Here is a 115,343-nt window from a genome sequence, read left to right as displayed (position 1 = left end):
GCGCACGGGCTCGCTCCACGTCGAACTGCCTTGCGCGAGCCGCGACAGATAGATCGAGATGTCGGGCACGCCTTCCTGCGTGCCGCCGAACCATGCGCAAAGCAGGTCGCCGTTGGCAAGCGCAAGCAGGTTCGCCGCATGATTCTGCACCGTGGCGGCGGGCAGATAGGCGTCGATGCGCGCGGCGTCGCCGCGAGCCTCGTGCAGTTGGCCCGGCATGGTCGTCGCTTCGTCGGGCATGAGGGAATGGCTGGTCATGATGAAATCCTGATACGTTCAATCGTGGTAACGGGACAGCATGCGGCTCACGAGTCCGTATGCGCGACGCGGCGTTCGATCCGCGAGCCGTTGCCGCTTGCCGGATGAAACAGCAGCTTGTCGATGACCATCACGACGGCGGGCGTGAGCAGCGCGATATACATGTTGTCGATACCGAGCGGATTGCCGAGCAGATACCAGGCCGTCGTGGCGAGCGTGGCCAGCACGAGCGCCCAGATCGCGCCGCGGTTGCTGTTGAAGAAGGGCAGGTAAATGCCCATCAGCGCCACCACCGTCACGGTCAGACGCAGCGCGCGGGTGAAGAAGGAGAGCGCCAGAATCTGCGGCACGAACAGCACGAAGATGAGCGGCAAAAAGCCAACCACGAAAGAGATCATGCGCGTCGCGCGCAGCTCGCGCTCCGGCGACGGACGATAGCGCGGCACATAGAAGTCCTTAACGATCAGCGAAGCGATGGCGAGCGCAACCGTGCTCACGCTCACGAAGATCGACGCGACGAGCGACACGGTCACCACGCCGGACAGGAGCGGATGCATGTGCTGAAGGAAAATCGGCAGCGCGTAGAGGCTCTTGATGTTGGGAAACAGAAACTTCGCCGCCACGCCGAGAAAGCCCAGCGCGATCGCGATCGGCACGCACAGCGCGCCGGCAATCAGCGTGGCGTTGCGCGCCTCGTTGGCCGACTTCGCGCCCGAAATCGCCTGAATGATGAACTGCGTCGAGAAGATCGCGCCCGCCGTGCCGATGATCCACGCGCCGATCGTTCCGCCGCCGAGCGCGCCTTTCCACGTGAAGTATTGCGCGGGCATCTGCTGCATCATCGGCGCAATGCCGCCTGTCATGGAGAGCGCGACCCACACCAGAATGCCGATGCCGAGCAGTTTGACGGCGCTATGCAGGATCGTCACATACGCGACACTCTTCAAGCCGCCCCACGCGAAGTAGATCGTGCTGACGATCGCGGTGATGAACGCAGCCGTCGGCAGATTCACGCGCATGACCGTCGAAATCGCCGCGGCGCCGCTCACGTAGTTGCCGACGTTGACGATAAAGAGCGCATAAATCATGATCGCCGAGACGACGAGCTTCGCGCCCTTGCCGTACTTCTGCGCGATGAAGCCCGAGATGGTGAACTCGCCCGAGCGATACAGCCGGCGCGCCATGAAAAGACCGAAAAACACGAAGCCGATCGAGGCCGAGATGACCGACCACGAAGCGGCAATCCCCACATTGAAGGCTTCCTGCGAGGTGCCGATGGTCGACTTCGCGCCGATGTACTCCGACATCAACAGGATCGCGATGACGACGGCGGGCGTTGAGCGCCCCGCCACCATGAACTGTTCGGTGGTCTTGCTGCGCAGCCGGATGCTGATCCATGCCGTGACCACGATATACACGACGACCATCGCAATGATGATGGCGGTGTCCCACACGGTAAAGTGATTCATCAATGTCTCCGATTTGTTGTGTGCGGCGCGCGGCCGGACAGGGCGTCGGGCGTCAGGCCGTCAGGCTGTCTGCACGGCGCGGCGCGTGGCCAGGTCTTCTGCCTGTTTCAACGCTTCAAGCATGCTGCGTTCGTCCGCGATGCCCTTGCCTGCAATGTCGAAGGCGGTGCCGTGATCGACCGAGGTGCGGATCACCGGCAGGCCCACCGTGACGTTCACGCCGGCTTCGAGGCCCATCACCTTGACGGGACCGTGGCCCTGATCGTGATACATGGCGACGACCACGTCGAAGTCGCCGCGTCCCGCGCGAAAGAACAGCGTGTCGGCGGGCAGCGGTCCTTCGACGTCCCAGCCGCGCTCGCGCAGCACGGCGACGGCGGGTACGATCTTCTCTTCCTCTTCGCCGTAGCCGAACAGGCCGTTTTCTCCTGCGTGCGGATTGATGCCGCACACGCCGATGCGCGGCTCGTCGATGCCCGCGCGCACCAGGGTTTCGTGCGCGCGTTCGATCGTGCGCTGCACGAGTCCCGGTTCGATGCGGCGAATCGCGTCAAGCAGGCCGATGTGCGTGGTGACGTGAATCACGCGCAGCTTCGGCGCGACGAGCATCATCGACACTTCGGGAATGCCCGTCAGATGCGCGAGCATTTCCGTGTGACCCGGGAAGATATGTCCGCCCGCGTGCAGCGCTTCCTTGTTCAGCGGCGCGGTGCAGATGGCGTCGAGCTCGCCGGCTGACGTGAGCTCGACCGTGCGCGCGATGTACTGGTACGCAGCGTCGCCGGCGACAGCCGAGAGCTTGCCGTAGGGCAGATCCGCCGGAATCAGTCCGAGGTCGATGCAGTCGACTTCCCCGTACTGGAAGCGCGCCTCGGCGGGCGACGCGATCGGCCGCACGCTCAGCGTGACGCCGGTGCGCTGGCCTGCGTCGACGAGGCGCTTCGAGTCGCCGATCACGAGCGGACGGCAGCCGTCGTACACGGACGCGTGCGCGAGGCTCTTCATGATGATTTCCGGGCCCACGCCGGCGGCATCGCCCATCGTGATGCCGATTACGGGACGGTAAGTCATAGCTTCCTCTTCGCTGGATTGACGCGGTGCTTGCGCGACCGCTTGCTGCATGGCGGCGAGCCGTTGCCATGCGCGATACAGGGTGTCGGGCTGACCGAAGCCGCCCGCCTTGGTGACAACGGGTAATGTGCGGCCCGCATGCGCGGCGGCAAGCAGGGGCACACCGGTTTCGATTTCTTCGATCACGCGCAACGCGTTCACCTTCATGGCCGACAGCAAGGCACGCGCTGTCTCGCCGCCGGTCGCGATCAGCGCGGCCGCATGAGCGGCGGCCGGCGCGAGGCGTTCGGCGAGCTGCTGTGCGATGTGCGCGCCGTCATCGACAGCCGCGCGTTGCGACTGGCTCACGGCGACGATCACGTGACGGCCGCGCATCAGCGAGTGCGTGACACGCGTGGTCAGCATGAGTGCGGCCGGGCTTACAGGATCGAGCAGGTCGGCGGCGTCGACGTCGAAGAGATCGAGCGAATCGCCGGCCTGGCCGCGCAACAGCGCCACCTGCCGATGCGAAACGCTCGACATGCTGCCGACCACGGTCATCACGCCACGCGGATGAGCCGTGCCGCCGGAGCGCGCAAACGCGCGCGTCGGCGGCGTGGGTCGGTGCGTCGATCCGTCTGTCGTTTCCTGTTCTGACTGGCGAGCCGCGAGCACCTCGATCAGCGGCGCGGCGAGCCCTGCCGAGCCGACCCAGAACACGCCGTCGAGCGTCGCGGACGCTGCGGCGATGCAGGCGAGGTCGGCATCCGTTTCGCTGTCGCACACCACGGCTTGCCATTGCGCGACGAGGCAGGCAGAAAGACGCGCCTGCAGCGATGCCGCGCCTTCGCGCACTGCGGCGAGATCGATGGTCGCGACCCGCAGACCAGCCGCGCCGAGCATCGCCTGAAGATCGGCCGTGCCCGCGATGCCTTCGTTGCGCCATGCCTCGGACTCCTCCACTGGCGTGCCGAACACGAATTGCCGCGCGCCGCGCGTCGTGCGTCCGGCTCGCGGAAAAGCGGGCGCCACCACGGCCATGCCCGCGACGCTCGAGAGCGCTGCCACTTCGGCGGCCACGTTGCCGCGCAGTGTCGAGTCGATCTTCTTGTAGATGCGCCGGCCCGGCGAATGCGCATGCCATGCTTCCTGATTGGCGCGCGCGGCCTCGGCGGGCAGCTGGCGGCGCGTGTCCGTGTCGATGGCGAGCACGTCGATCTGCGCGGCATCCATGGCGGGCGCCGGTCCGAAACTCACGACGCTCGTCAGGCCATGACGCGCGCAGGTCACGGCGCAGTCGGCCGTGCCCGACAGATCGTCGCCGATGATGAGAAGCCGCGCGCTTCCCGTGTCAGGCGAGCTCATGGCAGCAGGCGGCGATAGATCGCCTTGATGTCGTCGAGATTCAGCGGCTTCGGGTTGTTGCCGAGCAGCCGCTTCACTTTCGACGCCGCCACGGCGAGCGCATCCAGGTGCGCTTCGGCGACACCGAATTTGCGCAGGTCTTGCGGAATCGCGAGCGCGGCGGTCCATTCGCGAAGACGCGCGAGCAGCGCGTTCGCGGCGGCATCGTCGCTGTCGTCGTGTCGCGCGAGACCGAGCGCGTGCGCGACATGGGCAAGACGCCCGGCGATGGCGTCGAGGTTGAATTCCATCACATGCGGCAGCAGCATCGAATTCGCCACGCCATGCGTGATGTTGAACATGCCGCCAAGCGGATAGGCGAGGGCGTGCACGGCGGCGGTGCCGGCGGCCGTCAGCGCGAGGCCGCCGTACATGGAGCCGAGCAGCATGGCTTCGCGCGCCTTCAGCGAATGGCCGTTCTCGTACGCTTCGATCAGGTTCGCGCCGATCAGCCGCATCGACTCCATCGCGTACATGTCGCTGACCGGATTGGCCTTGGTCGAGATATACGATTCCAGCGCGTGGATGAATGCGTCCATGCCGGTTGCTGCGGTGATCGGTTTGGGCAGATCCAGCGTGAGCGTCGCGTCCAGAATGACGAGCTGCGGCAGCAAATGGCGGCTCACAATGCCGACTTTCAGCTCTTCGTCGGGCAATGTGACGATCGCATTGGGCGTAACTTCCGAACCGGTGCCGGACGTGGTGGGCACGAGGATCAGCGGCACGCCGGGCGACGCGATCAGATCGATGCCGAGCCAATCGCGCAGCGGCGCGTGATTCGTCAGGCGCACGGCAAAGAGCTTGGCCGCGTCGAGCACGCTGCCGCCGCCGATGGCCAGCACGGCGTCGGGCGCAAACGGCGCGATCTGATCGCGGTACACCGTCTCCACGTTTTCGATGGTCGGCTCTGGCTGCACGTCGCGCACCGTCAGCACCTCGATGTCCTTCTTCGCCAGGGTTTCGACGACGCGCGCGGCCACGCCGTTGGCTTCCATCGCCGGCTGGGTGATGAAGGCGATGCGGCGAACCGGCCGGTCGAGCAGCGCGAGTTTTTCGGGCAACTGATCGAGGCTGTTCGGCCCGTGCACGATATGGTTGACGGTCTGAAAGTGATAAACGGAAGACATAGTGCGAATCCTTGTGCTGTCAGTGCTGTCGAGCGGTGCTGGCCTGTCCGGCTCGCGGTTAGACGGCTCGCGGATACTGCGCGAGCGCTTTCGCAAGACGCTCGCGCGCGGCGTCGTCGAGGGGTTGGGCGGGCGCACGAGCCGGGCCCGCCGGCATGCCGAGCATCGTCGCGGCGGTTTTCAGCACGACGGGCAGGGTGCCGAGCGCGAACGCGTCGCGCAGCGGGCGCAGCGATTCCTGAGCGCGACGCGCGGCATCGATCTCACCCGCGTGGAAGTTGTTCCAGATCGACATGACGACGTCCGGCACCGCATTGGTCGTGGCCGCGACGGCGCCGTCGCCGCCCGCGATCAGCGTCCACAGGATCATCGAGTCGGTGCCGGTGAACACGGCGAAGTCGTCGCGGCGCAAGTTGATCAGCTGCAGCAGGCGGTCGAAATCGCCGCCGCTGTCCTTGATGCCGCGAATATTCGGAATCCCGGCGAGGCGCCGCACGGTGTCGACATTCAGCGTGATCCCGGCCTTGGCCGGGATCGTGTAAAGCATGACGGGCAGCGACGTGCCTGTCGCAATGCGCTCGTAATGCGTGAACAGCTCCTGCTGCGTCGCGCCGTTGAAGTAGGGCGTGATGACCGAGACCGCATCCACCCCGACATCCTGCATCTTGTGATTGAGCGCGATCACCTCGCGCGTGGCGTAGGCGCCCGTGCCGGCGATGACCGGGACGCGCCCGCGCGCCTGATCGACCGCAATGCGCGCAACGCGCAATTTTTCGGCCTCGTTCAGCGCGATGAATTCGCCGTTGGTGCCGAGCACGAAGAGGCCGTGCACGCCCGCGTCGATCAGACGGTCGACGAGCGTGCGCAGACCGGCTTCGTCGATTTCTTCGTCGGCGGTCATCGGGGTGATCAGCGCGGGAACAATGCCCTTGAATGTGACTGTCATGCCAGAACTCTCCACGGTGCTCGCCGGCCGGCTCTTTGCGTCGGCGAGACTCAGGTTGATACGGTCCTTCTGCCGCTGCTTCAGAACTTGTGGCGCAAGCCGAGGGCCGCGACGATCTGATGCGAATTGCTCGACGCGCTGACCGGCCACAACGCGGCCACGGCGGTTTTGCCGGTCGAGTCGGTGCCGCTCGCGCGCTGATAGCCGGTAGTCAGATAGACGTCGGTGCGCTTGGACAGAAAATAGTCGGCGCCGGCATTCACCTGGTTGTAGTGTGCGTCGCCGGCGCCATGGCTGCGCGTGTAGTTGTACGCGAGTCCCACGAGCAGCGCCGGCGTGAACTGGTAGCTGAAGTTTGCTTCTGCGTTGTCGAAGACGGCCGTCGCGCCGTTGTAGCGGGCAATGGGCGCGGACGCCGCGCCGGAGCCCAGATCCTCGAAGCGCGAATTCGAGTAGACAAGGCCGAACTTCGCCGCGCCGAACGTGTAATTGCCGCCCACGGACGCGACGCGCTGCGTGCGCGCCGACGTGTAGCCCGAATAGATCGGCGTGTTGTTCGGCGAAATGGCGGCGGCGCCGGCGGTGCCGTCCCACAGTGCGGTGTTCGGGCGCGAGGTGTCGATATAGGACACGCCGAGCGCGAGCGGTCCGCGGCTATAGCCGGCGGCGATGCTCCAGATGCGGTTGTTGTTGAAGTTGCCTGCCGTACCGCCGAAGCTGAACAGCGCGCCGGCGCGGAATCCGCCGTAGTCCTGCGAGATGTACTTGACGCTGTTGCTGATGCGCGCGTTGACATAGAGGTTGTCGGTGTCGCCCGGATGTGCGCCGATGCCGCCTGCCCACTGGTTCGCGGCAATCAGCGGGCCGACGAAATCCGCGGACGGCTCGTTCTGCCGGCCGAGCGTCACTGTGCCGTAGGGCGTGTTCATGCCGACCCAGGCGGCACGGCCGAACATCCGGCCGTTCTGGCCGAGCGTGCCGGTCGTACCGCTGAAGCCGTTTTCCAATGTAAAGATCGCTTTGAGGCCGCCGCCCAGATCCTCGACGCCCTTCAGCCCCCAACGGCTGCCGGATTCCACGCCGCTCGACATCTGCCAGGCCGTGCCGCCTTTCTGGTTGTTCGTGTACATGAGCGATGTGTCGATCAGACCGTACAGCGTGACGCTGCTCTGTGCATGAGCCGATACGGCGAAACCGAGCGTGCCGAGCAGCGCGAGGGACCTTCTCATTCGTTTTGTCTCCAGTCGTTTGCGGGTTTGAGCGAATCGATCATTTGGCGTGGGGCCGCTTGTGCAACAGGCCGTGTGTGTTTGATCGTTGTAGTCATTCTATGTCGTGAATTTGATCGAACCAAGCAGGAGTTAACCCTGGTTTTGATCGAGTCGATCGTTTTTTTGGCGCGGAAGGGCGGCGAGAGGGGACGAGCGCCGGTGCTGACTGATGAGTCAGGCGTCAGCTGTGTTGCTGGACAGGTTCTGTCGATGCAGTCTATGCCGGGACGGCGTCTGTCTCGTCGCGGTCCCACGGTGGAATCCCGCCGAACGCATCGACCAGGAAGTCGATCATCACGCGCACGCGGGCGCTCACGTGTCGACGGCTCGGATACAGGGCGAGTATGTCGATCTCAGGCAAGCGATAGTCGGGCAACACGTGCACGAGCGCGCCGGCACGCAAGTCGTTGCCGATCAGAAAGGTGGGCTGCCAGATCAGCCCGTGCCCGGCGAGCGCCGCTGCGCGCGCCGTGTCGCCGTTATTCGTATGCATGTGGCAGTCCACCTTGACCGCGTGCGTCTTGCCGCCGCGGTCGATCAGTTGCCACTCGTCGCCCGTAGCCGCATAGGTGTAGCCGATGCAGCGATGTCCGGTCAGATCCGTGGGCGCTGCCGGCATACCGGCGCGAGCCAGATAGGCCGGCGACGCGCACAGAATGTTCTGCGAGGTCGCGAGCTTGCGCGCTGCATGGTTGGTCGAGCCGGCGCGCGAAATGCGAATGGCGAGATCGTAGCCTTCGTCGACGATATCGACGACGCGGTCGATCAGCCCCACATCGAGCTCGATGCCGGGATATTTGCGCATGAACTCGGGCCAGAGCGGCGCCAGATGCAGGATGCCGAAGCTCACGGGCGCATTGATGCGCAGGCGTCCGCGCGGCTCGACCGAGGCCGACGACACAAGCCCTTCGGTCTCGGCGACATCGTCGAGAATCGATTTGCAGCGCGCGTAAAGCGTCTCGCCGCCCTCGGTTAGAGACAGTGTGCGCGACGTGCGATTCAGAAGTCGCGTGCCGAGATGCGCTTCCAGTTCGTTCACATAGCGGGTCACATTGGCGGGCGAGGTGCCGAGCATCTCGGCCGCACGTGCGAAGCCACCACGGCTGACCACCGTCACGAAGACCTCGTAAGCGCGCAAGCGGTCCATTCACGTCTCCATCATTCACAAAAACTGACTGATAGGACCATGTTTTAGGCCTTTCTGCCATCGGGAGTGAAGCCTATAGTGCTTCCACGGGCCGACGCATCGGGCAGCGGCCGACATGCATCAGGAGAGAGGACATGCAACGCTTGACGGGAAAAGTCGCCATCGTGACGGGTGCCAGTTCGGGAATTGGCCGCGCGACTGCAAAGCTGTTCGCGAAGGAAGGCGCCAAAGTGGTGATGGCGGCGCGCCGCACGGCCGAGCTCGAAACGCTCGCTGCGGAGATCGCCGCGGAAGACGGCGAAGCGGCGTATCTCGCCGGCGACGTGCAATCGGAAGACTTTGCAAAGGCGCTCGTTGCGCTCGCCGTGAGCCGCTTCGGCCGTCTGGACATCGCCTACAACAACGCCGGCACGCTCGGCGAAATGGGGCCGAGCACCGGCATTTCCGAAGCGGGCTGGAACACCGCGCTGGCCACCAATCTCACGAGTGCCTTCCTTGGCGCGAAGCACCAGATTCCCGAAATGCTAAAGCAGGGGGGCGGGTCGATCATCTTCACGTCGACCTTCGTTGGCTACTCGTTCGCGTTTCCGGGCACGGCGGCGTACGCGGCGAGCAAGGCCGGACTGATCGGTTTGACGCAGGCGCTCGCCGCCGAGTACGGCGCGCAAGGCGTGCGCGTGAACGCGGTGCTGCCGGGCGCGGTCGACACGGAAATGTATCGCGGCATGAACGACAGCCACGAGTCGCAGGCCTTCGTGACCGGGTTGCATGCGCTCAAGCGCGTCGCCAGGCCGGAAGAGCTGGCGCGTTCGGTGCTGTACCTCGCATCGGACGATTCGTCGTTTGTGACCGGCACCGCGTCGCTCGTCGACGGTGGTGCATCCATTACGCGTACGTGAACCGTTGCGGCATCCGGCATGCATGCGCCGATGCCGCTACTTTGACTTCACTCAATGAAAGGACACGACTCATGGACCTGAATCTGACGGGCAAACTCGCGCTGGTGAGCGGCAGCACAGCCGGCATCGGTCTCGCAATCGCCAGCACGTTGGCGCAGGAGGGCGCGCGCGTGATCGTGAACGGCCGCGCACAGTCATCCGTGGATGACGTCGTCGCGCAGCTCAAAGCGCAAACGGGCGGCGATGTGGTGGGATTCGCGGGCGACCTCAGCACGGCCGCTTCGGCCGAAGAACTCGCGCGACGCTATCCGGACGTGGAGATTCTCGTCAACAATCTCGGCATCTTCGAGCCGAAGCCGTTTGAAGACATCCCCGACGCGGACTGGCAGCGTTTTTTCGACGTGAATGTCCTGAGCGGCGTACGTCTCGCCCGGCTCTTTTTGCCCGCGATGAAGCGCGCCAACTGGGGGCGCATCATTTTCATCTCGAGCGAAAGCGCGGTGCAGATTCCGGCTGAAATGATCCACTACGGGATGACGAAAACCGCGCAGCTGGCGGTCGCCCGCGGACTCGCCGAAGCCGTTGCCGGCACAGGCATCACCGTCAATAGCGTGCTGCCGGGCCCGACGAAATCGCGCGGCGTAGGCGAGTTCGTGGAGACGCTCGCGAAGGCCGACGGCAAATCGTTTGAAGCGTTCGAGAAGGAGTTCTTCGAAAAGGTCCGTCCCACCTCGCTCATCAAGCGATTCGGTTCGCCGCAGGAAGTGGCGTCACTCGTGGCCTATATTGCCAGTCCGCTTGCGTCGGCCACCACCGGAGCCGCGTTGCGCGCGGACGGGGGCGTGATCAAGAGCGCTTTCTAGCGCTGCGCCGGCATTGGGCCGGCTTCGGTGCACCTTTGTGCGCAGCTTTTGCGGCACGGGCACGTTGAAACTGCTACCGCTTCGGCGTTGCCCGCCCTATAACTCTCACTAGCAGGGCGATTATGTGTGTCGAGGGTCCACGAAACCCGCTGACACCTGCCACTTCGCACGCCAACTCGCGCCGGTCCATGCGGTGCACTGCTCGCCTCATCTGTCAAATCACCCACCACCGGAGTCTTTCGCTCGTCCAGTCAGGGCCGATGACGCGCCATGCGTGCGCGGGCGAGTGACGCGTCCTACCCATGCAGGTTGAACGTAATGAAGGAGCCAACGTGAAAACACGATTGATCGTCGCCTGTGCGACAGGCCTGTTCGTGACGAGCGGTCTCGCGCATTCGCAAGCAATGCCGGAAACGTCGCAGCCGGTCCAGCAGGAAAACGCCGCGACTCAAAGCGCCGCGCCCGATACGACGTCGCAGTCATACGGCGGCATGCCCGGCACGCAGATGCAAAGCGGCATGAAGCGCGCCGAGCGCTGCACTGCCGGGCCGCAATGCAATATCTTTTTCGGCGGGAGCTGAAACGAATTGAGATCCGACAGGCCACCGCGTGATCCGCGATGGCCGGGGCGGCCGACAGCTGATGTGTCTTTCTCAAGGCACTATGTTTGGGCGTTGAATCGCGAATGTGACAGCGACCTGAAAGGAGAGAGCCGCTGTATGTCAAATGGTGACCAGATGAAGGTTGAATGGCAGTCAGCCGTTTGAAGCTCCGCGTCATTCACCGTTGCTGACGGCTGCTTTCGCTTTCAGTACTGAACCGCCTGATTGCGTAGCGGTCTTGCCGTTGTCGCTATAAGCCGTATCGGTCTGTACTTGCGTTGGTTGCGTCTCATGCGTCACTGTCTGCTTCGTCATCAGCTCGGTCAGAGCTTTGTCTTCTGCATCGCCTTGCTCGGCATTTGCCACTGGCAGGACGGCGAGCATCGCAACGAACCCTATAAGCGCTTTCATGATGCGTCTCCGAGAAATGTTTTTTGCAGTACGCGGGATCCTCCATGGACAACGGATAGGACAACTATAGTTTCGTGCGTCGCCGACTCAAGGCGCGTTTGACTTATGGGAGAGGGCGGGTTTCATCTGAATGTGGGTAAGTGGCAGGTTTGTGTGGGGTGGTGCGATTGGCGCGTTGACGCAAACGAATCACGGACTCGAAATACTCCGCGAGATCACAGTTTGCAGGTCCACCAAAGGTATCGCAGTGACAGTCACGGCGACCGTCTCCGACTCCGGCAGTAGGCCCGCAAGTGCCGCGAGTCCGGTCGCACACACGGCGATGAGAAAGAGGGCACCGATAGCAACGATTCCGCTTCTATAGGTTAGCTTCGTGCCGTGTGAGTGTGCAAAGAGCCGCATCATGGCTGTCTCCTGACGATGCAGCTAAACTTGCAACTACTGTGCCGACGGCGATGCATTCACGCTGCCGGCTGCAACGCCCCGCCGCACGGGCATCGAACGAAGGCGGCGGGAGCGAAGCAGCAATCCGATGTTGGGTCTGTCCCAACAAGGAGCACCGCTTCGTGTCTCAGAGGGCAACACCTAACCGGTGTTCGTCTTGCTTCTTCAGGTTATAGCGGAGGCGCTGGAGCGCCGCCTCTGCCGTCCGTGTCCTCGCGCTAAGGCTTTAGCGCTGCAAAGCGCGATGTGCTGCAAACATCAGCGCGTTGTCTCGGGATCGGGCCAAGGCCAGCCCCTTCGCGTGCCTGGTCCCGTTTGCGCGGCGGATGGCGTGGCAGATGGTGCAGCCGCGGCCGCCGCGGCTCGCTGCCTGGCTTCGCCTGCCGGTTCGCCACTGACGCTCGTTTTCATTTTCGGAAGCCTCGTCCCGAACCACGTCACCTTGGTCTGCACATGAGCGACGTACGAGTCCCAGCCTCGCGGGTTACCTTCAAAGAGTGCTTGTTGAACAGTCGATGCAAGCGACTCGTGGTCGAGCGTGGTATCCAGAAGGTCCTGCGGCCACCGCGAGAATGCACTGGCGACGCGTGCGCCGAAATCGCTCACCGTCATTCTCGGATCAAGCGCTCGCAGAAATGCGAGGTCTGCAGGCAGATCCTGCTGGCTTAAAAGCTGGACCACCGGCGTTTCGGGCGCGCCTGCCCGAGCCAAAGAGCTCCACGCGGCCAGCATGTCGCCCAGGTGAAGCAGCAGTTCTCGTCTGTCGAATCGGTCGTCCATCGAAATTCTCCGCGCATTGCGCCCCGGCCAGGAACAGGTCCGTGTCGGCGCAACGCTTGCACCTCGCGCATCTTATCGCGACGCGCCTTCGTCGGCAGCGGTGTCGTGTTTGCGCCCAGGCCCTTTTGTTTCTCAGCGCCCGACTGTTGCGCACCGCACTTGCGCTAGACTGACTCGAAGAACCTTAAAAGGAGACGAGGATGATACGCAAGACGCTCAATGCCTCGCAGTTGCAGCAGGAAGTCAGCCGGCGAATTCACCGACTGCAGGAAGTCGTCGAGGATGGCGTGAAGATTCGTGTGCCGAGGCCGCAGTTGCAGGAGGCGGACAAGACAGGCTGCAACTGGAACATGACACACTTCGGCAATGCAATCGGCTTCGAGCGCGACATCGAGGGCGTGCTCAAGGCCGTGCGCGCGGAATATAATCTCAGCACCGAGGTGAAAAGCGGCGGCAACCCGTTTGAGGATTAGTCTCGGAAGACATCCGTTGCGGGGTGGGTTGCGAGGACGTCGGCGGGAAAAGTTCGTTAACCTAAACGTCTAGGTAAGGAACGCCATTGCAGATAATCGCCGCCTCATTGCCCGCTAACTCGGCAGCGATCATGCAACCCGTGCTCCCAGCGCGCAAAAGAAGCGCACCGTCATTGGGCCGGAACAGCCTGGCGCTGCGCAGCTCGCTCCTCTGCCTGCTGTTGCGCGTGCTGCTTCGCGAGGTGTCTGCCGACCACACAGCCACCCACGGCGCCGACGACGGCGTGATGGCCGGCGTAGTGCCCAGCCACTCCACCCACCACCGCGCCCTTGAGGCAGCCCGCGGCGTTTGCCGCGCCTGTCGTAGCGATGAGCAGCGTTGTTGCAAGCAAAGCGATTCTAGTCAGGCCAGCTTTCATTCGAAGACACCCACAAGTCATAGTTAGAGAATGCCGCGCGTTTGGACGTCGTTTCAATAACCGCGCCATTCACGCTCGCGCCACTCATGCTCGCGCCATTCGTGGCGACGCCATTCGCGTTCGCGCCACTCACGACGTTCGCGCCACTCGCGGGCGCGCCAGTCGTCGCCATATGCAACGGCGACCGGCGGCGGACCATACACAACCGGCGCGGCAGGCGCGTAGACTACCGGAGGCGGCGGTGCATAGACGGGCTCTGCCGGCGCGTAGACGCCGAGCGGAATACCGATGCCCACGCCAATGTCGACGTGAGCCGACGCGGCGCTGGATGCCGCCAGAGCGGCCAAACCGAGTGCAATGCCCAGAAGTTTGTTATTCATTTTGCTACTCCCGCACGCTTAGCGTGCCGCGTCAGTGAACATGGCTCGAAGTCTAGGGGCGCGTTCACCGCACAGGTGAAACGGCAATGCGAAATTGGTAACACCGGGTAACCGGCAACGCCCCGCGAAGCGCAGGCGCGCGCGACGTCTTTCGGACGTGGATGTGCCATGATGTCGAGAAGACAGACGTGCGAGACGGCAACATCGCCTATCGCCAAGGGAGGCCACATGACGAATGACGATAAGCCCGCTGCCGGGGATTCGCAGCAACAAGCCGAAGCGCTCCAAGCCCTTGCCGGATATCTGGAGCGATCGCTTGATAGAGCCTGCAGCGTCATCATGATGCGACATACCGCCGACGTCTGTACCGTCTATCTCGGCGACCCGGAATCTACACGCGCCGAGCTCAGGCAGATCGGCGCCATTTCGATTCCGCTCGCCAATGAGATGCTCGCGTCCACCTCTTCGGGCATGAACCTGCTGCCGATCGGCGACCAGCACTATCGCTTCACGCGAATCTTCGGACAGGTCGACGGCGTGGCGGCCGTGGTGTTCGCCGCGCTGTAGATGTTGAACGGCGTGGTTCTGACGATAGAGCGGCGTAATCGATAGCGAATGGAAGGGATGCGTAAGCCGTCGGTAAAGAAACATCGGCTCGTGCCGTGGCCTCTTACAGCGGCATTACATTGACTTGCGCCGTCCGGCGCCAGCGCGAGAAGAACCTTTAGGCGTACGTGCGCAAGCGCGCCTTCGCGAGTCGTTGCGGAACGCTCGGCGGGAGTAAATCGCCTACTCTCGGCGTAGGCGGCAGGTGAGGCAACGGGTAGATGTCACACAGTCCGCCATGCAGGCGATTGCCGTTTCATCTCTATCTTATTGCCCACTAAAAAAATGAACAGCTTCGACACCAGCATAGAGACTTTCTTTAGCGGATTCAGTTCTTGTCTGCTGTGCAACCACGCCGTGCGCGCCATTGCAGGGATGTATTCGTTCAAGGGGCTCATGCTGATCCCCGTTTTATGGTGGATATGGTTTCAGTCGGACGAGCGTCGGCAATGGAGACGCGAAGTCGTCATTGCGACGGTTGCGAGCGGACTACTGGCTCTTTTCAGTGGAAGACTTCTTGCGCATTTCTTGCCGTTCCGCATGCGTCCAGCTTTTTCGCCGGAACTGCATCTTCACTTTCCATTCGTGCCGCCGAACGAAAGCATGTTGGCCACGTGGAGCTCGTTTCCCAGCGACCATGCGATGCTGTGGATGTCCGTTGCGGTAGGCATTTTTATCGTGTCGAGGCGCATCGGCACGCTGGCATTGCTCTACGTGGTGCTCTTCATTTGCCTGCCCCGCGCCTATCTAGGCTTTCATTACCCGACCGACTTGCTGGGCGGCGCGGCGATCGGCGTCGTCATTACCTACGTCATGACTCGCCACGCCGTAAGAAGCCGCTATGCGGCCCCCGTGTTGAGCTGGATCGAACGCTATCCGGGCGCATCGGCGATGCTCGGGTTCGTGCTATGTCTCGAACTCGTCACGCAGTTCGATGAAATCAGGAACTTCGCTACCTCCGTCGCCAGGATCATCTGATCGGGTTGTTTTCCCTAAACGCGCGCCGCCAGGCGCCTCAAGCCGGCTCACAAGCTCGCATTGCGTTCGGAGGGCAGGGGCGCGGCTCTCCGATTGCAGTGCTCCTACGCCCACGGCTGCACCTGCAGCGAGTCCACCGCATTCCACGTCCTCTCATTGATGCCATCTAGCCGCGCAAAGCGGCGTGCGGCTCGCGGCTGCGGCGCTTCGGCCTCGAAGCCAGCGTGCGGCCATCGCTCGCGTTTAACAACACCTGCGACGAAGTCGACGCGATGGTAAGCGTCGTCAGAGCGCTCGCAAGCCGCGGCGGCCGCTGAGCCTGCGACGGTAGGGCCGGATGCAGAGCCCGGTCTTACCGTCCGCTTTGTTTTTCGCGCGCAGCAATGCGTGCCGCGTGCTGTCGAAGCAGCAGTCCATCAACACATTGCTTGTCGGACAGCAGGCGACTCTCGTAAGCGGGCTGCATGGGTGGGCCTATACGAGGGTTTGGGAATGGCACAAACAGTGCTTATGAAGATGGGCAACATGATCGTCGATCTCTTTTCGTTGTCCTCACTTCACTGCTCCGCCCATGACCCAACTCAGCCAACCTTCGCCGTTTTCGCCCGCGTCGTCGATCGGGTACGAACAACTCGCAGCCCGCTTCCGCCCCGTCTTTGCGCGTATTGCCGAAGGTGCGCTCGACCGCGAGCGTACCCGCACACTCCCGCATGAACAGATTGGCTGGCTCAAGGAAGCTGGTTTCGGCGCCGTGCGCGTGCCGCTCGAATATGGCGGTGGTGGCGCTTCGATTCCGCAACTCGTACGTCTGTTGATCGAGCTGGCGGAAGCCGACTCGGCGCTGCCGCAGGCATTGCGCGGCCATTTCGCCTTTGTCGAGGATCGCCTCAATGCATCGCCCGGCGCGGCGCGCGACCGGTGGCTGGAACGTTTCGTCGCGGGCGACCTGGTCGGCAACGCGTGGACCGAAATCGGCGATGTGAAGATCGGCGACGTGATTACGCGTGTGACGCGCTCGGGCGACCGTTGGGTCGTCAATGGTCGCAAGTACTACAGCACGGGCAGCATCTTCGCCGACTGGATCGACGTGTACGCGCGCCGCGAAGACGGCGCGGACGTGATCGCGGCCGTCAGCACGCGCCAGTCGGGGGTGATTCAAAGCGATGATTGGGACGGGTTCGGCCAACGCACGACCGGTAGCGGCACGTCGGTATTCGAAAACGCCGTGGTCGACGAAGAGAACCTCATCGACTTCTCGACGCGCTTCAAATATCAAACCGCTTTCTATCAACTGGTGCTGATCGCCGTGATCGCCGGCAGCGGACGTGCCGTGCTGCGCGACGTCTCCGAAGAAGTCCGCCGACGCACGCGGGTCTACAGTCATGGCAACGCGGCCTCCGTGCGTGACGATGCGCAGGTCCAGCAGGTCGTGGGACACATCGCGGCAGCCGTTTATGCGGCGGAAGCGACGGGATGGCGTGCGGCCGAAGCGGCGCAGCACGCCTATGAAGCGCATTTCGCCGCCGATCCGCAGGCCGAGCGCGAGGCGAATGTACATGCGGAACTCGAGTCCGCCAAAGCGCAGATCGCGGTTGCACAACTGATTCTGAAGGCAAGCACCGATCTGTTCGATGCACTTGGCGCGTCGGGCACCAGCGACAGCAAACTGCTCGACCGGCACTGGCGTAATGTCAGGACCGCGGCCTCGCACAATCCGCTCATCTACAAGGAGCGAATTGTCGGCGACTGGGAGATCAACGGTACGGAGCCGCCCTATGTCTGGCAAATCGGTGCCGGCAGCAACGGACTGCAGCCCACGCGCAAGTGAGTGCCGGTGCGCACACAGTGCAGGTGCGCCGCGCGCGGCGTCCGCGCGGTCACTTCAGCGCATCGATCGCTCTCGCCCGGATGAGCCGCGCACGCAAAATATTGCGGCTGATGCCGAGAAGCCGCGCGGCCTGCACCTGATTGCGATGGCAGAACTCGAATGCCACATGCATGACGGTGTTTTCGATGCGCTCGAACAGCTGCTCATCGGCGTGGCCGAACAGCGCGCGCAGCGCCTCTTCGAATGCCTGTTGCGGCGTGGCGGCCTGCGTCTCGTTGCTGATGCGTCGCACACGCTGCGCTTCCAGCGAAGAGATCTGCAGATCGGCCTCGCCGAGCATGTCGTGGCGGCATACCAGCAGCGCGTGATGAATCACGTTCTCCAGTTCGCGGATGTTGCCGGGCCAGCTGTACGTCTGCAGTTTGCGCTCGGCGCTGGTGTCGAGTTCGACCGCGCCATAACCGAGCCGCTGCCGGTAGGCGTCGATGAAATGCCGTGCGAGCGGCAGGATATCGCCGGGGCGTTCGCGCAGCGGCGACACCGTGAGGTGCACGACGTTCAGGCGGTAATAGAGGTCCTCGCGGAAGTGCCCCGCAGCGACTGCATCGTGTAAATGAACATTGGTTGCAGCAAGCACGCGTACGTTGATGGGGATGCTTGAGCGTGAACCCAGACGCACGACCTCGCGCTCCTGCAGCACGCGCAGCAGCTTGACCTGCATGGAAAGCGGCAGGTCGCCGATCTCGTCGAGAAACAGTGTGCCGCCGTTCGCAGCTTCGAACCAGCCTGGCTTTGCGGAGAAAGCCCCGGTAAAAGCGCCTTTCTCGTGCCCAAACAGTTCGCTTTCGACGAGCGACTCCGAAAATGCACCGCAATTTACCGCGATAAACGGCGCATCGCTGCGATGGCTCAGTCTGTGCACGTGGCGCGCGACGAGTTCCTTGCCCGTACCCGTTTCGCCGATGATCAGGACGTTCGCGTCGCTCGGAGCAATGAGGCGGATGCGTTCGAGCAACGCGAGCGATTGCGGATCGGCGAATACCTGCGCGGTGGCTTTTACCGAAGTAGCGAACGGCCGTCGGCCGCTCATTTCGAGTAGTGCTGGCGAGGCAACGTGCGTGGCTTCCGCGCGGCGGGACGAAACGTAGTCGGTGGCAGGGTTCATGAGTAAAAACCTGGAGCAGGATAAGTTTGTGTGAGTGCCCAGTCGCCTAACTCTCGCAGCTTGTATGCGAGCGGATCATGCAAGGTGTGGGTGCGCAGGTTGCGCCAGTGCCGGTCGAGCCGTAACGAGCCATGCGTGGCGCGCGCGCCGGCTACCTCGAACATCCGCGTACAGATGTCGAGGCCGGTCCGGATTGCCGCTACCTTGGCGCATGCCACCGCGAGCGCGACGCTGCCGCGTTCCTCTTCAGTGAGTGCGGGGCCGCGGCGCCACGCCGCGTCGAAACGCTCGGCAGCGCGCTCTGCGAGCACACGCACCGATTCCAGACCGACCCAGAATTCGCCGTACTGGCCCAGTATGTAGGGGTCTTCCGTCGCCGCGGACACTTGCGATGCGTGCCATGGCCTCGCTTCATGCAGCGTGTAGTAACGCGCATCGTTGAACGCGGATTCGGCAATGCCGAGATAAACGTTTGTGAGAATCAGTTGTGCGAGCAACGGGCGAAGACAGGCGAACGGAGTGGATAGCGGCCCGGGGTCTGCAAGTATTTCGTGGTCCTCTACTCGCACCTTCTCGAACGTGACTGTGCCACTGTCGGTTTGCCTCTGCCCGATGCTGTTCCAGTCGTCGGCAATCGAAATGCCCTGGCGCGCGCTCGGCACTGCTGCGACGAGAAGTGTTTCGCTTCCCGCCTCACGCGCCGACGCAATCATCATTTCGGAGTCGAGCGCGCCTGAACAGAAGCTCTTCTGTCCACTGAATTCATGCCAGCCATCCTGCGGGCGGCTTATCGTGCGCGTGTCGAGCGGATTGAGCGCGTTGCCCCAGAACCAACGGCGTCTCGCCGTCTGTTCGAACCATGACTCCCATTGCGAAGCACGTCCGAAGAGACGCGTTGTCGCGAGCATCAGATGATGAAACCCGAACACGTGCGCAAGCGAGCTGTCGGCCGCACCAAAAAGCCGCACAACGTCGAGCGTGACTCGCCAGTTTGCGCCTATCCCGCCATATTCTAAAGGAATGCTAAGTGAAAGAAGGCCGCTCGCGCGCAGCGCATCGCGTTCGGCCTTGGGCGTGCCGCCGCGCGCGTCGCGCTCGACTGCGGTAGCCGCGAAGTCTGCCGCAAGACGCCGTGCCTGCTCGAAAACCGCGTCGCGTGCGATCCGTGCTTGCGGCACGGTCGCGCCGCGGCTCGAGCTGTGCTGATGGGTCGGAGTGTCTATCAGAGTCATTGGCGTACAGGTTGAGTACGGTCGAGCGGACGTGAAGCAACTGCACGGACGAGCGCGCGATTGCTGCCTGTGCAGCACATTGTGAACATGTCGCTGTGTTTGCGAGCGACTTTGTTTCAATAACCAAATTCAGATTGCTGCTAACGCTGCAGCAACGACGCCCACCGTGTTGGTGCTGCGCGCCGGCAAGCATTCTGTAAGAGCTCTGGCTGAAAACTGCTCGTCACGCAGCAGCGATGCAGCCAATGTGTTGGCGGGCGTTCATCGCAGAAACGCATAAGGTTCGGGCCATTCCAGATAAGGGCGCCAAGCCGATGCGCTACCCCTTGCCGGAGCGCGCGAGACGCCCATTCAGGCGGGACGTTCTGCGCGGCGCACCTGACCTGGCATGCTCTTCGCATTGAAGTCGGTATTGGCGATTGCGCGTCTTACACAATGAGGACTACCTGGATGAGCAAAACATTGAAAGTGGTAGGGGTGTCGGGAAGCCTGCGGCGCCCGTCGCGTACCTCGGCGCTCGTGAAGCAACTGGTGCACTCATTAGCTTCAGTCTTGCCCATCGACTCGCATATCGTGGAACTGAGCGATATCGCACCGAGGCTCACGGCCACGCTCGATCGAGCCGAATTATCCCCCAATGTTCAGGCTCATATTCATGCGATCGAATCCGCGGACCTGCTGGTCGTCGCGAGCCCCGTTTATCGCGCGTCGTATACGGGCCTCTTCAAGCATCTATTCGATCTTGTGCATCACGAGGCGCTGATCGATGTGCCCGTGTTGCTGGCTGCGACGGGCGGCAGCGAGCGTCACGCGCTCGTGATCGATCATCAGTTGCGACCGCTTTTCAGCTTCTTTCAGGCGCGCACGTTGTCCGTCGGCGTCTATGCCTCCGAGCGCGATTTCGATGCGTATGCCGTCGCGAGCGATGCGCTGCACGAGCGCATCGCGCTCGCGGTCTCGCGAGCCTTGCCATCGTTGCACTTTGCCGTGTCTGCAGACGAGAGCGTCACGCTCGCCGCGTAATTCACATCTTCGCCTTACCCCAAGAGGATCGATTCATGACCGATACTGTTTCCCGCGACGAGGCCGTCAAGTTTGCCTACTGGGTACCCAACGTGAGCGGCGGGCTGGTTGTCAGCACGATCGCGCAGCGCACCGACTGGAGCCTCGAATACAACCAGAAGCTCGCGCGCGTCGCCGAGGAGGCCGGCTTCGACTATGCATTGAGCCAGATCCGCTTCACGGCCGGCTATGGCGCGGAATACCAGCACGAGTCCGTGTCGTTCAGTCAGGCGCTTTTGCACGCCACGACGAAGCTCAAGGTGCTCGCCGCCATCTTGCCAGGGCCATGGCATCCGGCTGTGGTCGCGAAGCAGCTTGCCACTATCGACCATATTTCGAACGGCCGCGTGGCGATCAACGTGGTCAGCGGATGGTTCAAGGGAGAGTTCACCGCTATCGGCGAACCGTGGCTCGAACACGATGAGCGCTACCGCCGTTCCAACGAATTCATTCGTGCGCTGAAAGGGATCTGGACTCAGGACAATTTCACCTTCAAGGGCGACTTCTATCGCTTTAACGACTACACGCTGAGCCCAAAACCCGTGCAAAAACCGCATCCGGAAATATTTCAGGGCGGCAGCTCGCGCGCGGCGCGCGACAACGCGGCGAGCGTCTCCGACTGGTACTTCACGAACGGCAATACCGTGGAGAACCTTAAAGCGCAGATCGACGACATTCAGCAGAAGGCGGCACGCAACGGACACAGAGTGCGTATCGGCGTGAACGCATTCGTCATTGCGCGCGATACGGAGGAGGAGGCGAAAGCCGTGCTGGACGACATCATCAGTCATGCGCACGTCGAGGCGGTAGAGGCATTCGGCGACGCGGTCAAACAGGCAGGCAAGGCGTCGCCGGAGGGCGAGGGCAACTGGGCAAAGTCCACGTTCGAAGATCTGGTGCAGTACAACGACGGATTCCGGACGAATCTGATCGGCACACCGGAGCAGATCGCGCAGCGCATTGTGGAACTGAAGTCGATCGGCGTCGATCTGGTCCTGGCAGGCTTTCTGCACTTTATCGAGGAGGTCGAATACTTCGGCAAAAAGGTGCTGCCGCTCGTTCGTGAGCTCGAGGCCGCACGCAACGCGAAGGCAGCGTGAGCATGAGCATCGCGCATGATTCTGCGGATGCCGGCGCGCGGCCTGAGCGCCCGGCCGCCCCCGCATTGTTGTCGCTCGTGGGCATCTCGCTCTCGTTCGACGGCGTGCGCGCCATCCACGACCTGAGCTTCGACGTCGCGACAGGGGCGATTTGTTCGCTGATCGGCCCGAATGGCGCAGGCAAGAGTTCGCTGCTGAACGTGATCAACGGTGTGTATGCACCCGAGCGCGGCACTATCCGCTTCGCACAACGAAGTTATCGGCGCATGAACGCATATCGCGCTGCGCATGCCGGCATCGCGCGGACCTTCCAGAACATCGGGCTGTTTCGGCGCATGAGCGTGCTCGACAACGTGTTGACGGGGCGCAGCCTGCATCGGCGCAGCACCTGGTTCGAGCAGGCCTTCGGTATAGGCCGCGCACGACACGACGACGTGCAGCAACGCGCGCGCGCCGACCGTGTGATCGAGGCGCTCGATCTGATGCGCTTTCGGGACACGCCCGTCGGCGCGCTCTCGTACGGCCTGCAAAAGCGGGTCGAGCTCGCGCGGGCGCTGGCCGCCGAACCTCAACTGCTGCTGCTCGACGAACCCATGGCCGGCATGAACGCATCGGAAAAGCAGGAGATGGCCACGTTCATCGCCGATGCGAATGCACGGCTCGGTGTCACGGTCGTGCTGATCGAGCACGACATTGGTGTCGTGATGGACATTTCCAGTCACGTCGTCGTGCTCGATTACGGCAGGAAGATTGCCGACGGCACACCGGCGGAGATACGCGCCGACCCGGCGGTGCTGGCCGCCTATCTCGGTACCCGACATTGATGAGAGGTTGATCCGATGGATTTCTTTTTAGAAGTGCTCGCGGGCGGACTGCTCGCCGGCGTGATGTATTCGCTCGTTGCGATCGGCTTCGTGCTGATCTATAAGGCGTCAGGTGTTTTCAACTATGCACAGGGTTCACTCGTCCTGTTCGGCGCGTTGACGTTCGTGAGCCTCGTTGAACGGCAGGTTGCGCCCTGGCTCGCCTTTGCAATCACGCTCGCTGCACTGGTTGCGATTGCGTTCGCCGTGGGGCGTCTGGTGTTGAGGCCGCTCGTGAACAGGCCGCCTATCGTGCTGTTCATGGCAACGCTCGGCCTCAGTTTCATTCTCGAAGGTGCGGCGCAACTCGTGTGGGGCGCACAGGTACATGGACTCGATCTCGGCATCGACGACAAGCCGTTCGCGCTCGCGGGTGTGATGGTCAGCCAGTTCGATCTGTTCGCCGCGGCGACGGCCGCCGTGCTGGTCGCGGCGCTCTCGCTGCTCGCGCGCTATACGCGTTTCGGCCTCTCGCTGCGCGCGGTCGCCGACGATCCGCTCGCGGCGCTGGCAGTGGGTGTGAAGCTGCCGTACATCTGGGCAGTGGTGTGGGCGCTTGCGGGATTGACGAGCCTCGTGGCGGGGCTTCTGTGGGGCGCGCGGCTCGGCGTTCAGTTCTCGCTGTCGCTCGTCGTGCTGAAGGCATTGCCGGTACTGATCATCGGCGGCTTTTCGTCGATTGTCGGCGCGATCGTCGGCGGGCTGATTGTGGGCGGCAGCGAGAAACTCGCGGAAGTTTATGTGGGCACGCTCGTCGGCGGCGGCATCGAGAACTGGTTTCCCTATGTGCTCGCTATGCTGTTCCTGCTCGTGCGTCCCGTCGGACTGTTCGGCGAACCCGCCGTCGAGCGCGTGTGAGACGCATCATGTCGACTCGTCCCGCTTCCATGACTTCTGCCATGTCCGATCCGCGCAGCCCGCGTGTGTACCTGCTGCTTGCGGGCGTCGTGGTGGCCGTCGTTCTCTTCATTGCCGTGCCTGTCGCGGCGAGCGAATACTGGCTAAGCGCAGTACTCATTCCGTTTCTCGTGATGTCCGCCGCGGCGCTGGGGCTCAATCTCGTCACGGGTTATGCCGGGCAGCTATCGCTAGGTTCTGCCGCGTTCATGGCGGTGGGCGCCTATTCGACGTACAACTTTGTCGTACGCGTTCCGTGGCTCCCGCTGCCTGTCGCACTGGTGGCGGGTGGACTCGTCACGGCGGCGGTCGGCGCGCTGTTCGGCTTGCCTGCCCTGAGAATCAAGGGCTTTTATCTGATCGTATCGTCGCTGGCCGCGCAGTTTTTTGTCGAATGGCTCTTCATCAAAGTGAGCTGGTTCTCCAACGACGATACGTCCGGTGTGCTTTCGGCGCCGCGCCTCGCCATCGGCAACTGGCACATTGACTCGCCGTCTTCGCGCTATCTGCTCGTGCTCGGTACAGTGACAGTCCTGTTCATATTCTCGTGGCGCGTGGTGCGCAGCGAGCTCGGGCGACGCTGGATGGCTGTACGCGACATGGACACTGCCGCAAGTGTGATCGGCATTCCGGTTGCTGCTTCACGTCTCCTTGCATTCGCGCTCAGTTCGTTCGTCATCGGCATCGCAGGCGCGCTTTGGGCGTTTGCCTATCTCGGCACGGTCGAGCCGCACGGCTTCGATCTGAACCTGTCGTTTCAGGTGCTGTTCATCGTGATCATCGGCGGTATGGGCAGCATTGCCGGCAATCTGCTTGGGGCAGCGTTCATCGTGCTGCTGCCGATCCTGCTCTCGAATGCTTCGGGCGTGCTCGTGCATGTTGGGATTGACGCGGGGCAGGTGCAGAACCTGCAGAAGATCGTTCTGGGCACTTTGATCATTGCTTTTCTCGTGCGCGAGCCGGATGGACTTGCGCAGCTCGTGCGGTCTTCAATACTGCGCGTAAGCACCCGCTTGCGCCCGTGAGGCGCAAGGACAACTTTCATTTCGATTGACTCATACAAGCAGGGGCTAAAAACACATGACCGGGCAGATTTCAACGAGACGCGCATCGCTGCGTAACTTGCTTGCGGCCGCAACGATCGGTATCGCACTCGCGGTAAGCGCGGCGCCGGGCGCACAAGCAGCGGGCGAACAATACTTTCCGCTGCAAAGTTATCGCGTCGGGCCGTATGCGGCCGGAGGCAGCGGCTTTTTCGGCGGCTTCATCGACTATCTCCAACTCATCAATGCACGCGACGGCGGCGTGAACGGCGTGAAGCTGTCGTGGAGCGAGTGCGAAACGGAATATGTCGTGGAAAAGGGCGTCGAATGCTATGAGCGGCTCAAGCATGGCCTGAACGGCGCACCGGCCGCGGCGACGAATCCGTTGTCTGTCGGCATTGCCTATGCGACGCTCGACCGTTCAACTGCCGACAAACTGCCGCTCATCACGATCAACCACGGGCGCACCGATTCGACCGACGGCGCGGTGTTCCCCTACGTGTTCCCGCTGCAACTGAACCCCTACAGCGAGGTGTCGGCGATAGTCAATTACATCGGGCAGCAGTCGGGCGGACTGGCTGCGCTCAAAGGCAAAAAGATCGTGGTGCTGTACCACGGCTCTCCGTATGGACGCGAGACCATCCCCGTGCTCGACATTCTCGCGAAACAGTATGGCTTTTCGCTGACGCAAATCGAAGTCCCGCACCCGGGTAACGAGCAGGGTTCGCAATGGCTCACGATCCGGCGGATCAACCCCGACTGGGTGATTCTGCGCGGCTGGGGCGTGATGAACCCGGTCGCGTTGAAGTCGGCACAGAAAGTCGGCTACCCGGCAAATCACATCATCGGCAATATCTGGAGCAATTCGGAAGAGGACGTGCGGCCCGCAGGCGATGCAGCCAAAGGCTTTCTGTCTATCACCACGCATCCGTCCGGTGCGGACTATCCGGTGCTTCAGGCAATCGACCAGTACGTCATCAAGCCCGGCAACGGAAACCTGAAAGACGCGGCGCGCTTTGGGACGGTCTACTACAACCTGGGAGTCGTCAACGGCATCCTTAACGTGGAAGCCTTGCGTGTTGCGCAAGCGCGTTTTGGCAACAAGCCGCTCACGGGCGAAGAGGTTCGCTGGGGCTTTGAGCATCTGAATCTCGATGACGCGCGACTCAAACAGCTTGGCGCGTATGGCCTCGTGCAGCCGCTCAAGCTGTCTTGTGCGGATCATGAGGGCGGCGGCGCGGTGCGCTTCCAGCAATGGGACGGCACCAGGTGGAAGGTGGTCAGCGGCTGGGTGCAGGCCGATCGCGCGGCGCTGCGGCCCATCATCGAGAAATCGGCGAACGCGTACGCGAAAGAAAAGGGCATTACGCCACGCGATTGCAGCAAGGAAACTGGCGCATGAGCGCCGCGCCGATACTTCAGGTCGAGGCGATTCACGTCGCCTACGGTGGTCTCGTGCCCGCGGTGCGCGGCGTTTCGCTCAGCGTGCCGGCTGGCGGCATCGTCGCGCTGCTGGGGGGCAACGGCGCCGGCAAGACTACGACGCTCAAGGCTATTTCAAGCCTGATTCGTGCCGAACGCGGTGAACTCACGTCGGGGCGAATCGTCTACGAGGGCGAGGCAATCACACACGCCGATCCGTGGCGACTAACACGGCGGGGGCTGGTGCAGGTGCTCGAAGGCCGGCGATGCTTTGCACACCTGACGGTCGAGCAGAATCTGAGTATCGGCGCATTCGCGCGGCGAGCCTCCCGCCGGTCGATCGATGCCGGGCTCGAGCGCATTTATGCGCTTTTCCCGCGCCTGAAGGAGCGTCGGCGCATGCTCGCCGGACACACGTCTGGCGGCGAGCAGCAGATGGTCGCACTCGGCCGCGCGTTAATGGCGCGGCCTTCGTTGCTGCTGCTCGACGAGCCGTCTATGGGACTCGCGCCTCATGTCGTCGACGAAATATTCGAAGCCATCGCGGCCTTGAACAGGAATGACGGCGTGAGCATTCTGCTCGCGGAGCAAAACGCATTCAACGCTCTGCGTTATGCGAAGTACGGCTATGTGCTGGAGGGCGGCCGTGTCGTCGCCGAGGGGCGAGCGGAGCGCTTGTTGAGCCTCGACATACTGCGCGAAGCCTATCTTGGGGGAAGCAAGCCACCGCTGCGGGCCGCGGCTGCGGCGAATGAAGACAGGCTCGCGAGCCGCGTCGAAGGGTAGTCGGTGCCGGGCTTGATCAGCTATCGGGCATTGACCCATTGAGGGGAGCAGGCCTTTAAATGGGGGAGAGCGAACCGTCAGCCGCTCCCTATTGGCATAAATCGCACACAGATCCGCAATCCACGTCCTATAGTTGTTCAGCGCGGTTAGAAACAGAAGCGACGGCGAGGGCGGGTCCGGGCAATGCCGTACCGCCTCTCAGCTGGCGACAGGACGCTGGCTCGATGATCAGGAAGGGGAAACGCAAATGGCATCTTCCCGTTTTGCGATGTGCGTGTCATATATTCTCTTTCGTCGGATTTATGCGGTTGTGCTTGCGTTGGCACTGGGCGCGGCCGTGGCCGGTTGCGGCGGCGACACGCTCACACCCACTGAGCCCGCCTTTGCCACCGCGGCGCGCCCCCAGATCGACGCATTGCTCGCAGAGACGCTCACACCGGGTGCTGTGGTTTATGTGCAGTCGCCGAGCGGCAATTGGCTCGAATCGTTCGGAACGGCAGTGCGGGGTACCAACATGCCAATTCCGACCAACGCGCATTTTCGGGTGGGCAGTGTGACGAAAACGTGGACCGGCACAGTGATTCTGCAACTCGTGCAGGAAGGCAAGCTGGCACTGGGCGATACCGTGAGCAAGTACATTGCGAACGTGCCGAATGGCGACAGCATCACGATAGAGGAATTGCTGAGCATGCGCAGCGGCCTTTATAACTACTCAACCAGCCTCGCGTTCAATCAGACGCTCGACGCGCAACCGAACAAGGTATGGACTACCAAAGAGTTACTCGATATCGCATTTAGCCAGCCTGTGTATTTCGCGCCCGGCGCGGACTTCCGCTACTCGAATACCAATACGGTTCTGCTTGGCCTGATTATCGAGCAGTTGACGGGCATGAGTGCCGCAGACGCAATCAAGGCACGTCTTTTCGCGCCGTTTAGTTTGACTGAGAGCTATCTTCCGCCTCAGGACGACACATCGTTGAGGACACCGGCGCCGCATGGCTATCAGTGGGGCACCAATGCGGAAACGGCGGAAAGCGACGCATTGTCCCCCGCCCGTCAGGCGGCCGCGAAAAACGGAACGCTGCAGCCCACGGACGTCACGTCGGTGAACACATCGTGGGCATGGACCGCCGGCTCGGGCATTTCGACCATAACCGAACTCGCCGCCTATGTGCAGCGCATGGTCGGCGGAGGCTATCTGAGCGCCGACCTCCAGGCGCAACGGCTCGCCAACTGCCAGTCGACCCAGCCGTCGGATCCGGGCGCTGCGAGCTACTGCCTCGGGCTGGCGAAGTTCGGCACGTTCTATGGACACACCGGCGAAATACCCGGCTTCAATACGTTCATGGGCTACGATCCGGTGACCAGGACGACCATCGTCACATGGGCGACGACGGCAGCGGCGCCGGACGGCACGCCGCCAGCCAACGGCATCGCGCGAATTCTGATGGCGGAGCTCAGCAAGGCAGCGAAGGTGCCGAGCGAAGGGCGGCCTTAACTCGCAGGTGGGCCAGCTGTGCCTCGCGCCGGCGCTATCGTTACACGCGTGCGATGAACGGATAAGTGAACAAACCGAACTGAATCAGGTTGAGGCCGAAGTGGGTCAGCATCGCGGCCTGCAAACCTCCGGCGCGGTAGGCAAGACCGGAGCCGAGTCCGGCAACGGTTGCGAGCACAACGAGTAGTGCTCCGCCCTGAAAATGTAACGCGCCGAACAGAGCCGCGCCCACGACAAGCGCGACCCATTGAGCATGAGGGCGATCAACAGCCAGGCGAGCGATGCCGCCCTGCACATAGCCGCGGAAAAACGCTTCCTCCGCAAAAGCGACCAGCAGCAGGTTATTGAGCGCCCAGAGCCAGCCGAGATGCGGCCACTTGGGCGCCCACGCGATGGATCCGGCGACAAGTGCGATCGACAGGCAGATGAGCGACGTCGCGGCGCAGGCCGCGACCGCTGATACGGCGAGCGCGCGCCAATCTTTTTCCGGCTGAATCCACGGGTACGTCAGCACCAGCCAGAAGCCGATTAGCGGCTTGTCGAAGTTCAGGTACATCGTGAACGGGGCGGCGTCAGGCGTGAGCCGTTCAGCATGAAAAACCTGCAGATTATGAAACCCCGGCAGCCAGTGTTGAAAAAGGCCTATCGCTAGGGCGACAAAAACAAGATTGCACAAAAGCCTGGCGGCAGGCGGCGGATCGCGTTGCAATAACAGGCCCGTGCCGGCAAGTAGCAGCCGCGCGAGGGTAGCCGAGGTACGCTTTGTATCACAACGTATCCGGAATGAGGCCCGATACATAACGTTGCACCCGCGAGCGCCGCGGACATAAGCCGGATACCTCCGCCGCGTTTAATACGTTCACGCGAGTCGAACGCATCGTTGCCGGCAAGCGCAAGCGTGGCCGGCTTTGCGCCACGCGATTGGTTCAAGGCTTCGACTGCCGCCTTCGTCTTTCACAACTCTCAACACAAAGGACAATGAGCCATGTCTGAACAGATCAACACACGGCGCCGCCGTCTGCTTGGCACGACCGTCGCGGGCCTCAGCTTGATGGAGCTCGGTTTGAGCGGCCTCGCCAATGCGCAGGCCGTCGGCAGCACGTCGGCTTCGCGGGTTGCCTCGTTTGCGAACCTGCGGCAAGTCAATGCCGGCACGCTCAACGTCGGTTATGCGGAAGCAGGCCCGCAGGATGGACCCGTTGTCATTCTGCTGCACGGCTGGCCCTACGACATTTACAGCTTCGCCGAAGTGACACCCTTGCTCGTCGCTCAGGGCTACCGCGTCATCGTGCCGTATTTGCGCGGCTACGGGACCACGCGCTTTTTGTCGCCGGATACGCCGCGCAACGGGCAACAGGCTGTGGTTGCAGTCGATGTGATTGCATTGATGGATGCGTTGAAGATCGACAAGGCGATTTTCGGCGGATTCGATTGGGGCGGGCGCACGGTGAACATCATTGCGGCCCTGTGGCCCGAACGTTGTCAGGCGATGGTGTCCGTGAGCGGTTATCTGATCGGAAGCCAGGCAGCCAACAAGGCGCCGCTGCCGCCGAAGGCGGAGTTCGCATGGTGGTACCAGTTTTATTTCGCGACCGAGCGCGGCTATGCGGGCTATGAAAAGAACCGCAACGAGTTCAACAAGCTGATCTGGCGTCTCGCGTCGCCCAAATGGAATTTCGACGACGCGACATTCGATCGCACGGCTCAGTCGTTCAGCAATCCGGATCATGTCGCCGTGGTGATTCACAACTATCGCTGGCGACTCGGGCTTGCAGAGGGCGAGTCGCAATACGACGAACTGGAACAGCGCCTCGCCAAAGCGCCGACCATTTCAGTGCCGACCATCACGATGGAAGGGGACGCGAACGGTGCGCCGCATCCCGAACCCGCGGCTTATGCGAAGAAGTTCACCGGGAAGTATGCGCATCGCAACATCGGCGGGGGTGTGGGACATAACCTGCCGCAGGAAGCGCCGAAGGCATTCGCGGATGCGATTGTGGATGTAGCGCGGTTTTGAGCGGGACGGGGCGGAGGTTCGCGCGTCATATCTCGTGACGTTGGAGGAAGCCGTGTCGGATTCGCGGTACTGTGGTTAGCCTTATCGTCGGTGTCGGCTTAGTTGTCACGCGTCGCTTTTATCTTCAGTCGGAAGGTTGGGCATTGTTTTGGGAGGCGAAGATTTGATCTAAACGGGCCATACGCTACCTAGCCACTTATCAACTGACGTGTCGAGCCTGTTGCCGGTGCTCGACCCGCATGCGGCCGGGTGGTTCGAAGTATGTCCCGAACCTGACGAGTCCCGCTTTCCGGAGGTGACATATCATCTCGAAACTTACGAGCACGCCGGGATCGTTGTTCTCGAGGATATCGACATCGATTTGGCGAATGCGGGGTTCGTATTTGAGCAGCGTCGCCTCCATTTGCTCCTTAAGCAGGTGCGCGGAAGCGGGCAATGCCTTGTAGATGTTGGTCAAATCGGGCAAGCCATAGTCGGGCAGATGCTTGAGCGCACCCGCGCGCGTGTTGAGAATGCGCCGCACGTTCTGCTGCACGCTCAGGCATTCGAGCGTCCGGTCGTCGTGGGCGTCGAGCGGCTCGCCCCCGATCTGGCCGAGCAGCATGTCATAGAGAGAAGGGCCGGCCGCCATGGCGTCGCTCCGCTATGCAACGAGCGGTGCGTGCGCTTCAGCGTGCGCCGCTTCGTCGCGGTCAACGAAATCGATCGTCAGGCCGCGCTCGGCCGAGCTCGACAACGCGATCGTCGCTGGCGGGGCGCCGCTCGCCATGCGCGCGAGCAACTCGGCCGACACGGTCGGCAGGATGCGCTGGTTCAGGAATGCGTCGACGTTGCGCGCGCCGGATTCACGAGCGAGACACAGTTCGGCCATCGTCTCAATCAGCGACTCGTCGCAAGTCAGCTCAATGCCGTGCTGACGGCGGAGGCGATCGGCGACTTTGCCAAGCTTCATGCGCACGATAGACTCGAGCGCGGTCGCGCCGAGCGGTCGGTAGATCAGCGTCTGGAAGCGAGCAAGCAGCGCCGGCTGAAAGTGCGCGACGAGTGCCGGACGGATGATCTCGAGCAGCGCGGCCTGTGCAATCTCAGGATTGTCTGCCGTCGCTTCGTCGATCTGCGCGCTGCCCAGGTTGGAGGTCATCAGGATCACGCAGTTGCGGAAGTCGATCTCGCGCCCCTCGCCGTCACGCATGACGCCGCGATCGAATACCTGATAAAAGATGTCAAGCACGTCGCGATGAGCCTTCTCGATTTCGTCGAGCAGCACGACGCTATAGGGACGCTGGCGCACTGCCTCCGTCAGAATGCCGCCACGGCCATATCCGACGTAGCCCGGGGGCGAGCCCTTCAACTGCGACACGGTGTGCGGTTCCTGGTACTCCGACATGTTGATTGTCGTGAGCGCCGCTTCGCCGCCAAACAGCAGATCGGCCAGGGCCAGGGCGGTCTCTGTTTTGCCTACGCCTGACGGGCCAGCTAGCAGAAATACGCCGAGCGGAGCGTGCTCGTTCTTGAGTCCCGCCTTTGCGGTGCGCAGACTCTCGGCAAGCGCGCCAAGTGCCTCGACCTGAGACACGACGCGCGTAGCAAGCTGCGCTTCGAGTGCGAGCAGGCACTGGAGTTCGTCCTCGACGAGATGGCCGACCGGCACGCCCGTCCACTCTGCGACGACGCGCGCGATCGCCTGTGCGTCGACGTCGGCAAAGATCAACGGTGCCTTGCCTTGAGCGTTAGCAAGTGCATGCCTCGCCTGAGCCAGTGAAGCGTGGTCGCGTCGAGCCGGTTCTCGTTCACGCCATTCGTGCAGCGCCTGAACGAGCTTCAACTCGCTCGCATAGCGAGACTGCAAATCGGCCAATTCTGCCTTCGCCTTTACAAGCGTTGCGCCCAGTGTCGCCCGGTGCGCTTGCGCGTGGTCCATGCCTGCACGCGCGTCGTCCGCCAAAGTCGCGTCCTCGAGTTCCAGAGCCGCCACCGAGGCGCGTGCCCGCTGCAGTTCCGCCGGTGGGGATTCGAGGCCCATGCGGACGCGCGCGGCTGCCGTATCGATCAGGTCGACGGCCTTGTCCGGCAGTTGACGTGCGGGAATGTAGCGGCGCGAAAGTTTCACCGCGGCGACCAGCGCCTCATCGCGAATGTGAACATGGTGATACTCCGCGTAGCGATGCCTGAGGCCCCGTAGCATCAGGCACGCAGCGTCGTCGTCAGGCTCTTCAACCTTGATGATCTGGAAACGTCGCTCGAGCGCGGCGTCGCGCTCGAAGAATTCCTTATATTCCGACCATGTGGTGGCGGCGATCGTGCGCAACGCGCCGCGCGCGAGCGCGGGCTTGAGCAGATTGGCGGCGTCGGCGCTCCCTGCTGCGTTACCGGCGCCGATCAGCGTGTGGGCTTCGTCGATGAACAGCAGGATCGGCACGAGCGAGGCTTGCACCTCGTCGATCACGTTCTTCAGCCGCTGCTCGAACTCGCCTTTGACACCAGCGCCGGCCTGCAGCAGCCCCAGGTCGAGTGTGAGGATGCGCGCGTCGCGGATCGCTTCAGGCACGCTGCCCTCGGCTATGCGCAGCGCAAGCCCCTCAACGAGCGCGGTTTTGCCTACACCCGGATCACCGACCAGGATCGGGTTGTTCTTGCGCCGACGTGCGAGCACGTCGACCATCTGCTGGATCTCACGCTCGCGGCCGAATACGGGATCAATCTGGCCGTTGCGCGCCTTGTCGGTCAGGTCGAGCGCAAAGCGGGCGAGGGCATGTGCGCCGCCATTTTGCTGGACTGTTCGAGCGTCCGGGGCCGCTGTCCCGGGTGCATGCGCATCGCCCGGCGCGGCGTGAGCCGGTTCGGTCATCTGCGCATCCAGATCGTCCTGTGCGCTCTCACACGAACGATGGGCGAGACGCAGCAGGAGCCGTTCGATCTGGGCACTACTGATTGACAGCAGCGGCCAGATATTTTGCGCACGCAGCACGTGCGGAGCGTCGACGATGGCTTGCATCAGGTTGCCCGACCGAATCGATGCGTCATCGTTACCCGCCGCGGCTCTAAGCCAGGCGTCTTGTAATACGGTCGCCATTTGAACGGACAGCGCCGGCTTGCCCCGGAGGTCGCGGGGTACGTGCTCGATGGCTGCGATCAGCGCGTCCCACAGCGCATCGACATCGATCCCATAGTGTCGGAGGATTGCCGGAATGTCGCCGTCGCCTGCCTCGATCAGCTTCAGCAGCCAGTGCTCGACTGTGATCTCGTCCGAAAGCCGCGCGAGGCAAAGACTCGCAGCCGCCTCCAGCGCCTTCGCGCAATGCGGGTTGAGTCGGCGGAGCAGGTGAGTGGTGTCGCGCAAGATCATGAGGGAGCGGTCGGAATGGAAGCGGGTGAGGGCCATCGTTCAGAGCCGCTCCTGGGTGGAAAAAGGCCAGCCCGAGCCTGGACTGGCAAAGGAACCGGCCGCAGCAAGCCAGTTTCACCAAGCAGTGCGGATATCAGGAACGCTCGTTCCAGGTGTCCTTGTGGATGATGTTGCCGTCCTTGTAGGACCAGGTGATCGTTTCGTAGCGCAGTTCGACGTTCTCGAGATGGTTGTGTTTCTCGTAGTCCGGCTTCTTGATGTCGTACATGACCGGGTTGACGGCCACGATCTTGACGTTGTCGAGCTTCGTGTTGAAGTACTCCTTTTCCTTGCCCGCGTCGTCGATCCTGTACCACTTGATTTCGACAGACTTGAGCGTCTGACCGCTCGTCACAGCCTTGTACAGATACGGGGTCGACGCGTCCGTTTCCTTGGTCAGCTTGATCGGCTTGTGGACGCGGGTGCCGGTGAGCTTGCCCGTGTTGCCGTCGGTCGGGATGTGCACGCCGTGGTCGAATGCGACGAGTTCGACGCTGCCTTCACGCCCTTGAACTGTCACCGACCCCTTGATGTCCGCGCCACCGTCGTCCTTGAGCCACATATAGGCCGGAATTGCCATTACTTCACTCCTTTTTGTGTACTGCAACAACTGCCCGGATCTCTACGCCGGGCCTGAGAAACCCGACGCGAAGTGCCTCGGGGGCTAGAATCGTTCTTCATCTCTCTGACTGACCACGAGCACGAATGGCGTCCAGTCGCTCGAACTACCCGCAGCGTGGAACTCACTTCACCGCGTCCGGTACCAGTGTGATTTCGACGCGCCGGTTCCTGGCGCGGCCGTCTGGTGTCTCATTGCTTGTGATCGGTCGCGTGCCGCCGTAGCCCTGGATAGCAAACTGCGTGGCCGGAATCCCCGACGCGTCGATCAACCAGTCGCGCACGGCTTGCGCGCGCGCCGTCGATAATTTCAGGTTGCTGTCGGGATCGCCGACGTTATCGGTATAGCCCGCCACGAGAATCCGTTTATCCGGATGCACCTTGATCATTTCGAGAGCGCCGACCATTGCACGTGTGTAGCCGGGCTTGAGTTGTGCGCGGCCGCTGTCGAACAGCGACATGCTGTCGAGCGTCACCACTGCCGGCGGGGGCGGCGGTGGTGCATAGGATGCAATGGCCTCATTCACAGCCGGCATGAGCTGCGCACCCCGGTACATGCCGAATGACAGGGGAAGTGGAATGCCGGCGCGCGCATAACGGTCAAGTTGATCCCGATCGGCCACGAGTGTTTGTAGTGCCGCGCGCTTGGCCGTATCGTGCGCGGAAGGAATCATCGAATAGCGGCCCAGGTCCGTGCCGATGCGGGTTAGCAGCGCCTCGTTGTTCTTTGCCGACGCCCAGAACGCAACCGCGGCTGCAGATGCTACGAGCGCAAGCGCATGGGCAAAGGCTGCCATGCGTGGCGACATCCAGTATCGCCGGGGCAGCGCTTGAACCAGCGGTTGAGGCAGCGGCCATGGGAGCGCAGAGGCCGGGGCCGGTGCGCGCATCACCCGGGTCTGGATCTCGACATCGCGTGCCCACGGGTTTGCTGGGCCACTCGCGGGACCGCAATCGATCCAGCCGGCACCGAAGAGTGACCATGGGATGGCAGGGTGATGCCGATCCGACAGCGCACCGATGACGACACGCTGTGTCCATTCGATGATCGACGCAAGGGCGGCCGCGCGCGCGGCTGCCGTGCGATCGCACACCGCATGCTGCGCTTCGTTTTCGGCGGCGCGAATCACCGGTTCAAAACGTGCGGCATCGACGATGCGCGAAGTCGTTGAAACGCCATACCACTGAGGCGTGGCCTGGTCTGGAGGACCGGCTGTGAGCCGCTGATACACCGCGACATAGCCGGGCAATCGCCTGCCCAGCATGCGGGACGCATCCGCCACGGCCTGCCGCACAACATGCAGTTGCTGTATAAGGATGTCCGCCCCTGTGTGCTTTGCCGGAACAACTGACAGCACCACCCCGTCCGGTGCGCGACCGTCGCGCCACTGTCTCACTGCGAGTGCAAGCCGCGGCAGATCCTGTGTCCGATCGACGCGCAGCCAGATTGCCCCGTCGCCCACATGCGCATGGCGGACGTCTCCTGCTCGGTCGAAAAGCGCGGATAGACCGTCGCCGGTCATGAGGACGAGGGGCATCCGCGTGCGCAGTTTCACCGGAATATCGGCCGTCGCGGCGCCAAGCGCCGCCAGCACTTGTGCGCCCTGTTTCCCCGCGCGGGTCAGCCGGTGCGTGAACCAGGACACGAGTGAGAGCGCGACCACTGCGATCACTACCGTGAGCGTCCATGTCACACCGCGGCTAACCGTCAACACGAGCCAGACTACCGCGAGCGCCAACGCGGCTGCGAACAGCAGCATCGCGCGCACCGGATATCCCAGCCCCTTGTAGTCGTGATCGGGCGCCAGTGGCAAGGCCCCAGAGAGGACAGGCAGATCGGATTTCACGGGCGGGTGCCTTTCACCGACACTAAATGGGCAAGTTGCATGTCGAGTGCCGCCGTCCATATCGCCCAGACGGTCACTGCAGCAATACCTGCCAGAGCCGCAACGGCCCACGGAGACAGCCGGTAAAACCAGTTGGACAGGCGCCGTCCCGCCTGGTCTGCGACAAACAGGCGTTCCGATGATGGTCGAAGCCTGTCCAGCCTGGTGTTGAGCGCCGCGATAAGGGCGGTGCGTTTTGCCTCGCCCTCGCGGGCGTAGCGGCCGACGAAGCCCATGCCAAGGACCGCCGAGTAGCATTCGAGCAGATCGACGCACGGTACGCTCTCGTGCATACGTGCATCGAGCCGGTCGAACACGGTTTCGCCGGCGTCGTGCAGGTTGAACTGCTCGACCTGCAGCGGTTGCAGTTCCCAACCGGCACGCATATCTGCCGGCAGAGACCGCAGTACCGATTCGTCCAGCAACCCGCACTGGGCGATCAGGGCTTCCCGGCGCACGTCGTCTGGATACCGCCGGGCTTGCAGCGCTTCCGCGAAATGCGCGATCAGTTGCCTGCATCGGTTGCGCAGTTCGTCCGCCTCCTTCACTGCGCCACCAGTGCCAAGCGTGGTCACCAGCAATGCCGTGTCTCGCAGCAGGGCGCGCATGCTTTCGTGCGTGTCGTCGCGCGGCATGTCACCGTTGTCCGGGAGTTCGTCTAGCGCGGCGGGTTCCTGGTGGCTGGAAGTCAGGGCGTTCATGTACGCAGCACCGCGTAGAGTTGAAGCGCGGCATCGGGTATCGACGCCGGCAGGTAGATCTGACAGGCACGCGCGGCAAGCATCCTGGCATGCGCGGCGCTGGATGAATCGAGCGCGAAGTATTGGTTGTCGAGGCGTACCGGAATTGCGGCGGGCACTCGCTGCACCGCCTTCAGCGGAATACCCAGCAGCGCGGAATTGATGATGTGCCCAACGTCGTCGGGCGCGCCAATCTTGCACAGCCGCGGAAACTGCTCGACGAGCTCGAACGCGGCCATTGGCGCGTTCACCGACAAATACCAGTCAGCGGCATCTCCCGCGATACGCTCGTCGAGGAACTGCCCAGTCCATGTTGTCGGCGTCTTGCGCGTGAGCCCGATAGATACGACGCGTGATGGAATGATCGCGTCGAGCAGGTCGCGGATCATCGATTCGAGTTTTGCAAACACTTCGTCTGCGCAGACATGGTCGTACGTGGGAATGTCAGCCAGCTGCGCCCCGGTCGAGAACGTCATGAGTGCGCTTGCCAACTGGGCGAGTGTCGCGTACAGATGCTCCGGCGGCCGGCCGGGGTGGGTGAGAAAGAGCCGCAGTTGCGGCCACGCAGAATGGATACAGTGCAGTAGCCAGAAAAGCTGTACGTCGGCCACACCGTATTCCACGATCTGCTCCATGCGCTCGCTGCGCCGAGCGCCGAGCGCGAGGCTTTTCGCCTGCAGGATGTCAGCGAGCCGGGCGATCCGTTCGAGGTGAAGCGGGTGACTGCCAAGCGTCAGGCAGGGAGGGACGAATGCATGATCGATGCGGAACTGACCGCCGCCTGAGCCGCTGCCGCTGCGACTAAGCCGCACGATCGCGCACGCGGTGTCGTCCGCATGCGACTCGAAGTCGAACAGCAGGCGCACGGCATGACGTTCCGCGGCGATCTCTGTCTCGGTCACCCCGTTGAGGTCAGCCACCTTCACGAACTCACGGTACGAGCGACGCGGACGCGCCAGCGTGGCTTCATCGAAGCGGCAGTTGTTGCCGTTCGCATCGGGTAGAGCGAGCGCCGCGAGCACTGTGATGCTTTGCCGGTCAGCCGGAAGGCCATGCGTCAGATCGCGCCCCGCCGGGAGGGCGTCGGCCAGCGCGGTGTCGATCGGCGTGCCATCGGGAAAACGAAGCTTCAGCCGCGTGAGCTTGAGACGGCCGGTCGCGAGCGCCTCTTCGTCGACCTCGACGCCCAGAGTGCCCCAAGGCTCCGCGAGCACCGCAGTGGCGAACTGCTGCATCGCGAATCCGGCCCATCGGTCCTGTTGCTGGAAGTGCTGCTGCGTGAGGATCAAGCCCTCATGCCAGAGCGGTTTGTCTATCCGCATACGTGTGGTCTACGGCTTGTAGTGGTTATAAGTGGGCGCATTCTAATGACGGATCCGTAAATCGTAAACGCGAATAAGTAATTCGTCGTGCAAAACGTTATGGATTGTTAGAAATCTTCGAATTGAAAATGAATTGTGTGACTCAGTTGGCATGAGCGGTGCGTTTGCGAATGGTGCTTCGCACTTTCTCATAATAAAAATTTGCAAAAAATAGGCAACCTGCGAGCAAGGTGGGCGTGCTATGCGATCTGGGGTCGCGAGTCATGCTGTGAACCATCAAGAGACCATGAATCCATAAGACCTTTCCGAAAATCAGTTTTACTAACTATATTTGTTCACTAGCGGGGAGTGTGCTTTGACGCCGCGCGGGTAAACCTGTTTAATACGACGTTGCAATAACGGCGCATGAATGAATGCCGAGCTTTGGGGGTGCCGTCAGTATTCGTTTGAGCCGCGTACGGCGTTTGAGACATGCGCCTGCTCGAAGAATGTCACCACATTGTTTGGGAAATTTCTGCGGATATTTTAATAAGATAAATAAGGAATCCTATGGATAGCTTCCAACGTGAAATTCCGAAAAGTCGTGTTTCAATCACACTGGATTTGCATACGGGTGGGGCGCAGAAGAAGGTGGAATTGCCCCTCAAGCTGCTTGTTGCGGGGGACTTCAGTGCGGGCCGTGAACAGGCGCCGCTCGCCGAGCGCAAGAAGGTGAACATTGACAAGAACAACTTCGATGCTGTTCTGGCCGACTACGCGCCAGACCTGAAGCTCGCGGCGGAGAACACGTTGGCCGCTGATGGTTCAGAACTGCCCGTCACTCTTTCCTTTCGCTCGATGAAGGACTTCGAGCCGGAACAGGTGGCGCGCCAGATTCCGCAAATGCAGGCCATGCTTGCAATGCGCAATTTGCTGCGTGATTTGAAAAGCAACCTGCTCGACAACGGCACTTTCCGTCGCGAATTCGAAAAAATTCTGAAGGACAGGCGTCTGTCAGACAAGTTGCGCGGCGAGCTTGCCCAGATTGCAACGGCGGCGACGCAGCAGGAAGGCCATGCCTGAGGGCGGCCGGCCAAAGCTACCCGTTACGCCTTCCGCAATGACGTCGCCATACGAACCGGGACTGAGATAACCATGAAACAGAACGAAGCCCATCAGGGTGCAGCGGAAACACTCGTGCTCGAGAACGACAGTGTGTACGCCTCGCTTTGCAACAAGATCAACCTTAACATCGTCGCCGAGGCCCGCCCGCTGGAAGCGTTTCGCGACAATGACACATTGGCCGAGGCATCGGCCGACGAACGCGTTGCCCGCGGCATGGACGCGCTGCTGAATCTGATCGCGAAAGAAAGCAAGCCGGTTGACCGGCTCGACAAATCGCTGCTTGATTTCTACATCGGTCAGCTCGATCGGCAGATCGGTCGTCAGCTCGACGCCGTGATGCACACGCCGGAATTCCAGGCCCTCGAAGGCCGCTGGCGCGGTCTGAAGATGCTCGTGTCGCGTACGGACTTCCGCAGGAACGCGAAGATCGAAGTCCTCGACGTATCGAAGGACGCATTGCAGCTGGACTTCGAGGACACGCCCGAGCTGGTTCAGAGCGGCCTGTACCGCCTCGCCTATATCGAGGAATATGACACGCCGGGCGGCCAGCCGATCAGCGCAATGATCAGCGATTTCGAGTTCACAAACTCGCCGATGGACGTTGCACTGCTTCGCAACATCTCGAAGGTTGCGGCGGCCGCCCACATGCCGTTTATAGGTTCGGTGGGCGCCGCGTTCTTCGGCAAGAAATCGATGGAAGAAGTGGCCGCCATTCAGGATATTGGCAATTATTTCGACCGCGCAGAGTACCTCAAGTGGAAGAGCTTTCGCGATACGGACGATGCCCGCTACGTCGGGCTGACGATGCCCCGGGTGCTTGGGCGCCTGCCGTACGGTAGGGATACCGTGCCAGTGCGCGCGTTCAACTATGAGGAGGCGGTGAGAGGCCCCGACCACGACAAATATCTGTGGGTAACTGCATCGTTTGCGTTTGCAGCCAACATGACCCGCAGCTTTGTGAACAATGGCTGGTGCGTGCAGATCCGCGGTCCCCAGGCTGGCGGCAAAGTGGAAGATCTGCCGGTGCACCTGTATGACCTTGGCACCGGCGCTCAGCCGAAGATCCCGACCGAAGTGCTGATTCCCGAGACCCGCGAGTTCGAATTCGCGAATCTGGGCTTCATCCCGCTGTCGTTCTACAAGAATCATGACTTTGCGTGTTTCTTCTCGGCCAACTCCACGCAAAAGCCAGCACTGTACGACACGAAAGAGGCGACGGCGAACAGCCGCATCAATGCGCGCCTACCGTACATCTTCCTGCTCTCGCGCATCGCGCACTATCTCAAGCTGATTCAGCGCGAGAACATCGGCACGACCAAGGACCGGCGCCTGCTCGAGCTTGAGTTGAACAACTGGATCAAAGGTCTCGTGACCGAGATGAAGGACCCGGGCGATGAGTTGCAGGCGTCGCACCCGCTGCGTGAGGCGAAGGTGACGGTGGAGGATATCGAGGACAACCCGGGCTTCTTCCGCATCAAGCTTTTCATCATTCCGCACTTCCAGGTCGAGGGCATGGACATCGGGCTGTCGTTGGTGTCCCAGATGCCCAAGGCCAAAAGCTGATCCTGTAGGACGTAACCGCCAGTCGCCGGGGTCATGAGCACCCCGGCGCGCCGTTCATATCGTTCGTTTAACGGAGCTTCTGTATGTCGTCGATCGTGCCTCTACAGGCTTACGAATTGAAGCTGGCGCCGCATCCGGCGCCCTTTTCCGTGCTCAGATTCAGCGGTCGCGATGCGGTGAGCGAGCTGTACCGGTACGACATCGAATTCACCAGCTCCGTGTCCGGCATCCCGATGGAGCAGGTGGTCGGTCGGCCCGCAAAGTTCATCATCGCGCCGGTCGATCCGGAGAAGGACTATCTGCGCAGGATGTTCGGCGAGAACGCGGACCAGTTCAGCCGGGTGCCGCCGGCGTATACCATTCACGGCATCATCACCGGGTTCGATGAGTATGCGACGTCTGCGGACCAGACACACTATCGGGTGCGGCTCGAGCCGAAGCTCGCCGACCTGAACCGGGGCGTGACGAGCCGCCTGTTCCAGAAGCAGTCGTCCGAGGAAATCATCACGGACACGCTACGCCATGAGGGCTACCGTGCAGGTGTGGACTTCGAGTTCCAGTTGCGCCACCAGTACAGGCGGCACGAGTACGTCACGCAATATCACGAGACAACGTTTGGCTTCATCCAGCGCCTTTGTGCGCAGGAGGGGATCTGGTTCCGCTGGGAGCAGAAGAAGGATCGCGCGGTCCTCGTGTTCGGCGACGATCTCGATGCCTACGCGCGCAAACAGCGCACGGTGGCGTACCGGCGCGACTCGGGGCTCGAGAGTTCCGGCACGGACGCCATCAAAACGCTCGAGAAGCGGGCCCGGCGCGTGCCCGAGGCGGTGCGGCTGCACGACTACAACCATCGCGAGGCGGGCGTCTCGTTGCTCGTCGAGGAGAATGCCGCACGCGACGACAGGACAACGAACGGGATCGACTATCGCTGGGGCGAGCACTACCAGACGCCGGAAGAGGGCAAGAGCATCGCCCGTCTGCGCCACGAGGAATATCTGGCGCAGCAGATCACGTTCAGGGGGACCGGCAATCCGTTCTGGCTCGAAGCGGGTGAAGTCATGCGCGTCGACCCGAATCCGGCCGACGCGAAGCACGGCATCTTCATCACATCGGTCGAATCGAGGGGTGGGCGCGGTGAGTCGTACTGGGTGACCTTCGAGGGGATTCCGTCGGACCGGGTCTGGCGTACGCCGGTGGCGTCGATTGAGCGACCGTCCATCGACGGCATCCTGCCTGCGCGGGTGACGTCACCGGGCAATTACAAATACGCATACCTGACGGAGCAGGGCTGGTACGTGATCAGGCTGCCGTTCGACCTCGACGAATGGAGTCCGGGCGGTACGAGCCGGCCGGTGCGGTTCGCGAAGCCGTACAGCGGAGCGAACTATGGTCACCACTTCCCGCTGATCGACGGGGCGGAGGTGGCGATCGTCTTTACGGGCGGGGATCCGGATCGACCCGTGATTATTGGCGCGATGCATGACAGCCTGCATCCGGATCTCGTCAATAACCTGAACCACACCCGCAACATCGTTCGCACGGCCGCGCAGAACGAGATGCGGATGGAGGACAAGGAAGGTGTCGAGCATATCCACCTGAGCACGCCGTTTCAGACCAGTGAGCTCAATCTGGGGCATATGGTCGATGAGAACCGGAAGGAGCGTGGGCAGGGTGCAGAGTTGCGGACTGACGGGCATGTCGCAGTGCGAGGTGCGAAAGGCGTACTGATATCAGCGGAGCCCCAAGCCGCAGCCACGGGCGAGCAATGCGCGATGCAGAATGCTGACGACACATTCCGGCAATCCGAAGAGATCCTCAAGACGCTCAACCACAGCGCCGGCGCCGCGAAGGCTCTGCTCGCGGAAGTCGAAAGACAACGGGCCCTTGTCGACCAAAACCTGTCCCAACTGCAGAAGTGCGTAGTCGTTGCAAGTGCACCTGACGGCATGGGGCTGTCGAGCGGTAGTCACTTTCAGCTTGCAGCGCGCAGACAACTTTTCATGACCGCAGGCGATGGTCTTGACGTCGGCGTCATGAAGCGCATAGCGATAGCTGCTGGCGAAGCGATTTCGCTCTTTGCTGCAAAGCTCGGTATCCGCATTTTCGCCGCGCAGGGCAAGGTGCAAGTGCAGGCTCAGAGCGATGAACTGGAGTTGATCGCGCTCAAGAAGGTCACCATGAGTTCATCGACTGATGAGGTAACCGTCACGGCTTCAAAGGGCATCATCTTGGGTGACGGTGCCGGAGCCTACATCAAGATTGCCAGTGGACGGATCGAGTTGGCCAGCCCCAGTGGCCAGATCGACGTAAAGGGTAACCTGGAAGTGGACGATTCAGCCGGAGGGAATTTCACATTCCCAAGCTGGGTAACGTCCGCGCCGAAGGACGTGAAGAGCAATCTGGGTTTCGGTTTTTCTGAATAGGACACCATGGCAAACAGTTCAGCGCCGAACGCGGTACTCACTCCGCTCAAGCAGATAGCCTTCGCTTTCCCGTTTCGCAAGAAGGGGCAGGGCAATGGCGCTTTAGCGACGGATATCACCGATGAGCACGACATGTATCTGCTACTGAGGCAGGAGCCGACGGGGAGCTTCCCCGTTGGCGCCAGTGGCATGTGGCACGGTGGTGTCCATATCAGCGAGGCCGGAGCCGGGCAGGAGCTGGATCTGAAGGGAGGCGTGCGTTGCATCGCTGATGGCGAGGTAATAGCGTGGCGCGTGAACCGTAAGTATCTCGCAAGTACGCTGCCACCTCAGAATGGTGGACCTGAAATCAACGCTCAGTACAGCACGGGTTTTGCGCTCGTGCAGCACTCAATGGAATTTCCGCGCGGCAAGAAGTGGACCTTCTTTAGCCTGTACATGCATCTCCAGGACTATGCTAGCTACGAAGCTGATCCGGCGCTTCCTTGGCCGGGCTATTGGTCCGCGAAATATCAAGTAACCGAGGACACGGTAGATAAGCCGACGGCTTCAGCGAGTGGTCAGGCTCCTTCAGTCGATCAGACAGGACTGCGCGTCAGGGTGACTAGACCGCATGGCGCCACCGTGGGTATTCTCCCCCGAGGGACTTTGGTGTCACTCTCCAAGCGTGAAGGGGATTGGGGGCAGATAGCAGAAGACCCAGGCGCTCTAATCGCTCCTGCAGTTGGAGGTTACGTCGCTTCGAGTGCCGCAATAGGCAAGTGGATTTTCCTCGGAAAGGAACACGGGCACCCAAGCCCCGTTGTAGAAAAAGTCATGCCGGATTCGGTCTTTGACTGCGTCAACGTTATACCGCAGCCTGAACAGCGGTTAAAAGTCAAAGCTGGAGACGTGCTCGGATATCTGGGGCGTTATGATTCATTGCGCGACCAGACCTCAAATCGCTTGGTGCATATCGAGGTCTTCAGCGACGACAGCATCAAGCAGTTCATTATTGACGGACGGGCTGGGGTCAATGCCAACATAACAACGCCGGCGAACTGGAGCCAACTTGGCTTGTCGGCGGCCCCGACGATCTTGCGCATTGCCACTGGCACTACGCTCTACGACAAGGACCCGGTTGCAGGAACACCTCCGCAAGCGAGCGCGCAGGCAAAGAAAACCGATGTAACACAAGTCGAGACGTTTGCTGTGCTGCAGAACCATACTGGGAATTCGTGTTTGGAGACGAGTCCAGGTAACGACGGCCAGAAACGACACTGGTGGAAAGTGGATAGCGCGGATATGCAGCGTAATGCCATTTCAGGCTGGGTGCGCGAGCAGAGCTTCGCTGGTGGCACCGTTACGCAGGAACACTCACAAAGCTGGATTGATTTCGAGTGTCACGACGAGGATCACGATCCGACTCATACAATTTTCGCGAGCGCTGCAGATTACGTGGCCTATACAAAGGGGAGTGATGATCCGACCGCGGGTGCCATTGGCAAGCTTAGTCCGCTGATGACCGCAATCTACCGTGCATTGTATCCTTCCGGTGATGGCGCCCATGCAGCAGAAGAACTTCGCAATACTGGACAAAACCCACAAGGCAGCTCGTTTCCGTGGGTTGCCTTTCGGGCATCACGTCTAATTCCTAAGCACGAAAGCGAGTGGGCCAACCCAGCGAAGTGGCAGGAACTGGTTAGTGCAATCGCGCAGAGCAACGAGCCGGAGCCTGAGCACGAAGAGGAGAAAAAGCGCATCGCAAAGCTTGTGTGGTGGGATGAAGTACAGGCAGGCGTACCTGGCTTCCCGGGACCAGATGTATTCCATATCCACCCGGCTGCGCTGGTGGGAAATTTCTGCCGAAGTGGTTTTCAATTCACTTTGCAGATGATGCAGCGCCTCTTCCCCCATGTGACAGCGCAGGATCTTCAGCAAATCGCTGATGAGCTAAATGCGCACCTCGACGTCTATAAGTTGGATACTCCGCTCAGACGAACACACTTTTTTGCTCAGGTAATGCAGGAAACCGGCAGCAACCTAAACCTTGAAGAATCTTTCATTTGGAAAGCCAGTGCGCTAATCGCGAAATTTAGCTATTTCGGCAGCCACCCTGCCGAAGCTCATGCACATGGCTACGCAACGGTGAGACCTATCAAGGCCGATGGTACGCGAATGAATCAAGCCGATTTTGAAGCTATCGCAAACGGAGCCTACGGTGGTCGCGCGGAGTTAGGTAACGGGAGTCACGCCTCCGGAGATGGATGGAGGTACAGAGGAAGAGGTATGAAGCAACTTACCGGACGAGCCAATTATCATGCGTTCACCCGATGGCAAACTGGTCACCAGGCCGATTTCCAAAATGATGTGATTGACTATGAAGAAGATCCGGATGTCTTGACTCAGCCAAAATATGCTGCGAGATCCGCGGCATTTTTTTGGGTTACCAATCATCTCCCCGAACTTGCGGATCACGGCTCCATGCCCGCACAGGTCAATGCGATTACGGCAGTTGTGAATCTGCATACTGATAGTTATGCAGCCCGCGTTGAGAACTTTCAAGCGATCTGGAATAGAGGTGATTTCAAATGATCATAAGACCAATTCGATTTTTTGCGGTCGCGCTGGCAAGTATTGCCTGTGGTCCAGTGTTCTCTCAAGTGGCTACGCTGTGCAATGCACACGAGGAGATATACTTCAGTTGCCACGTTGGGGAAAAAATTGTTTCCGTTTGTGCGTCCGGAAATATATCGCCTAAAAATGGCTATGTCCAGTATCGGTTCGGTAAGCTGGGTCGTATCGAGTTGGAGTATCCAAAACTGCCCTATCCGCCGATGGGTTTCTTCTCGATAAGTGATATTGATCAGGGAAATGTTCAAACCACTCACTTGAAATTCAAATCTGGTCGATATAATTATGTTGTCTACAGTGGCTTCCCGTCAGGCTTGTATGTAAAAAAAGACGGAAGAATTATTTCAAATTTAATCTGTGACTCGGGGGGCTATGAATCGATAAGCCCCCGCGCATTTCGAGGTATCCCCGTAAAGCCACCCCAAGGCAACATTGATAATTAGAAGTCCGCTTCTGCAAAATCAAGAGCGTCGAATATTAGCGAACTTATCTGATATTAATCAGATGTTCTCGTCGGGCTGCACAAATGACTAAGACTTTATTTCTTATGCTAATCGCCTTTGTGAGTGGTTCGGTGTGCGCGACGAGTACATGTTCCGACATCCACGGCCGGCAGAGTTATCCGCCCTTGAGAATCGAGAGCGGGACAATCTGCTTTATTCAAGAGCCGGTACATGACCCTAAGACCGGGCTTCCAATCGAGGCCAATGCAATTTCTTTGTATTACATCTCCGACGGGGATTCACCTCTGAAGGCAGAAGGACGAGGTCTTCTCTATGACGATACTCCCGGCGAGATTGTTGACGCATTTTCATCGGGGACTGAGCGCAGTCACGGAGAAAGAATTTTCGTGACTCATTTCATGAAGGTACGAAAATCTCTCGCAGAGCCAAATTCGTCCGGTAAACTTTACTCTGTTTCTGTCTTCTGTCGGACCGGGAACACTTTGCGCCGTGATGAGCGCAGTTCCGAATGGTTTGGGGCTGATTACAGTTGGCTATCAGACAGGGGAAGGATGATTTACAAATTCCCATACCAATCACGAGCGGATGTACGTCAGGCGATCAACTCCCCCTTCGCCTTGCTCATGAATACAGATGAATCTATTCCCGTCAGGTTGAAAGAGAAGAGTTACTTGTTTGACGGCCCTAATATAAAAAATAAGACAAAAAAATTTCTGATCGCGGGAGATCGAGCGAACGTCGATAAGGCTACGGCAGGATGGTGCGAAGTGAACTACTCCGGTGGAGCAAAGCCCTTACAAATGTGGTTAAGGTGCGATGCGCTCGATACTGACACGAAGGCAAAAAATGAAATTGTCGGCCGGTGCGACAGCCACGAAAAAGGACGCCGCTTTCTTAAGTGAGTCGATCTTATTACATTGCTTAATTCTTTTGCGTCTCTCAAGTTCAACTCATAAACTGAAAAGTAGAATTTATATAAAAGTTTATCGTGTAATGAAGAAATTGGTGTGCGAAGGCGACAGCACGAGCCACGGCGGAAAAGTTCTTTCTGGCTCGGACCGTATCAAGGTGAAAGGACGAAGGGTCGCAAAAATCGCGGTTCTCGTGTCCTGCCCGATTCATGGGGATAACGAAATTGTTGAAGGAAGCGACCACATGAAGGACGCGGGCACTCCCTTGTCAAGGGACGGCGATGCGACGCAGTGCGGTAGCGTTCTGATCGCCTCCACAGGCGGCGCTACCGTCCGCTAAGAACGATGCCCGTTGATTTTTTGCGCGTCCCGCCGAGGGTGGACGTACCGCACGTTTCCCGGCCTTCGATTCCTGTTTGGGCGTTGCTCCTATGTCTTATGATCACAGGTTGTGTGGCGCAGGCCGTGTTCGTCTGGCCAGCCGGCAATGCTGATAGCGTAGTGTTCTGGTTCTGTGCAATCGGGTTTCCTATCCTTGCATGGAGCTTCTTGCTGTGTTGTCGACTTGCCTATCTCTATGGATGCCTAAGCGCTGCGCTGGCCACAAATAAAATCAGTGATGCGATAGAAGCGCAGTGTCACGAATCGTCAAGTCAGCCACTTGCCGTGCTGGGGAATGTCTGGAAATTCAGTTCCGACGAAGAGGAGAATTCGCTCGATGCCCTCGTCGACGGAATGACGAAGTTACGGCCTGTTGCCAGTCAGGCTGTGCCGAACACCGACGTCATTGCCAGATGGCTGGACGTCCCGGGGCGCCAATTTTACTCGGGCAACGCGCGAACTGAACACGCTCGCCAATCGGAGCTTTGCGAATGGTTACTCAACGAGATGGTCGATGACATAAAGTCTAAGCTGCTTAGAATTCCTAATCAGGTGTCTCTTTGTGTAGATGTTTGCGTCAACTCGGTCGTCGATTCTGCGACCGTTCAGGAAGGCCTGCTCGCTAGACTGCGGAATGTGCTGCACACAACCCGCATCGAAGTTAAATCGTCAAAAACGGAACTCTCATTGTTTCACGCGGATTCGTGGTTTGATAACAATTGCTCCGACAGCGTTCACTTACTAGTGGCAGTTCAATTGCGCAATGCGGCGAGCGAAATTCTTGCAAACGGCGTCAGCGAAGGCGCAAGTATGCTGCTTGTTTCAAGTCCTGCGATTGCTAGCCGTATTGGCGTGTCGTCTCCGTTGTGTCTACACCGACCGGCCAGAGGGCCGTCGGAAACAACGGCTGATGTGCTCAAGCTTGCGATTCGTTGGGGAGGGGGAACGTTCGACAACATCGGGACAAGCTGGCGAACGGGCCTCAGCAAAGAAGTCGCGCGGATCATCCGCTCGTCTTGCCGCTTTTGGCACGGAATGGAGACGGTAGACCTGGACGCAGCCGTAGGGAGGGCTGGGGCGGCAGGTGTCTGGCTAGCGACCGCGCTGGCAGCTGCGAACGCCGCTCTGACGAATGAGCCACAGCTCGTAATCACGCAGGAAGGCAATGACCTACTTGCACTGGTATGCGAGAAACAGACATGAACAAAAACAAGTCACGTCCCGCTGCGCATTTTATTGGCTTTGCTCTCACAATTCTCTTTGCCATGTGCGCCGTTGCCGTGTGGTTAGTCGCGCGTGAGCAGAAGTGGAGTCTCGACAGACTGGTCATTGTCGAGCTATTGCTCTTCATAGGCCTGTTGATATTACTGATCTTTACGAAATACTTCGAGGCTCTATTGCTCTGGATTGCTTCGTTGCGGGCGACGCAATGGTTAATGCAATATGATAAGCGAAAGCAACCCGAGATGTCAGAAGGCACGACCGGAACATCACAGTCACTTGCGAATGCGCTGACGGGCCGGCACGGTCGACGCTGGCGTTACCGTCAGCGCTGGGTACTTGTCGCAGGCGACGAACCACTCGTCAAGCGTCTGGTCCCGACCCTTGTAGATACCGGCTACGCAATCGCCGGCAACACCGTCCTGCTTTACGCAAAGCAAACCCGTAACACACTCGACACGAACTGGCTGGACCAGATCCGTCGGCTACGTGGGCGACGTCCGGTCGATGCAATCGTGGCCGTGACGCGCGACCGTGCCTCGGTAGCGTCTCCGTTCGACGCCGACGGACTCGCGCAGTGCCTTGCTCGCCACGCGCGCGCGCTGGGGTGGGCGGCACCTGCATATCTTCTCAACGTGACAGATTTTGGTGCCGAGTTAGAGGGCCCGGACGAAGCGATTGGCTTGACATGGTCGAATCCGCGCATCAATGCTGACGATGTTGATACATCACTGAAAGATCTTAGCCGCGTCTTGGCGGAGTCAGGCGTCGTGCGCATCGCGCGCGACAAGCACGACCGCTATCAGGCCGAACTCTCGCAACATATCGAAAGACTCGGCACCGCCCTGTCGGGACTTGTCCCGCAAACAGCCAACTCGCGCTCCTGGCGCCAGTCTGTTCACGGTCTTCTGTTCGCGCCGTTGTTTAAGGAGCATGAGCTTGCCTCCCCATCATTAGTGGAGAACGCTGACGGCAACGCAGACGACCCGGCAGAGGCAAATCCCCCCGGCCAGCGCCAACGAGCGATCTGGCAAACCATCGCCGACCACAGCCGCCAGCTCCACGGCCGCCGCATTGGTTTCTCGCTGTCGACGACAGCCGCATGGATAACCACGGTCCTGCTCGCCAGCTGGATCGCCGGCACGATGCTGTCAGGCTTCGTCAACCGCGCAACGATCCGCCACGCGGCCGACACCGTCGCGCAGCTGTCCACCGTCGAGGATCGCACACAGGCCCTGCAAGCCCTCCATGGCCTCGACCGGCAGATCGACACGCTGGAAATCCATCAGCACGAGGGCGCGCCATGGACGGCGCGCTTCGGCCTGAACCGTGACGGCGCCCTGCTCGAGGCGCTGTGGCCGGGCTACGCCAGTGCGGCGAGCCGCATCCTCGTTGCCCCAATCCGCCAGAAGCTCGAAGAACACCTGCGCCAGCTCGCGTCCCTGTCGGACGCCGAGATCGCCAGTGGCGGCAACGCACAGGTGCAGGCCGCCTACGACACGCTGAAGGCGTACCTGATGCTCGCCAGGCCCGAGCGCGCGGTCGCCGCCTTCCTGACGCCACAACTGGTCGCGACGGCCGCGCCCGGGCGTCCCGCGAACTCGCCCCTGTCGTCCGGCACCTGGGACGACCTGCGCGAGCACACGATCGCATTCCTCGCAGACCACCTCGGTCGCGCCAGCATGCCCGCGATGTCGCCGGATGCTGGCCTAGTCGCCTCGACGCGCCAGACGGTCATCGGCGTGCGCGGCATCCAGAACTCAACGGACGCGGTCTACCAGCAGATCCTCGACGAGGCGAAGGCGAAGTATCCGTCCGTGTCGCTGGCCACGCTGCTCGGCGACACGAGCAGCCGCGGCCTCTTCAACACGACGGCGACCGTGCCGGGCGTGTTCACGCGTGCCGCGTGGGACGAGCGCCTCGCGAAGGCGATCGACGACGCGAGCGAGCAGCACGACGTTGCGGGCGACTGGGTGCTGTCCGACGTGAAGGCGACACAGGCCGCACCGTCAACCCTGAAGGTCGAACTTCGCCAGCGCTACTTCGACGATTACGCGCGCGCGTGGGCGCTGTTTCTCAACAGCCTTCGCTGGCAGCCGGCGCCGACGCTGTCCGCCACGGCCGACCAGCTGACGCTGCTGGGCGACCCGCAGCGCTCGCCGCTCGTCGCGCTGATGAACGCGGTTGTGTACCAGGCAGGCGCGGGCGCGAACACGCAGTCGCTCGCCGGGAACCTGATCAGCAAGGCGCAGCAGCTCGTCGGAGGCGGGGAGAAGGATCCGTCGAAGCGGCCGCCACCACAGCCTGCGCCGCTGGCTGCAGCGTTTGGGCCGATCCTGCGCCTCGCAGGTCGAGACCTCACGGGCAGCGATCTGGCGTCCGGTGCGCCGGCGAACAGCAAGGCTTTGGCTCAGCTCGCCTTGAGCGGGGAGCTGAGCCTCGCGCGATACCTGGAGCGGGTTACGGCGATGCGCCTGAAGGCATCGCAGATCGTCTCCGGCGCCGATCCGGATGCGATGGCACGCCTCGCTGCGCAGTCGGTGCTGCAGGGCAGGACGTCCGACCTGGCCGAGAGCCGCGACTACGCGAGCCGCGTGGCCGCGAGCCTGGGCGAGCAGTGGTCGGGCTTCGGCGAACTGTTCCAGGCCCCGTTCGACCAGGCCTGGCAGGTCGTCGTGCAGCCGGCGGCATCGAGTCTGAACGAGATCTGGCGCAGCGCGATCGTGGCGGACTGGAACAGGACGTTCGGCGGGCGCTATCCGTTTGCCGATTCCGGCAACGATGCGTCGCTGCCTGAGATGGCGCGCTTCATGCGGCCGGACAACGGCGTGATCGCGCAGTTCGTCACAACGCAGCTCGCGGGGGTGGTCGAGCGGCAAGGCGACCGGTGGGTGGTGGCCCAGGGGGGCAATCATGGCGCGCTGTCGATCGATCCGGGCTTCCTCAGCAGCCTGAACAGGCTGACGCAGATCTCGACCGTGCTGTTTCCCTCGGGCGACGCGCATGTGCGCTTCGAGCTGCAGGCGGTGCCGTTCTCGGGGGTCACGGGGATGAAGTTGGTGCTGTCCGGACGTGAGCTGCATTACTTCAACCAGAAGCAGGAATGGATGCCGTTCGAATGGCCCGGCCAGTCGCTGGAGAACCTGTCGCACATCGAATGGCAGACGGAGCAGGGTGGGCTGCGCACGGCGCTTGATGCACAGGGACGGTTCGGGCTGATCCGGCTGCTGGAGCGCGCCAGGGTAACGCAGCAGGACAGCGCGCGCTTTCTGCTCACGTGGAGCCCGGAGACGAGCGAAGGCATTGCGCTGAAGGTGCAACTGCGCAGCGAGGCCGGTGCAGGTCCGCTGGACGTGTTGCAGCTGCGTCATTTCATGTTGCCGACGCGGGTCTTCGTCACCGGTGCGGCGAATGGGGCGGTGAATGGCGTGCCAAAGCGCCTGGCCGCGGCTTTGCCAGCGCAGCCACCGCCGCTGCCGCCTGCTGCGATGGCCGCAGCGAGGCACGCCGGGACGCCGTTGCCATACGGCGCGTTGCCGGAGGTGGAATGATGCTGGCAGGACTGTTTGAGAAGCTCTTTCCGGCACGGGACGACGGTGAGGAGCTGGCCCGCTCGCGCCTCGACGCGTGGAGTGCCTGGCTTCAGCCGCTCGCGGGCGACGCCGGTGTGGGCCGCGATCCTCGATATGAAGACACGTTTTTCCAGCTCCGGGAAGAAACGCAAAAACTCTCCGGAATCGACGATGGACTCATCATCCGCTCGTGCGAGCAACTGCTCATGGAGACCGGCAAGGACTTGCGTCTGGCCGGCTACTATGCACTCGCACGGCTGCGGCAGGATGGCCCCGCAGGTTTCGCGGATGGCCTCGAGTTGGCGGCAGCGCTCGTCGACCGGTTCGGCGAAGCCGCGCTGCCCGCACGCGTCGAAGCGAAAAAGGCGGCACTCGAGATGCTGGCCACCACCCGCATGATCGAGTTGCTGGAAACCCGCGGCGACTTCGCGTCAGCAGATCTCGAACGCGCGCTGGCCGCTCTCGACGTGCTCGTCGCACACACCGGAAGCTGGCCCGAGGCCGCGCGGCCCAACCTCCAACCACTCGTCTCACGATTCGAACGGAACGATGAAGCCACGGCAGGCGCGCACCACCATGCCGTACTGCCTACCTCATCGTCGTCGTCATCGCGGGCACCGGCTTCTGGCTCGATCACTTCGACGCGAGATCTGCTGGACCAGGCGCGCGCCATGGCGACGTGGCTGCGGGATCAGGAAAACGGCTACCTGCCATCCGTGCGACTCGTGCGCAGCGTGCGCTGGGACACGCTGCATGAAGTGCCGCCCGCCGACGCGACAGGCCGCACGCGTCTGGCGCCGCCGCGCATGGAGTTGCGGCAGCAGCTCAAGCGGCTCGTGTTGCAGAAGCAGTGGCACGAACTGCTCGAACGCATCGAAGGCGCTTTTATGGAGGGAGTCAATCACCTGTGGCTCGATCTGCAGTACTTCCAGCACGTTGCCCTGGATAACGTCGGCGCACCGTACAGCACGTGGCGCGACATGCTAGGCGCGGACTTCGCGCTGTTCCTCGAACGGCTGCCTGGCATTGAACGGCTCGCGTTCAACGACGGCACTCCGTTCGCTGACGACGTGACGCTCGAATGGATCGCGCGGCACGCTGTCGTGCGCGATCTGGAAGCGGGCGAATTGCTGGCGTCGCTTCCGGTGTCCGCCGATAGCGAGGACGGCGCAGCCGGCGACTGGCCGGAGATCGAGCTGCAAGCGCGGGAACTGGCTGGACGAGATGGCATCGAGGCCGCTTTCGCGTGGCTGGAAGCGCTGCCAGGGATGAAGACCGACCGTCATCGCTACCTGCAGCGGCTCGTGATGGCGCGCGTGGCCGATCACGCGGGCCGCGCTGACACGGCACTGGCCCTGCTCGCCGAGCTCGATGCCGGCACGCGTTCGTTACCGCTCGCGCGCTGGGAGCCGGCACTTGTCTTCGAGATCAAGCAGCAACTGGTCAGAGCGCTCAAGACGATGGGCAACCGCAAGGATGCCGACAAGCCAGGCCTTGCGCGTCGCATCGGCGAATTGCAGGCGGAACTCACCGTGCTCGATCCGGCGCGCTCGCTGACCCTTTGGTAACAGAAACCCCATGAAAAACGACGATCCAATTCTGCGCTACTACGAAATGGAAATGCGCTATCTGCGCGAGGCGGGCAAGGAATTCGCGAAAGCGTATCCTGACCGCGCGCGCATGCTCAACCTCGATCGCGTGGGTGACCGCGACCCGTACGTCGAGCGGCTCTATGAAGGTTTTGCATTTCTCACCGCGCGGCTCCAGCAGAAACTTGACGACGAACTGCCTGAACTGACTGAAGGGCTCGTGAGCCTGTTGTGGCCGCACTACCTGCGGATGGTCCCGTCGCTGTCGGTGGTCGAGCTGATTCCGCTTGCGGAAAAGCTCCAGCGAACCGATGTCGTGCCGGCGGGCGTCCCGGTGCGCTCCGCGCCGATAGCGGTGCCGCTCGTGCCAGGCTCTGAGGGTACGACGCCGAAGACGGTGCAGTGCCTGTACCGGACCACGCAGCCGGTCACGCTGCAACCGGTCGCCATCACGCACGCCGGCCCGACCGTGCGCCACGACGGCCGTTCTGTGATCCGGCTCGGGTTTGCGCTGGACGCGTCGGCGCGTCGCCAGGAAACGGATTTGTCGCGGTTGCGCCTGTACCTGAATGCGGACCTACCGACCGCGTTCGCGATGCATCTCGCGCTCACGCGCCAGGTCGATTCAATCGCGTGGCGTATCGAGGAAGCGAACCATGGTCAGGCCGCCGGCGAAGCATTGCCGCTTACCGGTGTCACGCTCGAGCCAGCCGGGTTCTCGACCGAAGAGCGCCTATGGTCGAAATCCGATGCGGCGTTCTCGGGCTATCAGTTGCTCCTCGAGTACTTTACTTTTCGCGAGAAGTTCCTTTTTGTCGACCTCTGCGGGATCGACATCACGACACTGCCGGAGAAGGCAACCCGCTTCGAGCTCGAGATCCTGCTCAAGCATAGGTATCCGTCGGACCAGCGTTTTACCGCGGAGAACGTGCGGCTCTTCTGCGCGCCGGTCATCAACCTCTTCGAACTCGACGCGGAGCCGATCGAAATCGATCACCACGAGACGGAATACCGGGTGGTGCCGGCCGGCCATCAAGGCGAGCACGTCGAAACATACTCGGTCGATGCGATCGAGGCGTTCGATCACGAAACCGCGCAACGGTACGAATACGCACCGTTCACAACGTTCCGGCACCGCGGCGGCATGCTGCGTCACGAAGCGCCGGAGCGCTACTTTCATGCCCGCGTACGCCCCGGCGTCTCCGGGCTGCACGAGACGTGGGTCATTCTCGGCGGTCATGCGTGGGAATCCATGGCTACGCTGCCTGAGGAAAGCCTCTCGCTGCGCGTAACGGGTACGAACGGCATGCTGCCGCGCAAGGGTCTTCGCGAAGCGAGCATCGCCGAGCTTGCGGCGAGCACGCCGAACGTCGTGGGTGTGAGGAATCTCGTTGCCCCGACGCTTCCGCTCTATCCGCCGACCGGCGACCGCTTTCAGTGGCGGGTGCTGTCGCATCTCGCACCGAATTTCCTCTCGATGATGAACGCGGAAGTACTGCGCGGCGCGCTCGCGCTCTACGACTGGACTCATGACGAACTGAACCGCCGGCGTCTCGCCGGCATTCTGTGGGTTTCACAGGAACTGCTCGAAGAGGTCTCGGGCGGCGCTGTCGAACGCGGTGTGCTCATCGAAGTGACCCTTGATTCCCATGCATTCGCCGGTGAGGGCGATGTCATGCTCTTCGGTGAGCTGCTGCATCGCTTCTTCGAGCAGTATGCCGAGATCAACCTGTTTACGAAGCTGTCGATCGTGAGCCTGCCGTTGCAAACGCGCACGGACTGGCCGCGCAGCAAGGCACAGAGGGCGCCGCTATGAAATTGCGCGAGTTGCCCGATCTCGATCCGCCGAATCTGGATCCGCTGGTCGCATCACTGCTCGCCCGCGCCCCGAAGATGAACTTCATGCAGCTGTGTCGTCTGCTCGAGGTGCGTGTACCCGCGCGTCCGGGCTTCGGCACGTGCGATACACCTGAGCACGAACCGGTTCGCTTCAGGCCGCGTCCCCGCACGGGGTTTCCAGCCGGTGAAGTAGCGTCAGTGGAGTTCGATGACGAGACAGATATCTTCGGCCCTGCGTTCGGCTCCCGCTTGCCGCCCACTGTGCGCACCACGTTCATGGGCCTGTACGGCGTCGACGCAGCGATGCCTCCGCACATGATCGACGATATCGTGCTGCGGGAGGAAGGGCACGAGGCCGTCGAGGCTTTTCTGGATCAGTTCCATCACCGCGTGGTCACGCTGTTGTACCGCGCATGGAAAAGGTACCGCTACGCCGAGAGTTTCCGCGCGGGCGGCAGCGATGCGCATTCACGTAATCTGCTGTGCCTGGCAGGCTTTGGCTTGGGCGATAAACCTCAGCGCGCTGGATTGCCGGATTCGCGGATGCTCGCATTGCTGGGCTTGCTGATTCAGCGTACGCGAACGTCGGAAGGCCTCGCGCGCGTCGTCGCGCTCGCCGTCCCTGGCGTCGGCGTGCGCGTCGACGAATTCTTTCCCGTACTCACGCGGGCAGGGCAGCCGCGGCCGCTGACGTCCGGCGGCCGTGCTTCGGTTCCAGAAGATCGTGCGCAGCCCGGTCTTGGGGGCAGCTACGTGCTCGGCAGGCGGCTTGTCCATCGCGGCCGGGCGGTGCGGGTCATCTTGCGTCCGGCCGACGCGCAGCAGGCCCACGAGCTGCTGCCCGGGGCCACGCTTCATCGTGAGTTGCTGGCGTACGTGCAACTGTACGTGGGCGCGAAGGCGGACGTGCACCTGCGCATGGAAGTGTCGTCGCGGCTTGCACCTAAGCCAGCCATCGGTCACGCGTCAGCCGGACCGGCGCCGCGCCTCGCGTGGACCACTGTGCTGCCCGCCGATGAGGAACGCCTGATCAATATCGCGCTCGGCGTCTACGAAGCATTCCCGAAGCCAGCGCCTAATCCACACCTGGCGCCGCGCCATGCCTGACCGAGGAATATCGATGTCCATTCGTTTCGCTATCTCAACCCTTGCATCCGTTCTCCTGCTGTCGGCGTGCGGCGCGTGGCAGTCCGTTTCCGACGCGTCGTCGAGCGCGTACCACGCTGTGTTCTTCAAGCAGATCAAGGTGCTCAAAGTCGATCTTTCCGCCCGCGAAGCATTGAACCCCGATGACGCCGGCCGCCCCACGTCGGTTGCGGTGCGCGTCTATCAACTGAAGGACCGCAAGATGTTTGACGGCGCTTCGTACGAAGACCTTTTGAAAAACGACCGGATCGTGCTTGCGCAGGATCTGCAGGCGAGCATGGCGTCCGTGCTGAACCCGGGTGCGTCTGCGAGCCTTACGCAGCCGATGCAGGCTGACACCAACTACGTGGCTATCGTCGCGTTCTATCGCAATCCGGGCACGGGCGACGGCTGGAAATACGCAATCGTCAGGAAGAAGCTCGACGCCGACAAGCCGTTGAAGCTCGAGCTGGTCGACCAGCTGCTTGTTGCGTCGGGCAGCGAGTCTCGGAACAGCTCCCGGTGATGGGCCATCGGGAACGCTTAACGCTTTGTGACGACGTCGGGAACTTCGACCGCAGCTTTGCAATGAGCAATGTCGGGTACTCGTCGCGGTATCGGATGCAGGGATTTTGGCTGCGATGCGCTTGAATTTCGCCCCCATCCCACCGACGAACCCACCTCGCGCCTCAACAAAACATCAACCCGGCCGGCCACGAGATGCGACTCGCTGACTTCCGGCAGCGGCAGGTACTGAACGAAATGGCGGCCCGGATGCACGAGAAAACCGGTCACTGCGTCGCCTGGTTCACAACGCGAGACACGGACACAATCGATTCGACCTCCAACATGCCGACGCCCGCAGACACATTGCTGATATAGACGGCGGCGAACAGCGCCTCGTTGTGGCCGCGCGGTGCGAGGTACCTGTGTTCATCCGAGAACATACGAGGGGCTCTGCAAAGACATCGCGGAGTGCCAGTATAAATTGGCGCGCCGCGTGTCGATCCACGGTAGTCGGTATTTGACTAATGCTCGACGCACGGCACCGGATGAATGCGGTCGCTCGCCTGTTCAGCGCGTTGCGCCATCGACATTTCAGATCGACGCGCGCCCCAGCCACTCGCGCAGATAAAGCGAATGCGACGGCCGCGAGGTAACGGGCTCGCGAGATTTCGGTGTCCCGACGAATAGAAAGCCGAGCACGCGCTCAGAAGACTCGAAATCGAGCGCGGCCTGCACGTTCGGATCGTAGGCGTCCGCGCCCGTCGCCCAGAAGCCGCCATAGCCGAGGGCGTGAATCGCGTTGAGCATATTCATCGCGGCCGCGCCGACTGAAAGCATCTGTTCAGCTTCGGGAATGTGCGAGCTCGCTGAAGGCGCGGCGGCTATCACGATGACGAGCGGCGCCGTGTACGCAAGTTGCCGCCGATGTTCGTGCTTTGCGCGCGCCTTCGCTGGCTCGCGCCGCGCCGCGGCATCCACGAGTACCTCGCCGAAATCGGCGCGCGCGTCGTCGCGTATCAGCACAAAGCGCCACGGACGCAGCGCGCCATGATCAGGCGCGCGCATCGCGGCATCGAAGATCAGGCCCAACTCGGCATCGCTCGGGCCCGGCTCGGCCAGCGGCCAGTGAGACTGGCGCGAGAGCAGGGTGTCGAAAAAGGTGTGTTGCGCGTTTGTCAGACTGTCGGAAGCGACGGGTTGGCTGGGGCGACGCTGCGAATTGTCCATAGCGATCGGCTTAAGTTTTGAATCACCCGCATCATGGCGACAAACACACGGCAATGCAAATGATTCTTATTTGCTTGTCTGATAAAAGTTTTTGGCTTATGCTGCGTTCTTGTCTGGCGCACACGTTTGCACCGCAGAGCCGAGGTGGGGCTTCGACCACGGGTCACGCCTCTTGACGTCCGCCGTGCCCACGAATCGCTTTAAATATAAATGATTCTCATTTATATTCTGGTCAGATGCGCCGGGAATGTCAGATGAGCCGGGAATAGAAGCGGACCGCTCCTGCGGGACGCAGAAGGCAATACACAACTTCATTCAGGAGCCGCGATGAGCTGGGGTGACGAAAACAGCAATTTCGTTGTCGTTGTCAATCACGAGGAACAGTATTCGATCTGGCCTGACTACAAGGCCATTCCGGCCGGTTGGCGCGAAACAGGCAAGTCCGGCAAGAAGGACGAGTGCCTGCAATGGATCGACGAAGTGTGGACCGACATGCGTCCGTTGAGCTTGCGTCAGGCAATGGCCGGAAGCGCAGGGCCCGAAGGCGTCACGAACGCCTGAAGCATGGGCACGGAACCGATGACCTCGTCCAGGCACCAAGCGCACGTGTCGAGCACGCTCACCCTTGTCTGCCTCGCGCATGCCGGCGGCAGTGTCGCGCTGTATCGCGATTGGCCGCAGCGGCTGCCGTCGTATGTGCAGGTGCGCACGCTCGAATTGCCGGGCCACGGTATGCGCCGTTTCTCGCCGCCGCATACCGAATGGACTGCGCTCGTCGAGCAACTTGCGGACGAACTGCTCACGCTGATCGACGGTGGGGCTCCGTTCGCCTTGTTTGGGCACAGCATGGGTTCTCTCGTGGGGCTGGAGCTCATGCATGCGTTGCGCGAGCAGGGCAAGCCCGGGCCTGTCTGGTTCGGAGCGTCCGCCACCATTTCGCCGGCGCGCCGCAAACATGAAACGCACTGGCTGAGTTGTTCGCATGCCGAAATGATCGCGTGCCTGCGCGAGCGCGGCGGTACGCCCGCCGAACTGCTCGACGACGCGGATTTCGTCGACTTCATGTTGCCGCTCTTGCGTGCGGACTTTCACTTGTGCGGCATGCATCCGATGCATAGGACGGCGCGCGTCGGGTCGGCGGGTAGCCCCGTCATGCCCGATTGCCCCATCGACGTGTTCGTCGGCCGGAACGACCCTGCCACGGCGAACAGCGCAGACGTCGAGGCCTGGGCGGAAGAGACGCGCGGCGCATGTGCCGTGCATTGGTTCGACGGCGGGCATTTCTTTATCGACACGGCGCGCGAAGCGGTACTTGCAGTCGTCGCCGGATCGCTCGCGAAACGAGTCGGTCCAGTGCGAGGCATGGAAGAAGCGCAAGAAGCGAAATTTGCACAGCCGCCGCAAGGGTCGCAGCGCGCCGCGCCCATGACCGACCCGTTGCGCAGAGCCCTTCCATGAACCCCTCGCTCAAAGCGCTGTGCCGCCACCACTTGCAGTTTGAGGCAACCCGGATAAGGACCGAATGACCATGAGCCAGGCTTCGCTGCCGATCTTCGATTTTTCGCCGTTCGTTGGCCAAAGCGGGCGCTACGTCGCGCTCATCAAACAGTTTGCCGCGGCCGAGCCGTTTCGCAGCGCGACCGTCGATGAACTGCTGCTCGACGACGACTTCCATCGCCGCCCGCTGCGGCCCGAGGACTTCGATTTCCTCAAGTTCATGAAACCCGTGCGCGAGCACAACGTGAGCCGCCTCCCGGCACTCGCCTCCGGCCGCACGTTGATGTCGATTTACGAGCTCGACATTGCGCGCGCGCCTTCGAGCGGCGAGCCGGCAGACTGGCAGCGCTTTACCGACTTCTACCGCGAAGACACGCGCGAACTTGGAGCGCAAATCGCGCCGTTTCTCGAAGCGTATTCGTTCGAATACCTGACTAAAGATGTCGTCACTAGCGAAAGCGTCGACGCGACAAGTGCACGCGTCACGCGCATCGTCGATGAAGAACTCGCGTTCTGGAGCGCCACGTTCGAGCGTCTCTTGCGCAACGATTACCTCGAGGAGGGGCTGCGCTTCATCATGGTCCAGCGCTGGGCGCTGGCAGTTTCGAAGCGCCGCGCGCTCGCACGAGCTGCTGCGAGCGGCTTCTTCGACATGTTGCCGCCCGACGAACGGCCGAGCCTTCATCGCGAAGTGCCGGATGACACGCTCCTCGAACGCGTCGCGGCCGCGAGCGGCATCACGCGCCGGCAGCATGCGTACTGGCAGTTCTATTTGCCGACCAGCACGGCGAAATGCAACCTGTTGTATGCGCTCGCGCGTCGGCCGGATCGTGCCTTCGGGCTCGTCGGCGCTGCATTCGCGGCCGAGGCTGAATGGCTCGCGTTCGGTCTTGCGCTCGAACGCGCGTGCGCCCATCTGCAAACTCCGGGTCGAGGTCCCGCGCAGGCGTCTGCGTTGAAAACCGCGTTGGAACAGCGGGCGGCGCGCGCATTGCGGCGTGTGGCCGAAAACTTCGGCGCGGCCGCGCACGCACAATACGTGCAAGGACTCGTCGCCGGCGAGCGGCTTGCGGGGCGTTCGCGCTGGGATCTCGGCGAGCAACTGCGCTGGCTTTCGTCGATTCGCGACTATGTCGCTTTCGCGCATCGCATCAGCTCGCGCATCGACGCCGAGTGTCCCGGTATCGATCGGGAGACTTTCGTCGAGCCGCACGAAATGTGTTCGACGACGCACGTGCATAACGATCATCGTCTCGTGACCATCGAAGAGGGCGACATGCTCTTCTGGGGCAACGTCGGCATGCAGCTTGCCATGCACAAAGGCGACATGGTGCTGATTCCAGATGGCCGTCTGCATGGCTCGACGGTGGTATCGAACGAATGCACGTATCACCAGCCGATCATTCCCGACGAGTGGGTCGAGGCCCTCGTCGCCGGGCTTGATGAGCCGGCGGCTGCCTCGGCCTGAATGCGGTGCAACGACGAGCAAACGGCAACACCATGCAGGCGCCCACGGCGAAGATCGACAACAAAGGTGCCTCTTCTCCACGACAGCAGTATCGACGTCCCGGCCACGCGGTCCGGGATGCCTCGCGCATTCGGCGCGTACAACAGTGGGTCAGGAAGAGAGAGCGAACGATGCAAAGTGGCAACAGTGCTATCGGAGAGGCCGATCGATTCGAAGTCAGCGACTGGAAGAGCCGGATCATTGCCGGCAGAGCGACGGGTGCGGCCGTGTCGGCGCCCGCGTGGCTGGACGCCTCCTACGCGACGCTGCGCGAGCAGGTGCTGGATCCGGCGTATCCGTGTTTTTTCGGCACGATGGCGGAACGGCGCGGCGAGATGTTCTACTCGTTCGTCAACGGGCGCGATCTGCGCGATCTACCCGCGACGATGCAAACCTTCGCGGAGCTCGCATTGCGGCCGGCGTACCGGAGAAACAATATCGCGGTGTTCTTCGAGCCGGATCCGCAGCCGCTTTCGCACGACGCCTACAGAACGTTGTTCTGGGGCATTCTGCAGCGCCTGCACGATATCGACCCGGACCCGTCCGCGGACCAGCAGCCGGACCCGATGGACGAGGCGTGGGAGTTTTCGTATGGCGGCGTGCAGATGTTCGTCGTGTGCGCGTGCCCGTCGTTTCGCGCGCGCCATAGCCGCAATCTGGGCCCTGGCATGGTGCTGCTGTTTCAGCCGCGTTCGGTGTTCGTCGACACGATCACGAACAAGGTGATTGGGCGCGAGGCGCGTAACCAGGTGCGCAAGCGCCTCGAAACATGGGACGACATTCCCGCGCACCCGGATCTCGGCTTTTACGGCGATCCGGGCAACCTCGAATGGAAGCAGTACTTTCTCGACGACGCAAACGCGCCCATCGAGGAACGCTGTCCATTCCTGAAACGCCGCTCGCAGGGAGTGCATTCGGTGCATTCGGCGCAGGTGCAACGTCATGCGCCTGCCCACGGCACGCGTCCCGAACACGAAAGAGCCTTCGCGCAAAGCGACGACGCGCGGGGCACCGATAGCTGACGGGGCCGGTGTGAGAGGCAGCCGGCCTCTGCCTCGTGCACTCACGCTCGCAATGGAAGGAGCTTCATGTCGTTACTTTTGCAACTGGTCAGCAGATCGCGCTGGATGATTGCCGCCGCGCTCATTGCCAGCGTACTCGGTGGCCTCGGCAATGCCGCGCTCCTTGCGCTCATCAACCAGGCGCTCATCGCGACGCCGGACGGCCTCGCGCGGCTCGGCTTGCAGTTTCTCGCCGTGGGCCTCGTCGTACTCGCGATGCGCGCGCTCGCGCAGTCGCTCTTCATGTGGCTCGGCCAACAGGCGAAGGCGACGCTGCGCATGCGCACCATCCGCCGCATCGGCGACGCCGCGTTTGCCCAGCTGGAAAAGCAGGGCGCGGCGAAATCGCTAGCAGTCCTGACACAGGACCTCGATACGATCGTCGTGCTTTTCGTGAGCCTGCCTTCGCTTGCGATGCAAAGTGCGGTAATCGCAGGCTGTCTTGCGTATCTCGGCTACATGTCATGGCCGATCCTGCTCGTTGCAATCGTCACCATCGTGCTCGGCATGACGGGTTTTCGCTACGCGCATAGCCGTGCGATGTTTCATCTGCGCGCATCGCGCAAGCGCGAGGACGACCTCGTCCGGCACTTCCGCGCGCTATTCGACGGCGCCAAGGAGCTGAAGCTGCACCGTGCCCGCAAGCGTGCTTTCGTCGAAGACACCCTCGCGAGCAACGTCGAAGCGGTGCGCGTGCAGCGCACGCGCGGCTATATGCTGTATGCGGCGGCGTCGAGCTGGGGCAACTTCATTCTGTTCGCCTTCATCGGCCTCACGCTCTTCGTGTTCGCGCGCTACATCAAAGTGGACCCGCACGTCATGTCGGGCTACGCGATCGTGTTCGTCTACATGATCATGCCGATCGAAGCCGTCCTGTCTGCGATGCCGAGCCTCAGTTCGGCGCGCGTTGCGCTCGAACGTATCGAACAGGTCAACGCGGAACTGCCGGGCGAAATCATGCTCGAGCCGCCAGCCGCCGCGTCGTTCGAGAGCATTGCGCTCGACGGCGCCACGCATCGTTACTTCCGTGAAAAGGAGAACGACGTATTTACGCTCGGTCCGGTCGACCTGACGTTCCGGCCCGGCGAGCTCGTTTATCTGATCGGCGGCAACGGCAGTGGCAAGACCACGCTCGCCAAGATGCTGGTCGGCCTTTATGTGCCGGAGAGCGGCCGTGTGCTGCTGAACGGCGAGCCCGTCGACGAGGCGCGGCGCGATGTCTATCGTCAGCATTTCTCCGTCGTGTTCAGCGACTTCTTCCTGTTCGACACGCTCCTCGGCATGCACGCCGACGGACTCGACGCGCTGGCGCAGCAACTACTCGCTGACCTGCAACTCGACCACAAGGTGAGCGTGAAAGACGGCAAGTTTTCCACGCTGGACCTCTCGCAAGGGCAACGCAAACGGCTTGCACTTGTCGTCGCCTATCTGGAGGACCGGCCGTTCTATGTGTTCGACGAATGGGCCGCGGACCAGGACCCGCTGTTCAAGAACGTGTTCTACGAGCGCCTGCTGCCGGAGCTGAAGGCGAGAGGCAAGACTGTGCTCGTCATCACGCACGACGATCGCTACTTCCATCTCGCCGAGCGCTTCATCAAGCTGGATTTCGGCCAGATCGTCGAAGAAGAAGCCGGCGATGCGCGGCCCGCGAGCCTCACGGCCGCCCCTCACTGATTCGGGATTCATCTTTCATGACCAGCAATCCGTCTGTTATCTCCGCGCCGCTCGCGCAAGGTGAACCGATGTACGAACTCGACGGCGTGTCGTTCCGCGTCGGCGAGCGTGTGCTGTTGCACCCGCTTGCCCTCACGCTGCCCAAGGCTCGTGTGTGCGGGCTGATCGGTCACAACGGGTCGGGCAAATCGACACTGCTGAAGCTGCTTGCGCGTCAACAGTCGCCGACTGCAGGCACGCTGCGTTTTGCCGGTCGTCCGTTGCACGCGTGGGAGAACCGCGAGTTTGCCCGTCAGGTGGCCTATCTCCCGCAGCAGCAGCCGGCGGCGAACGGCATGACGGTGCGCGAGCTGGTCGCACTCGGCCGCTATCCCTGGCATGGCGCGCTCGGTCGCTTCACCGGCGTCGACGGCGAGAAGGTTTACGAGGCCATGACGCTGACCGACATCACGCGGTTCGCGGATCGCGCGGTGGACAGTCTGTCGGGCGGCGAGCGACAGCGTGCGTGGATCGCGATGCTGGTCGCGCAGGACAGTCAGTGCCTGCTGCTCGACGAACCGATTTCCGCGCTGGATATCGGGCATCAACTGGAAGTGCTCGATCTCGTGCGCACACTGAGTCAGCAACGCGGTCTCGGCGTGGTGGTCGTGCTGCACGACGTCAACATGGCCGCGCGATTCTGCGACGACCTGATCGCGCTCAAGGGCGGCCGGCTGCTCGCGAGCGGCAGCGCGACGGAGCTCATCGAAGAAAAGATGCTCGGCGCGATTTACGGCGTGCCGATGGGCACAGTGGCGCATCCGCGCGGCGGCACGCCGATCAGTTTCGCGTATTGACCGGCACGCGCGGGCCCGCGCTCGCATCGCTTCGGCCATGAGCCGCTGGCCGCGCAGCTCCGGTAGGACATAACGGCGTTCCCAAGAGACGCCAGGCTTTCCCCGCAATGACGAAATTCGCGCCGCTGGCGCAAGCGCATAGGCAAACGCAGATGCGTGCGACGGCGGCGCGCGCTGTACGCCGCGCTTTGCGGCCTTGGGCGATGACAGCCGCGCGGCGCGCGACCAATCTCGGAGGTGGGGATGTCTGTTACCAATACGCTGCGCCAGGATGGCGCGGGCATGCATGCGACGAATCGCGTCGCACAGAACCATGCGTTAAGCGGCGCTGCGTCGCTCTTTGAGGCGCCGCACGAAACCGCCGCGGCGCCTGCAATGGATCTCGTTTCGGCGATGAAGCGGCATGTCGGCGAGCGCGCCGGTCAACTGGCGGTGCGCTTTCTCGCCGACGGCGACACCGATGCGCACGAGTTGACTTACGCGGCGCTCGACGCACGCGCCCGGCGGCTTGCGGCTGTCTTGCGCCAACATGGCGCGCCGAACGACCGCGTGCTGCTGATGCTGCCGAGCGGGCTCGATTACGTGGTGTCGTTCTTCGCCTGCCAGTATGCAGGGATGATCGCCGTGCCGGCGTATCCGCCCGAAGCGCTGCAAAGCGGGCATGTCGAACGGCTGCGGCGCATGTCGGACGATTGCACGGCGCGCGTTGCAGTGGTGGAAAACGCATCGCACGCGTCGCTGCGCAGATTGAGCAGCGAGCTCGATCTCCGCGGCGCGACGTTCGTGTCGCCGGACCAGGGCAGCAGCCACGAAGGCTTTTGCATCGAACGCGCCGAGCCCGACGCCATCTCGTTCCTGCAGTACACGTCCGGTTCGACGTCGTCGCCGAAAGGGGTAATGGTTAGTCATGCGAACGTATGCGCGAACGTCAGCGCGATGTCGCGCGGCATGGGTTGCCGTGCCGGCGATCGCATGTTCTCCTGGCTGCCGCTCTATCACGACATGGGGCTGATCGGTAGCGTGCTGATGCCGGTGCTGTGCGGCTTCCAGGTCACGTTGATTTCGCCGCTGCATTTTCTGGAGCGCCCCGCGCGCTGGCTCGCCGGCATAGCACGCGAGCGCGCGACGGTAACCGGTGGACCGGACTTCGCCTATCGGCTTTGCACGGACCGCGTGCGCGATGCACAGCTCGCGGGACTCGACCTGTCGTCGCTGCGCGTGGCGTTTTGCGGCTCCGAGCCGATTCGCCAGACGACGCTCGACGGCTTCGCCGCGCGCTTCGGCGCCCACGGCCTCGATCCGCGCGCGATGTACGCATGCTATGGGCTTGCCGAGGCGACGCTGTTTCTCACGGGCGTCGAGGTCGGCTCGGGCGCGCCGCACACGCGTTTCTCCGCATCCGGGCTCGCGTTGCGCCCGCCAGTCGCGCGGTCGGTGACCGATGACAGTGACGGCAAAGCCGTTGTGGGTTGCGGTGTGACCGCGTTCGGCCACGAGCTCGCCATCGTCGATCCGCAGACAGGCGAGCGCTTGCCGGAGCGGCATGTCGGCGAAGTGTGGTGCGGCGGGCCGAGTATCACGCAGGGTTACTGGGAAAATCCGCCAGCGACGGCCGCCGTGTTTTTCGACGACGCGCCCGGTTTTCCGGGGCGCTGGCTGCGTACAGGTGACCTGGGTTTCATCCATGACGGGCAACTGTTTTTTTGCGGACGCCGCAAGGACGTGATTGTGTTGCGTGGCGAGAACGTGTACCCGCAGGATCTGGAAACCGTACTCGCCGATCGCGTGGAATGGCTGCGCCGCGGGCGCGTCAGCGTGTTTCCGGTCGAGGCGGCCGACGGCGCGGAAGGCATCGGCGTGGCTGCGGAGGTGCCGCGCGGCAGGGCGCGGCAGGTGGCGCCGGAAACGATTTTTAGCGCGATTGCGGCGGCGCTCGGCGACGCGTTCCGATACGAAGCCGCGTTGATTCTCCTGCTCGAACCCGGCGATTTGCCGCGCACGTCCAGTGGCAAATTGCAGCGCAGCGCGTGCCTGACGGCTTGGGAAAGCGGCGCGCTGGTGCCGTTCGCGATACACGACGCGCGGTCCGAAAGGCCGCACGCTATTGCCACACGTGCGGTCGCGCAACACACGAGCGGCGAAGCCTTGACGCCGACCGCACACATCGTCGCGCAGGTGTGGAGCGAGGTGCTGGACGTGCCGGCACCGTGCGCGTCGGACGATTTCTTCGCGCTCGGCGGCCGTTCGCTGCTGGCGGCGAAGGTTGCATCGCGTCTACGGGAGCGGTTGGCGTGCGAAGTACCGGTTGGCATGATGTTTAGTCATACGAAGCTTCTGAGCCTCGCGGCCGCATTGGATCTGCGCCGCGCGGGGTCGGCAGAAAACTGCGCGACTATTTCGGCGCTCGTGCGCCGCGCTGAAAGCGAGCGTGTCGCGGCTCCGCTGTCGTTTCCGCAGGAGCGTCTATGGATGCTGTGGCAGATCGATCCGGACAGTCCCGCCTACAACATTTCCGCCGCGCTTTCGTTAACGGGTCCGCTCGACACCGGCGCCGTCAAAAGCTCGCTCGATGCGCTCGTGCGTCGCCATGAAATACTGCGCACGCGCTTCGACGATACCGGTGGCGCGCCGCGTCAAATCGTTGCGCCCTTGAAGGAAACGGGCGAGCTGCGCGACGCGTGGCACTGGGACGTTGCCCTCGCACGCGGCATTAGCGACGAAGCATTCGACGCGCAGCTGCGTGTGCCTGCCCGCGAGCCGTTCGATCTGACGCGCGGGCCGCTCTTTCGCGCGACGCTGTTCGTTCGCGACGACGAGCGACACGTGCTGCATTTCGTGATGCATCACATTATCGCGGACGGGTGTTCGATCAATGTGCTGCTGCGCGATTTCGCTGCCGGTTATCGCGCCGCGCGGCGCAGCGGCGCCGACGTTACCGGTGCACTGCCGGCACTCGCGGTCCAGTACGGAGACTACGCCGCATGGCAGCGCGAGCGCTTTGCCGTAGACGGCGGCGCCCGGCTCGACGCACAGCTCGACTATTGGCGCGATCGTCTGGCCGGTTACGACGCCTTGCTTGAGCTGCCGACCTTGCACGAACGCGGTCGTCGCTATGAGCCTCGCGCCGAACGCATCGACGTGCGCATTCCCGTCGCGCTCGCGAGCCGCCTGGCGTCGCTCGCGCGCGCGGAGAACGCCACGTTGTTCATGGTGCTGCTCGCAGCGTTCGCCGCGCTGCTCTCGCGTTATAGCGGCGCGCAGGACGTGGTGATCGCGGTGCCGGTCGCCGGCCGCGACCGCCTTGATACCGAGGAACTGATCGGCTTTTTCGTCAACACACTCGCGATGCGCGCGTCGGTGCAGAGCGCGATGCCGTTCGCCACGTTGCTGCGCGAAATCCGCGAGCACAGCATCGAGGCGCACGCGAATGCCGACGTGCCGTTCGAACGCGTGGTGGCCGCGCTGCAATCGGGCCGCCGCGCGGGCGGAAGTCCGCTCGCACAGATCAAGTTCGTACTGCACGACGCGTTCGACACGGCGCTCGATCTCGACGGCGTGCAGTGCGCCCTCGTCGACGCGGACGCGAGCGACGCACGCTTCGAACTTGCGCTCGACGTGTTCCGCGAGGACGCGGGCGGATTACGCTGCGTGTTCGCGTACGCCGCCGAGCTCTACGACGACGTGTTCGTCGCGCAATTCGCGCGGCACTACGTCGAGCTGCTCGAACAGATCGCCGACACGCCGCTGTGCACGATCGGCGAATTGCGTCTTGACGACGATGAAGCGGCCCGCGTCAGCGCACCCGTCGCCGGGGCCGATGCGCTGTAGCGCGCCGCAGTCGTCAGGCCGCCAACATCGCCACTGACTTCGCCACCGGCATCGAAACACACGGCCCGCGCTTCTTCGCACGGGCGTCAGACACCTGGATCACACCACGGACACCATGCAAGCCATCCATTTCGACACCGACTTTATGCCTGCGCGCATCGCGCGGTTTGCCATCGAACGGCCGGACGCCGTTGCGCTCGTCGACAGTGCAGGGCCGCTCTCGTGGCGCGATGTGTGGGCCTGGTCGGGCCGGCTTGCCGCAGCGCTTGTCGACGCAGACGTGCGGCCAGGCGATCGCGTGGTGCTCGCGTTGCCGCGCTGCGCGGCGTTCGTCGCGTCGATTCTCGCCGTCTGGCGTGTGCGAGCGTGCTACGTGCCGCTCGATCCGGCGTTGCCCGAGGCGCGTCTGCGCTGGCAGGCCGAGGACTGCAGCGCGCGCGTAGCGGTGACGCTTGAGGCAACGGAGTCTGCGATGCATGCCCGCACGCCTGCGTGGCTGCCCGAAGGTGCGGCGGCACTGAACCCCCATGCGTTGCGCGCATTCAGCGCGAGCACCGCGGCCGTCGATCAATGCGAACGCATCGTTCCGGATCCGCAAGCCGACGACATCATGCTCGCGTGGCCCGCCTACGTGATCTATACGTCGGGCTCCACTGGCCGCCCGAAGGGCGTCGTGCTCAGCCACGGCGCGCTCGCCGCGTATCTGCGCGGCGTCTCGGAGCGCCTACCCGACGGCATTGCAAGCGCGGCTTATCTGTCGACGCCCGCCGCCGATCTCGGTCACACGTCCTTGTTCGGCGCGCTGTGGCACGGCTGGACGCTTCATCTGATCGACGCGGAAACCGCCGCCGATCCCGACGCGTTCGCGGCTTACATGCACGCGCATGCCGTCGATCTGCTGAAAATCGTGCCGAGCCATCTCGACGCGTTGTTGCAGGCGCAGCGGCCTGAGCGGGCGTTGCCGCGCCGGTGTCTCGTGATGGGCGGGGAACCCGCGCCGACGCGTCTCGCCGAGCGCATTGCGACGTTGCGTCCCGAATGCAGGTTGATCAATCACTACGGACCGACCGAGACGGCTGTCGGTGTACTCACGCGTGGCGGCGCGCAAAGCCGCACGGCGACTCTGCCGCTAGGCAAGCCCCTCGCACACGTTGACGCACGTATCGTCGATGCGCACGGCAACGCGGTGCCGAAAGGCGCGGCGGGCGAGCTGTGCATCGGCGGCGCGAGTCTCGCCGATGGTTATCTGAACCGGCCGTCGCTGACCGCCGAGCGCTTCGTGCCGGATCCGAATGGCCACGGCGCACGGCTTTACCGGACGGGCGACCGAAGCCGCCGTCTGCCGGACGGTGACTTCGTATTCCTCGGCCGTCTCGACGATCAGGTGAAGATTCGCGGCTTTCGCGTCGAGCCGGAAGAGATCGCCGCGCGCCTGCGCGCCGAGCCAGGCGTGCGCGATGCCGTAGTGATCGCGCATGCAGATAACGAAGACGCGGCGCCGCGCCTCGTCGCCTGGCTCAGTTCCGGCGAGTTGCTCGACGTCGACGCGATCCGTGCGCGTCTTGCCGCGGAATTGCCGGACTACATGGTGCCGACGTCGCTCCAGGTGTTGCCCGCGCTGCCGCTCACCGCGAACGGCAAAATCGACCGTGCCGCGTTGCCGGTGCCGCAGCACGACAAGGTCGCGCATGCCGCGTGCGTGGAACCGCGCAACGATACCGAACGCACGCTCGCCGGCATCTGGAAGCTTGTGCTCAAACGCGAGGACGTGGGCGTCACTGACAATTACTTCGAGATCGGCGGGGATTCGATTCTCAGTCTGCAGATCATTGCGAAGGCGCGCGCCGCGGGGTTCAAGCTCACGCCCAAGCAGATGTTCGATTATCCGACGATCGAGGCGGCGGCGCGCGTTGCGGTGGCGTTGCGGGCAACCGCTGCGCCAATGGCCGCAGCACAACATACGCATTCCTTTTCACATAATTCGTTATCCATAACATCTCACGACGACGCTCTCTGGTTCGAACAGGCCGGCGTCTCGCGCGATGCGGTCGATGCGGTCTATCCCGCCACGCCGATGCAGCAGGGTCTGCTGTTTCAGGGAATGCTCGACGGCGAGCCGGGCATGTACGTATCGCAACTACGCCTCACGATCGACGCGCTGAACATCGATACGATGTGCGCGGCCTGGCAGGCGGTGATCGCCCGTCATCCGGTCTTGCGCACGCGTTTCGTATGGCCGGCCGGCGCCGAGCCGTTGCAGGTCGTCGAGCGGCAGGTACGCATGCCGTTCGACGTACATGCCGGCAGTGTGCCGGTTGCAGCGGCGACCGCGTCGGCAGACGCACAGTATGAGGCGGGCTATGACGCCGCTCGCGAGGCGCTCGTCGCGCGCGGCTTCGAGCCGGGCGTCGCACCGCTGATGCGCGTCGATGTGTTCGAGCGTCCCGACGGCGCGCACGACCTTCTGTGGACTCATCATCACGCGCTGACGGACGGCTGGAGTACCGCCCAGGTCGTGACCGAAGTCGCGCGCGCGTATGCGGCGATGGAAGCGGGCGGCGCTGGCGATGCGTCGCCCGGCGCGCCTTATGGCGATTATGTCCGCTGGCTGCGCCGCCAGCCCGATACGGCGCCGTTCTGGCGCGCACGCCTCGCGACGCGCGAGGACCCGGCGCGGCTCGCCGATGCGCTCGGTAGTCTGATGCGGCCATCGCCGGAGGACGGCGCCGTGGGGGCCGTGGCAAAAGCGCTGATTCGCGAGATCGACGGAGCCTCGCACGCGCGCCTGAAGCGCGCCGCACAGCGCGCGCAAGTCACACTGAGCACGCTCGTGCAGGCAGCGTGGGCGCTCGTGCTCGCGCGTTTCTCGGGGCGTGCGCAAGTCGCGTTCGGCATGACGGTCTCAGGCCGTCCTGTCGAGTTGCCGGATGTGCAATCGATGGTCGGGCTCTTCATCAACAGTCTGCCGCTGTGGATCGACGTCGAATCTCATGCGCCGGTGCGCGGGTGGCTTGCCGCGCTGCAGCGGCGTAACGTGGAGTTGCGCGACGTCGAGCACACGCCGCTGGCGAGCTTGCAGCAATGGGCAGGCGCGAGCGTCGATGCACTGTTCGACAGTCTGATCGTGTTTGAAAACTATCCGCTCGACGACGCACTCGGTGTGCTGTCCACCCGTGGCGGCGTCCCACGCGTGCGCGCCGTGGAGACATACAACCGCAGTCACCTGCCGTTGATGCTGGTTGTCGCGCCTCGTCACGTTGGTGGCGGCGACACGCTGAGGCTCGAGTGGCATCGGCATGCGGCGCACGTGTCGGCGGACGGATTGACTCGTGTTGCAGCCTATTTCGAGCGGATGCTGGATTGTCTCGCGGCCGCGCTCGTCGACAGTCATGGATCCGATGTGCGGGTGCGCGATCTGCTAATTGATCGCACTCCAAATTTAAATGTGGCGCGCGCGACCGCGTTTGGCTACGAGCCGATCACTACGCGGATTGCGTTGCAGGCGCGCGAGCGACCCGATGCGGTTGCACTCGTCGATGGCGATGAACATGTGACCTATGCGCAGCTGGATGCATGGTCTCGCGCGATTGCACATGAATTGAAGCGCCGCGGCGCGAGCGCGGAAGTGCGCGTGGGCGTCGCATTGCAGCGCTCGGCGGCGCTCGTCGCATCGCTGCTCGGCGTGCTGCGCGCGGGCGCGGCCTATGTGCCGCTGGATCCTTCGTATCCGGCTGAGCGTCTTGCACATATCATCGACGATGCGCAGTTGCGGCTGATCGTCGCCGATGCGCCGAGCCTCGCGCAGCATGCGGCGCTGTTCGGCGCGCGGCCTACGCTCGATGCGGCGGCGTCGCGCGATACGGTGCGCGGTGAGGAGCCACGCGATGCCGAAGTCGATCCGCAACCGCATCCGCAGCAGCTCGCCTACGTGATCTACACATCCGGTTCGACGGGCGTGCCCAAAGGCGTGGGCATCACACACGAAAACGTCACGCGCCTCTTCGACGCCACACAGTCCCACTTCGCCTTCAGCGCGGCAGACGTCTGGACCCTGTTCCATTCGTACGCGTTCGACTTCTCCGTGTGGGAAATTTTCGGCGCGCTGGTGCATGGCGCGCGACTTGTCATCGTGCCGCACTGGAGCACGCGCGAACCGGCCGCCTTTCATGCGCTGCTGCGCGAGCAGCGCGTGACGGTGCTGAACCAGACGCCTTCGGCCTTCACGCAACTGACGCAAGCCGACGAAGGCAACACGCTCGCGTCGCTGCGCGCGGTGATCTTCGGCGGCGAGCGTCTGGAGCCTGCGTCGCTCGCGCGATGGGCGGACGGTGCGCGTCGCCAGGGCGTGCTGCCGGCGCTCGTGAACATGTACGGCATCACCGAAACGACGGTGCACGTGACGCATCGCGCGCTGGATGAAGCGTCGCTACGCGAGGCGCGCAGTGTGATCGGCGCGCCGCTCGACGACCTCGCGCTGCACGTGCTCGACGCGGATCTGAACTGCGTGCCGCCTGGCGCGGTGGGCGAACTGTATGTGGGCGGCGCGGGGCTTGCGCGCGGCTATCTCGGCCGCGCGGCGCTGACGGCGCAGCGCTTCGTGCCGGACCCGTATGGTGCGCCGGGTGCGCGTCTGTATCGCTCGGGCGATCTCGCGCGGCGCCTGCCCGACGGCGACCTCGAATATCTGGGCCGCAACGACGACCAGGTGAAGATCCGCGGCTTTCGCATCGAGCTCGGCGAGATTCAGGCGGCACTGCTGGGCCATCCCGAGGTGCGCGATGCGGCTGTGCTCGTGTCCGGCGATGCGAACACCAGCGCGGGTGACCGGCGCCTCGTCGCCTACGTGGTGCCGCGCGGCGAACCGCATACGGGCGATCCCGCGCGCTGGCAGGCGTGGCTCGCTGCGCGTCTGCCCGCGCATATGGTGCCGTCGTCGTATGTGGAACTCGGGCGCTTTCCGCTGACGCCCAACGGCAAGCTCGATCGCCGCGCGCTGCCTGCGCCGGGGGCGGTGGCGAACGCGGTGGGCAGTGCGTCCTACGCGGCTCCGCGCGACAAAACGGAAGCGCGAGTTGCCGCGATCTGGCAACAGGTGTTGGGGGTGGAGCGCGTCGGTGCGGTCGACGATTTCTTTCAGCTCGGCGGACATTCGCTGCTGGCCGTGCGTGTCGTTTCGGCAGTGAGGGCGGAGTTCGGCGACGCGCCGGCATTGCGCGCGGTGTTCGAGCATCCGCGGCTCGACGATTTTGCACGACTGTTGCGTGTGCAGGCGGAACAGGCAGACGAAGTACGACAAGGACACCTGAGCACTAACGCAATCCAACCCGCACCTGGGGCCGCTGCCGCTCAGGTCGACCTGAGCGCACCGATTCCGCTGTCGCCGTCGCAGCAAAGCTTGTGGTTCCTGTGGAAGCTCGACCCGCGGAGCGCGGCATATCACGTCAACGGTGCGCTGCGTTTTGACGGCCGCCTCGATGTCCGCGCGCTCCGTGCTGCATTCAGCGCGCTGGTCCAGCGGCATCCGGCATTGCGCCTGCGTTTCGGCGAAGTGGAGGGCGTTCCGTTTCAGCGCATCGACGCAACGAGCGGCAGCGAAATTCGCGTGATCGAGCTGCCGCGCCGCGCTCACGATACCAACGCGAGCAACGAAACCATGGACGAAGCGCTTGCCGCATGTCTTGCCGCGCTCGTGCGCGTGCCCTTTGACCTGAACGGCGAGCCGCCGATACGCGCGACGCTCGTGCGCGTCGCCGACGATCGTCATGTGCTGCATCTGGTACTGCATCACATCGTCAGCGACGACTGGTCGGTGGGCTTGTTGTTCGCCGACTTTGCGCGGCTCTACCGCGAACATTGCACGGCGTGCGGTACCGGTTCAGTGGAAGCGGCCATCGACGCTGCGCATGTTGCGGTGACCGCGGCGACCGCGTACCGCGAGCTGATCGCCGCGCGCGCGGCGCAGCTGACGCCGGAGCGCGAGGCCGCCCAACTCGCGTGGTGGCGTGCCGCGCTCGCGACCGACGACGAGTGCCCCGCCACGCTCGCGTTGCCCTACGATCGCGTCCGCAGCGGCACGAGTCGTGCGGCTGGCGCGCGCCATCGCACGCGTGTTCCGGCCGGCACAGCCAATGCGCTGCGTGCGCTCGCGAGTGCGCATCGCGCGACGCCCTTCATGACGCTTCTGGCCGCATTCGGCGCATTGCTCTACCGATACTCGGGCCAGTCCGACATCCGCCTCGGCGTGCCGCTCGCAGGTCGCGAGCAGCCGGGCGCAGCGAATGTCGCCGGCTTTTTCGTCAATACCGTGGTGGTGCGTACCACACCGCGCGGCGAGATGCGTGCAGTGCAACTGATCGACGAGGTGCGCGAGCGGCTGCTTGGCGCCTACGCAAACCAGGAGGTGCCGTTTGCGAGTGTCGTCAAAACCGTGCAGCCTGAGCGCGAGCTGACGCAGACGCCATTGTTTCAGGTGCTCGTGAATCAGCAGCAGCGCCACGATTTGACGACATCGTTCGGCGACGATGTGCGCGTGTCCGTGCAGGAAGTCGACAACGGCGAGGCGCAGTTCGATCTGATGCTGAACATCGCAGAGGCGGCTGGCGGTGCGTTCGATCTGACCTTCACGTACGCGACCGATGTGTTCGACGCGTCGACCATCGAACGGCTCGCACGTCATTTCAACGGATTGCTCGAGCAGTGGGCTACGGCACCGGATGCGCGAATTGCGTCGTTTCAGTTTGGAGAGCTAAGTGAGCGGGAAACGCCTTCTATGCCGGCCGCGTTTGGCTACGAGCCGATCACTACGCGGATTGCGTTGCAGGCGCGCGAGCGACCCGATGCGGTTGCACTCGTCGATGGCGATGAACATGTGACCTATGCGCAGCTGGATGCATGGTCTCGCGCGATTGCACATGAATTGAAGCGCCGCGGCGCGAGCGCGGAAGTGCGCGTGGGCGTCGCATTGCAGCGCTCGGCGGCGCTCGTCGCATCGCTGCTCGGCGTGCTGCGCGCGGGCGCGGCCTATGTGCCGCTGGATCCTTCGTATCCGGCTGAGCGTCTTGCACATATCATCGACGATGCGCAGTTGCGGCTGATCGTCGCCGATGCGCCGAGCCTCGCGCAGCATGCGGCGCTGTTCGGCGCGCGGCCTACGCTCGATGCTGTGGCGTCGCGCGATACGGTGCGCGGTGAGGAGCCACGCGATGCCGAAGCTGATCCGCAACCGCATCCACAACAACTTGCCTACGTGATCTACACATCCGGTTCGACGGGCGTGCCCAAAGGCGTGGGCATCACGCACGAAAACGTCGCGCGCCTCTTTGACGCCACACAGTCCCACTTCGCCTTCAGCGCAGCAGACGTCTGGACCCTGTTCCATTCGTACGCGTTCGACTTCTCCGTGTGGGAGATTTTCGGCGCGCTGGTGCATGGCGCGCGACTTGTCATCGTGCCGCACTGGAGCACGCGCGAACCAGCTGCCTTTCATGCGCTGCTGCGCGAGCAGCGCGTGACGGTGCTGAACCAGACGCCTTCGGCCTTCGCGCAACTGACGCAGGCCGACGAAGGCAACACGCTCGCGTCGCTGCGCGCGGTGATCTTCGGCGGCGAGCGTCTGGAGCCTGCGTCGCTCGCGCGATGGGCGGACGGCGCGCGTCGTCAGGGCGTGCTGCCGGCGCTCGTGAACATGTACGGCATCACCGAAACGACGGTGCACGTGACGCATCGCGCGCTGGATGAAGCGTCGCTACGCGAGGCGCGCAGTGTGATCGGCGCGCCGCTCGACGACCTCGCGCTGCACGTGCTCGACGCGGATCTGAACTGCGTGCCGCCTGGCGCGGTGGGCGAACTGTATGTGGGCGGCGCGGGGCTTGCGCGCGGCTATCTCGGCCGCGCGGCGCTGACGGCGCAGCGCTTCGTGCCGGACCCGTATGGTGCGCCGGGTGCGCGTCTGTATCGCTCGGGCGATCTTGCTCGGCGCCTGGCCGACGGCGACCTCGAATGCCTGGGCCGCAACGACGACCAGGTGAAGATCCGCGGCTTTCGCATCGAGCTCGGCGAGATTCAGGCGGCACTGCTGGGCCATCCCGAGGTGCGCGATGCGGCTGTGCTCGTGTCCGGCGATGCGAACACCAGTGCGGGTGACCGGCGCCTCGTCGCCTACGTGGTGCCGCGCGGCGAACCGCATACGGGCGATCCCGCGCGTTGGCAGGCGTGGCTCGCTGCGCGTCTGCCCGCGCATATGGTGCCGTCGTCGTATGTGGAACTCGGGCGCTTTCCGCTGACGCCCAACGGCAAGCTCGATCGCCGCGCGCTGCCTGCGCCGGAGGCCGTCTCTCATGCTACGCAGACCGTCACTGCATCGACGCCGGCAGAGGCCGCATTGCTATCCGTGTGGCGCACAGTGTTGCGCCGCGACGATATCGGCGTGAGCGACAATTTCTTCGTGATCGGCGGCGATTCTATTTTGAGCCTGCAAATCGTGTCGAAAGCGCGTGATGCAGGCTTGCACATCACGCCCCGTATGGTGTTCGAAGCGCCGACTGTGCAGCAGCTTGCGCGCGCGGCGCAACCGCTGCGGGCGGAGTCCGCCGCGTCATCGTCCATTGCAGCGGTAGCTCTGCCGCGTGCCGATGGTCCCGCGTCGTCCGATGCATGGCGAGCGCTCGGCCTCGCACCCGAGCATATCGAAGATGTTTATCCGGCGACGCCGCTGCAGAGCGGTTTGCTTTACCACGCGCTCGCAGATGCCGGGCAGGGCGCTTATCTCAACCAGATGCGCGCGACGCTCTCGGGGGCGCTCGATGTCGCCGCGATGCAGGCTGCGTGGCAGGCTGCACTCGAACGTCATGCGATTTTGCGCACGCATTTTGCGTGGCAGCACGGCGGCGCGGTCATGCAGATCGTTCATCGCAAGCTCGCGCTGCCGTTCCAGGTGCATGACTGGTCCGCCGCGGCGGATTACGATGCGCGCCTTGCCCAATGGCGAACGCACGATCTCGCGGACGGCATCGCGCCAGACACGGCGCCGCTCATGCGGGTCGCGCTGTTCATCCGCGATGCGCGTACCGCCGACCTTGTGTGGACGCATCATCATCTGCTGCTCGACGGCTGGAGCGTGTCGCTGCTGTTCGCCGAAATTCTGCACGACTATCGATCGCGCACGGGTGGCACGGCTACCGTGTTCAACGCGGCACCGCCGTATCGCCGCTACGTCGAGTGGATTCGCGAGGCGGCCGACGATCCCGCGACCGAAGCATGGTGGCGTGCGTGGGCCGCGCGTGCCGACGATCCGGTAACGCTCATCGCAAGTCTCGCCGAGCCACACGCGACCGAACCGGGTGCCCATGCGCGGCGCCGCGCGCTGGACGAGGCACTTGTCGCGCGTTTGCAGGCCACGGCACGTCGTCACGAGATTACGCTCAACACGCTCATGCAGGGCGCGTGGGCCGTGCTGCTCTCACGCTATGGGCATCGGCGCGGCGTAGCCTACGGCACCACGTTCGCGGGACGGCCTGCGCATCTGCCCGACGTCGAGCGAATGCTCGGGCTTTTCATCAATACGCTGCCCGTATGCGTCCATGTCGATGCCGACGCCGAGCTCGGCGCATGGTTGCGCAAGCTGCAAGGCGAGCTGACCGAGCTGCGCCAGTACGAACACACGCCGCTCGCGCGCGTGCAGCAATGGAGTGGACGCAGCGGCGATGCACTGTTCGACAGCATCGTCGTGTTTGAAAACTATCCGGTCGATGCCGCTCGCCACGGCGACGCGAGCCTGAAGGTGGAGGCCGTCGAGTCCGTCGACCCGACGCATTACCCGCTGGCGCTCGCGATCATTCCGCGCGGGCGGACGTTTGCGCTCGAATGGGCGTGGAACGGCGAGCGGATCGATCGGGACACAGTGGAGACAATCGCATCGCAGTACGAAGCAATGCTGACGCAGATGACCGACGGCGTGCAGAAGCGCGTCGGAGCGCTGGTGCTGCCCATGCAGCGTGAAGCGAAGCCGCTGCAGAAGTATCCATTCGAATCCCTGGGGGTGGCACTGGCAGCGCAGGCGAGGCGCACGCCGCAGGCGCTTGCGCTGCGCTGTGAGGATGCGTCGCTCACCTATGCGCAGCTGGAGGTGTGGTCATCGACCCTCGCAGCACGGCTCATCGCGCGAGGCGCGGGCGCGGAGCGGCGCGTGGGACTGTGCGTCGCGCGCGGGCCGGCGCTGATTGCAGCGCTCGTCGGGATCATCCGCTCGGGTGGTGCGTTTGTGCCGCTCGATCCGGAGTATCCCGCTGCGCGGCTCGCGCAGATGATCGACGATGCGGGCATTGTGCAGGTGGTTGCAGACGCATCCAGTGCCGGACGCGTTGCTGGCGTGCTGGCGCAGTGTGAAGTGGTCGACGTCGGCTCGATGGCAGGGGCGGCAGCTTTGGGGGCACCGGCGGATGCAACGCGCCACACCGACCTCACACTCCACCCCGAGCAGCTCGCCTACGTGCTCTACACCTCGGGCTCGACCGGTCGGCCCAAGGGCGTTGCGGTAAGCCACGGCGCATTGTGGACCCATCTGCAGGACTTCCTTGCGACTTACGGCATCAACGAAGCGGACACGGTGCTGCATTCGTCGACGATCAACTTCGACGTGGCGCTGCACGAAACGCTGCCCGCGCTGCTGCGCGGCGCGACGGTGGAAATGCGCGGGGTGCAGCCATGGGATCTGCAAACCTTGAGCGAGCGGCTGGTAACACGCCGCGTGACGTTCGCGCGCATTCCGACGGCGCTGTGGCAGCAGTGGCAGCGCCATGCGCCGCCGCGCGAACAGCTCGCGCTGCGTCAGGTGACGGTGGGCGGCGAGGCACTGCCGGGCGATGCGCTCGCACGCTGGCGCGACGGGCCGCTCGCCGGCATCCGGCTCGATAACCTGTACGGCCCGACCGAGACGACCGTGGCCGCGCTGTACCGCCGCACCGAGGCCGGGGACGTGAACCAGGTGACGGTGCCGATCGGCCGTCCGTATCCGGGGCGAACCGCGCGCGTGCTGGATACGTTCGGCGACGAAGCGCCGGTGGGCGGCCTCGGCGAACTGTGCATCGGCGGGCCGACGGTGGCGCGCGGCTATCTGGGGCGCGCGGGGCTCACCGCGGAGCGCTTCGTGCATGACCCGTATGGGGAGCCGGGCGCGCGCGTGTACCGCAGCGGCGACCTGTGCCGGATGCGCGCGGATGGTACGGTGGAATTCCTCGGACGGCTGGACCAGCAGGTGAAGCTGCGCGGGCAGCGCATCGAGCTGGGCGAGATCGAGGCGGTGCTGCGCCAGTGCGAGGGCGTGCGCGAGGCCGCGGTGATGGTCGTCGGCGAAGGGCAGAAGCAGCGGCTCGCGGCGTATGTGGCGGGTGGCGGCGAAATAGCAGACGCCAGCGCAACAGCCGCGCACACGCCCGACGCCGCCCATCTGCAACGCGAACTTGAACAGAAGCTGCCGGGCTACATGGTGCCGTCGTCGGTGACGGTGCTCGCCAGGCTGCCGTGGATGCCCAACGGCAAGCTCGACCGCGCCGCGCTGCCGGCGCCGCGGGCCGAAGCACGCGAGCGCGTGGCGCCGGCCAACGAAGTCGAATCCGCGCTGCTGTCGATCTGGAGCGCCGTGCTCGGGCGTGACGATCTGGGCGTGACGGAGAACTTCTTCGAGGCGGGCGGCGATTCGATCCAGAGCCTGCAGATCATCGCGCGCGCACGCGAGGCGGGCTGGCGGCTCACGCCGCGGCAGATCTTCGAGCATCCGACGGTGGCCGCGCTCGCGCAGCGCGCACAGCGGCTGGATGCGCCCGGTGCTCACGCACCCGACGACGGCGCCGCGCTCGGCTTGACGCCGATCCAGCGGCTGTTCTTCGAGCGCTATCCGCACGGGGAATCGCACTGGAACCAGGCGGTGCTGCTGAAGGTGAAGGGGCGGCTCGTGCCCGAGGCACTGGAGCGTGCGGTGGCGGCGCTGGGGGCGCGTCACGATGCGCTGCGTTTGCGGTTCGTGCAGGAGGCAGGGGCGTGGCAGCAGGTGGCTGACGCTGCGCACACTTCGCCGACGCCGCAGACCGCGGTCGTTCGCCATGAAACGCTCGGCTCGTTAGCAGACCTGAAGGCTGCCTGTGAGCGCATCCAGTCGAGCCTCGATATCGTGCAGGGACCGGTGTGGCGCGTCGGCCACTTCGAGACACCGGACGAGACGCGCGTGCTGATCGCGATTCACCACCTGTCGGTGGACGGCGTGTCGTGGCGCGTGCTGCTCGAAGAACTGCAAACTGCGTACGAGCAGGCCGAACGGGCCGAACCGATCCAGCTCCCCGCGCCATCGATGCCATGGCGTGCGTGGGTTCGTGCGCTTCATCAGTATTCTCAATCAGAAGCTGTGCAGTCCGAAGCAAGTTGGTGGGATGACGCGCTGAGGGAGACTCAGGCTGCGTCGGAACTTCCGTTGCGCCCGCCTGCCGGCACGCGGGTGGCCGAAAGCGGCACGATAGACTGGACACTCGATGCAAGCCGCACACGCGACCTGTTGCACAACGCGTCGCGTGCCTATCGGACGCGGGTCGACGAACTGCTGCTCGCCGCGCTCGCGCAGGCGCTCGGCGCATGGAGCGGCGCCGCGGAAATCGCCGTGGAACTGGAAGGCCACGGCCGTGAGGACGTAATCGACGGCGCCGATCTGAGCCGCACCGTGGGCTGGTTCACGACGCGTTTCCCGGTCGCACTGCCCGCCGCATCGGCGGCGCCCGGTGACGCGCTGGTTGCGGTGAAGGAGCGCGTGCGCGCTGTACCGAACAAGGGGTTGCATTGGGGATTGCTCGACGCGAGCCGCATGCGGCCGCGTCCAGCCATCAGCTTCAACTATCTGGGGCGCTTCGATCAGTCGTTCGACCCGGCGTCGCGCTTCGCCTTCAGTTCCGAGGACGCCGGCAGCAGCTACGGCGAGGGCGCGCGCCTCGACTATGCGCTCGACCTGAACGGCATCGTTACCGGCGAAACGTTGCTGCTGCGCTGGCGCTACGACCCGGCACGAATCGACCGCGAAAACGTCGAGCGCATCGTCGCGGCCTTCGGCCAGCAGGTCGACGCGCTGATTGCGCACTGCCTTGCTGCGCCGCCGGGCGCGACGGCTTCGGACTTCCCGCTGTCGGGCCTCGATCAGCGGCAGTTGCGTGCGTTGAACCTGGCGCTTGGCGGCGTCGCCGACATCTACCCGGCCACGCCCCTGCAGCAAGGGCTGCTCTACCACAGCGAACTGCAGCAGGGAGAAGGCGTCTACGTCAACCAGGTGCAACTGACGCTCGATGACCGCCTCGATGCGACAGCACTGCGCGCTGCGTGGCAGGCCGCCGTCGCGCGGCACGACATGCTGCGCACGCGCTTCGAGTGGCGTCATGGCGAGTCTGCGCTGCAGATCGTGCAGCGTGAGGCCGTGCTCCCTTTCGCGGTGCACGACTGGCGCAATGAAGAGGACTACGATGCATGTCTTGGCAGGTGGAGATCGGCCGATGTCGCCGCGGGTATCGATCCGTCGCGCGCGCCGCTCATGCGCGTGAATGTCTTCCGGCGTCCGGATGGCCGCTTCGATCTCGTGCGCACGCATCACCACGTGCTGACGGACGGCTGGAGCGGAGCACGGCTTCTCGCCGAGGTGTTCGACGACTACGAGCGTACATTGGGCGTTTGCGCGCATCCGGCGCAAAGCATGCCGCCGTCGTACCGGCGTTATGTCGAATGGCTCGCGGCGCAGCCCGATCCGCGCGAGTGGTGGATGAGGCGTCTCGAAGCTGCTGACGATTTCGGCACTCTGACGGCGAGCCTCGCCGCGCCGCGCGACACGGCGGCGCGCGCAACCGCGGCTGAACTGCCGCAACCACCGTTGGCCGCGTCGCCTAAGATCGCGCTCGAACTCGACGCGACGCTCGATGCGCGAGTGCGCCGTGCCGCCCAGCGGCATCGCGTGACCCTGAATACGCTGATGCAGGGGGCGTGGGCCGTGCTGCTGGCGCGATTGAGCGGCAAGGCTTCCGTCGCGTTCGGCGTGACGGTAGCCGGCCGGCCGACGTCGTTGCCAGGTGCGGACGAAATGTTCGGACTCTTTATCAACAGTTTGCCGGTACTCGCGACGGTGCCCGGTGACATGAGCGTGCCGGCGTGGCTCGGCGCATTGCAGTCATACAACCTGCAGATGCGCGAGGTCGAACATACGCCGCTCGCGTCGTTGCAGCAGTGGGCGGGCCGCAGCGGCGACGCGCTGTTCGATACTCTCATCGTTTTCGAAAACTACCCGGTCGCCGCTCGTGCGGCATCCACGGAGGTCGGTGCGCTGCGTATCGACCGCGTGGATTCGTTCGAGCGGACGCACTATCCGCTCACGCTCACGATTCTGCCGGCCACGCGCATCCAACTGCAATGGCAGTGGGACAGCCGCCGTCTCGCGCACGCGCAGATGGAGCAGTTGCAGCGGCACTACCTCGCGCTGCTTGAGCAACTCGCCGATGAAGGAGAGTGCGCGCCGCGTTTCGTCGGCGAACTCGCGGTGCGGCGCAGTGGCTTGCCCGCGGAGCCGTTGCTCGCGTCGCTGCCCGCATGGCGCGCGTGTCACGAGCGCTTTGCGGTTGAGGCGGCGCGCGTGCCGCAGCGGATCGCAGTCCGGCAAAACGGCGAGGCGTTCGACTACGCGACGCTCGCTCGCTGGTCCGCGGCAATCGACGCGCGCCTGCGTGCGAACGGCGTCGCACGGGAAGAGCGCGTTGCGGTCTGCATGCGCCGCTCGCCAGCGCTGATCGCAAGCATGCTCGGGGTGTGGAGGAGCGGCGCGGCTTACGTTCCCCTCGACCCTTCGTTCCCCGCCGGGCGTCTTGCCGACATGCTGGACGACGCAGGCGTGACGCGTGTCATCGTGGATGAGGAAGGCCGCGCACGGCTCGGCAGCGTGCTCGACAGTCGCATTGTGCTGGAAGCGGGAACGGTGCAAGCGGTGGGAGACGCACAAGCCCTGGCGGGTAATGCAGCGAGCGCAGCATTACCCGCGTTGCCGTGCGACGCATCGCAGCTGGCTTATGTGATCTATACCTCGGGTTCGACAGGGCGGCCCAAAGGTGTCGCGATTTCCCACGGCGCGCTGGCGCGGCTGCTCGCGAGCGTCGGCATCGCGCCGGGACTTAATCAGGATGACATACTATTGTCGGTCACCACGCCGTCGTTCGATATCTCCCTGCTCGAGTTCTGCCTGCCGTTGACGAGAGGCGCGTGCGTCGAACTAGCCGACGTGCAGACGGTGGCGGACGGCGTCGCGCTGGCCCGGCTTATCGATGAAAGCGGCGCCACATTCATGCAGGCGACGCCCTCCGGCTGGCGTCTTCTGATCGAAGCGGGTTGGCGTGGGGCGTCGCGCCGAAGGCTGACGGGCATTGCGGGTGGCGAGCCGCTGCCTGCCGACCTGGCGGCGCAGCTTGCGAAACGCGGCGTCGAATTATGGAATCTGTACGGCCCCACGGAGACGACGATCTGGTCGAGCTGCGCCCGCGTGCCGCAGGACAGCCCTATCACGGTAGGCCGCGCGTTGCATGCGAACGCGCTGCGTATCGTCGACGCGACCGGGCAGTTGACGCCGCAAGGCGGCATCGGCGAACTCTGCATCGGCGGAGACAATCTCGCGCGCGGTTATCTGGGCCGCCCGGGCCTCACTGCTGAGCGCTTCGTGCCGGACCCGTACGGGCCGCCTGGCGCGCGCATGTATCGCACGGGCGACATGGGCCGCGAGCGGCTCGACGGCGAATTCGAGTGTCTCGGCCGCATCGACCAGCAGGTCAAACTGCGCGGCTACCGCATCGAACTCGGGGAGATCGAGGCGGCACTGCGCGGCTGCGACGGTGTGCTCGACGCGGCGGTTGCGCTGGCACCGGGCGCGGGCGATGCCGAGGCGAAGCTCGTTGCGTATGTCGTTCCCGAGGCCGCAGGCGAAGCGCATGCGGTGCCTGCCGGCTGGCGTCAGGCGCTGGCCGCGCGTCTGCCTGGCTACATGATTCCAGCTGCGTTCCATGTGACCAACGCATTGCCGCGCACCGCGAACGGCAAGCTCGATCGCAACGCGCTCCTGCGCTTCGAGGCGATGCCCACGGCAGACATCGCATGGGTCGAACCGTCGGGCGAAACAGAAAGGCTGATTGCACGGCTTTTCGGCGACGTGCTCGGGCTCGCGCGGGTCGGCGCGGACGGCGACTTCTTCGCGCTCGGCGGACATTCGCTTGCGGCCGTGCGCCTCGTCGCGAGATTGTCGGAGCAGCTCGGCCGCAAGGTCGCGCTGGCCGCGCTGTTCGACTGCCCGACGCCGGCACTGTTGGCGGCGTTGCTTTTTCCTCCTGTCGAAGACGAGGCCGGGCGCGCGATGTCGCCGCGTGGAGTGACGGGTGATGAGTTGCAGGCGCTCGATGAGTTGTTCGATGAGCTCGAATGAAATCGGCGCGCGGAAGCTGGCTTGTGTCGATGCCATATGTATGGACATCGATCCCGGCTTCTGCCCGCGTTGCTTTGCTTCGCTTCGCTTCGATCAAACACGAATACTGCGCGCCGCGGCAAAGCACGCTCTGACCGCTACATATTGACACCATGCTGACTCCCATTCGCAAAGAACCGAACGAACCAGCGGATGCTTTCTCCGCTGCGCACACCGATCCGTCGAGCCAGGCGCTCACCATCTCGCGCAAATACGCGGCGCTGTCGCCCGAGCGTCGGCGCCGCTTTCGAGAGAAGGCCCGCGAGCAGGGCATCGATCCTGCGCGGCTGCCGATTGTTCCGCTGTCACACGGAGCGGATGCTGTCGATGAGGCGCCAGCGATTGCCGCTTCGTCTGCGGAATCGGCGACCTACCCGCTTGCGCCCGCGCAGGAGCGCCTCTGGTTCCTCTGGAAGCTCGATCCGCTCAACCCCGCCTATAACCTGTCGCGTGCGCTCCGGTTGACAGGGCGTCTCGACGTGCGCGCGTTGCGCCGGGCGTTCGATGCGCTCGTCGCGCGTCACGGCGCATTGCGCACGCGCTTCGTCGAGACGCGCGGCGTCGTGGCGCAGTGCATCGCCGACGAGACCCACTACCTTTGGCGCGAGCACGCGCTGCGCGATCCTGCGCAACTGCGCGACCTGTTGCGGACTGTCGCGCGCGAGCCGTTCGATCTCGTTCAAGGTCCACTGCTGCGTGTCGATCTCGTTGCCATCGATGTGGAGTGCTATGCATTGTCGGTCGGGGTTCATCACATCGTGTCGGACGGCTGGTCGCAAGCGCTGCTCGTTCGCGACCTGGCGGCGCTGTACCGCGCGGCATTGACCGGCGAAGACGCGGCGCTGGCTCGCGCGTTGCCGCCGCTCGATCTCCATTTCGGCGATGTCGCGGCGTGGCAGAACGAATGGCAGGAGGGCGCGCTCGCCGACGATCTCGCGTACTGGACGAAGCGCCTGGGTATCGGGCGTCCCGCGCTCGAGCTGCCTCTCGACCGGCCACGCGCGGCAGTGCGCGGCATTGAAGGTGGGCGTGTCAGACGCGACGTCGGCGCAGCGCTCGCAGACCGTTTGCGCGACCTCGCGCGTACTCGGCGCACGACGCTTTTTGCCGTGCTGCTCGCCGCTTACGCAGCGCTGTTGTATCGCTACGGCGGTCAGTCGGGCGTGCGGATCGGCGTGCCTTCGGCGGGGCGGCAACGCAGTGAAACAGAGGGCTTGATCGGGTTCTTCGTCAACACGCTCGTGATCGACGTGGACGTCGACGGCGGCATGCAGTGTGCGACGTTGTTGTCGCAATTGCACGCGCGCGTGCTTGAAGCGCATTCGCACCAGGCAGCGCCATTCGGTCGCATTCTCGACGCGTTGCGGATCGAGCGCGATCTCGGACGCTCGCCGCTGTTTCAGGTCTTGTTCAACCTGGAGCAGGCGACGAGGGAAGCATCCGTTGCAATGCCCGGACTCGTCGTCGAGCCGGAGGCGGGCGGCACCGATACGGCGCGTTTCGACCTGGTGCTGAACGTGGTCGACGATGGTCACGGTTTGCGCCTGATGTTTAACTATGCCACTGACGTGTTTGACGCGAGCACCGTCGAGCGGATTGCATCGCAGTACGAAGCAGTGCTGACGCAGATGACCGACGGCGTGCAGCAGCGGGTTGGAGCGCTGGTGCTGCCCATGCAGCGTGAAGCGAAGCCGCTGCAGAAGTATCCATTCGAATCCCTCGGGATGGCCCTGGCAGCGCAGGCGAGGCGCACGCCGCAGGCGCTTGCGCTGCGCTGTGAGGATGCGTCGCTCACCTATGCGGAACTGGATGCATGGTCATCGACCCTCGCAGCACGGCTCATCGCGCGAGGCGCGGGCGCGGAGCGGCGCGTGGGACTGTGCGTCGCGCGCGGGCCGGCGCTGATTGCAGCGCTGCTGGGGATCATCCGCTCGGGTGGTGCGTTTGTGCCGCTCGATCCGGAGTATCCCGCTGCGCGGCTCGCGCAGATGATCGACGATGCGGGCATTGTGCAGGTGGTTGCAGACGCATCCAGTGCCGGACGCGTTGCTGGCGTGCTGGCGCAGTGTGAAGTGGTCGACGTCGGCTCGATGGGAGGGGCGGCAGCTTTGGGGGCACCGGCGGATGCAACGCGCCACACCGACCTCACACTCCACCCCGAGCAGCTCGCCTACGTGCTCTACACCTCGGGCTCGACCGGTCGGCCCAAGGGCGTTGCGGTAAGCCACGGCGCATTGTGGACCCATCTGCAGGACTTCCTTGCGACTTACGGCATCAACGAAGCGGACACGGTGCTGCATTCGTCGACGATCAACTTCGACGTGGCGCTGCACGAAACGCTGCCCGCGCTGCTGCGCGGCGCGACGGTGGAAATGCGCGGGGTGCAGCCATGGGATCTGCAAACCTTGAGCGAGCGGCTGGTAACACGCCGCGTGACGTTCGCGCGCATTCCGACGGCGCTGTGGCAGCAGTGGCAGCGCCATGCGCCGCCGCGCGAACAGCTCGCGCTGCGTCAGGTGACGGTGGGCGGCGAGGCACTGCCGGGCGATGCGCTCGCACGCTGGCGCGACGGGCCGCTCGCCGGCATCCGGCTCGATAACCTGTACGGCCCGACCGAGACGACCGTGGCCGCGCTGTACCGCCGCACCGAGGCCGGGGACGTGAACCAGGTGACGGTGCCGATCGGCCGTCCGTATCCGGGGCGAACCGCGCGCGTGCTGGATACGTTCGGCGACGAAGCGCCGGTGGGCGGCCTCGGCGAACTGTGCATCGGCGGGCCGACGGTGGCGCGCGGCTATCTGGGGCGCGCAGGGCTCACCGCGGAGCGCTTCGTGCCTGACCCGTATGGGGAGCCGGGTGCGCGCGTGTACCGCAGCGGCGACCTGTGCCGGATGCGCGCGGATGGTACGGTGGAATTCCTCGGACGGCTGGACCAGCAGGTGAAGCTGCGCGGGCAGCGCATCGAGCTGGGCGAGATCGAGGCGGTGCTGCGCCAGTGCGAGGGCGTGCGCGAGGCCGCGGTGATGGTCGTCGGCGAAGGGCAGAAGCAGCGGCTCGCGGCGTATGTGTCGGGTGGCGGCGAAATAGCAGACGCCAGCGCAACAGCCGCGCACACGCCCGACGCCGCCCATCTGCAACGCGAACTTGAACAGAAGCTGCCGGGCTACATGGTGCCGTCGTCGGTGACGGTGCTCGCCAGGCTGCCGTGGATGCCCAACGGCAAGCTCGACCGCGCCGCGCTGCCGGCGCCGCGGGCCGAAGCACGCGAGCGCGTGGCGCCGGCCAACGAAGTCGAATCCGCGCTGCTGTCGATCTGGAGCGCCGTGCTCGGGCGTGACGATCTGGGCGTGACGGAGAACTTCTTCGAGGCGGGCGGCGATTCGATCCAGAGCCTGCAGATCATCGCGCGCGCACGCGAGGCGGGCTGGCGGCTCACGCCGCGGCAGATCTTCGAGCATCCGACGGTGGCCGCGCTCGCGCAGCGCGCACAGCGGCTGGATGCGCCCGGTGCTCACGCACCCGACGACGGCGCCGCGCTCGGCTTGACGCCGATCCAGCGGCTGTTCTTCGAGCGCTATCCGCACGGGGAATCGCACTGGAACCAGGCGGTGCTGCTGAAGGTGAAGGGGCGGCTCGTGCCCGAGGCACTGGAGCGTGCGGTGGCGGCGCTGCAGGCGCGTCACGATGCGCTGCGTTTGCGGTTCGTGCAGGAGGCAGGGGCGTGGCAGCAGGTGGCTGACGCTGCGCACACTTCGCCGACGCCGCAGACCGCGGTCGTTCGCCATGAAACGCTCGGCTCGTTAGCAGACCTGAAGGCTGCCTGTGAGCGGATCCAGTCGAGCCTCGATATCGTGCAGGGACCGGTGTGGCGCGTCGGCCACTTCGAGACACCGGACGAGACGCGCGTGCTGATCGCGATTCACCACCTGTCGGTGGACGGCGTGTCGTGGCGCGTGCTGCTCGAAGAACTGCAAAGCGCGTACGAGCAGGCCGAACGGGCCGAACCGATCCAGCTCCCCGCGCCATCGATGCCATGGCGTGCGTGGGTGCGTGCGCTTCATCAGTACGCCGAATCATCAGAACGCGTGGCGGAACTCGCATGGTGGCAAACCATACTCGACGCGCCCGCCTTGCAAGCCGGCCCGCTGTTCCAGGCGCTCGCCCCGGAGCCGCAACCGCAAAAGACGCTGCTCAAAAAGCTCTCGCCAGAACTGACCGTCTCGCTCGTGCGCGAAGCACCGCGCGCGTATCGCATGCGCGTCGACGAAGTGCTGCTTGCGGCGCTTGCGCGCGCCGTCGGCGATAGGGTGTCGCGTGACGAAGTGCTGATCGAGCTCGAAGGCCACGGTCGCGAGGATGTGATTGACGGCGTGGACCTGAGCCGCACCGTGGGCTGGTTCACGACCCAGTATCCGCTCGCGCTGCCGCGCGGCACGCACGCTGGGGACGCGTTGCTGCGCGTGCGCGAGCGTCTTGCGGCCGTGCCGCTGCGCGGACTCGGCTGGGGACTGCTCGCCTGTTGCGCGGATGCCGCAAGCCGGTCGGCGCTACGCGCGTTGCCGACGCCGGAGATCGCCTTCAACTATCTGGGCCGCTTCGATCAAACCTTCGACCGGACAAGCCGCTTTGGCTTCGCCACCGAAGCGTCGGGCGACGCCATCGCGCCTCGTGCAAAGCTGCCGGATCGCGCGCTCGACATCAACGTCTGGATTGCCGGCGATTCGCTTGCACTGAACTGGGGCTACGCACCGCAGTTCATATCCGATGCGCTTGCGGAACAACTGTTCGCGTCGTTCGAATCCGCGGTGGGCGACCTGGTGGCACATCTGCGCACCGCCACGCCGGAAGCCGAGGCGCCCACGCGGCGGCGGCCCGTTCCCGAGCCGCTCGAAAGACTCGCACGGCACGATGCGGTCGCGGCGAGCTGGACTGCGCGCGCCGTCTATGAGGCAAGCCTGCCCGCGCCATCCGCCGACGCACTCGCGGCCTGGTTCGGGCGACGCCGGCCGCAAGCCGCGCACGCCCGCGCTCTCGCCGCGCCGTCGGCGGCCGTCCCGCTGAATGCGCTCGGCGCGCCCGCCACGCTGTTCTGCCTGCACCCGGGCTACGGCATGGTCGGCGAGTACCGCACGCTGGCTCAGGCGCTCAACGGTCGCGTGAGTCTCATCGCGATCCAGGCGCCCGCGTTGCGCGGCGAGCCGTGGCAAGGCAATACTTTTGAGGCGCTCGCCGCGCATTACGCCGACTGTATTGAAACGCTGCAGCCGCACGGCAACTACGCGCTGCTCGGCTGGTCCTTCGGCGGCCGGCTCGCCATCGCCATCGCGGACCATGCCGAGCGGCGCGGCAAGGGCGTGTCGTTCGTCGGCATTGTCGATACTGCGACGCACCGGGAGGAGGGCGCCGGGTCTGCCGACGCCAACCGCGTCGCCGCCGACGACACTGCGCCCGCGTCCGCGCTCGCGCTGCTTGAAGAAGCGCAGCCGTCTCTGCTCGGAGACGCCCTCGCAGCCGACGCCCTGCATGCGAGCTTGATGGCGCGGCATGCGTTGCCGCGGATCGGCTGCGACCTGCATGTGTGGCGCGCGCTGCGCGTCGGCGATTCGCGACGCAGGATGGCGTGGGCGGAACACACGCGTGGCCGGCTGCATCAGTTCGACGTCGACGCGAGCCATTCGAGCATCGTCCACCATCCGCTGCTGGCGATGCAGCTTGCGCAGTGCTTCGGAGAAGCGCTGCCACAAGGCCGCGAAGGTGAGGGGTGAGCGCGTCTTGAGCCGGGACCGCTCGCATTTGAGCGGGCGAGTTACCCGAGCCTTCGCGCCCGCCGCCCTATCTCACCTTTCAACACGAACCTCCATCATTGAATGCGAACGATTATTGTTTACGTTACGATGCCAACTTGAGAAAATCACGGGGCGCCGGAAACGGCGTCCACACGCCGCGCATGACACGGGGATAGAAGAATGGGGATCAAGAAGAATGAAGTTTGAGAAGGCAGCGAAATGCAGTGCTTTGCGCGCGCGCGGTGTGCCGCGTCTGCGCCCGATCTACGTCGCTTCGATACTGGCTTTGGCCGGCGCCGGCGCGCACGCGCAGGAATCGCCGCCTGCGGCCTCCGGCACCGGCACCGGCGCGGCGAAGGAATTGCCCGCTGTTCAGGTGCGTAGCTCTGCTGAAGATCCGCAAGGGCCGGGCGTCGGCTATGTCGCCAAACGCTCGATGACCGGCACCAAGACGGATGCCTCGTTGCTCACGAATCCGCAGAGCGTGTCCGTCATCACGCGTCAGCAGATGGACGATCAGGGCGCGCAGACCGTCGACCAGGCGCTGCGCTACACGCCGGGCGTCTACTCGCAGGACGGCACCGACATCCGCTTCGATCAACTGTACGGTCGCGGCTTCACGCTCGACTCGTATCTGGACGGGCTGCATCTGTACCAGTCGCCGCGTTTCGCGACGCCGCGCATCGACCCTTACTTCATGGAGCGCATGGAAGTGCTGCACGGTCCCGCGTCCGTGCTGTACGGGCAGGGCAGTCCGGGCGGTCTCGTCAACTACGTGAGCAAGCTGCCGATGGAGCAGCCGTATCACGAAGTGATGATGCAGATCGGCAACCACAATAACTACCAACTGGGCTTCGACCTGAGCGGTCCCGTCGACGCGAACGGCACCGTGCTGTACCGCGTCACAGGCGTGGCCCGCACGGCGGAGACGCAGGTCAGCGAGATCAAGGACCAGCGGCTTGCCATTGCACCTTCGGTCACGATCCGCCCGAACCGCGACACGACGTTCACGCTGCAGGGCAGTTTTCAGCGCGACCCGAACGGCGGCCTGTTCAATCCCGTGCCGGCAGGTGCAACACTGTTTAGTAACCCGAACGGTCAGCTCGGGCCGGACAGATATTTCGGCGATCCGGACCGCGACGGCATGCATCGCACGCAGTACTGGTTCGGCTATCAGTTCGACCACGCGATCAACGACAAGATCAGCGTGTCGCAGAACTTGCGCTATCTGCACATCGACCAGCATTACTACCAGACTTCGGTGACGAGCGCGCTCGGCGCCAATCAGCGCACCGTGTCGATGTGGGGCAACGTCGACAACGAGCACTACACGCAATTCCAGGTCGACACGCACGCGCAGGCGAAGGTGACGACGGGGCAGGTCCAGCACACGCTGCTGTTCGGTCTCGACTATCAGCGCTCGATGCTCGGCGACACGGAAGGCAATTCCGTGCTCGGCACAGTCGATCTGTACAACCCGAACTTCGCGTCGCTGCCGACGCAGCAGGCCAACACGCGCCTCGATTATTCGTTGAGCACGGTCGGCCTGTATGCGCAGGACGAAGCGCGTTGGCGCAACTGGGTGCTGACGTTCGGCGTGCGCGAGGACTGGACGGGCGGCAATCAGCAAACCACTTCGCTCACGACGGGCGCCGGCACGACCTACCATTCGAACGATCACGCGTTCACCTGGCGCGCCGGACTTGCTTATGAGTTCGAGAACGGCATCGCGCCCTATCTCAGCTATTCGCGCTCGTTCCAGCCGGTGCTCGGCGCGACGTATTCCGGTGCACCGTTCTCGCCGACGAGAGGGCGCCAGGTCGAGGCGGGCGTGCGCTATCAGCCGAAGTGGTTCGACGGCTTCTTCTCGCTGGCCGCGTTCACGCTGACGCAGGACAACGTGTCGGTGACCGATCCGAACCATCCGACCAACGCGGTGCAAACCGGCCAGATCCGCTCGCGCGGTCTCGAATTCGAAGCGCACGCGAATCTCACCCCAGACGTGAAAGTGATCGCTTCGTACACCTACCTGAATCAGGAGGTAACGAACAGCACGATGATCAATCTGGGCAAGCGCCCGACCATCGCACCGCGCAATACGGCTTCGCTGTGGGCCGATTACACGTTCCATCGCGGACCGCTGCGCAACTTCGGCGTCGGTTCCGGGGTGCGTTACATGAGCAGTTCAGCGGGCGATGCAGCCAACACGTTCACGGTGCCTGGGCGCGTGCTGGTCGATGTGGGCGCGCATTACGACATCCAGAACTGGCGCCTGTCGCTCAATCTGAACAACGTGTTCGACCGCGAGTACATCTCCTACTGCACGACCGCGGCGGTGTGCTACTGGGGCGCGACGCGCACCGTGCTCGGGACGGCGCGTTACCAATGGTGATGGCCATGCGCAAGCGGCGGACGCTTTGCATGCGGCTCGCATCCTCATGACGGCACATGTCGCGGTTCGCCACAAGCGACGCCTCGCACTTGCCGGTTTGAGCGCGGTAGCGCTCGCGCCATTCGCACGCGCCGCGGTCGGCGCGGCTGACGGCGCGGCTGACGGTACAGCGAAGGAGCCGCCCACGCGCGTCGTCGTGCTCGACTGGCCTTTGACGGAAGTCGTGCTGTCGCTCGGCGTGGTGCCCGTCGGCGTTTCGCGTCCCTCGTGGTATGCGAAGCTCGACGGCGTGCCGGCCTTGCCGCCGCAGGTTGTCGATACCGGCTTGCTGTATCAGCCGAATTTCGAGGTACTTGCGGCGCTGCAGCCCGAGCTCATCGTCATCACGCCATGGCACGCGCCGCTGCGCGCGTTGCTTGAGCGGATTGCGCCCACGCTGACGGTCCAGCTGTTCGGTCCCGGCATCGACGTGTATCCGGCAGTTCGGGACGCCACGCGCACGCTCGCCGCTGCGCTCGGCCGCGACGCCGCAGCCGATGCGCTGTTCGCGCAAGCCGCGGCGAATCTGGTCGCGGCGTCCGGGCGTCTCGCGGATTTTCGTGCGACGAGGCGCCCCGTCTATTTACTGCGTCCGATCGACGACCGGCATATCGCCGTGTTCGGCAACAACAGCCTCTTTGGCGGCGTGCTCGGCGCGCTCGGAATCCGCAACGCGTGGCAGGGGATCGCCGACCCACAAGGCATGACCGAAGCAGACCTCGGCGCGCTCGCGCAACAGGCGGATGCGCAAGTCGTCACCATCGGCCTGCCGCCCGGTGTCGCCGCGCAACTCGCGCGAAGCCCGCTGTGGAACGCGTTGCCGTTCGTGAGCCAAAACCGCGTGCGGAACATCGGCCCGCTGCCGGCGCTCGGCGGGATGGTTGCGTCGATGCGTTTCGCCGACAGCCTCGCCACAGCGCTTCAAGGAGTCACGCAATGAACCGCTCGACGATGACTGTGGCCGCCGCGCCGCGCGCCTGGCGGCTGCCCGCGCTGCTGCTGGCGCTGGCGGTGTGGCTCGTTTATCACACGCTGTCGGCGCGGCTGCCTGTCGCACAATGGCGAGGCGCGCTGCTGTCCGGCACGGACGCCTCGCTGCCGCAACTCGTCGTGCGTTATGGCTGGCTGCCGCGCTTCGCCATCGCGCTGATCGCCGGCGCGGCGCTGTCGCTGGCGGGCGTGGTGTTCCAGCAGGTGCTGCGCAATCCGCTGGCCGAGCCGCTGACGCTCGGCGTGTCGGCGGGCGCCTATCTGGCGTTGACGATCGCCGCGGTGACCGCGCCCGCGCTCGCCGCGGACATGCGCTTCACCGTCGCGGTGGCGGGTGCCGGGCTCGCGATGGTCGCCACCATGACGATGACGTGGCGCAAGGGCTTCGCCGCGGTCTCTATCGTGCTGGCGGGGATGATCGTCAATCTGTACTGCGGGGCATTATCCGTTATCCTAACTATCGTATTTGAGCGTTCGCTCACGGCGGTGTTCATCTGGGGCGGCGGCTCGCTCGTGCAGAACGGTTGGGCAAACGTCGTCTGGCTGCTGCCGCGCGTGCTGGTCTGCGGGATTGCCGCGGCGCTGCTGGTGCGCCCGCTCACGCTGTTCTCACTCGACGACGGCAGCGCGAGCCAGCTCGGCATGTCGCTCAAATGGACGCGGCCTCTCGCGCTCGGCGTCGCCGTGACGTTGAGCGCGTTCGTGGCGAGTGCGGTGGGCGTGATCGGCTTCATTGGTTTGGGCGGCCCGGTGCTCGCGCGTCTGATGGGCGCCCGCCGCGTGCGCGACCAGTTGCTGTGGGCGCCGCTCGTGGGCGCGCTGCTGCTCGCCATCGCAGACCAGGCGGTGCAGAGCTTGCCCAGCGTCCTCGGCGAATTGCTGCCGACCGGCGCCGCGGTCGCGCTCTGCGGCGGCCCGCTGCTGCTGTGGATGCTGCGCCGCGTGCATATCGAGGCGCCGCGTCCCGCGTCCGCTGACAGCGCGCCGCCCCGTCGCGCATTGACGGTGCCCGCACTGCTGCTGGGCGGCCTGCTCGTCGCTGCGGTTGTCGTGTCGCTGTGTTTTTCAATGACGCTGCACGGCTGGCAATGGAGCGGCGCGCAGCAATGGAGCGGCGTCTGGTTCTGGCGCGTGCCGCGGCTCGTCGCCTCGCTCGGTGCCGGTGTCATGGTAGCGCTGGCCGGCACAATCCTGCAGCGGGTCACCGGCAATCCGATGGCGAGTCCCGATCTGCTCGGCGTGAGCGGCGGCGCGATGCTCGGCATGCTGGCCGCGGCGGTGGCGGCGGCTGCGCCGTCCACGCCGGTGTTGCTCGCGGGATCGTCGGCGGGCGCGCTGATCTGTCTCGTGACGATCGTCGCGTTGGGCCGCCGCAGCGGTTTCGCGCCGGAGCACGTGCTGCTCGCGGGCATCGCTATCAGTGCATTCTCGCAGGCGGTCGTCATGCTCGCGACGGCGAGCGGCGGCGCGTATGCGAACCTGTTGCGTCCGCTGCAGTACGGCTCGACCTACCTGATCGTGCCCGCGACGGCAATCGCGGTCGGCGCATGCACGGTCGTCGCGGTGTGCGTCGCGTATCTGGCCGCGCGCTGGCTGGAAATCCTGCCGCTCGGCACCAACGTGGCCGATGCGCTCGGTGTTGGCGCGCAGCGCGCGCGCCTGACGCTGCTCGTGCTTGCCGCGATACTGACGGCGGGCGCGACGGTGGTGATCGGCCCCATGTCGTTTGTCGGCCTGATGGCGCCGCATCTCGCGCGGCTCCTGGGGTTTGCGCGCGCGCGTTCGCAGATGCTCGTGGCGGCGCTGATTGGCGGCTTGCTGATGGTGCTGTCCGACTGGGTCGGGCGGAACATGATTTTTCCGCAGCAGATGCCGGCGGGCGTGATTGCGACGCTTCTGGGCGGGCCGTATTTGATGTGGTTGTTGCGGCGGTGATGAGACTCTGCGGTAAGCCTTCGGCGCAGCAGCGGCCAGCGTGAGAGTGAGGGCCGCGTGGCGGCCCTCGCTCGCCACGCAACACTCAACATTCAAAACGAAAAACTCGTATTCAACATCACGAGCCGCGATTCCCCGACCGCGATAATCAGATTGCTGTTGCTCGACGGATAGTACGTTTTGTCGAACACGTTTTTCACGTTCAGTTGCACATGCGTCGGGATCTTGCCGATCTTCGTGTCGTAAGCGGCAAACACATCGGCAACGACATAGCCCGGCAGCGTGAAGCTGTTCGCCGTATCGCCGGGCCGCTGGCTCACGAGCCGTGCTCCGCCGCCGAAGCGCCATTGCCCCGGCAGATACGGCAGCATCGTGTCGTAGACAGCGAAGAGGCTGCCCGTATGGCGCGCCGCATTCATGAGACGGGTACCGTTGTCGCGGTCCGTCGCGTTGGTGTACGCATAGCTGCCGATCACGCTCACATGCTGCGTGAGCCGTCCGGCGACATCGAGCTCGATACCGCGCGACCTCGCGCTGCCGACCGTCTCCGTCGTATCGCCGACAGTGACCGCGACGTTCTGCTTGTCGATCTGATAAACGGCGAGCGTGCCGGTGATGCCGTGCGCGTCGAACTTGAGGCCCGTTTCATAGACGCGCCCACATTCCGGCGCGAGCGGCTCGCTGACCTGAGTGGCGACGTTCGGCACGAACGACTTGCTGAAGTTCGCGTAGGCGGAAAGCGCGGGCGTCATCCGGTAGACGAGGCCGAATTGCGGCAGCCACACCTGTCCATGCGAGTGATCGGCGACGACGAACGGGCGGCCCACGCCCGACAGTTGCTGCCAGTTCTCCCAGCGCACGCCGCCGACGGCGATCAGTCTGTCGGTCAGATGAACCGTGTCCTGCGTCACCACCGAATACGTGTGAACCTTCGAGAGACTGTCGCTTTGCGTCGCGCTCGGCATGCCGCCCGGCGCGAGCCTGCCGTACACGGGGGCGAACAGATCGAAGCCGGACACCGCCTTGCCGCGAATCGTGTCGCCGCGAAAGCTGCGCTGGCGTTCGTACTCGCCGCCCACGTACAGCTCATGACGCATGCCCTCGAGGTTCAGATTGCCGATCGCGCCGACCGTCGCAATCTCGTCCGAATCGTTGCGCTGCAGGTTGGCATCCGAGGTGCGGCTCATGATGCCGGTCATGCTGTTGAACGCCGTCGCGCGCGTGATGTACTGGTTGTAGCGGTCGCGGCTCCATCCGTAAGTTGCGCGCACGCGCCATTCGTCGGAAAAGCGATGTTCGATTTTCGCGCGCAGCGTTTCCTGTTCGCCGGAACTCTGCGCCCAGGGTTCCTCGTAGCGCGTATAGCGCAGCGCATCGTCGGGATGACCGTTCACGAGCACCGTGCCGCGGTCGAACGGCGTCGTGTAATCGGCGTACTGATAGCTCACGTCGATCGACGTATTCGCGTCGTGCCACGACAGCGACGGCGCGATCAGCGCGTCGCGCTGACGTCCGAAGCTGCGCCAGTAGCGCGCGGTGTTGTATTCGCCCGTGAGGCGAAACGCCAGCGTGCCGCCCGCGACCTCGCCGGGCGCGCCGACCGGCCCGGTCAGGTCGAAGCTCGTACCGCTGCCGCGATGGCTCGTGTAGTTCGCCGAGACCGAGCCGTGGAAGGTGTCTTCCGGCTTGTGCGTGATCAGATTGATGACGCCGCCGGGCTCCTGAATGCCGTAGAGGAGCGACGCGGGGCCCTTGAGGACTTCCACGCGGTCGATCGTCGCGAGGTAGTGGTGAAGCGTCGTCGAGCGCATGCCGTCGACGAGAATCGAGCCGTCGTCGTTCGAGCCGAAACCGCGCTTGATGAACGCATCGCGCGTTCCGCCGAGCGTGTTCGTCTGCGTGACGCCGCTCACGTTGCCGAGCACGTCGTCGAGCGTGCGCGCCTGCTGGTCCTGCATCACGCTCGAGCTGACCACCGCGACGGACTGCGGAATGTCGCTGATTTTCGTTGCGACGCCGCTCGACGTTTCGCTCGTGCGCGGCCGGTAGCCGGCCGTCGGATCGGCGAGCGGGGCGGCGTGCACGGCGACGGCCGGCAGTTCTGTCGCGGCTGCGGCGGTGGGGGCGGACTGGACGCCCGTCGCGCCGTCGGACGAGGCGGCGGCGAGTGCGGCGGGCGCGGTCGCCATGTACATCAACATCGAAAGAGGAAAGCGGATGCCGGAACGGCGAGCGCGGCCTGGCGGCGCGGAAGTTTTGACGAAGCGCATGAATGGTTCGGACGACGCGGCACCCGCACCCGACTAGCGGGGAAGATCCACGACGTGAGTTCTTATTAAGGATGCGAGAGCATAATGTAAATGAGAATGATTATCAAATGAAAGAAAGGTGAACCGGAGTTGACCATGTGCGCCGTGGCGGCTGGCGTCCGCGGTGCCTGCCATTGCCTGCCCGTAATCAACGGTGACGGGCGCGCGCTCAGCGGGCGGCCACCGCGCGAGCAGGCGAGGCACGGTTGCTCTAAACTAGCTGCCGCCCACGCCAGCCACCTCTACGTCACCACCTCGATGCCCGCTCATTCCGACGATCCCGCCGACGCGCTCGATTCCGCCACGCTCAGCCTGCCGAAGCAACCGGCGTTTCAGCGCTTCTGGTGCACGCGCATTCTCTCGTCGCTGTCGTTCCAGATGCTCGCGGTCGCGATGGGCTGGCACATCTACGCGCTCACGCACAGCGCGTTCGCGCTCGGCCTCGTGGGACTCGCGCAATTCCTGCCGATGTTTTTGCTGACGCTCGTCGTGGGTCACTTTGCGGACCGCTATGACCGTCGGCGCATCGCGGCGGTTTGTCAAAGCCTCGAAAGCGTCGCTGCCTTGCTGTTTGCGTGCGGCACCTTCGGCGGATGGATCAGCGCGCCGGTCATCTATGTGCTGGCGGCATGCGTCGGTGCGGCGCGTGCGTTCGAGTCGCCGGCGGTCGCGTCGCTCCTGCCTGGCGTCGTGCCGCGCGGGCAATTGCCCAAAGCGACGGCGTGGGCAACGTCGGCGAACCAGACGGCACAGATCGCCGGCCCGGCGCTCGGCGGCCTGCTTTACGGCATCGGGCCGGGCGCCGCCTATCTTGCTTGCACGTTGTCGTTCGCCGCCGCGGCCACGGCCGTGTGGGGCATTCCGCTGCGCGCGAAGCCGGCGAGCCGCGCCCCCGTGACGCTGGAATCGGTGTTCTCCGGCATCGCCTTCATTCGCAAGGAGCCCGTGATACTGGGAGCCTTGTCGCTCGATCTGTTTGCCGTGCTGTTCGGCGGCGCCACCGCGCTCCTGCCCGTGTTCGCGCGTGACATCCTGCATACGGGGCCGCTCGGGCTCGGCCTGTTGCGCTCGGGCACCGCGATCGGCGCGCTCGCCGGCACCATCTGGCTCGCGCATTTCCCGCTGCGCAACCGGCCGGGCGCGGCGATGTTCGGCGGCGTCATCTCGTTCGGCGTGGCGACGCTCGTGTTCGGCATGTCGCATCAGTTCATCGTTTCGCTGCTTGCGTTGATGGCGCTGGGCGCGTCGGACACGATCAGCGTGGTCGTGCGTCTGTCGCTGGTGCAACTGCGCACGCCCGACGACATGCTCGGGCGCGTGAGTGCCGTCAATTCGCTTTTCATTGGGACATCGAATCAATTGGGCGAATTCGAATCCGGTGTCACGGCGGGCTGGTGGGGCGCGCGCACGGCCGTGCTGGTGGGCGGCATCGCGACGATCACGGTCGCCTTGCTGTGGATGAAGCTCTTCCCGGAATTGAGGAACACGCGTTCGCTGGAGCGCGAAGAGGAACTCGCGGCGAGCGCCTAGGAAGTGCGCGAGGCTTGGCGGAGCCCGCTTCTCTCATGCGACGAGAACCTGCTTCTCGCAAAAGCAGGCTTCTGCGCCGGAGCGCGGGCGCGTAACGTTGAGCGCGTTACCTGCGGGACAGCCCGCCAAGGAGCCGTTTCATGACAAGCCTCGCATCACAGCCGCCGGCTTACCCTAGCGATATTGCCTTTACGCCGACGGTCAAGGCATGGCAAAGCCGCCATGGCTCGCGCGACGCCTATGCGCGCATGGAGGAAGAGCACGGCTGGCAGACGCGGCTTACGCCCGACGTCGCGCGTTTCATCGAGCAGCAGACCAGCGTGTTTCTCGCCACGGTCAGCTCGGAAGGGCAGCCGTATATCCAGCATCGCGGCGGGCCGGCCGGTTTTCTGCGCGTGCTCGACGATCACACCATTGCCTTTGCCGATTTCGCCGGCAACCGGCAGTACGTGACCGCCGGCAATCTGGCGGACAACCCGAAGGCGCATCTGTTTCTGGTCGACTACGCGCATCGGCGGCGCATCAAGATATGGGGCGAGGCGCGCGTGATCGACGACGATCCCGCGCTGCTCGCGAAGCTGATGCCCGAAGGTTACAAGGCGCGCGGCGAACGCGTGATCGTGATGACAGTGCGCGCGTGGGACGTCAATTGCCCGAAGCATATTCCGCAACGTTTCGACGCAGCCGATGTCGCCGCCGCGTTGAAGGAGCGCGATGAGCGTATCGAGGAACTGGAGGCTCAGCTGGCCGAGGTCAAACGCAAGCCCGGCGATGCGGGTGCAATTGATCGGCGCTGAACGGTTACGTAGAATCGTGACGCGCAACATCTCGTTGCGGGCACAACGATTCGCGGAACACGAGGAGAACGCATGAGCATGCACCCTGCCGGGCCGATCGCGGCGACCGTCTATCGCGGCAATTCGCTTGAGAACACACACCGCGCGCATGTTGCGGTGGTGGATGCAACCGGGCGTCTGCTCTATGCGTTCGGCGATCCGTCGCGCGTTACGTTGGCACGTTCAGCCGCGAAGCCGGCGCAAGCGCTGGCGGTGCTGGAAACGGGCGCGTTGGAGCGTTTCGGCTTTGACGAGGCGGACCTCGCGCTCATGTGCGGCTCGCACAGCAGCGAGCCGCGTCACATCGAACGGGCGCGTCAGATGCTCGCGAAGGCGCAGGCAAGCGAAGCGGATCTTCGCTGCGGCGGCCATCCACCGCTCTCCGAGGCGGTGTACGTCGGCTGGATCAAGCGCGATTTCAAGCCCGGTGCCGTGTGCAGCAACTGTTCGGGCAAGCACGCCGGCATGCTTGCCGGCGCGCGTTCGATCGGCGCCGCGCTGAGCGGTTATGAACAACCGGACCCCCCGTTGCAGGTACGCGTAAAGCATACGGTTGCCCACGTCTGCGACCTGCCCGACGAGGGTGTGCAATGGGCGACCGACGGATGCAATCTGCCCACGCCCGCATTTCCCCTGGACCGTCTCGCGCGCCTCTTCGTGAAGCTCGCGGCCGCCCAGGACGAACTCGCGTCGCAGCCGGCCCTTGCGCCGGCCACTTCACGCACAGCGGCGCTTGCGCGCATCTATCGAGCGATGACCGCTTATCCGGAACTCGTCGCGGGCGAGGGCCGCTTCTGCACGGTTTTGATGAACGCGTTCGAGGGCGCGCTGGTCGGCAAGGTCGGCGCGGATGGCAGTTATGCGATCGGCGTGCGCGCGTCGGAGCAGACCGCGGCCCACACTACAGAGAAGGGCGCGCTAGGCATCGCCGTAAAAGTCGAGGACGGCAACGTCAGCGTGCTGTATGCGGTGATGGCCGAGTTGCTCTCGCTGCTCGAAATCGGCAGCGCTGCGCAGCGAGCGAAGCTGGACGCATTTCGCGCGCCCACCATGCTCAACACAATGGGCGTCGCGACGAGCCGGCTGGCGCTTTCCGTTACGCTCGCCGCGCCACAATAAACCCCCGCCGGCGCGCGAGCAATTATCCCGCGGGCGCGTCAGGCCGCGGCTTCGCTGGCCGACATCAGCGCCGTGCGGATAGCGTGCGCCAGTTCGCCCGCCTGGAACTTCGCGACGTAGCCGTTGGCGCCGGCGTTCTTCACATGCGCTTCGTTGGCCGCACCCGTCAGCGACGAATGGATGATCACCGGAATGTCCCGGGTCCGCTCGTCGGCCTTGATCTGACGGGTCAACATGAAGCCGTCCATCTCGGGCATTTCGAGGTCGGTCAGCACGAGCGCGATGCTGTCCTTTACGCGTGCGCCGTTGGACTGCGCTTCGTCGGCGACCTGCTGCAAGGTCTGCCAGGCCTCTTCGCCGGTCTTGGTCATGACGAACTCCGCGCCGATCGCGGTCAACGCCTGCTCAATCAGCTTGCGGGCGAAGCCCGAGTCGTCGGCGGCGAGAATCTTCGCGCCCGGGCGGATGCCGAGCGCATCGCCGACCGACGTCGGGTCCACGCTCGGATGCTGCGACGGGAACACGTCGCGTAACACCTGCTCGACGTCGATCACCTGCGCGAGCCGCGAGTCGCCGGTATTGCCGTCGATCCGCGCAATGCTCGTGACGAGATTGCCGCCTGCCGCGCCTTCCGCCGAGAGCACCTGATTCCACTCGAGCCGCACGATGTCGTCGACTTCTTCGACAGCGAACGCCTGCGTGGAGCGCGCGAATTCTGTCACGAGCAGAATATTCAGCCCGCGCGTGGGCTCGCAGCCCATCAGCCGCGGCAGGTCGATCACGGGAATGATCTGCCCGCGAATGTCGACCGCGCCCATCACGAAAGGCGACGAGCCGGCGATCGGCGTGACGGGCGGCATGGTCGAAATTTCGCGCACCTTGAACACGTTGATGCCGTAAAGCTCGTGCGCGTCGCTGCCGGGCACCGAGCCCAGCCGGTACAGCAGCAGCTCGAATTTATTGGAACTGGTCAGGTTGGTGCGTTCGTCGTGCGAGCGGTTATCTGCTGCCATCGAATCTCTCCGGAATTGCGGTGCGGGGGCGCGCGTGCGTTCGTGGATGCCTGGCGCGCTTCTTACTTTCTGTTATCGGCGCCGCTGCCGAAAAATTCAGCGCCGCGCCGGTTTTCTGCTGGCAATCCCTGGGTGTGGGTCCAGTCGCAGGTCAAATCCCCGATTCATTCGCATGCAGAACGCGGCGTCATTCGTGTGAAGGTTACCTAACGTTACACAAGCGACAGCGTCGTATCACATGGTGCGAAGGCCCGCTCCTAGAATTTTCCAGACGAAAAAAACGCGCGCCACGCGCCGTGCATCGGGCGCGCAGCGGTATATCAATGGTGTGTAAGTTGCCTGCAAGGCGGCCGCGCCTCGCGTCCTTCACCGTCGCTGTTTCGCTTCCATTCCAAGGAGAAACTATGATCCGCTTGCCTCTCGCCATCCTTTCGAGTGCCCGCATGGCCGGCCTGCTGCTCGCCGCTTCGGCCACGACCGCCACCGCTCAGACGGCGACCCCTGCCGCGCCGGAAGCAGGCCGTCTGCATGCCGCCGACCAGACGTTCATCGCCGAGGGCACCCAGGCCGTGGCCACGCAGCGCGACGCGGCCCGCATCGCGACCTCGCGTTCGACCGACCGCGACGTGAAGGCCTTCGCCGAACGCGTTTCGGCCGATAACGCGAGGATTTCGGACTCGCTGCGCGCGGCGAGCCCGCGTGGCGTCGACGTGCCGAAGAACGACCCCGACAGCGCCGTGCTCGCGAGCATCAACAACTTGCGCGGTGCCGAGTTCGACAGGACCTATATCGAACAGGTCGCGCTCGCGGGCGAGCAGAAGGCGCTGTCGGCGTTCCAGGCGGAAATCGCTTCGGGCCGCGATCCGCAACTGAAGGATGCGGCGAGAAAGGCGCTGCCGACCATTCAGGAGCATTACGCGATGGCGCAGGAACTGGCTAAACGCAAGCATCTGCCGGCTGCCGCGCAGTAAAGTCGGGCGCGCGGGCGGCGCCGCCCGTCGAGCGGCGCGGCGCGCCCAAGATCGGCGCAACGACACGCCCCGCCATTCGCGCGCAAAGCTGTTCCAGGTACCGCGCATCTGGCATCAGGAAGGATTTGCCAAACGCAACCTGCGTCCGGTCTGAACGGGCGGCGCGCACCCGCGGTTCGACGCGTTGGTTCTCTGCCGTGCCCCGGTGGCCGAACCAACGCCCGGCCGCCCGGGGTCGCTCAAGCCAGCCCGCCGTTTGCGCGCAACACCTGGCCGTTCACCCAGCCGGCCTGCGAACTGACGACAAACGCCACCACTGAAGCAATGTCCTCCGGTTGTCCGAGACGCTCGAGCGGCGGCATCTTCGCGAAGTGCTGGATCTGCGCCTCGGTCTTGCCGTCGAAGAAGAGCGACGTCGCGACCGGTCCCGGCGCCACCGCGTTCACTGTGATGTTGCGCCCGCGCAGCTCTTTCGCGAACACATGCGTGAATGCCTCCACCGACGCCTTCGTCGCGTTGTAGATCGCATAGCCGGGCAGGTTCAGCGCGAGCGTCGTGCTCGAAAAGTTGACGATGCGGCCGCCGTCGTTCATGCGGGCCGCCGCTTCGCGCAGCGTGTTGAAGGTACCGCGCACGTTGATGTCGAACGCGCGGTCGTAGAGTTCGTCGCTCGTGTCGGCGAGCGGCGTCGGCTTGATCACGCCGGCATTGTTGACGAGCACGTCAATCTTTCCCAGTTGCTGCTCGGCTGTCTCGAACAGGCGGCGCACGTCGGCGGCTTTGGAGACGTCGGCCTTCACGGCGATCGCCCGGCCGCCGGCGGCGTTCAGCTCCGCGACGAGCGCATCGGCTTCGCTAGCGCTCGCCGCATAGTTGACGACGACGGCAAAACCTTCGTTCGAGAGGCGCCGTGCAATGGCCGCGCCGATGCCGCGCGAGGCGCCGGTGACGATAGCGATCTGAGCATGTCGATTCGTGTTCATGGTGTGTTCCTTGGCGCGTTGAGTCGGTGAGGAAATGATGGAGTCTTTCGCTTCTGAGATAATCTGATGAAAACGACGATCATCGTTCCAATCGCTTTAACAATCATCCGCCAAGGACTGACCGCACATGGATCGTTTTGAGGAAATGCGTGTTTTCGTCCGGGTCGCCGAGCGCCAGAGCTTCACGCGCGCGTCCGACGATCTGCAGATACCGCGCGCCACCGTCACGAATCTCGTCAAGCGCATGGAGGAGCGGCTCGGCGCGCGCCTCCTCGCGCGCACCACGCGCACGGTGCGCCTCACGCCGGACGGACAGGCGTACTACGGCCGCTGCGTGCGGCTGATCGCCGATCTGGAGGAGGCCGAAGGTTCGTTCTCGAACCTTGCGCCGAAGGGGCTGTTGCGGGCCAACCTGCAAGGCACGCTCGCGCGGCACTTCATCGTGCCGGCCTTGCCGGCGTTTCTGGCGCGCTATCCGGGCATCGAGCTGATCATCGGCGAGGACGACCGGCTCGTCGACCTCGTGCGCGAGGGCGTCGACTGCGTGCTGCGCGCGGGCAACCTGCAAGATTCGTCGATGGTGGGGCGGCGCGTCGCGCAACTGCCGCAAGTCACGGTGGCGAGCCCCGCGTATCTCGAACAGTACGGCGAGCCGGCCGATCCGCATGCGCTTGCCCGGCACCGTGCCGTCAACTACGTGTCGAGCGCGACGGGCAAGCCGGTGCCGCTCGAATTCAGCATGGAAGGACGCAACACGCCGATGCTGCTGCCGGGCGTGGTTTCGGTCACCGGCGTCGAGCTTTACACCGGCTCGGCGGTCGCCGGCCTCGGAATCGTTCAGGTGCCGCGCTACCGCGTGCGCGACGAGCTGGCGAGCGGGCGGCTCAAGATCATTCTGGCGGACTTCCCGCCGCCGCCGCTCCCTGTGTCGGTGCTGTATCCGCAGAACCGGCAACTGTCGTCGCGCGTGCGTGTGTTTGCGCAGTGGCTGCGCGATATCTTCGAAACCGCGCAGACGGCGTGAGCGCGGCGGCGCGCAGCGCAACTGCGGATTTTCGCAGGTGCGGCGGGTGCAAAACTGTATAGATATACAGTATAGTGTTCAACTGCACGCGGGCCGTGGCGTCCAAGCCGCCGCTCCGTTTCACCGAACTTGCGCGGTCGCGAGGCGTCCGTGAGAGGTGGCCCACTCATTCAGACGGTCGAAAAATTGTCAGCCAACGGCATTATCAAGATTCGCGGCGCTCGCCAGCACAACCTGAAGAACGTCGATCTCGACGTGAAAACCGGCGAAATGACGGTCGTGACCGGTCCGTCCGGTTCCGGCAAGTCGAGCCTTGTGTTCGACACGCTTTACGCGGAAGGGCAGCGGCGCTACGTCGAGACCTTTAGCGCGTACGCGCGGCAGTTTCTGGACCGTATGGACCGGCCGCAGGTCGACCGGGTGGACGGCGTGCCGCCCGCTATCGCGATCGACCAGACCAATCCGGTGCGCAGTTCGCGCTCCACCGTCGGCACCATGACGGAGCTCAACGATCACCTGAAGCTGCTCTACGCGCGCGCGGCCGAGCTGTTCGACCGCAAGACGGCGCGCCTCGTGCGGCACGACACGCCTGAGACGATCTACGCGGAGTTGCTCGAGCGCAGCGCCGCGAGCGATCCGCGGCTCGTCGTCACGTTTCCGGTGGAGTTGCCCGAGTCCGCATCCGAACAGGAAGTCGAGCAATGGCTGTCGGCAAGCGGCTACACCCGCGTCCAGGCGCAGCGCGAGGTGGATTCGCCAACCGGCAAGCGCAAACTGCTCGACGTGGTCGCCGACCGCTTCCGGGTGCGCCAGGCCGACAAGCAGCGGGTGATCGAGGCGGTCGAGGCGTCGCTCAAGCGCGGCGGCGGGCGCGTCAACATCTACGTGCTGCCGGCTGCGGATGCACCGCTTGCGCCGCAAGCGCAGCAGCCGGAGCCGGAAATCTGGCGCTTCTCGACGGGGCTGCATAGCCCGGAGAGCGACTTGCGCTATGCCGATCCGCAGCCGGCACTGTTCTCGTTCAACTCGGCCTACGGCGCGTGCGACGTGTGTCGCGGCTTCGGCCGCGTGATCGGCGTCGATCTCGGCCTCGTCATTCCGGACGCGCGCAAGACGCTGCGCGACGGCGCGATCAAACCGATGCAAACGCCCGCGTGGAAGGAGTGTCAAGACGATCTGATGCGCTACGCGGCAAAGGCCGACATCCGCCGCGGCACGCCGTGGGGCGAACTGACGGATGCGGAGCGCGACTGGGTGATCAACGGTTCGCCGGACTGGAACGGCAAGTGGCAAAGCCAGTGGTACGGCGTCAAGCGCTTCTTCGAGTATCTCGAATCGAAAGCGTACAAGATGCATATCCGCGTGCTGCTGTCCAAATACCGCAGCTACACGCCATGCGAAACCTGCGCGGGCGCGCGGCTGAAAACCGAATCGCTGCTGTGGCGGCTCGGCAGCAAGGCGAATGCGGACGAAGTCCTGCGGCCCGCCGCGCGCTTCATGCCGCGCGGCGTCGAATGGAACCGCGCGCAGCTCGAGGCGCTGCCGGGCCTGACCGTGCACGACCTGATGCTAATGCCGATCGAGCGCATTCGCCGCTTCTTCGACGACATTACGTTGCCGAGCGCGTTGCTCGACGACGCGCTGAAGCTGCTGCTCGCCGAAGTGCGCACGCGCCTCAAGTATTTGTGCGACGTCGGGCTCGGTTATCTGACGCTCGACCGCCAAAGCCGCACGCTGTCGGGCGGCGAAGTGCAGCGTATCAATCTGACCACCGCGCTCGGCACCTCGCTCACGAAAACGCTTTTCGTGCTGGACGAGCCGAGCATCGGCCTGCATCCGCGCGATCTGAACCGGATCGTCGAGGCCATGCATCGTCTGCGCGACGCGGGCAATACGCTCGTGGTGGTGGAGCACGACCCCTCCGTCATGCTGGCTGCGGACCGGCTCATCGACATGGGGCCGGGCCCGGGCGAGCGGGGCGGCTCGATCATCTTCGACGGTGCGCCGGAGTCCATCCGCGCGTCGGGCACGCTGACCGGCGACTATCTGGGCGGTCGCCGCCATGTCGCGGATGCCGCGCACTGGTCGCGGCGCCTCGTGGATGCGAGCACGCCGCGCATCGTGCTGGAAGGCGCGAGCGAGCACAATCTGCGCGACGTTACGGTGGAGATTCCGCTCGAGCGGCTCGTCTGCGTGACAGGCGTGTCGGGCTCGGGCAAGTCCACGCTGCTGCAAGACGTGCTGTTCCCGGCCATGGCGCGGCATTTCGGCCTCGCCACCGAAGCGCCGGGCGCGTTCCGCAGTTTGACGGGCGCGGATCAGGTCACGGACGTGGTGTTCGTCGACCAGTCGCCGATCGGCAAGACCGCGCGGTCGAACCCGGCCAGCTACGTGGGCGCGTTCGACGAAATCCGCAAGCTTTTCGCGAAGGCGCCGCTCGCGCAACAACGCGGCTACGGGCCAGGCATGTTCAGCTTCAACTCGGGCGACGGCCGTTGTCCGACTTGCGGCGGCTCCGGGTTCGAACACATTGAAATGCAGTTTCTGAGCGACGTGTACCTGCGCTGTCCGGATTGCGACGGGCGCCGTTATCGGGCGGAACTGCTCGAAGTGAAGATCGAGCGCGGCGCGCCGGCGCGCGCGTTGAGCATCGCGGACGTGCTGGAGCTGACGGTCAGCGAGGCTGCCGCCTACTTCTCGAACGACGCGGACGTCTTGCGCGTGCTGCAGCCTATCGTCGACGTCGGGCTGGAATATGTGAAGCTCGGCCAGCCGGTGCCCACGCTTTCCGGCGGCGAAGCGCAGCGGCTCAAGCTAGCGGGCTTTCTCGCCGAATCGGCGCAGGCGCGCAGCGGGCGCGGCGCCAAGCAGGCGGTCGCCAAACGGCTCTTCATGTTCGACGAGCCCACCACCGGCCTGCATTTCGACGACATCGCGAAGCTGATGCAGGCGTTCGGCAAGCTGCTGGCAAGCGGCCATTCGCTGATCGTGATCGAACACAACCTCGACGTGATTCGAGCGGCCGACTGGATCATCGACCTCGGGCCCGAAGGCGGCGACGCCGGCGGCCGCGTGCTGTGTGCCGGCACGCCGGAGGAGGTCAAGGCCTGTCCGGAATCGCACACCGGCGAGGCGCTGCTGCAGTACGACCGCGCAATGAACGCGGTGGCGGAACCGGCGAACGCGGCTTCGCCGGGCATCCCGTTGCAGAAGGCGCTGAGCGCGGCACGGGCGCGGCGCGCCATCGAGGGCGAGGACGTGGTGCGCATCGTCAATGCGCGCGAGCACAACCTGAAAGCGCTGGACGTCGACATTCCGCACGGCAAGTTCAACGTCATCACCGGCGTGTCGGGTTCGGGCAAGTCCACGCTCGCGTTCGATATTCTTTTCCACGAAGGGCAGCGCCGCTATCTCGAATCGCTGAATGCTTACGCGCGCTCCATCGTGCAGCCGGCCGGGCGCCCCGAAGTCGACGCCGTGTACGGCATTCCGCCGACCGTCGCGATCGAGCAGCGGCTGTCGCGCGGCGGCCGCAAGAGTACCGTCGCGACTACTTCCGAGGTATGGCATTTCCTGCGCCTGCTCTATGTGAAGCTCGGTTTGCAGCATTGCATCCATGACGGCACGCCGGTCACGTCGCAAAGCGTCGAGTCGATCGCGGCGCAGTTGCTGCGCGACCATAAGGGGCAGCACGTCGGTTTCCTCGCGCCGCTCGTCGTCAACCGCAAGGGCGTCTACACCGACCTTGCGAAGTGGGCGAAAGCGCGCGGCAATACGCATTTGCGGGTGGACGGCGAGTTTGTGCCGGTCGACCCGTGGCCGAAGCTCGACCGCTTCCGCGAGCACACCATTGAATTACCGGTGGCCGACCTGATCGTCTCGGCGGATAACGAAGGGCAACTGCGCGAGGCGCTCGACCAGACGCTGGAAATCGGCAAGGGCGTGATGCATCTGCTTGCGCCGCTCGACGGTTTGCATGATGCGATGAACGGCGGCCTGCCCACCGCGAAGCTCGGCGCCGTGAAGGTGCTGTCCACGAAACGAGCGTGTCCGGTGTGCGGCACGAGCTATCCCGAGCTCGACCCGCGCATGTTCTCCTATAACAGCAAGCACGGCTGGTGCACCACCTGCGTCGGCACGGGTCTCGCGCTCACGCGGGAGCAGCGCGCCGCCTATGACGACACGATTGTCGTCGACGACAATCGCGGTCGCGAACAGAGCTTGCCTTCGGAGGAGCAGGAACCGGAAGGTCTCGTGGACGAACCGTGTCCGGACTGCTCGGGCACGCGTCTGAATCCGACCGCGCGAGCGGTCACGTTCGACGCGCAGGCCATTACCGACGTCGCGCAATGGACGGTGTCGGACACGCGTGCGTGGATCGACAGTTTGCACATGACCGGCCGCGACGCCGAAATTGCGCGCGACGTGGTCAGCGAAATCGGCAGCCGTTTGCAGTTCCTCGAAGAAGTCGGGCTCGGCTATCTGAGCCTCGACCGCGCGGCGCCCAGCCTGTCGGGCGGCGAGGCGCAGCGCATCCGGCTGGCCGCGCAATTGGGCAGCAACCTGCAAGGCGTCTGCTATGTGCTGGACGAGCCGACCATCGGCCTGCATCCGCGCGACAACCAGATCCTGCTGAACGCGCTGCGCAAGCTGGGCGACAAGGGCAACACGCTCGTGGTGGTCGAGCACGACGAAGACACGATCCGGCGGGCCGATCACATCATCGACATCGGGCCGGGTGCCGGCAAGCGCGGCGGCACGTTGATCGCGCAAGGCAGTGTGGCCGATCTGTCGGCGCAGCCCGAGTCGTTGACCGGGCAGTTTCTCGCCACGCCGATCGTGCATCCGCTGCAGCCTCGCCGCAAGGTCGTCCCGCCCGGCAAGCGCACGGCGGCGGTGCCGGAGAAGTGGCTGACCGTGCACGGCGGCAAGCTGCACAATCTGCGCAACGTGACGGTCGGCATTCCGCTGTCGCGGCTCGTCGCGGTGACGGGCGTCAGCGGCTCCGGCAAGTCCACGCTCGCGCGCGACGTGCTGATGGCGAATCTGCTCGACGCGGTGGGGCGCTCGGTGTTGTCGTCTCCGGCCACGCGGCGCGCACGCGCGGCGGCGGCTGAAGAAAAGCCGGCCGCGAACCGCCGTGCCAGCGTGCTCGCGCGCAGTGCGCCGCGTGCGCCGCTGAACGTCACGCATGTCTGGCAAGGCTGTGATTCGATCACGGGCTGGGAAAGCATCGACCGTGTGCTCGAAGTCGATCAAACACCGATCGGCAAGACACCGCGCTCGTGTCCCGCAACGTACATCGGCGTATGGGACGCTATTCGCAAGCTGTTCGTCGGCACGCTGGAGGCGCGGGCGCGCGGCTACACCGTGTCGCGCTTTTCGTTCAATACGGGCGAGGGCCGGTGCCCCGCGTGTGAAGGGCAGGGCGTGCGCACCATCGGCATGAGCTTTTTGCCGGACGTGAAAGTGCCGTGCGACGTGTGCCACGGGCAGCGCTTCAATCCCGAGACGCTTGCGGTGACATGGCGCGGCAAGAATATCGGCGACGTGTTGACCATGGAAATCGACGAGGCCGTCGAGTTCTTTGCGCCTATTTCCAACATCGCCCACCCGCTGCAGTTGATGAAGGACGTGGGGCTCGGCTACCTCACGCTCGGCCAGCCGTCGCCTACGCTGTCGGGCGGCGAGGCGCAGCGCATCAAGCTCGTCACCGAACTCAGCAAGGTCCGCGACGACATCACGCGGCGCGGTCAGAAAGCGCCGCACACGTTGTATGTACTGGATGAGCCGACGGTCGGCCTGCACATGGCGGACGTGGCGAGGCTGATTCGCGTGCTGCACCGTCTGACGGACGGGGGACACAGTGTCGTCGTGATCGAGCACGATCTCGATGTGATCGCCGAGGCCGACTGGATCATCGACCTGGGTCCGGAAGGCGGAGTGGGCGGGGGCACGATCGTCGCCGCCACGGACCCCGAGGGCATCGTCAGCGTCCCCGAAAGCCACACGGGAGTCGCCCTAAAACCGGTGCTCGCACGCACCGGGAAGGGCAGAGCCGGCGGCGTGCGAGACGAGCCGGGCGAAGGCACTCACGGTTAGCGCCCCACTTTACGAGTGTAAAGGAAGGCAGGCCCGCATCCCGATCCGGGACGCGGGCCTGCCGCTGCTTGGGCTCACACGAACGCTTTGCGTCTGACGCGAATCGTCAGACCGATGCTGAAAGCTCGCTGAAGGTTCAACCGGTTTCAAGTCGGACGAATGCCGTTTTGATGTTTCACAACTGAAACATTTTCGATTCGCAAAACAAGTCGATATAAATCTATAATTCCGTCATTTGAATCTGGGAGGCCCCATTGGCAATAAGCATGCGGGCGATTCAGGATTCACGAATAAGAAATTCAATTAAAAGGGACAACGTCGTGCGCCTGGTTGTTCAACTTTGAAACATTTCTGAGCATCGCCGAATCAGCGGCACAAGTGCCGCACTGCATATCGCATTGTGAACCGCCCGCCAGCCGGGGAGGCGCGCAGCCGCACCGGACTTGGCTCTCACGGCGCCGGTTCCGGGAAGCGGTACGTTTTTCCGCTGCAAATCCACTCACCGCTATTTATTACTTGCATCAAATGAGAATAGTTTTCGTCGTACTTTTAATCGCATGCTATTTCCATTGTTTTCAAATTTACTAATGCGATTCATTCGGCTAACATCGCTGATAATCCGTGAAGCGGCGTTTGCCGATGTCAAATTGCGATTATCAGTTCGCTGATATCGTCGGACAACGCGCGTCCTCGTCCAACCAAGTAGACATTTTGAGGAAGACCATGTCCCACATTCACGTCGACTCCGCGAGGGTTACCTGGCTACATACGCCGAGCGTCAACGTCCGCACCGCGGCGCGCCGAATTGGTGTGCTGCTGTTCGACGGCTTCTGGCTGCTAGGCCCGGGCACGGTTGTCGAGATGTTTCAGACCGCCAACGAACTGGCCGGCAAACGGCCCGGCGAAGAACCGCCCTATGAGGTGCAGTTCCTGTCGCTCGACGGCGGCAGCGTGCCCAGTTCATCGGCTGCGCGCATCTGGACCGATCGCATCGACACGCGCTTTGGAACGGGCTTCGACGTTCTGTTTATCGCCGGCGGACACGGCGCGCACGAGGCGGCCCGCGACCAGCGGCTGCTCGGCTGGCTGCGCTCGGTGCAGGCGCGTACGCGCGCAATCGAAACCATCGGCGAAGGGCGGCTCGTGCTGGAGGCCGCCAATCCCGGCGATCCCGAGGCGCTGCAGATCGGCCGCTACGGACATGGCGCGGCGGACGCCATTCTGAATGCGTCCAACGACCGCAACGACTGCGCGCGCAGCGCGCTGATGTTCATCAAGCGCGATCTCGGCGCCGAACTCGCGCGCAGCGTCGCCGAGCGCGTGATGCCGGGCATGGCCGCAACGTGGGTGCCGCTGCCCGCGGAGGGCGGGACGTTGAGCGTCGCCGAGAAGATTCGCGCGGCGGCGCGCTGGATGGAAGCGAACTGCGACCGGCCGGTCTCCGTTGCGGACGCGGCTCAGGTCGCCGCCATGAGCGAGCGCAATTTCCTGCGGCGTTTCAAGCATGAAATGCACGTCACGCCGTCCGACTATCTGCTGCAGGTGCGGCTGCGCATTGCGTGCAACTTCCTGACCGAGACCGAACTGCCGGTCGACAAGATCGCGCGGCGCAGCGGCACCGGCAACGGCGACCGTCTCGCGAAGATTTTCCGCAAGCGCATGGCCTTGTCGCCCACCGAGTACCGCGCCCGCAGCCGGCTTGCCGCGTCGGAGCTCTGACATGCACCCGCGCCTGCCGGGCAGGCGCGCGTCACGACCGCCACTCGCGCGCCGCGGTGGCATCGGTCTTTGTCGGGCAGCTTCTTACGGGCACAGTGGCATGGGCAACCAGGTGTTGGCAACGGCACTACCGGAAGTGAAACTCATCGAGCCCGAGGTGTTTGGCGACGAATCCGGTTTCTGTTACGAGAGCTTCAGCGCGGACGAGTTTGTGGACGACGTCGCACGCGGATTCGACTTCGTGCAGGACCGGCATCTGCGCGCGGTGCATGGCGTGCTGCGCGGCCTGCATTACCAGGTGCAGCGCCCGCAAGGCCGCCTCCTGCAGGTCGTGGTGGGCGAGATCTTCGACGTTGCCGTGGACGTGCGGCTCAATTCCCCGAACTTCGGCAAATGGTGCGGCGCTTATCTGAGCGCCGGCAATCATCGGCAGGTGTGGGTGCCGCCAGGCTTCGCGCATGGCTTCGTGGTGCTGTCCGACGTGGCCGAATGCCTGTGGAAGGCCACCGAATACTGGTTTCCGGAGCTCGAGCGCTGCATCGTGTGGAACGATCCGGACATCGGCATTGAATGGCCGATCGACTTCCAGCCGATTGTCGGCGCGAAGGATGCCGCCGGGCGGCGGCTGTACGAAGCGGAGAACATGCCGTAGAGGGCTGGGGCCGGCGCTAACGCGCCGCCACCACCGAGCCGACACTCGCGGCGACCACGAACAACGTGCCCGCGGTCTGCAACACGCCCATCGGCTGATG

General features: G+C 63.9%; 75 protein-coding genes and 1 pseudogene (2 of these 76 cut by a window edge). 50 read left to right on the top strand and 26 right to left on the bottom strand.

Annotated elements, in window-relative coordinates; all coding sequences use genetic code 11:
• The 7 genes from ACEN8U_RS25440 to ACEN8U_RS25410 form a co-directional block, all read right to left on the bottom strand.
• Positions 1-240 carry the start of a sialidase family protein gene (locus tag ACEN8U_RS25440; RefSeq protein WP_310111647.1) on the bottom strand. It extends 948 nt beyond the left edge of the window, so only the first 240 of its 1,188 coding nucleotides appear in the window; it begins with the start codon at positions 238-240; its stop codon lies off the left edge, out of view.
• A 65-nt stretch (positions 241-305) separates the two neighbouring features.
• Positions 306-1,727, bottom strand: a complete 1,422-nt coding sequence (locus tag ACEN8U_RS25435) for a sodium:solute symporter family protein (protein WP_013587874.1) — start codon at positions 1,725-1,727, stop codon at positions 306-308.
• Between the two features lie 60 nt (positions 1,728-1,787).
• Positions 1,788-4,142, bottom strand: a complete 2,355-nt coding sequence (pdxA, locus tag ACEN8U_RS25430) for a 4-hydroxythreonine-4-phosphate dehydrogenase PdxA (protein ID WP_310111525.1) — start codon at positions 4,140-4,142, stop codon at positions 1,788-1,790.
• On the bottom strand, positions 4,139-5,308 hold the full coding sequence (locus ACEN8U_RS25425; protein WP_310111527.1) for an iron-containing alcohol dehydrogenase: 1,170 nt from the start codon (positions 5,306-5,308) through the stop codon (positions 4,139-4,141). Before ACEN8U_RS25425 ends, pdxA begins: the two co-directional genes overlap by 4 nt.
• A gap of 58 nt (positions 5,309-5,366) precedes the next feature.
• Positions 5,367-6,254 carry a 4-hydroxy-tetrahydrodipicolinate synthase gene (gene dapA, locus ACEN8U_RS25420; RefSeq protein WP_310111530.1) on the bottom strand — a complete coding sequence of 296 codons (888 nt, stop codon included), beginning with the start codon at positions 6,252-6,254 and terminating at the stop codon, positions 5,367-5,369.
• An 80-nt stretch (positions 6,255-6,334) separates the two neighbouring features.
• Positions 6,335-7,483 carry a porin gene (locus ACEN8U_RS25415; protein WP_310111532.1) on the bottom strand — a complete coding sequence of 383 codons (1,149 nt, stop codon included), beginning with the start codon at positions 7,481-7,483 and terminating at the stop codon, positions 6,335-6,337.
• A gap of 259 nt (positions 7,484-7,742) precedes the next feature.
• Positions 7,743-8,672 (bottom strand): LysR family transcriptional regulator, encoded by a 930-nt coding sequence (locus ACEN8U_RS25410; RefSeq protein ID WP_310111535.1) that lies wholly within the window; start codon positions 8,670-8,672, stop codon positions 7,743-7,745.
• A 134-nt stretch (positions 8,673-8,806) separates the two neighbouring features.
• Between ACEN8U_RS25410 and ACEN8U_RS25405 the strand changes: the two genes are divergently transcribed.
• The 3 genes from ACEN8U_RS25405 (at position 8,807) to ACEN8U_RS25395 (ending at position 11,015) form a co-directional block, all read left to right on the top strand.
• Entirely contained in the window at positions 8,807-9,571 is a 765-nt protein-coding gene (locus ACEN8U_RS25405; RefSeq protein WP_310111538.1) for an SDR family oxidoreductase, read from the top strand.
• A gap of 71 nt (positions 9,572-9,642) precedes the next feature.
• The gene (locus tag ACEN8U_RS25400) at positions 9,643-10,434 is read left to right on the top strand and encodes an SDR family NAD(P)-dependent oxidoreductase (protein ID WP_013587881.1); all 792 of its coding nucleotides are present in this window, start codon (positions 9,643-9,645) and stop codon (positions 10,432-10,434) included.
• Between the two features lie 332 nt (positions 10,435-10,766).
• Entirely contained in the window at positions 10,767-11,015 is a 249-nt protein-coding gene (locus ACEN8U_RS25395) for a hypothetical protein (RefSeq protein ID WP_310111540.1), read from the top strand.
• Positions 11,016-11,210: 195 nt separating this feature from the next.
• On the opposite strand, the gene ACEN8U_RS25390 is transcribed toward ACEN8U_RS25395, so the two are convergent.
• The gene (locus tag ACEN8U_RS25390) at positions 11,211-11,447 is read right to left on the bottom strand and encodes a hypothetical protein (protein WP_310111542.1); all 237 of its coding nucleotides are present in this window, start codon (positions 11,445-11,447) and stop codon (positions 11,211-11,213) included.
• A 702-nt stretch (positions 11,448-12,149) separates the two neighbouring features.
• Positions 12,150-12,671, bottom strand: a complete 522-nt coding sequence (locus ACEN8U_RS25385; RefSeq protein ID WP_310111545.1) for a hypothetical protein — start codon at positions 12,669-12,671, stop codon at positions 12,150-12,152.
• Between the two features lie 200 nt (positions 12,672-12,871).
• On the opposite strand from ACEN8U_RS25385, the gene ACEN8U_RS25380 reads away from it, so the two are divergent.
• Positions 12,872-13,144: a hypothetical protein gene (locus ACEN8U_RS25380; RefSeq protein WP_028362280.1), complete on the top strand. Its 273-nt coding sequence runs from the start codon at positions 12,872-12,874 to the stop codon at positions 13,142-13,144.
• A 170-nt stretch (positions 13,145-13,314) separates the two neighbouring features.
• Here the strand turns inward: ACEN8U_RS25380 and ACEN8U_RS25375 are convergent, their stop codons facing one another.
• Positions 13,315-13,563, bottom strand: coding sequence for a hypothetical protein (locus ACEN8U_RS25375; protein WP_310111549.1), 249 nt, complete (start codon positions 13,561-13,563; stop codon positions 13,315-13,317).
• A gap of 53 nt (positions 13,564-13,616) precedes the next feature.
• On the bottom strand, positions 13,617-13,943 hold the full coding sequence (locus ACEN8U_RS25370; RefSeq protein WP_013587888.1) for a hypothetical protein: 327 nt from the start codon (positions 13,941-13,943) through the stop codon (positions 13,617-13,619).
• A gap of 228 nt (positions 13,944-14,171) precedes the next feature.
• Between ACEN8U_RS25370 and ACEN8U_RS25365 the strand changes: the two genes are divergently transcribed.
• From ACEN8U_RS25365 to ACEN8U_RS25350, 4 genes and pseudogenes are all read left to right on the top strand, one after another.
• A complete protein-coding gene (locus ACEN8U_RS25365; protein ID WP_310111551.1) occupies positions 14,172-14,510 on the top strand; it encodes a hypothetical protein in 339 nt (112 codons plus the stop codon).
• Between the two features lie 324 nt (positions 14,511-14,834).
• Complete coding sequence (locus tag ACEN8U_RS25360; RefSeq protein WP_310111553.1) at positions 14,835-15,527, top strand: phosphatase PAP2 family protein; 693 nt, start codon at positions 14,835-14,837, stop codon at positions 15,525-15,527.
• Positions 15,528-15,724: 197 nt separating this feature from the next.
• Positions 15,725-15,844, top strand: a pseudogene (locus tag ACEN8U_RS25355) (cysteine desulfurase); the annotation flags it as partial.
• 254 nt (positions 15,845-16,098) lie between these two features.
• Entirely contained in the window at positions 16,099-17,355 is a 1,257-nt protein-coding gene (locus ACEN8U_RS25350) for an acyl-CoA dehydrogenase family protein (RefSeq protein ID WP_310111555.1), read from the top strand.
• Between the two features lie 49 nt (positions 17,356-17,404).
• On the opposite strand, the gene ACEN8U_RS25345 is transcribed toward ACEN8U_RS25350, so the two are convergent.
• Positions 17,405-18,445: a sigma-54 interaction domain-containing protein gene (locus tag ACEN8U_RS25345; protein ID WP_310111649.1), complete on the bottom strand. Its 1,041-nt coding sequence runs from the start codon at positions 18,443-18,445 to the stop codon at positions 17,405-17,407.
• Positions 18,446-18,516: 71 nt separating this feature from the next.
• A complete protein-coding gene (locus ACEN8U_RS25340) occupies positions 18,517-19,752 on the bottom strand; it encodes an acyl-CoA dehydrogenase family protein (RefSeq protein WP_310111558.1) in 1,236 nt (411 codons plus the stop codon).
• Positions 19,753-20,202: 450 nt separating this feature from the next.
• On the opposite strand from ACEN8U_RS25340, the gene msuE reads away from it, so the two are divergent.
• The 8 genes from msuE to ACEN8U_RS25300 all read left to right on the top strand — a co-directional run bounded on the left by msuE (position 20,203) and on the right by ACEN8U_RS25300 (position 28,423).
• Positions 20,203-20,775, top strand: a complete 573-nt coding sequence (gene msuE / locus ACEN8U_RS25335; RefSeq protein ID WP_310111561.1) for an FMN reductase — start codon at positions 20,203-20,205, stop codon at positions 20,773-20,775.
• Between the two features lie 35 nt (positions 20,776-20,810).
• Positions 20,811-21,914 (top strand): dimethylsulfone monooxygenase SfnG, encoded by a 1,104-nt coding sequence (gene sfnG, locus ACEN8U_RS25330; RefSeq protein ID WP_310111564.1) that lies wholly within the window; start codon positions 20,811-20,813, stop codon positions 21,912-21,914.
• Positions 21,915-21,916: 2 nt separating this feature from the next.
• On the top strand, positions 21,917-22,738 hold the full coding sequence (locus tag ACEN8U_RS25325) for an ABC transporter ATP-binding protein (RefSeq protein ID WP_310111567.1): 822 nt from the start codon (positions 21,917-21,919) through the stop codon (positions 22,736-22,738).
• Positions 22,739-22,753: 15 nt separating this feature from the next.
• On the top strand, positions 22,754-23,635 hold the full coding sequence (locus ACEN8U_RS25320) for a branched-chain amino acid ABC transporter permease (protein WP_310111569.1): 882 nt from the start codon (positions 22,754-22,756) through the stop codon (positions 23,633-23,635).
• Positions 23,636-23,643: 8 nt separating this feature from the next.
• Complete coding sequence (locus tag ACEN8U_RS25315; protein ID WP_310111571.1) at positions 23,644-24,699, top strand: branched-chain amino acid ABC transporter permease; 1,056 nt, start codon at positions 23,644-23,646, stop codon at positions 24,697-24,699.
• 55 nt (positions 24,700-24,754) lie between these two features.
• The gene (locus ACEN8U_RS25310; RefSeq protein WP_310111572.1) at positions 24,755-26,119 is read left to right on the top strand and encodes an ABC transporter substrate-binding protein; all 1,365 of its coding nucleotides are present in this window, start codon (positions 24,755-24,757) and stop codon (positions 26,117-26,119) included.
• Entirely contained in the window at positions 26,116-26,925 is an 810-nt protein-coding gene (locus ACEN8U_RS25305) for an ABC transporter ATP-binding protein (RefSeq protein WP_310111574.1), read from the top strand. The genes ACEN8U_RS25310 and ACEN8U_RS25305 overlap by 4 nt, the downstream gene beginning before the upstream one ends.
• Before the next feature lie 247 nt (positions 26,926-27,172).
• Positions 27,173-28,423, top strand: a complete 1,251-nt coding sequence (locus ACEN8U_RS25300) for a serine hydrolase domain-containing protein (protein ID WP_310111577.1) — start codon at positions 27,173-27,175, stop codon at positions 28,421-28,423.
• 40 nt (positions 28,424-28,463) lie between these two features.
• Here the strand turns inward: ACEN8U_RS25300 and ACEN8U_RS25295 are convergent, their stop codons facing one another.
• Entirely contained in the window at positions 28,464-29,132 is a 669-nt protein-coding gene (locus ACEN8U_RS25295; RefSeq protein ID WP_374725949.1) for a CPBP family intramembrane glutamic endopeptidase, read from the bottom strand.
• Between the two features lie 276 nt (positions 29,133-29,408).
• Between ACEN8U_RS25295 and ACEN8U_RS25290 the strand changes: the two genes are divergently transcribed.
• The gene (locus ACEN8U_RS25290) at positions 29,409-30,440 is read left to right on the top strand and encodes an alpha/beta hydrolase (protein WP_310111579.1); all 1,032 of its coding nucleotides are present in this window, start codon (positions 29,409-29,411) and stop codon (positions 30,438-30,440) included.
• 199 nt (positions 30,441-30,639) lie between these two features.
• Here the strand turns inward: ACEN8U_RS25290 and tssE are convergent, their stop codons facing one another.
• From tssE to tssK, 6 genes are all read right to left on the bottom strand, one after another.
• Positions 30,640-31,071 carry a type VI secretion system baseplate subunit TssE gene (gene tssE / locus ACEN8U_RS25285; RefSeq protein ID WP_310111581.1) on the bottom strand — a complete coding sequence of 144 codons (432 nt, stop codon included), beginning with the start codon at positions 31,069-31,071 and terminating at the stop codon, positions 30,640-30,642.
• Between the two features lie 12 nt (positions 31,072-31,083).
• Positions 31,084-33,786 carry a type VI secretion system ATPase TssH gene (tssH, locus tag ACEN8U_RS25280; RefSeq protein WP_310111651.1) on the bottom strand — a complete coding sequence of 901 codons (2,703 nt, stop codon included), beginning with the start codon at positions 33,784-33,786 and terminating at the stop codon, positions 31,084-31,086.
• Positions 33,787-33,919: 133 nt separating this feature from the next.
• Positions 33,920-34,405 carry an Hcp family type VI secretion system effector gene (locus ACEN8U_RS25275; protein WP_310111582.1) on the bottom strand — a complete coding sequence of 162 codons (486 nt, stop codon included), beginning with the start codon at positions 34,403-34,405 and terminating at the stop codon, positions 33,920-33,922.
• A 163-nt stretch (positions 34,406-34,568) separates the two neighbouring features.
• Positions 34,569-36,290: an OmpA family protein gene (locus ACEN8U_RS25270; protein WP_374725950.1), complete on the bottom strand. Its 1,722-nt coding sequence runs from the start codon at positions 36,288-36,290 to the stop codon at positions 34,569-34,571.
• On the bottom strand, positions 36,287-37,030 hold the full coding sequence (locus ACEN8U_RS25265) for a DotU family type IV/VI secretion system protein (protein ID WP_310111583.1): 744 nt from the start codon (positions 37,028-37,030) through the stop codon (positions 36,287-36,289). Before ACEN8U_RS25265 ends, ACEN8U_RS25270 begins: the two co-directional genes overlap by 4 nt.
• On the bottom strand, positions 37,027-38,391 hold the full coding sequence (gene tssK / locus ACEN8U_RS25260) for a type VI secretion system baseplate subunit TssK (RefSeq protein ID WP_310111585.1): 1,365 nt from the start codon (positions 38,389-38,391) through the stop codon (positions 37,027-37,029). Before tssK ends, ACEN8U_RS25265 begins: the two co-directional genes overlap by 4 nt.
• A 549-nt stretch (positions 38,392-38,940) precedes the next feature.
• Here tssK and tssB point away from each other — a divergent pair.
• The 13 genes from tssB (at position 38,941) to tssJ (ending at position 57,722) form a co-directional block, all read left to right on the top strand.
• Positions 38,941-39,453 carry a type VI secretion system contractile sheath small subunit gene (tssB, locus tag ACEN8U_RS25255; RefSeq protein WP_028362267.1) on the top strand — a complete coding sequence of 171 codons (513 nt, stop codon included), beginning with the start codon at positions 38,941-38,943 and terminating at the stop codon, positions 39,451-39,453.
• A 72-nt stretch (positions 39,454-39,525) separates the two neighbouring features.
• The gene (gene tssC / locus ACEN8U_RS25250; protein ID WP_310111587.1) at positions 39,526-41,058 is read left to right on the top strand and encodes a type VI secretion system contractile sheath large subunit; all 1,533 of its coding nucleotides are present in this window, start codon (positions 39,526-39,528) and stop codon (positions 41,056-41,058) included.
• Between the two features lie 83 nt (positions 41,059-41,141).
• On the top strand, positions 41,142-43,481 hold the full coding sequence (locus ACEN8U_RS25245; protein ID WP_310111590.1) for a type VI secretion system tip protein VgrG: 2,340 nt from the start codon (positions 41,142-41,144) through the stop codon (positions 43,479-43,481).
• A 6-nt stretch (positions 43,482-43,487) separates the two neighbouring features.
• The gene (locus ACEN8U_RS25240; protein ID WP_310111592.1) at positions 43,488-46,055 is read left to right on the top strand and encodes a chitinase; all 2,568 of its coding nucleotides are present in this window, start codon (positions 43,488-43,490) and stop codon (positions 46,053-46,055) included.
• On the top strand, positions 46,052-46,537 hold the full coding sequence (locus ACEN8U_RS25235; protein ID WP_310111594.1) for a hypothetical protein: 486 nt from the start codon (positions 46,052-46,054) through the stop codon (positions 46,535-46,537). The genes ACEN8U_RS25240 and ACEN8U_RS25235 overlap by 4 nt, the downstream gene beginning before the upstream one ends.
• Before the next feature lie 83 nt (positions 46,538-46,620).
• A complete protein-coding gene (locus ACEN8U_RS25230; RefSeq protein ID WP_310111596.1) occupies positions 46,621-47,460 on the top strand; it encodes a hypothetical protein in 840 nt (279 codons plus the stop codon).
• Positions 47,405-47,809: a PAAR domain-containing protein gene (locus tag ACEN8U_RS25225; RefSeq protein WP_413657766.1), complete on the top strand. Its 405-nt coding sequence runs from the start codon at positions 47,405-47,407 to the stop codon at positions 47,807-47,809. The genes ACEN8U_RS25230 and ACEN8U_RS25225 overlap by 56 nt, the downstream gene beginning before the upstream one ends.
• 125 nt (positions 47,810-47,934) lie before the next feature.
• Entirely contained in the window at positions 47,935-49,053 is a 1,119-nt protein-coding gene (locus ACEN8U_RS25220; RefSeq protein ID WP_310111602.1) for a hypothetical protein, read from the top strand.
• On the top strand, positions 49,050-52,622 hold the full coding sequence (locus ACEN8U_RS25215) for an ImcF-related family protein (RefSeq protein ID WP_310111605.1): 3,573 nt from the start codon (positions 49,050-49,052) through the stop codon (positions 52,620-52,622). Before ACEN8U_RS25220 ends, ACEN8U_RS25215 begins: the two co-directional genes overlap by 4 nt.
• Entirely contained in the window at positions 52,619-54,211 is a 1,593-nt protein-coding gene (tssA, locus tag ACEN8U_RS25210; protein WP_310111608.1) for a type VI secretion system protein TssA, read from the top strand. Before ACEN8U_RS25215 ends, tssA begins: the two co-directional genes overlap by 4 nt.
• A 10-nt stretch (positions 54,212-54,221) precedes the next feature.
• Entirely contained in the window at positions 54,222-56,048 is a 1,827-nt protein-coding gene (gene tssF / locus ACEN8U_RS25205; protein ID WP_310111610.1) for a type VI secretion system baseplate subunit TssF, read from the top strand.
• The gene (gene tssG, locus ACEN8U_RS25200; protein WP_310111612.1) at positions 56,045-57,178 is read left to right on the top strand and encodes a type VI secretion system baseplate subunit TssG; all 1,134 of its coding nucleotides are present in this window, start codon (positions 56,045-56,047) and stop codon (positions 57,176-57,178) included. The genes tssF and tssG overlap by 4 nt, the downstream gene beginning before the upstream one ends.
• Positions 57,179-57,191: 13 nt before the next feature.
• Positions 57,192-57,722, top strand: a complete 531-nt coding sequence (gene tssJ / locus ACEN8U_RS25195) for a type VI secretion system lipoprotein TssJ (RefSeq protein WP_310111614.1) — start codon at positions 57,192-57,194, stop codon at positions 57,720-57,722.
• A gap of 265 nt (positions 57,723-57,987) precedes the next feature.
• Here the strand turns inward: tssJ and ACEN8U_RS25190 are convergent, their stop codons facing one another.
• A complete protein-coding gene (locus ACEN8U_RS25190) occupies positions 57,988-58,143 on the bottom strand; it encodes a hypothetical protein (RefSeq protein WP_413657763.1) in 156 nt (51 codons plus the stop codon).
• Between the two features lie 151 nt (positions 58,144-58,294).
• Positions 58,295-58,930: a nitroreductase gene (locus ACEN8U_RS25185; protein WP_310111617.1), complete on the bottom strand. Its 636-nt coding sequence runs from the start codon at positions 58,928-58,930 to the stop codon at positions 58,295-58,297.
• Positions 58,931-59,257: 327 nt separating this feature from the next.
• Here ACEN8U_RS25185 and ACEN8U_RS25180 point away from each other — a divergent pair, with 327 nt between their 5' ends.
• From ACEN8U_RS25180 to fhuB, 12 genes are all read left to right on the top strand, one after another.
• Positions 59,258-59,491: an MbtH family protein gene (locus ACEN8U_RS25180; RefSeq protein WP_310111620.1), complete on the top strand. Its 234-nt coding sequence runs from the start codon at positions 59,258-59,260 to the stop codon at positions 59,489-59,491.
• A 3-nt stretch (positions 59,492-59,494) separates the two neighbouring features.
• On the top strand, positions 59,495-60,388 hold the full coding sequence (locus tag ACEN8U_RS25175) for a thioesterase II family protein (protein ID WP_310111622.1): 894 nt from the start codon (positions 59,495-59,497) through the stop codon (positions 60,386-60,388).
• Positions 60,389-60,458: 70 nt separating this feature from the next.
• A complete protein-coding gene (locus tag ACEN8U_RS25170; RefSeq protein WP_310111625.1) occupies positions 60,459-61,895 on the top strand; it encodes a peptide synthetase in 1,437 nt (478 codons plus the stop codon).
• Positions 61,896-62,065: 170 nt separating this feature from the next.
• Positions 62,066-62,956: a YqcI/YcgG family protein gene (locus ACEN8U_RS25165; protein WP_310111628.1), complete on the top strand. Its 891-nt coding sequence runs from the start codon at positions 62,066-62,068 to the stop codon at positions 62,954-62,956.
• Positions 62,957-63,022: 66 nt separating this feature from the next.
• Positions 63,023-64,669, top strand: a complete 1,647-nt coding sequence (locus ACEN8U_RS25160) for a cyclic peptide export ABC transporter (protein WP_310111631.1) — start codon at positions 63,023-63,025, stop codon at positions 64,667-64,669.
• Positions 64,670-64,686: 17 nt separating this feature from the next.
• Entirely contained in the window at positions 64,687-65,505 is an 819-nt protein-coding gene (locus ACEN8U_RS25155) for an ATP-binding cassette domain-containing protein (protein ID WP_310111634.1), read from the top strand.
• A gap of 243 nt (positions 65,506-65,748) precedes the next feature.
• Complete coding sequence (locus ACEN8U_RS25150; protein ID WP_310111637.1) at positions 65,749-69,333, top strand: condensation domain-containing protein; 3,585 nt, start codon at positions 65,749-65,751, stop codon at positions 69,331-69,333.
• Positions 69,334-69,448: 115 nt separating this feature from the next.
• Positions 69,449-85,804: an amino acid adenylation domain-containing protein gene (locus ACEN8U_RS25145; RefSeq protein ID WP_413657759.1), complete on the top strand. Its 16,356-nt coding sequence runs from the start codon at positions 69,449-69,451 to the stop codon at positions 85,802-85,804.
• 152 nt (positions 85,805-85,956) lie between these two features.
• The gene (locus tag ACEN8U_RS25140) at positions 85,957-91,608 is read left to right on the top strand and encodes an amino acid adenylation domain-containing protein (RefSeq protein WP_413657757.1); all 5,652 of its coding nucleotides are present in this window, start codon (positions 85,957-85,959) and stop codon (positions 91,606-91,608) included.
• A gap of 217 nt (positions 91,609-91,825) precedes the next feature.
• Positions 91,826-94,021, top strand: a complete 2,196-nt coding sequence (locus ACEN8U_RS25135; protein ID WP_310110491.1) for a TonB-dependent siderophore receptor — start codon at positions 91,826-91,828, stop codon at positions 94,019-94,021.
• Positions 94,022-94,067: 46 nt separating this feature from the next.
• Positions 94,068-95,000 carry an ABC transporter substrate-binding protein gene (locus ACEN8U_RS25130; protein WP_310110494.1) on the top strand — a complete coding sequence of 311 codons (933 nt, stop codon included), beginning with the start codon at positions 94,068-94,070 and terminating at the stop codon, positions 94,998-95,000.
• Positions 94,997-96,985, top strand: coding sequence for a Fe(3+)-hydroxamate ABC transporter permease FhuB (gene fhuB / locus ACEN8U_RS25125; protein WP_310110495.1), 1,989 nt, complete (start codon positions 94,997-94,999; stop codon positions 96,983-96,985). The genes ACEN8U_RS25130 and fhuB overlap by 4 nt, the downstream gene beginning before the upstream one ends.
• Before the next feature lie 92 nt (positions 96,986-97,077).
• Here the strand turns inward: fhuB and ACEN8U_RS25120 are convergent, their stop codons facing one another.
• Complete coding sequence (locus ACEN8U_RS25120; RefSeq protein ID WP_310110496.1) at positions 97,078-99,255, bottom strand: TonB-dependent siderophore receptor; 2,178 nt, start codon at positions 99,253-99,255, stop codon at positions 97,078-97,080.
• A 297-nt stretch (positions 99,256-99,552) separates the two neighbouring features.
• Between ACEN8U_RS25120 and ACEN8U_RS25115 the strand changes: the two genes are divergently transcribed.
• The 3 genes from ACEN8U_RS25115 (at position 99,553) to ACEN8U_RS25105 (ending at position 102,779) form a co-directional block, all read left to right on the top strand.
• Positions 99,553-100,824: an MFS transporter gene (locus ACEN8U_RS25115; RefSeq protein ID WP_310110497.1), complete on the top strand. Its 1,272-nt coding sequence runs from the start codon at positions 99,553-99,555 to the stop codon at positions 100,822-100,824.
• Between the two features lie 140 nt (positions 100,825-100,964).
• A complete protein-coding gene (locus tag ACEN8U_RS25110; RefSeq protein WP_310110499.1) occupies positions 100,965-101,621 on the top strand; it encodes a pyridoxamine 5'-phosphate oxidase family protein in 657 nt (218 codons plus the stop codon).
• Between the two features lie 72 nt (positions 101,622-101,693).
• Entirely contained in the window at positions 101,694-102,779 is a 1,086-nt protein-coding gene (locus ACEN8U_RS25105; protein WP_310110501.1) for an asparaginase, read from the top strand.
• Between the two features lie 38 nt (positions 102,780-102,817).
• Here ACEN8U_RS25105 and ACEN8U_RS25100 read toward each other — a convergent pair whose 3' ends face one another.
• A complete protein-coding gene (locus tag ACEN8U_RS25100) occupies positions 102,818-103,792 on the bottom strand; it encodes a chemotaxis protein CheV (protein WP_013587913.1) in 975 nt (324 codons plus the stop codon).
• Between the two features lie 404 nt (positions 103,793-104,196).
• Here ACEN8U_RS25100 and ACEN8U_RS25095 point away from each other — a divergent pair, with 404 nt between their 5' ends.
• A complete protein-coding gene (locus ACEN8U_RS25095) occupies positions 104,197-104,763 on the top strand; it encodes a DUF4142 domain-containing protein (protein WP_310110502.1) in 567 nt (188 codons plus the stop codon).
• Between the two features lie 239 nt (positions 104,764-105,002).
• Here ACEN8U_RS25095 and ACEN8U_RS25090 read toward each other — a convergent pair whose 3' ends face one another.
• A complete protein-coding gene (locus ACEN8U_RS25090) occupies positions 105,003-105,746 on the bottom strand; it encodes an SDR family oxidoreductase (RefSeq protein WP_310110504.1) in 744 nt (247 codons plus the stop codon).
• Positions 105,747-105,873: 127 nt separating this feature from the next.
• Between ACEN8U_RS25090 and ACEN8U_RS25085 the strand changes: the two genes are divergently transcribed.
• The 4 genes from ACEN8U_RS25085 to rfbC all read left to right on the top strand — a co-directional run bounded on the left by ACEN8U_RS25085 (position 105,874) and on the right by rfbC (position 115,243).
• Positions 105,874-106,770 (top strand): LysR family transcriptional regulator, encoded by an 897-nt coding sequence (locus ACEN8U_RS25085; RefSeq protein WP_310110506.1) that lies wholly within the window; start codon positions 105,874-105,876, stop codon positions 106,768-106,770.
• 186 nt (positions 106,771-106,956) lie between these two features.
• Positions 106,957-112,872, top strand: coding sequence for an excinuclease ABC subunit UvrA (gene uvrA / locus ACEN8U_RS25080; protein ID WP_310110712.1), 5,916 nt, complete (start codon positions 106,957-106,959; stop codon positions 112,870-112,872).
• 723 nt (positions 112,873-113,595) lie between these two features.
• A complete protein-coding gene (locus ACEN8U_RS25075) occupies positions 113,596-114,591 on the top strand; it encodes a GlxA family transcriptional regulator (protein ID WP_310110508.1) in 996 nt (331 codons plus the stop codon).
• Between the two features lie 100 nt (positions 114,592-114,691).
• Complete coding sequence (gene rfbC, locus ACEN8U_RS25070) at positions 114,692-115,243, top strand: dTDP-4-dehydrorhamnose 3,5-epimerase (protein WP_013587919.1); 552 nt, start codon at positions 114,692-114,694, stop codon at positions 115,241-115,243.
• A 16-nt stretch (positions 115,244-115,259) separates the two neighbouring features.
• Here the strand turns inward: rfbC and ACEN8U_RS25065 are convergent, their stop codons facing one another.
• Positions 115,260-115,343, bottom strand: the 3' portion of a protein-coding gene (locus ACEN8U_RS25065; protein ID WP_310110509.1) for an EamA family transporter. 807 nt of this gene lie beyond the right edge of the window; the window shows 84 of its 891 coding nt (coding positions 808-891); its start codon lies beyond the right edge, outside the window; it ends in the stop codon at positions 115,260-115,262.

Source organism: Paraburkholderia phenoliruptrix (assembly GCF_047325075.1).
Classification (GTDB): domain Bacteria; phylum Pseudomonadota; class Gammaproteobacteria; order Burkholderiales; family Burkholderiaceae; genus Paraburkholderia; species Paraburkholderia phenoliruptrix.
This window is presented reverse-complemented; position numbering and strand designations above follow the sequence as displayed.

Bases quoted from the DNA above. Each gene is read 5' to 3' on its own strand.
- ACEN8U_RS25435 (WP_013587874.1), bottom strand. From the start codon at position 1,727: ATGAATCACTTTACCGTGTGGGACACCGCCATCATCATTGCGATGGTC.
- pdxA (WP_310111525.1), bottom strand. From the start codon at position 4,142: ATGAGCTCGCCTGACACGGGAAGCGCGCGGCTTCTCATCATCGGCGAC.
- ACEN8U_RS25425 (WP_310111527.1), bottom strand. From the start codon at position 5,308: ATGTCTTCCGTTTATCACTTTCAGACCGTCAACCATATCGTGCACGGG.
- dapA (WP_310111530.1), bottom strand. From the start codon at position 6,254: ATGACAGTCACATTCAAGGGCATTGTTCCCGCGCTGATCACCCCGATG.
- ACEN8U_RS25415 (WP_310111532.1), bottom strand. From the start codon at position 7,483: ATGAGAAGGTCCCTCGCGCTGCTCGGCACGCTCGGTTTCGCCGTATCG.
- ACEN8U_RS25410 (WP_310111535.1), bottom strand. From the start codon at position 8,672: ATGGACCGCTTGCGCGCTTACGAGGTCTTCGTGACGGTGGTCAGCCGT.
- ACEN8U_RS25405 (WP_310111538.1), top strand. From the start codon at position 8,807: ATGCAACGCTTGACGGGAAAAGTCGCCATCGTGACGGGTGCCAGTTCG.
- ACEN8U_RS25400 (WP_013587881.1), top strand. From the start codon at position 9,643: ATGGACCTGAATCTGACGGGCAAACTCGCGCTGGTGAGCGGCAGCACA.
- ACEN8U_RS25390 (WP_310111542.1), bottom strand. From the start codon at position 11,447: ATGAAAGCGCTTATAGGGTTCGTTGCGATGCTCGCCGTCCTGCCAGTG.
- ACEN8U_RS25385 (WP_310111545.1), bottom strand. From the start codon at position 12,671: ATGGACGACCGATTCGACAGACGAGAACTGCTGCTTCACCTGGGCGAC.
- ACEN8U_RS25380 (WP_028362280.1), top strand. From the start codon at position 12,872: ATGATACGCAAGACGCTCAATGCCTCGCAGTTGCAGCAGGAAGTCAGC.
- ACEN8U_RS25375 (WP_310111549.1), bottom strand. From the start codon at position 13,563: ATGAAAGCTGGCCTGACTAGAATCGCTTTGCTTGCAACAACGCTGCTC.
- ACEN8U_RS25370 (WP_013587888.1), bottom strand. From the start codon at position 13,943: ATGAATAACAAACTTCTGGGCATTGCACTCGGTTTGGCCGCTCTGGCG.
- ACEN8U_RS25365 (WP_310111551.1), top strand. From the start codon at position 14,172: ATGACGAATGACGATAAGCCCGCTGCCGGGGATTCGCAGCAACAAGCC.
- ACEN8U_RS25360 (WP_310111553.1), top strand. From the start codon at position 14,835: ATGAACAGCTTCGACACCAGCATAGAGACTTTCTTTAGCGGATTCAGT.
- ACEN8U_RS25350 (WP_310111555.1), top strand. From the start codon at position 16,099: ATGACCCAACTCAGCCAACCTTCGCCGTTTTCGCCCGCGTCGTCGATC.
- ACEN8U_RS25345 (WP_310111649.1), bottom strand. From the start codon at position 18,445: ATGAGCGGCCGACGGCCGTTCGCTACTTCGGTAAAAGCCACCGCGCAG.
- ACEN8U_RS25340 (WP_310111558.1), bottom strand. From the start codon at position 19,752: ATGACTCTGATAGACACTCCGACCCATCAGCACAGCTCGAGCCGCGGC.
- msuE (WP_310111561.1), top strand. From the start codon at position 20,203: ATGAGCAAAACATTGAAAGTGGTAGGGGTGTCGGGAAGCCTGCGGCGC.
- sfnG (WP_310111564.1), top strand. From the start codon at position 20,811: ATGACCGATACTGTTTCCCGCGACGAGGCCGTCAAGTTTGCCTACTGG.
- ACEN8U_RS25325 (WP_310111567.1), top strand. From the start codon at position 21,917: ATGAGCATCGCGCATGATTCTGCGGATGCCGGCGCGCGGCCTGAGCGC.
- ACEN8U_RS25320 (WP_310111569.1), top strand. From the start codon at position 22,754: ATGGATTTCTTTTTAGAAGTGCTCGCGGGCGGACTGCTCGCCGGCGTG.
- ACEN8U_RS25315 (WP_310111571.1), top strand. From the start codon at position 23,644: ATGTCGACTCGTCCCGCTTCCATGACTTCTGCCATGTCCGATCCGCGC.
- ACEN8U_RS25310 (WP_310111572.1), top strand. From the start codon at position 24,755: ATGACCGGGCAGATTTCAACGAGACGCGCATCGCTGCGTAACTTGCTT.
- ACEN8U_RS25305 (WP_310111574.1), top strand. From the start codon at position 26,116: ATGAGCGCCGCGCCGATACTTCAGGTCGAGGCGATTCACGTCGCCTAC.
- ACEN8U_RS25300 (WP_310111577.1), top strand. From the start codon at position 27,173: ATGGCATCTTCCCGTTTTGCGATGTGCGTGTCATATATTCTCTTTCGT.
- ACEN8U_RS25290 (WP_310111579.1), top strand. From the start codon at position 29,409: ATGTCTGAACAGATCAACACACGGCGCCGCCGTCTGCTTGGCACGACC.
- tssE (WP_310111581.1), bottom strand. From the start codon at position 31,071: ATGGCGGCCGGCCCTTCTCTCTATGACATGCTGCTCGGCCAGATCGGG.
- tssH (WP_310111651.1), bottom strand. From the start codon at position 33,786: ATGATCTTGCGCGACACCACTCACCTGCTCCGCCGACTCAACCCGCAT.
- ACEN8U_RS25275 (WP_310111582.1), bottom strand. From the start codon at position 34,405: ATGGCAATTCCGGCCTATATGTGGCTCAAGGACGACGGTGGCGCGGAC.
- ACEN8U_RS25265 (WP_310111583.1), bottom strand. From the start codon at position 37,030: ATGAACGCCCTGACTTCCAGCCACCAGGAACCCGCCGCGCTAGACGAA.
- tssK (WP_310111585.1), bottom strand. From the start codon at position 38,391: ATGCGGATAGACAAACCGCTCTGGCATGAGGGCTTGATCCTCACGCAG.
- tssB (WP_028362267.1), top strand. From the start codon at position 38,941: ATGGATAGCTTCCAACGTGAAATTCCGAAAAGTCGTGTTTCAATCACA.
- tssC (WP_310111587.1), top strand. From the start codon at position 39,526: ATGAAACAGAACGAAGCCCATCAGGGTGCAGCGGAAACACTCGTGCTC.
- ACEN8U_RS25245 (WP_310111590.1), top strand. From the start codon at position 41,142: ATGTCGTCGATCGTGCCTCTACAGGCTTACGAATTGAAGCTGGCGCCG.
- ACEN8U_RS25240 (WP_310111592.1), top strand. From the start codon at position 43,488: ATGGCAAACAGTTCAGCGCCGAACGCGGTACTCACTCCGCTCAAGCAG.
- ACEN8U_RS25235 (WP_310111594.1), top strand. From the start codon at position 46,052: ATGATCATAAGACCAATTCGATTTTTTGCGGTCGCGCTGGCAAGTATT.
- ACEN8U_RS25230 (WP_310111596.1), top strand. From the start codon at position 46,621: ATGACTAAGACTTTATTTCTTATGCTAATCGCCTTTGTGAGTGGTTCG.
- ACEN8U_RS25225 (WP_413657766.1), top strand. From the start codon at position 47,405: ATGAAATTGTCGGCCGGTGCGACAGCCACGAAAAAGGACGCCGCTTTC.
- ACEN8U_RS25215 (WP_310111605.1), top strand. From the start codon at position 49,050: ATGAACAAAAACAAGTCACGTCCCGCTGCGCATTTTATTGGCTTTGCT.
- tssA (WP_310111608.1), top strand. From the start codon at position 52,619: ATGATGCTGGCAGGACTGTTTGAGAAGCTCTTTCCGGCACGGGACGAC.
- tssF (WP_310111610.1), top strand. From the start codon at position 54,222: ATGAAAAACGACGATCCAATTCTGCGCTACTACGAAATGGAAATGCGC.
- tssG (WP_310111612.1), top strand. From the start codon at position 56,045: ATGAAATTGCGCGAGTTGCCCGATCTCGATCCGCCGAATCTGGATCCG.
- tssJ (WP_310111614.1), top strand. From the start codon at position 57,192: ATGTCCATTCGTTTCGCTATCTCAACCCTTGCATCCGTTCTCCTGCTG.
- ACEN8U_RS25190 (WP_413657763.1), bottom strand. From the start codon at position 58,143: ATGTTCTCGGATGAACACAGGTACCTCGCACCGCGCGGCCACAACGAG.
- ACEN8U_RS25185 (WP_310111617.1), bottom strand. From the start codon at position 58,930: ATGGACAATTCGCAGCGTCGCCCCAGCCAACCCGTCGCTTCCGACAGT.
- ACEN8U_RS25180 (WP_310111620.1), top strand. From the start codon at position 59,258: ATGAGCTGGGGTGACGAAAACAGCAATTTCGTTGTCGTTGTCAATCAC.
- ACEN8U_RS25175 (WP_310111622.1), top strand. From the start codon at position 59,495: ATGGGCACGGAACCGATGACCTCGTCCAGGCACCAAGCGCACGTGTCG.
- ACEN8U_RS25170 (WP_310111625.1), top strand. From the start codon at position 60,459: ATGAGCCAGGCTTCGCTGCCGATCTTCGATTTTTCGCCGTTCGTTGGC.
- ACEN8U_RS25165 (WP_310111628.1), top strand. From the start codon at position 62,066: ATGCAAAGTGGCAACAGTGCTATCGGAGAGGCCGATCGATTCGAAGTC.
- ACEN8U_RS25160 (WP_310111631.1), top strand. From the start codon at position 63,023: ATGTCGTTACTTTTGCAACTGGTCAGCAGATCGCGCTGGATGATTGCC.
- ACEN8U_RS25155 (WP_310111634.1), top strand. From the start codon at position 64,687: ATGACCAGCAATCCGTCTGTTATCTCCGCGCCGCTCGCGCAAGGTGAA.
- ACEN8U_RS25150 (WP_310111637.1), top strand. From the start codon at position 65,749: ATGTCTGTTACCAATACGCTGCGCCAGGATGGCGCGGGCATGCATGCG.
- ACEN8U_RS25145 (WP_413657759.1), top strand. From the start codon at position 69,449: ATGCAAGCCATCCATTTCGACACCGACTTTATGCCTGCGCGCATCGCG.
- ACEN8U_RS25140 (WP_413657757.1), top strand. From the start codon at position 85,957: ATGCTGACTCCCATTCGCAAAGAACCGAACGAACCAGCGGATGCTTTC.
- ACEN8U_RS25135 (WP_310110491.1), top strand. From the start codon at position 91,826: ATGAAGTTTGAGAAGGCAGCGAAATGCAGTGCTTTGCGCGCGCGCGGT.
- ACEN8U_RS25130 (WP_310110494.1), top strand. From the start codon at position 94,068: ATGACGGCACATGTCGCGGTTCGCCACAAGCGACGCCTCGCACTTGCC.
- fhuB (WP_310110495.1), top strand. From the start codon at position 94,997: ATGAACCGCTCGACGATGACTGTGGCCGCCGCGCCGCGCGCCTGGCGG.
- ACEN8U_RS25120 (WP_310110496.1), bottom strand. From the start codon at position 99,255: ATGCGCTTCGTCAAAACTTCCGCGCCGCCAGGCCGCGCTCGCCGTTCC.
- ACEN8U_RS25115 (WP_310110497.1), top strand. From the start codon at position 99,553: ATGCCCGCTCATTCCGACGATCCCGCCGACGCGCTCGATTCCGCCACG.
- ACEN8U_RS25110 (WP_310110499.1), top strand. From the start codon at position 100,965: ATGACAAGCCTCGCATCACAGCCGCCGGCTTACCCTAGCGATATTGCC.
- ACEN8U_RS25105 (WP_310110501.1), top strand. From the start codon at position 101,694: ATGAGCATGCACCCTGCCGGGCCGATCGCGGCGACCGTCTATCGCGGC.
- ACEN8U_RS25100 (WP_013587913.1), bottom strand. From the start codon at position 103,792: ATGGCAGCAGATAACCGCTCGCACGACGAACGCACCAACCTGACCAGT.
- ACEN8U_RS25095 (WP_310110502.1), top strand. From the start codon at position 104,197: ATGATCCGCTTGCCTCTCGCCATCCTTTCGAGTGCCCGCATGGCCGGC.
- ACEN8U_RS25090 (WP_310110504.1), bottom strand. From the start codon at position 105,746: ATGAACACGAATCGACATGCTCAGATCGCTATCGTCACCGGCGCCTCG.
- ACEN8U_RS25085 (WP_310110506.1), top strand. From the start codon at position 105,874: ATGGATCGTTTTGAGGAAATGCGTGTTTTCGTCCGGGTCGCCGAGCGC.
- ACEN8U_RS25075 (WP_310110508.1), top strand. From the start codon at position 113,596: ATGTCCCACATTCACGTCGACTCCGCGAGGGTTACCTGGCTACATACG.
- rfbC (WP_013587919.1), top strand. From the start codon at position 114,692: ATGGGCAACCAGGTGTTGGCAACGGCACTACCGGAAGTGAAACTCATC.